105 protein-coding genes (1 of these 105 only partly in view) are annotated in these 114435 nt (G+C 64.2%); 61 read left to right on the forward strand and 44 right to left on the reverse strand.

Annotation, left to right across the window (positions count from 1 at the left end):
* Window positions 1–278: 278 nt before the first annotated feature.
* Together ppk2 and EHH60_RS16970 are read right to left on the reverse strand one after the other, a co-directional pair.
* On the reverse strand, window positions 279–1199 hold the full coding sequence (gene ppk2 / locus EHH60_RS16965; RefSeq protein ID WP_124160602.1) for a polyphosphate kinase 2: 921 nt from the start codon (window positions 1197–1199) through the stop codon (window positions 279–281).
* A gap of 82 nt (window positions 1200–1281) precedes the next feature.
* Window positions 1282–1743 carry an Lrp/AsnC family transcriptional regulator gene (locus tag EHH60_RS16970; protein WP_028177825.1) on the reverse strand — a complete coding sequence of 154 codons (462 nt, stop codon included), beginning with the start codon at window positions 1741–1743 and terminating at the stop codon, window positions 1282–1284.
* A 132-nt stretch (window positions 1744–1875) separates the two neighbouring features.
* Between EHH60_RS16970 and EHH60_RS16975 the strand changes: the two genes are divergently transcribed.
* Both EHH60_RS16975 and EHH60_RS16980 read left to right on the forward strand, forming a co-directional pair.
* The gene (locus EHH60_RS16975; protein WP_124160603.1) at window positions 1876–4239 is read left to right on the forward strand and encodes a thiamine pyrophosphate-binding protein; all 2364 of its coding nucleotides are present in this window, start codon (window positions 1876–1878) and stop codon (window positions 4237–4239) included.
* 336 nt (window positions 4240–4575) lie between these two features.
* Window positions 4576–6006 (forward strand): aldehyde dehydrogenase family protein, encoded by a 1431-nt coding sequence (locus EHH60_RS16980; RefSeq protein ID WP_124160604.1) that lies wholly within the window; start codon window positions 4576–4578, stop codon window positions 6004–6006.
* A gap of 187 nt (window positions 6007–6193) precedes the next feature.
* On the opposite strand, the gene EHH60_RS16985 is transcribed toward EHH60_RS16980, so the two are convergent.
* Window positions 6194–7162, reverse strand: coding sequence for an SMP-30/gluconolactonase/LRE family protein (locus EHH60_RS16985; RefSeq protein WP_124160605.1), 969 nt, complete (start codon window positions 7160–7162; stop codon window positions 6194–6196).
* Between the two features lie 92 nt (window positions 7163–7254).
* On the opposite strand from EHH60_RS16985, the gene EHH60_RS16990 reads away from it, so the two are divergent.
* The gene (locus tag EHH60_RS16990) at window positions 7255–8079 is read left to right on the forward strand and encodes an NAD-dependent epimerase/dehydratase family protein (protein ID WP_124160606.1); all 825 of its coding nucleotides are present in this window, start codon (window positions 7255–7257) and stop codon (window positions 8077–8079) included.
* Between the two features lie 7 nt (window positions 8080–8086).
* On the opposite strand, the gene EHH60_RS16995 is transcribed toward EHH60_RS16990, so the two are convergent.
* The 4 genes from EHH60_RS16995 to EHH60_RS17010 all read right to left on the reverse strand — a co-directional run bounded on the left by EHH60_RS16995 (window position 8087) and on the right by EHH60_RS17010 (window position 10537).
* The gene (locus EHH60_RS16995) at window positions 8087–8497 is read right to left on the reverse strand and encodes a cupin domain-containing protein (protein WP_124160607.1); all 411 of its coding nucleotides are present in this window, start codon (window positions 8495–8497) and stop codon (window positions 8087–8089) included.
* Between the two features lie 43 nt (window positions 8498–8540).
* Window positions 8541–8996, reverse strand: coding sequence for a carboxymuconolactone decarboxylase family protein (locus EHH60_RS17000; protein WP_124160817.1), 456 nt, complete (start codon window positions 8994–8996; stop codon window positions 8541–8543).
* A 162-nt stretch (window positions 8997–9158) separates the two neighbouring features.
* Window positions 9159–9692 carry a YkgB family protein gene (locus tag EHH60_RS17005; RefSeq protein ID WP_124160608.1) on the reverse strand — a complete coding sequence of 178 codons (534 nt, stop codon included), beginning with the start codon at window positions 9690–9692 and terminating at the stop codon, window positions 9159–9161.
* A 32-nt stretch (window positions 9693–9724) separates the two neighbouring features.
* A complete protein-coding gene (locus EHH60_RS17010; protein ID WP_124160609.1) occupies window positions 9725–10537 on the reverse strand; it encodes an SDR family NAD(P)-dependent oxidoreductase in 813 nt (270 codons plus the stop codon).
* 122 nt (window positions 10538–10659) lie between these two features.
* Here EHH60_RS17010 and EHH60_RS17015 point away from each other — a divergent pair, with 122 nt between their 5' ends.
* Window positions 10660–11574, forward strand: coding sequence for a LysR family transcriptional regulator (locus EHH60_RS17015; RefSeq protein ID WP_349629071.1), 915 nt, complete (start codon window positions 10660–10662; stop codon window positions 11572–11574).
* 18 nt (window positions 11575–11592) lie between these two features.
* Here EHH60_RS17015 and EHH60_RS17020 read toward each other — a convergent pair whose 3' ends face one another.
* Window positions 11593–12570 (reverse strand): DUF6662 family protein, encoded by a 978-nt coding sequence (locus EHH60_RS17020; protein ID WP_245454511.1) that lies wholly within the window; start codon window positions 12568–12570, stop codon window positions 11593–11595.
* Between the two features lie 496 nt (window positions 12571–13066).
* Between EHH60_RS17020 and EHH60_RS17025 the strand changes: the two genes are divergently transcribed.
* Entirely contained in the window at window positions 13067–14785 is a 1719-nt protein-coding gene (locus EHH60_RS17025; RefSeq protein WP_199751525.1) for an IlvD/Edd family dehydratase, read from the forward strand.
* 67 nt (window positions 14786–14852) lie between these two features.
* On the opposite strand, the gene EHH60_RS17030 is transcribed toward EHH60_RS17025, so the two are convergent.
* Entirely contained in the window at window positions 14853–15428 is a 576-nt protein-coding gene (locus EHH60_RS17030) for a histidine phosphatase family protein (RefSeq protein ID WP_124160613.1), read from the reverse strand.
* Window positions 15425–16219, reverse strand: coding sequence for an enoyl-CoA hydratase/isomerase family protein (locus tag EHH60_RS17035; RefSeq protein WP_124160614.1), 795 nt, complete (start codon window positions 16217–16219; stop codon window positions 15425–15427). The genes EHH60_RS17030 and EHH60_RS17035 overlap by 4 nt, the downstream gene beginning before the upstream one ends.
* Window positions 16220–16446: 227 nt before the next feature.
* On the opposite strand from EHH60_RS17035, the gene EHH60_RS17040 reads away from it, so the two are divergent.
* On the forward strand, window positions 16447–17667 hold the full coding sequence (locus EHH60_RS17040; protein WP_124160615.1) for an NAD(P)/FAD-dependent oxidoreductase: 1221 nt from the start codon (window positions 16447–16449) through the stop codon (window positions 17665–17667).
* A 4-nt stretch (window positions 17668–17671) separates the two neighbouring features.
* Here EHH60_RS17040 and EHH60_RS17045 read toward each other — a convergent pair whose 3' ends face one another.
* Entirely contained in the window at window positions 17672–18586 is a 915-nt protein-coding gene (locus tag EHH60_RS17045) for a ribokinase (RefSeq protein ID WP_124160616.1), read from the reverse strand.
* Window positions 18587–18604: 18 nt separating this feature from the next.
* Window positions 18605–19498: a sugar kinase gene (locus EHH60_RS17050; RefSeq protein ID WP_061878211.1), complete on the reverse strand. Its 894-nt coding sequence runs from the start codon at window positions 19496–19498 to the stop codon at window positions 18605–18607.
* Window positions 19499–19710: 212 nt separating this feature from the next.
* On the opposite strand from EHH60_RS17050, the gene EHH60_RS17055 reads away from it, so the two are divergent.
* The 9 genes from EHH60_RS17055 to EHH60_RS17100 all read left to right on the forward strand — a co-directional run bounded on the left by EHH60_RS17055 (window position 19711) and on the right by EHH60_RS17100 (window position 29400).
* Window positions 19711–20556: a VOC family protein gene (locus tag EHH60_RS17055; protein ID WP_124160617.1), complete on the forward strand. Its 846-nt coding sequence runs from the start codon at window positions 19711–19713 to the stop codon at window positions 20554–20556.
* Between the two features lie 204 nt (window positions 20557–20760).
* A complete protein-coding gene (locus EHH60_RS17060) occupies window positions 20761–21420 on the forward strand; it encodes a TetR/AcrR family transcriptional regulator (protein ID WP_124160618.1) in 660 nt (219 codons plus the stop codon).
* 306 nt (window positions 21421–21726) lie between these two features.
* Window positions 21727–22536 (forward strand): ABC transporter permease, encoded by an 810-nt coding sequence (locus EHH60_RS17065; protein WP_124160619.1) that lies wholly within the window; start codon window positions 21727–21729, stop codon window positions 22534–22536.
* Between the two features lie 54 nt (window positions 22537–22590).
* Window positions 22591–23583 (forward strand): ABC transporter substrate-binding protein, encoded by a 993-nt coding sequence (locus EHH60_RS17070; protein ID WP_199751527.1) that lies wholly within the window; start codon window positions 22591–22593, stop codon window positions 23581–23583.
* A gap of 148 nt (window positions 23584–23731) precedes the next feature.
* Window positions 23732–24580 carry an ABC transporter ATP-binding protein gene (locus EHH60_RS17075; protein WP_124160621.1) on the forward strand — a complete coding sequence of 283 codons (849 nt, stop codon included), beginning with the start codon at window positions 23732–23734 and terminating at the stop codon, window positions 24578–24580.
* Window positions 24581–24781: 201 nt separating this feature from the next.
* Complete coding sequence (locus tag EHH60_RS17085; protein WP_124160622.1) at window positions 24782–26188, forward strand: beta/alpha barrel domain-containing protein; 1407 nt, start codon at window positions 24782–24784, stop codon at window positions 26186–26188.
* Window positions 26185–27336 (forward strand): Gfo/Idh/MocA family protein, encoded by a 1152-nt coding sequence (locus EHH60_RS17090; RefSeq protein WP_124160623.1) that lies wholly within the window; start codon window positions 26185–26187, stop codon window positions 27334–27336. Before EHH60_RS17085 ends, EHH60_RS17090 begins: the two co-directional genes overlap by 4 nt.
* Window positions 27337–27346: 10 nt before the next feature.
* The gene (locus tag EHH60_RS17095) at window positions 27347–28537 is read left to right on the forward strand and encodes a dihydrodipicolinate synthase family protein (RefSeq protein ID WP_124160624.1); all 1191 of its coding nucleotides are present in this window, start codon (window positions 27347–27349) and stop codon (window positions 28535–28537) included.
* Entirely contained in the window at window positions 28537–29400 is an 864-nt protein-coding gene (locus EHH60_RS17100) for a sugar phosphate isomerase/epimerase family protein (RefSeq protein WP_124160625.1), read from the forward strand. Before EHH60_RS17095 ends, EHH60_RS17100 begins: the two co-directional genes overlap by 1 nt.
* Before the next feature lie 333 nt (window positions 29401–29733).
* On the opposite strand, the gene EHH60_RS17105 is transcribed toward EHH60_RS17100, so the two are convergent.
* Window positions 29734–30690 carry an MBL fold metallo-hydrolase gene (locus EHH60_RS17105; RefSeq protein ID WP_124160626.1) on the reverse strand — a complete coding sequence of 319 codons (957 nt, stop codon included), beginning with the start codon at window positions 30688–30690 and terminating at the stop codon, window positions 29734–29736.
* A gap of 303 nt (window positions 30691–30993) precedes the next feature.
* Between EHH60_RS17105 and EHH60_RS17110 the strand changes: the two genes are divergently transcribed.
* Both EHH60_RS17110 and EHH60_RS17115 read left to right on the forward strand, forming a co-directional pair.
* Window positions 30994–32502 carry a tetratricopeptide repeat protein gene (locus EHH60_RS17110; protein ID WP_124160627.1) on the forward strand — a complete coding sequence of 503 codons (1509 nt, stop codon included), beginning with the start codon at window positions 30994–30996 and terminating at the stop codon, window positions 32500–32502.
* 401 nt (window positions 32503–32903) lie between these two features.
* Complete coding sequence (locus tag EHH60_RS17115) at window positions 32904–34613, forward strand: adenylate/guanylate cyclase domain-containing protein (protein ID WP_199751529.1); 1710 nt, start codon at window positions 32904–32906, stop codon at window positions 34611–34613.
* Between the two features lie 226 nt (window positions 34614–34839).
* On the opposite strand, the gene EHH60_RS38070 is transcribed toward EHH60_RS17115, so the two are convergent.
* A complete protein-coding gene (locus EHH60_RS38070) occupies window positions 34840–35760 on the reverse strand; it encodes a Spy/CpxP family protein refolding chaperone (protein ID WP_245454512.1) in 921 nt (306 codons plus the stop codon).
* Window positions 35761–35811: 51 nt separating this feature from the next.
* On the opposite strand from EHH60_RS38070, the gene EHH60_RS38075 reads away from it, so the two are divergent.
* Window positions 35812–36198, forward strand: a complete 387-nt coding sequence (locus EHH60_RS38075; protein WP_245454513.1) for a hypothetical protein — start codon at window positions 35812–35814, stop codon at window positions 36196–36198.
* Window positions 36199–36916: 718 nt separating this feature from the next.
* Here the strand turns inward: EHH60_RS38075 and rocD are convergent.
* Both rocD and EHH60_RS17130 read right to left on the reverse strand, forming a co-directional pair.
* Complete coding sequence (rocD, locus tag EHH60_RS17125; RefSeq protein ID WP_124160630.1) at window positions 36917–38131, reverse strand: ornithine--oxo-acid transaminase; 1215 nt, start codon at window positions 38129–38131, stop codon at window positions 36917–36919.
* A 227-nt stretch (window positions 38132–38358) separates the two neighbouring features.
* Window positions 38359–39591: a cytochrome P450 gene (locus tag EHH60_RS17130; RefSeq protein WP_124160631.1), complete on the reverse strand. Its 1233-nt coding sequence runs from the start codon at window positions 39589–39591 to the stop codon at window positions 38359–38361.
* A 105-nt stretch (window positions 39592–39696) separates the two neighbouring features.
* On the opposite strand from EHH60_RS17130, the gene EHH60_RS17135 reads away from it, so the two are divergent.
* The 9 genes from EHH60_RS17135 (at window position 39697) to cnbZ (ending at window position 50604) form a co-directional block, all read left to right on the forward strand.
* On the forward strand, window positions 39697–40239 hold the full coding sequence (locus tag EHH60_RS17135) for a phosphonopyruvate decarboxylase (RefSeq protein ID WP_199751530.1): 543 nt from the start codon (window positions 39697–39699) through the stop codon (window positions 40237–40239).
* Window positions 40236–40826 (forward strand): thiamine pyrophosphate-dependent enzyme, encoded by a 591-nt coding sequence (locus EHH60_RS17140; protein ID WP_124160633.1) that lies wholly within the window; start codon window positions 40236–40238, stop codon window positions 40824–40826. Before EHH60_RS17135 ends, EHH60_RS17140 begins: the two co-directional genes overlap by 4 nt.
* A gap of 137 nt (window positions 40827–40963) precedes the next feature.
* Window positions 40964–41665, forward strand: coding sequence for a TetR/AcrR family transcriptional regulator (locus EHH60_RS17145; RefSeq protein WP_124160634.1), 702 nt, complete (start codon window positions 40964–40966; stop codon window positions 41663–41665).
* Window position 41666: 1 nt separating this feature from the next.
* The gene (locus EHH60_RS17150; RefSeq protein ID WP_199751531.1) at window positions 41667–42860 is read left to right on the forward strand and encodes an efflux RND transporter periplasmic adaptor subunit; all 1194 of its coding nucleotides are present in this window, start codon (window positions 41667–41669) and stop codon (window positions 42858–42860) included.
* A gap of 68 nt (window positions 42861–42928) precedes the next feature.
* A complete protein-coding gene (locus EHH60_RS17155; protein ID WP_124160635.1) occupies window positions 42929–46024 on the forward strand; it encodes a MexW/MexI family multidrug efflux RND transporter permease subunit in 3096 nt (1031 codons plus the stop codon).
* Between the two features lie 129 nt (window positions 46025–46153).
* The gene (locus tag EHH60_RS17160) at window positions 46154–48214 is read left to right on the forward strand and encodes a sensor histidine kinase (protein ID WP_124160636.1); all 2061 of its coding nucleotides are present in this window, start codon (window positions 46154–46156) and stop codon (window positions 48212–48214) included.
* Window positions 48211–48600 (forward strand): response regulator, encoded by a 390-nt coding sequence (locus tag EHH60_RS17165; RefSeq protein WP_124160637.1) that lies wholly within the window; start codon window positions 48211–48213, stop codon window positions 48598–48600. The genes EHH60_RS17160 and EHH60_RS17165 overlap by 4 nt, the downstream gene beginning before the upstream one ends.
* Window positions 48597–49847 carry an adenylate/guanylate cyclase domain-containing protein gene (locus EHH60_RS17170; protein WP_124160638.1) on the forward strand — a complete coding sequence of 417 codons (1251 nt, stop codon included), beginning with the start codon at window positions 48597–48599 and terminating at the stop codon, window positions 49845–49847. The genes EHH60_RS17165 and EHH60_RS17170 overlap by 4 nt, the downstream gene beginning before the upstream one ends.
* Before the next feature lie 10 nt (window positions 49848–49857).
* Window positions 49858–50604 (forward strand): 2-amino-5-chloromuconate deaminase CnbZ, encoded by a 747-nt coding sequence (cnbZ, locus tag EHH60_RS17175; protein ID WP_124160639.1) that lies wholly within the window; start codon window positions 49858–49860, stop codon window positions 50602–50604.
* Between the two features lie 114 nt (window positions 50605–50718).
* Here cnbZ and EHH60_RS17180 read toward each other — a convergent pair whose 3' ends face one another.
* From EHH60_RS17180 to EHH60_RS17235, 12 genes are all read right to left on the reverse strand, one after another.
* Window positions 50719–51603 carry an ABC transporter permease gene (locus EHH60_RS17180; RefSeq protein WP_124160640.1) on the reverse strand — a complete coding sequence of 295 codons (885 nt, stop codon included), beginning with the start codon at window positions 51601–51603 and terminating at the stop codon, window positions 50719–50721.
* 3 nt (window positions 51604–51606) lie between these two features.
* Window positions 51607–52548, reverse strand: a complete 942-nt coding sequence (locus EHH60_RS17185) for an ABC transporter permease (protein ID WP_124160641.1) — start codon at window positions 52546–52548, stop codon at window positions 51607–51609.
* Window positions 52549–52708: 160 nt separating this feature from the next.
* Entirely contained in the window at window positions 52709–54220 is a 1512-nt protein-coding gene (locus tag EHH60_RS17190) for an ABC transporter substrate-binding protein (protein ID WP_199751532.1), read from the reverse strand.
* 17 nt (window positions 54221–54237) lie between these two features.
* Window positions 54238–55344 carry an ABC transporter ATP-binding protein gene (locus EHH60_RS17195; protein WP_199751533.1) on the reverse strand — a complete coding sequence of 369 codons (1107 nt, stop codon included), beginning with the start codon at window positions 55342–55344 and terminating at the stop codon, window positions 54238–54240.
* A complete protein-coding gene (locus EHH60_RS17200) occupies window positions 55344–56333 on the reverse strand; it encodes an ABC transporter ATP-binding protein (RefSeq protein WP_124160644.1) in 990 nt (329 codons plus the stop codon). The genes EHH60_RS17195 and EHH60_RS17200 overlap by 1 nt, the downstream gene beginning before the upstream one ends.
* Window positions 56330–57040 carry a DUF1028 domain-containing protein gene (locus EHH60_RS17205; RefSeq protein ID WP_124160645.1) on the reverse strand — a complete coding sequence of 237 codons (711 nt, stop codon included), beginning with the start codon at window positions 57038–57040 and terminating at the stop codon, window positions 56330–56332. The genes EHH60_RS17200 and EHH60_RS17205 overlap by 4 nt, the downstream gene beginning before the upstream one ends.
* Window positions 57041–57049: 9 nt before the next feature.
* Window positions 57050–58855 carry a gamma-glutamyltransferase family protein gene (locus EHH60_RS17210; protein ID WP_124160646.1) on the reverse strand — a complete coding sequence of 602 codons (1806 nt, stop codon included), beginning with the start codon at window positions 58853–58855 and terminating at the stop codon, window positions 57050–57052.
* A gap of 86 nt (window positions 58856–58941) precedes the next feature.
* Window positions 58942–59931 carry an ABC transporter ATP-binding protein gene (locus EHH60_RS17215; protein WP_124160647.1) on the reverse strand — a complete coding sequence of 330 codons (990 nt, stop codon included), beginning with the start codon at window positions 59929–59931 and terminating at the stop codon, window positions 58942–58944.
* The gene (locus tag EHH60_RS17220; RefSeq protein ID WP_124160648.1) at window positions 59928–60914 is read right to left on the reverse strand and encodes an ABC transporter ATP-binding protein; all 987 of its coding nucleotides are present in this window, start codon (window positions 60912–60914) and stop codon (window positions 59928–59930) included. Before EHH60_RS17220 ends, EHH60_RS17215 begins: the two co-directional genes overlap by 4 nt.
* A gap of 13 nt (window positions 60915–60927) precedes the next feature.
* The gene (locus EHH60_RS17225) at window positions 60928–61899 is read right to left on the reverse strand and encodes an ABC transporter permease (protein ID WP_124160649.1); all 972 of its coding nucleotides are present in this window, start codon (window positions 61897–61899) and stop codon (window positions 60928–60930) included.
* A 10-nt stretch (window positions 61900–61909) separates the two neighbouring features.
* Entirely contained in the window at window positions 61910–62890 is a 981-nt protein-coding gene (locus EHH60_RS17230) for an ABC transporter permease (protein WP_124160650.1), read from the reverse strand.
* A gap of 104 nt (window positions 62891–62994) precedes the next feature.
* Window positions 62995–64590: an ABC transporter substrate-binding protein gene (locus EHH60_RS17235; RefSeq protein WP_124160651.1), complete on the reverse strand. Its 1596-nt coding sequence runs from the start codon at window positions 64588–64590 to the stop codon at window positions 62995–62997.
* A 304-nt stretch (window positions 64591–64894) separates the two neighbouring features.
* Between EHH60_RS17235 and EHH60_RS17240 the strand changes: the two genes are divergently transcribed.
* The 6 genes from EHH60_RS17240 to EHH60_RS17265 all read left to right on the forward strand — a co-directional run bounded on the left by EHH60_RS17240 (window position 64895) and on the right by EHH60_RS17265 (window position 72630).
* Window positions 64895–65152, forward strand: a complete 258-nt coding sequence (locus tag EHH60_RS17240; RefSeq protein WP_124160652.1) for a DUF6489 family protein — start codon at window positions 64895–64897, stop codon at window positions 65150–65152.
* Window positions 65152–65952, forward strand: coding sequence for an esterase/lipase family protein (locus EHH60_RS17245; protein WP_124160653.1), 801 nt, complete (start codon window positions 65152–65154; stop codon window positions 65950–65952). Before EHH60_RS17240 ends, EHH60_RS17245 begins: the two co-directional genes overlap by 1 nt.
* A gap of 47 nt (window positions 65953–65999) precedes the next feature.
* Window positions 66000–67550: a WS/DGAT/MGAT family O-acyltransferase gene (locus tag EHH60_RS17250; protein ID WP_124160654.1), complete on the forward strand. Its 1551-nt coding sequence runs from the start codon at window positions 66000–66002 to the stop codon at window positions 67548–67550.
* A 9-nt stretch (window positions 67551–67559) separates the two neighbouring features.
* The gene (locus EHH60_RS17255) at window positions 67560–68555 is read left to right on the forward strand and encodes an alpha/beta fold hydrolase (protein ID WP_124160655.1); all 996 of its coding nucleotides are present in this window, start codon (window positions 67560–67562) and stop codon (window positions 68553–68555) included.
* Between the two features lie 133 nt (window positions 68556–68688).
* Window positions 68689–71925 carry a bifunctional cytochrome P450/NADPH--P450 reductase gene (locus tag EHH60_RS17260; protein ID WP_124160656.1) on the forward strand — a complete coding sequence of 1079 codons (3237 nt, stop codon included), beginning with the start codon at window positions 68689–68691 and terminating at the stop codon, window positions 71923–71925.
* 30 nt (window positions 71926–71955) lie between these two features.
* Window positions 71956–72630: a spermidine synthase gene (locus EHH60_RS17265; RefSeq protein WP_124160657.1), complete on the forward strand. Its 675-nt coding sequence runs from the start codon at window positions 71956–71958 to the stop codon at window positions 72628–72630.
* Here EHH60_RS17265 and EHH60_RS17270 read toward each other — a convergent pair.
* Window positions 72627–73541: an alpha/beta fold hydrolase gene (locus tag EHH60_RS17270; protein WP_124160658.1), complete on the reverse strand. Its 915-nt coding sequence runs from the start codon at window positions 73539–73541 to the stop codon at window positions 72627–72629. The two genes, EHH60_RS17265 and EHH60_RS17270, sit on opposite strands and share 4 nt — an antisense overlap.
* Before the next feature lie 166 nt (window positions 73542–73707).
* Between EHH60_RS17270 and EHH60_RS17275 the strand changes: the two genes are divergently transcribed.
* The 6 genes from EHH60_RS17275 (at window position 73708) to EHH60_RS17300 (ending at window position 78884) form a co-directional block, all read left to right on the forward strand.
* Window positions 73708–74088, forward strand: coding sequence for a hypothetical protein (locus EHH60_RS17275; RefSeq protein WP_124160659.1), 381 nt, complete (start codon window positions 73708–73710; stop codon window positions 74086–74088).
* On the forward strand, window positions 74085–75167 hold the full coding sequence (locus tag EHH60_RS17280) for a PHA/PHB synthase family protein (RefSeq protein WP_124160660.1): 1083 nt from the start codon (window positions 74085–74087) through the stop codon (window positions 75165–75167). Before EHH60_RS17275 ends, EHH60_RS17280 begins: the two co-directional genes overlap by 4 nt.
* Complete coding sequence (locus tag EHH60_RS17285) at window positions 75164–75757, forward strand: GNAT family N-acetyltransferase (protein ID WP_199751534.1); 594 nt, start codon at window positions 75164–75166, stop codon at window positions 75755–75757. The genes EHH60_RS17280 and EHH60_RS17285 overlap by 4 nt, the downstream gene beginning before the upstream one ends.
* Before the next feature lie 217 nt (window positions 75758–75974).
* The gene (locus EHH60_RS17290; protein WP_124160662.1) at window positions 75975–76430 is read left to right on the forward strand and encodes a phasin; all 456 of its coding nucleotides are present in this window, start codon (window positions 75975–75977) and stop codon (window positions 76428–76430) included.
* Window positions 76431–76624: 194 nt separating this feature from the next.
* The gene (locus EHH60_RS17295) at window positions 76625–77911 is read left to right on the forward strand and encodes a DUF445 domain-containing protein (RefSeq protein WP_124160663.1); all 1287 of its coding nucleotides are present in this window, start codon (window positions 76625–76627) and stop codon (window positions 77909–77911) included.
* A 202-nt stretch (window positions 77912–78113) separates the two neighbouring features.
* Window positions 78114–78884 (forward strand): esterase/lipase family protein, encoded by a 771-nt coding sequence (locus EHH60_RS17300; RefSeq protein ID WP_124160664.1) that lies wholly within the window; start codon window positions 78114–78116, stop codon window positions 78882–78884.
* 8 nt (window positions 78885–78892) lie between these two features.
* Here EHH60_RS17300 and EHH60_RS37120 read toward each other — a convergent pair whose 3' ends face one another.
* Window positions 78893–79048 (reverse strand): hypothetical protein, encoded by a 156-nt coding sequence (locus EHH60_RS37120; protein WP_158626739.1) that lies wholly within the window; start codon window positions 79046–79048, stop codon window positions 78893–78895.
* A 35-nt stretch (window positions 79049–79083) separates the two neighbouring features.
* Between EHH60_RS37120 and paaX the strand changes: the two genes are divergently transcribed.
* The 10 genes from paaX to EHH60_RS17350 all read left to right on the forward strand — a co-directional run bounded on the left by paaX (window position 79084) and on the right by EHH60_RS17350 (window position 88099).
* Window positions 79084–79950 (forward strand): phenylacetic acid degradation operon negative regulatory protein PaaX, encoded by an 867-nt coding sequence (paaX, locus tag EHH60_RS17305; RefSeq protein WP_124160665.1) that lies wholly within the window; start codon window positions 79084–79086, stop codon window positions 79948–79950.
* A gap of 76 nt (window positions 79951–80026) precedes the next feature.
* Complete coding sequence (paaA, locus tag EHH60_RS17310; RefSeq protein WP_199751535.1) at window positions 80027–81019, forward strand: 1,2-phenylacetyl-CoA epoxidase subunit PaaA; 993 nt, start codon at window positions 80027–80029, stop codon at window positions 81017–81019.
* 10 nt (window positions 81020–81029) lie between these two features.
* Window positions 81030–81317, forward strand: coding sequence for a 1,2-phenylacetyl-CoA epoxidase subunit PaaB (paaB, locus tag EHH60_RS17315; protein WP_124160667.1), 288 nt, complete (start codon window positions 81030–81032; stop codon window positions 81315–81317).
* A 13-nt stretch (window positions 81318–81330) separates the two neighbouring features.
* Window positions 81331–82107 (forward strand): 1,2-phenylacetyl-CoA epoxidase subunit PaaC, encoded by a 777-nt coding sequence (gene paaC / locus EHH60_RS17320; protein WP_199751536.1) that lies wholly within the window; start codon window positions 81331–81333, stop codon window positions 82105–82107.
* The gene (gene paaD, locus EHH60_RS17325) at window positions 82101–82604 is read left to right on the forward strand and encodes a 1,2-phenylacetyl-CoA epoxidase subunit PaaD (protein WP_124160669.1); all 504 of its coding nucleotides are present in this window, start codon (window positions 82101–82103) and stop codon (window positions 82602–82604) included. Before paaC ends, paaD begins: the two co-directional genes overlap by 7 nt.
* Before the next feature lie 137 nt (window positions 82605–82741).
* On the forward strand, window positions 82742–83824 hold the full coding sequence (gene paaE, locus EHH60_RS17330; protein ID WP_124160670.1) for a 1,2-phenylacetyl-CoA epoxidase subunit PaaE: 1083 nt from the start codon (window positions 82742–82744) through the stop codon (window positions 83822–83824).
* 101 nt (window positions 83825–83925) lie between these two features.
* The gene (gene paaI / locus EHH60_RS17335; protein ID WP_124160671.1) at window positions 83926–84375 is read left to right on the forward strand and encodes a hydroxyphenylacetyl-CoA thioesterase PaaI; all 450 of its coding nucleotides are present in this window, start codon (window positions 83926–83928) and stop codon (window positions 84373–84375) included.
* A gap of 40 nt (window positions 84376–84415) precedes the next feature.
* Window positions 84416–85747, forward strand: a complete 1332-nt coding sequence (gene paaK / locus EHH60_RS17340; RefSeq protein ID WP_124160672.1) for a phenylacetate--CoA ligase PaaK — start codon at window positions 84416–84418, stop codon at window positions 85745–85747.
* A gap of 179 nt (window positions 85748–85926) precedes the next feature.
* A complete protein-coding gene (locus EHH60_RS17345; RefSeq protein ID WP_124160673.1) occupies window positions 85927–86931 on the forward strand; it encodes a quinone oxidoreductase family protein in 1005 nt (334 codons plus the stop codon).
* A gap of 112 nt (window positions 86932–87043) precedes the next feature.
* Window positions 87044–88099, forward strand: coding sequence for a YeeE/YedE family protein (locus EHH60_RS17350; RefSeq protein WP_124160674.1), 1056 nt, complete (start codon window positions 87044–87046; stop codon window positions 88097–88099).
* Here the strand turns inward: EHH60_RS17350 and EHH60_RS17355 are convergent.
* The gene (locus EHH60_RS17355) at window positions 88078–88992 is read right to left on the reverse strand and encodes a DMT family transporter (protein WP_124160675.1); all 915 of its coding nucleotides are present in this window, start codon (window positions 88990–88992) and stop codon (window positions 88078–88080) included. The genes EHH60_RS17350 and EHH60_RS17355 overlap by 22 nt on opposite strands.
* 81 nt (window positions 88993–89073) lie before the next feature.
* Here EHH60_RS17355 and pdxR point away from each other — a divergent pair, with 81 nt between their 5' ends.
* Window positions 89074–90522 (forward strand): MocR-like pyridoxine biosynthesis transcription factor PdxR, encoded by a 1449-nt coding sequence (gene pdxR, locus EHH60_RS17360; protein WP_124160676.1) that lies wholly within the window; start codon window positions 89074–89076, stop codon window positions 90520–90522.
* A gap of 110 nt (window positions 90523–90632) precedes the next feature.
* Here the strand turns inward: pdxR and EHH60_RS17365 are convergent, their stop codons facing one another.
* The 5 genes from EHH60_RS17365 to EHH60_RS17385 are packed head-to-tail and all read right to left on the reverse strand — an operon-like array spanning window position 90633 to window position 95392.
* Window positions 90633–91856, reverse strand: a complete 1224-nt coding sequence (locus EHH60_RS17365) for a bifunctional alpha/beta hydrolase/OsmC family protein (RefSeq protein WP_124160677.1) — start codon at window positions 91854–91856, stop codon at window positions 90633–90635.
* A 25-nt stretch (window positions 91857–91881) separates the two neighbouring features.
* Window positions 91882–92541: a sulfite oxidase-like oxidoreductase gene (locus tag EHH60_RS17370; protein WP_124160678.1), complete on the reverse strand. Its 660-nt coding sequence runs from the start codon at window positions 92539–92541 to the stop codon at window positions 91882–91884.
* 3 nt (window positions 92542–92544) lie between these two features.
* The gene (locus EHH60_RS17375) at window positions 92545–93867 is read right to left on the reverse strand and encodes an MFS transporter (protein ID WP_124160679.1); all 1323 of its coding nucleotides are present in this window, start codon (window positions 93865–93867) and stop codon (window positions 92545–92547) included.
* A 34-nt stretch (window positions 93868–93901) separates the two neighbouring features.
* Window positions 93902–95125 (reverse strand): cytochrome P450, encoded by a 1224-nt coding sequence (locus EHH60_RS17380; protein ID WP_124160680.1) that lies wholly within the window; start codon window positions 95123–95125, stop codon window positions 93902–93904.
* Window positions 95126–95182: 57 nt separating this feature from the next.
* Window positions 95183–95392, reverse strand: a complete 210-nt coding sequence (locus EHH60_RS17385; RefSeq protein ID WP_124160681.1) for a ferredoxin — start codon at window positions 95390–95392, stop codon at window positions 95183–95185.
* Between the two features lie 136 nt (window positions 95393–95528).
* On the opposite strand from EHH60_RS17385, the gene EHH60_RS17390 reads away from it, so the two are divergent.
* Window positions 95529–96176, forward strand: a complete 648-nt coding sequence (locus EHH60_RS17390) for a TetR/AcrR family transcriptional regulator (RefSeq protein WP_124160682.1) — start codon at window positions 95529–95531, stop codon at window positions 96174–96176.
* Here EHH60_RS17390 and EHH60_RS17395 read toward each other — a convergent pair.
* The 3 genes from EHH60_RS17395 to EHH60_RS17405 all read right to left on the reverse strand — a co-directional run bounded on the left by EHH60_RS17395 (window position 96173) and on the right by EHH60_RS17405 (window position 99149).
* A complete protein-coding gene (locus EHH60_RS17395; RefSeq protein WP_124160683.1) occupies window positions 96173–96823 on the reverse strand; it encodes an aspartate/glutamate racemase family protein in 651 nt (216 codons plus the stop codon). The genes EHH60_RS17390 and EHH60_RS17395 overlap by 4 nt on opposite strands.
* Window positions 96824–96833: 10 nt before the next feature.
* Window positions 96834–98252 carry an amidase gene (locus EHH60_RS17400; RefSeq protein WP_124160684.1) on the reverse strand — a complete coding sequence of 473 codons (1419 nt, stop codon included), beginning with the start codon at window positions 98250–98252 and terminating at the stop codon, window positions 96834–96836.
* Window positions 98253–98372: 120 nt separating this feature from the next.
* On the reverse strand, window positions 98373–99149 hold the full coding sequence (locus tag EHH60_RS17405; RefSeq protein ID WP_124160685.1) for an SDR family oxidoreductase: 777 nt from the start codon (window positions 99147–99149) through the stop codon (window positions 98373–98375).
* Window positions 99150–99303: 154 nt separating this feature from the next.
* Here EHH60_RS17405 and EHH60_RS17410 point away from each other — a divergent pair, with 154 nt between their 5' ends.
* On the forward strand, window positions 99304–100377 hold the full coding sequence (locus EHH60_RS17410; RefSeq protein WP_124160686.1) for a tartrate dehydrogenase: 1074 nt from the start codon (window positions 99304–99306) through the stop codon (window positions 100375–100377).
* A gap of 240 nt (window positions 100378–100617) precedes the next feature.
* On the opposite strand, the gene EHH60_RS17415 is transcribed toward EHH60_RS17410, so the two are convergent.
* The 4 genes from EHH60_RS17415 to EHH60_RS17430 form a co-directional block, all read right to left on the reverse strand.
* On the reverse strand, window positions 100618–101691 hold the full coding sequence (locus EHH60_RS17415; RefSeq protein ID WP_124160687.1) for a malate/lactate/ureidoglycolate dehydrogenase: 1074 nt from the start codon (window positions 101689–101691) through the stop codon (window positions 100618–100620).
* A 13-nt stretch (window positions 101692–101704) separates the two neighbouring features.
* Window positions 101705–102616 (reverse strand): NAD(P)-dependent oxidoreductase, encoded by a 912-nt coding sequence (locus EHH60_RS17420; protein WP_124160688.1) that lies wholly within the window; start codon window positions 102614–102616, stop codon window positions 101705–101707.
* 16 nt (window positions 102617–102632) lie between these two features.
* On the reverse strand, window positions 102633–103883 hold the full coding sequence (locus EHH60_RS17425) for a Zn-dependent hydrolase (RefSeq protein WP_124160689.1): 1251 nt from the start codon (window positions 103881–103883) through the stop codon (window positions 102633–102635).
* Between the two features lie 82 nt (window positions 103884–103965).
* Window positions 103966–104883 (reverse strand): LysR family transcriptional regulator, encoded by a 918-nt coding sequence (locus EHH60_RS17430; RefSeq protein WP_124160690.1) that lies wholly within the window; start codon window positions 104881–104883, stop codon window positions 103966–103968.
* Window positions 104884–105003: 120 nt separating this feature from the next.
* Between EHH60_RS17430 and EHH60_RS17435 the strand changes: the two genes are divergently transcribed.
* From EHH60_RS17435 to EHH60_RS17460, 6 genes are all read left to right on the forward strand, one after another.
* The gene (locus EHH60_RS17435) at window positions 105004–105819 is read left to right on the forward strand and encodes a putative hydro-lyase (RefSeq protein WP_124160691.1); all 816 of its coding nucleotides are present in this window, start codon (window positions 105004–105006) and stop codon (window positions 105817–105819) included.
* 88 nt (window positions 105820–105907) lie between these two features.
* The gene (locus EHH60_RS17440; RefSeq protein ID WP_124160692.1) at window positions 105908–107152 is read left to right on the forward strand and encodes an ABC transporter substrate-binding protein; all 1245 of its coding nucleotides are present in this window, start codon (window positions 105908–105910) and stop codon (window positions 107150–107152) included.
* A 196-nt stretch (window positions 107153–107348) separates the two neighbouring features.
* On the forward strand, window positions 107349–108182 hold the full coding sequence (locus EHH60_RS17445; protein ID WP_245454515.1) for a branched-chain amino acid ABC transporter permease: 834 nt from the start codon (window positions 107349–107351) through the stop codon (window positions 108180–108182).
* A complete protein-coding gene (locus EHH60_RS17450; protein WP_124160694.1) occupies window positions 108182–109165 on the forward strand; it encodes a branched-chain amino acid ABC transporter permease in 984 nt (327 codons plus the stop codon). Before EHH60_RS17445 ends, EHH60_RS17450 begins: the two co-directional genes overlap by 1 nt.
* Window positions 109162–109893 carry an ABC transporter ATP-binding protein gene (locus EHH60_RS17455; RefSeq protein ID WP_124160695.1) on the forward strand — a complete coding sequence of 244 codons (732 nt, stop codon included), beginning with the start codon at window positions 109162–109164 and terminating at the stop codon, window positions 109891–109893. The genes EHH60_RS17450 and EHH60_RS17455 overlap by 4 nt, the downstream gene beginning before the upstream one ends.
* On the forward strand, window positions 109877–110581 hold the full coding sequence (locus EHH60_RS17460) for an ABC transporter ATP-binding protein (protein WP_124160696.1): 705 nt from the start codon (window positions 109877–109879) through the stop codon (window positions 110579–110581). Before EHH60_RS17455 ends, EHH60_RS17460 begins: the two co-directional genes overlap by 17 nt.
* Before the next feature lie 165 nt (window positions 110582–110746).
* Here the strand turns inward: EHH60_RS17460 and otnC are convergent, their stop codons facing one another.
* Complete coding sequence (gene otnC, locus EHH60_RS17465) at window positions 110747–111424, reverse strand: 3-oxo-tetronate 4-phosphate decarboxylase (protein ID WP_502697410.1); 678 nt, start codon at window positions 111422–111424, stop codon at window positions 110747–110749.
* 113 nt (window positions 111425–111537) lie between these two features.
* On the opposite strand from otnC, the gene ltnD reads away from it, so the two are divergent.
* The 3 genes in view from ltnD to otnK are tightly spaced (at most 15 nt apart) and all read left to right on the forward strand, a layout consistent with a single transcriptional unit that may run on beyond the window.
* Window positions 111538–112455 (forward strand): L-threonate dehydrogenase, encoded by a 918-nt coding sequence (ltnD, locus tag EHH60_RS17470; protein ID WP_124160698.1) that lies wholly within the window; start codon window positions 111538–111540, stop codon window positions 112453–112455.
* 15 nt (window positions 112456–112470) lie between these two features.
* Entirely contained in the window at window positions 112471–113253 is a 783-nt protein-coding gene (otnI, locus tag EHH60_RS17475) for a 2-oxo-tetronate isomerase (RefSeq protein WP_124160699.1), read from the forward strand.
* Window positions 113250–114435, forward strand: partial view of a 3-oxo-tetronate kinase gene (gene otnK / locus EHH60_RS17480; protein ID WP_124160700.1) — the 5' portion only. Its footprint extends 89 nt past the window's final position; the window shows 1186 of its 1275 coding nt (coding positions 1–1186); the start codon lies at window positions 113250–113252; the stop codon falls past the right edge of the window. The genes otnI and otnK overlap by 4 nt, the downstream gene beginning before the upstream one ends.

A 114435-nucleotide genomic window follows, 5' to 3' on the forward strand; every position in this document is an offset into this window, starting at 1 on the left:
CGCCAATCCGCCTCAGCACAGCGCTACCTTTGCCTCGCCGCGACACCAGCGCATCTGCGAAGCTCGGTTGTCCCACCTGTCGATATGCCATCCCAATCCGCCTCCAACGACAGATCCTAGAGAATCGCAAAATTCCCCTTTGTGCAAAGCCCTCGCTTGCGGGAGAGGGGTGAGGAGAGGGTGTCTCCGCATTGGGATTCCCTTCGAGGAGAAAGCCCTCACCCGCGCCTGCGGCGCGACCTCTCCCGCAGGCGGGAGAGGTAACGGCGAGACCACCGTCAATATTTCGCCGGCACGTACATCTCCGGCGGAACCGGGCCTCGCTGATAGTCGGGGTTGCGGACGCGCGGCGGCAGCGTCACGGGAGCCCGCAGCACCTCCTGGTACGGGATCTGAGTCAACAGATGCGCGATGCAATTGAGTCGGGCGCGCTTCTTGTCCACGGCATCGACGATCCACCATGGGCTATCCGGCAGATGCGTGTACTCCAGCATCGTCTCCTTGGCCTTGGTGTACGCCTCCCAGCGACTGCGGGACTCGACGTCCATTGGGCTCAGCTTCCACTGCTTCAAGGGATCCTTGATCCGCATGGTGAAGCGGAACTGCTGCTCGTCGTCGGTGATCGAGAACCAGTACTTGACCAGGATGATGCCGGAGCGGATCAGCATGCGCTCGAACTCCGGTACCGTCTTGAAGAACTCCTGATATTCGTCCTCCGAGCAGAAGCCCATCACGCGCTCGACCCCGGCGCGGTTGTACCAGCTACGGTCGAACAGCACGATCTCGCCGCCGGCCGGCAAATGCGCGACGTAGCGCTGGAAATACCATTGCGTGCGCTCGCGCTCGTTCGGCGCCGGAAGCGCCGCGACGCGGCAGATGCGGGGATTGAGGCGCTGGGTGATGCGCTTGATCACGCCGCCCTTGCCGGCGGCGTCGCGGCCCTCGAACAGCACCACGACCTTCTTCCTCTCGCTCTGCACCCAGTCCTGGAGCTTGATCAACTCGCCCTGGAGGCGAAGCAGCTCCCGGAAATAGAGCCTGCGATCGACCGTCGGTCTCAGCGTTCCGGTCTCGTCGAGGAGCTCGTCGAGCCGGGCATCATCCAGCTCCATCTCCAGTTCCTCGTCGAGATCGTCGGCCATTTCCTGGATGATGCGCGCGCGCTTGGAGATCTCGGATTTGCGATCGGCTGCGGTCATGGGTGCTTCTCTCGGCTCGAATACCAGTCACAACGACCATCGGCGGGGTTTGTTGCGACCATGTGACAACGTGGGACGCAGGTCACACCGGCAGCGCGATCGAATATTTCACCTGGCTGAGCGCAAAGCTGGACTCGATCGAGGCGATGCCGTCGAGCCGGGTCAGCTTGGTCTTGAGGAATGTCTCGTAGGAGGCGAGGTCGGCGGCGACGACGCGGAGCAGATAGTCGCGATTGCCGGTCATCAGATAGCATTCGAGCACCTCGTCCCATTTCGAGATCGCGCGGGCGAAGCGATTGAGGTCCTCTTCCTTCTGCCGCGCCAGCTTGATCGAGATGAAGACGCTGACATGCAGGCCGAGCGCCTTCTGGTCGACGGTCGCGATGTAGCGGCTGATGACGCCGCGTTCCTCCAGCAACTTGACCCGGCGATGGCAGGGCGAGACCGAGAGCCCGACCTTGTCGGCGAGTTCCTGCATGGTCATCCGGCTGTCGTTCTGGAGATGGCTGAGAATCTTCCGGTCGATGGCGTCGAGCTCTGGCATTGCGATGGAACCTGGGTCAGGAGGCGTCTGATTGGTAAAATATCCCAATAACGGCCGGTATGGCGCGAAATTTTGAGAAGTTTGGCGCCGCCCGCGGGCGTATGATCGGTGCTTATTTCCCGGAGCATCGCCATGCCCGCTGACCCCGTTCGCCTCGACACCCTGACCGCGCTGGCCCGCAAGGCGCTGTGGCTGTCGTCCTGGACCATCCACCACGCCAACCACATCCGTTCCAATGCGGATGGCCTCAAGGTCGGCGGCCACCAGGCCTCCTCCGCCTCGCTCGCGACCATCATGTCCGCGCTGTACTTCCACGTGCTGCGCCCCGAGGACCGCGTCGCGGTGAAGCCGCATGCGAGCCCGGTGTTCCACGCCATCCAGTATTTGTTCGGCCGCCAGAGCCGCGAGAAGCTGGAGAACTTTCGCGGCTTCAAGGGTGCGCAGTCCTATCCGTCGCGCACCAAGGACGTCGACGACGTCGATTTCTCCACCGGCTCGGTCGGCCTCGGCGTCGCGCAGACGCTGTTCTCTTCGCTGGTGCAGGACTACGTCAAGGCGCATGGCTGGATGAAGGACCGCCGCGAGGGGCGGATGATCGCGCTCGTCGGCGACGCCGAGATGGACGAGGGCAACATCTTCGAGGCTCTGGCAGAGGGCTGGAAGCACGGCCTGCGCAACACCTGGTGGGTGGTCGACTACAACCGCCAGTCGCTCGATGCCGTCGTGCGCGAAGGTCTCTGGGAAAAGTTCGAGACCATGTTCCGCAATTTCGGCTGGGACGTGGTGATCGTGAAATATGGCCGCCTGATGCGCGAGGCGTTCGCGGAAGCTGGCGGCGAAGCCTTGAAGCGCTGGATCGACAACTGCCCGAACGCGCTCTATGCGGCGCTGTGCTTCCAGGGCGGCGCGGCCTTCCGCAAGCATCTGCACGACGAGATCGGCGACCAGGGCCCGATCACGAAGCTGATCGACAAGCGCAGCGACGAGGAACTGCTCGCGCTGATGTCGAACCTCGGCGGCCACGACATGGCGAGCATGCTCGAGGCGTTCGACTCCATCGATCACGATCGCCCGGTCTGCTTCATCGCCTACACCATCAAGGGCGTCGGCCTGCCGTTCCAGGGCCACAAGGACAACCACGCCGGCCTGATGACGGTCGCGCAGATGGAGAAGTACCGCGACAGCCAGAATATCCGGCCCGGGCATGAATGGGACAAGTTCGAAGGGCTGACGCAGGATACGGCGGAACTCGAAGCGTTCCTCGCGCGCGTGCCCTTCAACCGGGACGGCCGCCGGCTGACGGCTCCCGTCGTCGAGGTGCCCCAGCAGCTCGCCTTCAAGCCGTCGCCGCAGATGTCGACCCAGCAGGGCTTCGGCCTCGTCCTCAACGAGATCGCGCGCAGCGACAGCGAGCTGGCGAGGCGCATCGTCACGACCTCGCCCGACGTCACCGTCTCGACAAATCTCGGTCCCTGGGTCAACCGCCGCGGGCTGTTCGCGCGCGCCGAGAAGGCGGACTTGTTCCGCAGCGAGAAAATTCCCTCGACCTACAATTGGGACGCCTCGCCCAAGGGCCAGCATCTCGAGCTCGGCATTGCCGAGATGAACCTGTTCATCATGCTGTCCGCGCTCGGCCTGTCGCACCAGATCAACGGCGAGCGGCTGCTGCCGGTCGGCACACTCTACGATCCCTTCATCGAGCGCGGGCTCGATGCCCTGAACTATGCCTGCTACCAGGACGCCCGCTTCATGGTGGCGGCGACGCCGTCCGGCATCACGCTCGCGCCCGAAGGCGGAGCGCATCAATCGATCGCGACGCCCTTGATCGGCATGGCACAGGACGGGCTCGCTTCGTTCGAACCGGCCTTCGTCGACGAGCTCGCTGTCATCATGGCTTTCGGCTTTGAGCACATGCAGCGCGAGGCGGGCGAGGGCGGCTCGGTATATTTGCGGCTCTCCACGCGCAGCATCGAGCAGGCGCAGCGGATCATGACGCCGGAGCTGAGGCAGGGCATCACCGACGGCGCGTATTGGCTGCGCAAGCCGGGTCCGAATGCCGAAGTCGTGATTGCCTATACCGGCGCAGTCGCGCCGGAGGCGATCGAGGCCACCGGCTTCATCGGCGAGAGCCGCCGCGACATCGGCCTGCTCGCGATCACCTCGGCGGACCGCCTGCATGCCGGTTGGACCGCCGCGCGGAAATTGCGGCGCGACCGCCGCGGCGTGCAGCATCTCAGCCATGTCGAGAAGCTGCTGGCGCCGCTGCCGCGCGACTGCGGCATCGTGACCGTGATCGACGGCCACCCTGCCGCGCTCGGCTGGCTCGGCAGCGTCCGCGGCCATCGCGTCGAGGCGCTCGGCGTCGAGCAGTTCGGCCAGACCGGCGCCATCGCCGATCTGTATCGACACTACGGCATCGACGCCAACGCCATTATCGATGCGGCCGAAAGCCTCACCACCGGTGCGCCGGTGCTGCACCGGAAGATGGCGGTGTAGCGGCGGTAACCCGTCGCATGGGCCCCGGCTCTGCAGCGCATCACTGAACTGGACGATGCTTCGCATCGCCAGGGAAGTGCTGCGCTGCGTCCGGAGCACGAGACTGTTTGCGCTCGTTCCAATCTCGCGTCCCGGACAAGGCGCGACATGAAATGTCGCGACGCAGAGCCGGGAGCCAGGTTCTTGCGATTGATGGCCGCTTGCCTCGCTTCAAATCGCGTCACATATTCCGTCCGCCGCAACGCTGGCCCCGCATATGGCGGGTTCAATTACTGGCGCTTTCGTGCAAGGATGCCTGCCGAAACGCCCCCTCCAAGCCCCAAGAAGAGGTTAACGATGGTCAATCGCATGCAATTCTACATCGACGGCGCCTGGGTCGATCCCGCCGTCAAGAAGTCCACCGCCGTGGTCAATCCGGCGACGGAAGAGGCGATGTACGAGGTTGCGCTGGGCTCCAAGGCTGACGTCGACAAGGCTGTCGCCGCCGCCAAGCGCGCCTTTGCCACTTTCTCCCAGACCAGCCGCGAGGAGCGCGTCGCGCTGCTCAGCAAGATCATCGAGGTCTACAAGGGCCGTCTCAAGGAGATCGGCGCTGCCGTCTCCGACGAAATGGGCGCACCGCTGCCGATGGCGGAGAAGCTCCAGGCCGGCGCCGGCCTCGGCCATCTCATGACCACGCTCGACGTGCTCAAGAACTATCATTTCGAGGAGCCGGTCGGCACCGCCATGGTACTGCGCGAGCCGATCGGCGTGGTTGGCATGATCACGCCCTGGAACTGGCCGCTGAACCAGATCGCCTGCAAGGTCGCGCCCGCGCTCGCCGCCGGCTGCACGATGATCCTCAAGCCCAGCGAGTTCACCCCGACCTCGGCGCTGATCTTTGCCGAGATCCTGCATGAAGCCGGCGTGCCAAAGGGCGTGTTCAACCTCGTCAACGGTCTCGGTCCCGAGGTCGGCGCTGCCATGAGCGAGCACCCTGACATCGACATGATCTCGTTCACCGGCTCGACCCGCGCCGGCATCGATGTTGCCAAGCGCGCGGCACCCACCGTGAAGCGCGTCAGCCAGGAGCTCGGCGGCAAGTCGCCGAACGTCATCCTCGAAGGCGCCGATCTTCAGAAGGCGGTGACCGGCGGCGTGATGCACATGTTCAACAACTCGGGCCAGTCCTGCAACGCGCCCTCGCGCATGATCGTGCCGCTGTCGAAGATGAAGGAAGTCGCCGCGATCGCGAAGGCCGTCGCCGACAAGACCAAGGCGGGCGATCCGCGCGCCGAAGGCACCACGATCGGCCCCGTCGTCAACCGCGGCCAGTGGGACAAGATCCAGGGTCTGATCAAGAAGGGCATCGACGAGGGCGCGACCCTCGTCGCCGGCGGCCCGGGCCTGCCCGAAGGCGTGAACAAGGGCTTCTACGTCCGCCCGACCATCTTCGCCGACGTCACGCCCGACATGACGATCGCCCGCGAGGAGATCTTCGGACCGGTGCTGACCATCATCGGCGCCAAGGACGAGGCCGACGCGGTGCAGATCGCGAACGACACGCCCTACGGCCTCGCCGGCTACGTCACGGGCGCGACGGTCGAGGACGCCAAGCGCGTCGGCCGTCAGATCCGCGCCGGCAATGTCAACCTGCAGGGCGTGCCCAACGACCGCACTGCGCCGTTCGGCGGCTACAAGCAGTCCGGCAACGGCCGCGAGTGGGGCAAGTTCGGCCTCGAGGACTTCCTCGAAGTGAAGGCCGTCGCCGGCTTCAACGCGGCGTAAGCCGGACCGCCTGATCAAACATGACGCCGGAGCGGGCAACCGCTCCGGCGTTTCGTCATTGCGCGCCAACGGGTCCGGGCGAAGCCCGGCCCGATGACAGGCTCCGCGAAGCAATCCAGAATCTCTCAGCGCAGGCAGTCTGGATTGCTTCGTCGCAGGTGCTCCTCGCAATGCCGGAAGAGAGCGCCTATCCGCCCGCCGCGCCCTGCGTGTTTACATACAGCGCGTAGATCGACTGGCTCGCGGCCATGAACAGGCGGTTGCGCTTGACGCCGCCGAAGCAGAGATTGGCGCAGCGCTCGGGCAGGGCGATGCGGCCGATCATGACGCCGTCCGGTGCGAACACCACGACGCCGTCGAGCTCGGGATCGCCCATGCCCCAGCCGCACCAGAGATTGCCATCGATGTCGCAGCGCATGCCGTCGGGCGTGCCCGGACCTGCATCGATGTGAACGCGCTTGTTGGAAGTCGTGGTGCCGTCGGCCGAGACGTCATAGGCGAGGATCTTGCGGTTCGGCACGCCGCGGGATTCCACGACGTAGAGGATCTTCTCGTCCGGCGAGAAGCACAGCCCGTTCGGACCGAGCACGCCTTCGGCGACGATCGTTGCCTTGCCGGTCGCGGGATCGAGCCGGTAGACGTTCGGCTCGATCTCGGGTTCTGCCTTGTAGCCTTCGTAGTTGCCGAGCAGGCCAAAGGTGGGATCGGTGAACCAGATCGAGCCGTCGGACTTCACCACGACGTCGTTCGGCGAGTTCAGCCGCTTGCCGTCGAACGAGTCCATCAGCACGGTGATGCTGCCGTCGTATTCAGTGCGGGTCACGCGGCGGCCGCCGTGCTCGCAGGTGATCAGCCGCCCCTGGCGATCGCGCGTGTTGCCATTGGCGAAGTTGGAGGGCTTGCGGAACACGCTGACCGCGCCGGTCTCCTCCTCCCATTTGAGGATGCGCTGGTTCGGAATGTCGCTGCAGAGCAGATAACGCCCGTCGCCGAACCACACCGGCCCCTCGGCCCAGCGCAGGCCGGTCGTCAGCCGCTCCACGGCCGAAAGTTTCAGCCAGTATTTTTCGAAGCGGGGATCGAGCGCTTTTATCGCTGGATCAGGGTAATAGGTCGCCGGCCGCCAGCCTTGGTTATGGGACGAGGCATCGTTCATGTGCGGTTCTCGTTGTTGCGTTCCCTCTGTCCAAGTCTGCTAGCATCAGATATCCATGGCCGCAAATCGGCCGCTAGAGGTGAGGGAGAGATATGCCGCGCATCTTGATGACGGGAGCTTCGGGCGGAATCGGAACGCGCCTGCGCAAGCTGCTGCCGCCGCTCTATCCGGACCTGCTGCTGTCCGACCTCAAGCCGCCCGCCGATCTCGGCGCCAACGAAACGTTCAAGGCCGCCGACCTCGCCGATCTCGCTCAAGTTGAAGCGATCTGCGAGGGAGTCGACGGCATCCTGCATTTCGGCGGCTATTCGGTCGAAGGTCCTTGGAACGACATCCTCCAGTCCAATATCATCGGTGGCTACAATTTGTTCGAGGCCGCACGCAAGAAGGGCGTCAAGCGCGTGGTGTTCGCCTCGTCGAACCACGCCGTCGGCTTCTATCCGCGCCACCACAGGATCGGCACTGACGTCACCGCGAGGCCCGACAGCCGCTATGGCGTCAGCAAGGTGTTCGGCGAGGCCGTCGGCGCGCTCTACGCCGACAAGCACGGCCTGAAGGTGACTTGCCTGCGCATCGGCAATTTCGGCGACATGCCGCTCGACCAGCGCCGGCTCGCGATCTGGCTCAAGCCCGATGATCTCGTGCAGCTCTGCCGCATCGGGCTCGAACATCCCGACATCCATTTCGAGGTCTTCTACGGCGCCTCTTTCAACGAGCGCGCCTGGTGGGACAATCACCGCGCCTACGAGCTCGGCTATCGCCCGACCGGTCGCGCCGAGGATTTCCGTGAGCACGCGATGGCGGAGCAGGCCAAGCTGAAGTCGGACCCGGTCGGCGATTATTTCCAGGGCGGCACGTTCTGCAGCATGGAGTTCGATGCCGACCCAGGCCGCGTGATCGACTGGACCAAGCGTTAGAAGCGGCTCACCTGCCGAGCGTCAACAGCGGCTTGCCTGTCTCGACAATATAGGTCGCGAGCTCCGCCGCGTTTCCGCTGCCGAGGTTCGTCACCGCATGATGTACGCCGTGAGGAATAAGCAGCACCTCGCCGGCCTTCAGGATCACCGGCGGCCTGCCGTCGAGCCGATATTCCAGCTCGCCTTCGATCATATAGACGAGCTCTTCGCCCGGGTGACTGTGCCTGACGGCGACAACGCCCGGAGGAAAATCGACGCGGACCTGGACGACCTCGCGTCCGGGGACGCTCAGAGCTTCCTTCATGAGATGTGTGCGCTTGATGTCTCCCAGCCGAGGCTCTTCGGACCGGGCGGGGAGCGAAGCCAGGCTGGTTGCGGCGATCAGCGCCGCCGCAACGATGATTCCATATCTCTTCATGTGAATGGGCTTTCGGTTGTGCGCGACGTTGCGCTTGTGTCGATCAGGCGGCGGCCGCTGCCGCGGGTGTTGCGCGAAAGCTGATGGCCATGCGGTTGTAGGCATTCATCAGGCTGATCGCGATCGTGAGGTCCACGAGCTCACGCTCCTCGAATACGGCGCGTGCGGCCTGGTATGCCTCGTCATGAACGCCGGTCTCGGCAACCCGTGTCACCGTTTCCGCCCATGCCAGCGCGGCGCGCTCGCGCTCGTCGAAGAGGTTGCCGGCCTCGCGCCAGGCCTGCAGCAGCGCGATCTTCTCGATCTTCTCTCCCTTCTTGAGCAGCTCGCGCGTGTGCATGTCGAGGCAGTAGGCGCAATTGTTGATCTGGGAGACCCGCAGATAGACCAGCTCGATCAGCGTGGGGGAAAGGCGGCTCTGCAGGATGTAGCCGTAGACGCTACCTAGCGCCTTGATGCCTGCCGGCGCGATCTGGTTGTAGTCGAGACGCTTACTCATGTTCTTCTCCTTGAGGATGTTCCGCTGGACGGCAGTGGTCGGATCCTTCTCGCCGCTGTCGACGACGACACTGCGAGCAGCGCGAGCCCCGCCGAGGATGAATCGTATTCTCATGGCGGGGCTCCTGTTTCGAGTTCGGTTGTTGCGCTGTGACGCGAGTTCTCACCTGCGGATGGCGGCCTTCAGCGAGTCCGTGAACACCCAGAAGGAAGCAGCCAACAGGCCGACGTCCTTCAGCAGGAACTGTCCCGGTGCGACCGTGATCGCGGGCACCCCGAGCTCAGGCACGACGACGCCAGGCGTCGAGATCATGAAGCTCAGCGTCGTGACGAACAGTCCGGCCGAGAGAAGGCCGCCGGCTGCGGAATAGATCGGGCTCACCGACCGGAGCGCGATCAGAAGCCCGATGCTCAGTTCGACGAAACCGAGAAACGTGGAGAAGCCGCGGATCGAAAACAGCGCGTAGAACCAGCGCAACAGCGGGCTGTTTTCCACCAGGGGCACCAGCCCCTGCGCTTCGTAGTCGGTGAACTTCATCCCGCCGAACCAGGCGTAGATGATTGCAAGTGACGCATAGAGACCGATCCGGCTGACCGGTTCGGCGTAGGCGAGCAGGCGTTCAGACTGATCGCGCCAGCTGATGGTGCGGCTCAGCGCGATGGCTGAGGTGGACGGGTGGCTGATGATGCGTGACATGGTGATCTCCGTTTTGATGATGGGTTATCCGCTCACGCATTCAGGTGCGTGTGCAGGTTGTAGCGAGGGGCGGGAATGGCGCTCGAGAGCTTGTTCGTCATGGCGAGCCGCGCGCTCTCGTGGCGATCCCATGCGGACTTGTCGGCGAGCGCCGGGATCGTCACGACCTCGCCGAGATCGAGACCGGCGAGCGCCGCGTCCACCATGTCGTCGGCCGACATGACGATCCCGGCAGGCAGTTGGTGAACCGGTGTACCGGCGGTATCCCAAAACTCGGTCGCAGTGGCGCCCGGCAGCACGGCTTGTACGCGGATGCCCTTGCCGGCGAGCTCGTGAACGAGCGACTGGGTGAATGCGAGCACGAACGCTTTCGAGCCGCCGTAGACGCCGTTCAGCAGCTCCGGCGCGATCGCGACGATGGAGGCGATGTTGATGATGGTGCCATGGCCGCGTTCGATGAATCCGGGGACCGCCGCGTAGGTCAGGCGCGCCAGCGCGCTGACGTTGAGGCGGATCATGTCTTCCATTTTGTCGATGTCGGAGGCGATCAGCGGGGCTGAGGCGCCGACGCCTGCGTTGTTGACCAGCACCGAGACGGCGGGCTCGGTTCTGAGGAGTTGCTCGACACGGCGCAGGTCGGCCAGCGATGTGAGATCGGCTTCCACCGTCTCTACCTTGCGGCTGCTTTCGCTGGTGAGCCTGCGCGCCAGCGACGCGAGCCGCTGCCTGTTGCGCGCAACGAGGATGAGGTCGTGGCCGCGCTTCGCCAGGCGATCGGCGTAGATCGCGCCGATTCCGGTCGAAGCACCGGTGATGAGCGCAGTGCCTTTTCTGGTCTGGGTCATTTTCGTCTCCTTTCCGTTTCGGTGCGGAGAGGAATAGGCACTTCCGGAAATGAGGGATATCTGGCAAAATCGGGATCTATCCTTCCAGAATATGGAAGCGTCCCATGGATCGTTTTGAAAGCATGTCGGTGGTCTTGGCGGTGGCGGAGGCGGGCAGCCTGTCCGCCGCCGCGCGCCGTCAGAAAATGCCGTTGGCAACGGTGAGCCGGAAGGTGTCGGAGCTCGAGGAGCACCTGCGCACCAAGCTGTTTCACCGATCGAGCCGCGTCCTCGTTCCCACCGATGCCGGACGCTCCTACATCGCCGCGGCCAAGCGAATTCTTGCCGATCTCGCCGAGGCCGAGCGCGTTGCCTCCGGCGAATACACCACGCCGCGCGGAGATTTGAGTGTCACGACGCTCGTCGCACTCGGTCGCTTGTGCCTGCAGCCGATTCTAGCCGAGTTTCTTGCGGCATTCCCGCAAGTGGACGTTCAGCTCAACTTGCAGGACCGGACGCTCAATCTCCTGGACGAGCATATTGACGTCGCGCTTCGCGTCGGGGATCTCGCCGACAGCGGCCTGATCGCCTTGCGAGCGGGAGAAATTCGCCGCGTGGCCTGCGCCAGTCCGACCTATTTGGAATTGCGCGGGATACCGAAGTCTCCCGACGATCTCTCTGCGCATGACTGCATCAGCTATCCTCCGCTTCAGTCGCCGAACATCTGGAGGTTCAAACGTGGGCAGACCGAGTATGCGGTGCCCGTGCGGTCACGCTTCATTGCGAGCAATCTCGAATCGGCCTTCGACGCGGCACGCGCAGGCATCGGGGTTACTGTCGCGTTCTCATACCTCATCGCGGACCCGCTGCGGTCGGGAGAGCTCGTCGCACTTCTGCAGGACTTTCAGCCCCCGCCGCAACCGGTCAACTTCGTCTATTCGCCCAACCGCTTCATGCCGGCCAAGCTGCGAGCCTTTCTCGATTTTGCAGTACCGCGCCTGAGGGCGCGCCTGGCCGACATGCCCCGGGACGTGGCGTCGCGGAAGCAACGGGCGTAGCTGGGTCGGGCGCGCGCATCAGAAGTGCAAGTTGAGACGCAGTAGCGCCTGGTGCCGCTCGAACTGATCGAGGTTGAGGCTGCGAACGTCGCCGATCTCCTTGCCGGCAACCTGCATCTGCCAGGTGCCGGAGATGCCGACCTCCTTCGAGATGTTGTAGGAGAAGGTCGGGCCGGCAAAGACTGCGTCTCCCAAAAAGCGGTCGAGGGCGCCGCCGTCATAGGCCCGCGCGTAGCGTACGCCGAGGCCGAGCACGAGGTCGGGCTGCACTACATAGGAGATCGCGGCCTGGAGCTGCATCTCGGAATCGTGTCGCCAAAGATTGGTTAGGGTCTCGCGGGTCCCGCCGGTCCCGTACCAGACGTTGAAGGCCGCAAACAGCCTGTCCTTGACCAACTCGCGATCGAACAGCGCGGCAAACTCTGCGCCATATTGCGCGATGTGCATGCCGCTGGCGTCGTCGATCCGGCTCCAACCGGGCTGGGCGTGGAGTGTCAACCCGAATGGCGCGACGGCACGATCGACCAGCTTGTAGCGAAGTTCGAGCGCCGCCCCGCCGAAAGCGACGTCGCGATGATCGGCAAGGCCCGGAACGCCATTGATGTGCTGTCCGGTCAGTGCAAATCCGGGCGCGATCCGGAAGTTGTCCGAGACCGTGTATTTGACCTGATTAAGATTGGCCCAGGCTGCGTAAGTGCCGGAGCGCTTGCCGAACGCGCCGACATTCTCGAACTCGATCTCCATTTCGCCGGGCTTGCCGATGTCGGAGCCCATGCTGAAGCCGAAAATATGCTCGGTGTCGATATCCGCATGGGTCGACGGCAACCCGCCCGCCAGCTTGTTGATGCCGAGGCCTGGTGCGGAGCCGGGCCAGGGAGCGGCATATGCGAGGCTGCGTGCGCCCTCGTCGGCGGAGGCGGAGGCGCAGCTTGCCAGGTGACCGACGACGATGATCGCCGCCGCTATTGCGCCCGCGAAGCTCGATTTTCTCACCACGACAACCACCAACCTAAGCAAACCAAGGGCACTGATCGACGCAGGGGCTTTGGGTTCGCGCGCAATCCCCCTGCGATTGCAAGTCATTCGCAATAAGATTTCACAGTTTGGCGAGGGATGCAACTACTTGCTAATCATTCTTAGTTGCGTTCGATATCTTCCGCCGCAGGCGGCTCGAAATGCGAGGGAAGTCTGATGACGCACCCGTGCTGGCGGTCCGCGAAGTTCAGCTGCTTGCGCCATGAGAATTGGAGCTGCGCCGAGTTCCACCGATCCGCGCCGGAGAAGTCGGAAAACTGGAGCACTCCGCACGCGTTCGGGAGCCGTCGAGATCGGATGCAGGATCAATTTCGGGAGTTGAACCTGCGACCAGCAGTGCTGTGAGATGCTCGCTTGAAGAGGGGCCCGGCCACCAAGCCTCAGGCCTGCAACTCGGCTTATTGACAATCAGGGGGCTGGCCTTACCACGAGCGACAAAGCTGAAGGGAGCGACCTGATGACGAGTGGCTTGCGCAAGGGTTTGACCAGCTACGGCGATGCCGGCTTCTCGCTGTTCCTGCGCAAGGCGTTCATCAAGGCGATGGGCTACTCCGACGACGCGCTGGAGCGCCCGATCGTCGGCATCACCAACACATATAGCGACTACAATCCCTGCCACGGCAACGTCCCTGACATCATCGAAGCCGCCAAGCGCGGCGTGATGCTGTCCGGCGCGATGCCGTTCGTGTTTCCGACCATCTCGATCGCCGAAAGCTTTGCGCATCCGACCTCGATGTACCTGCGCAACCTGATGGCGATGGACACCGAGGAGATGATCCGCGCCCAGCCGATGGATTCGGTGATCGTGATCGGCGGCTGCGACAAGACGCTGCCGGCGCAGGTGATGGCGGCGATCAGCGCCGATCTGCCGACGGTGGTCATCCCCGTCGGCCCCATGGTGGTCGGTCATCACAAGGGCGAGGTGCTGGGGGCCTGCACCGATTGCCGCCGGCTATGGGCGAAATATCGCGCCGGTGACATGGACGATGCCGAGATCGAGGCGGTGAACGGGCGCCTCGCGCCGTCGGTCGGCACCTGCATGGTGATGGGCACGGCCTCGACCATGGCCTGCATGATCGAAGCCATGGGCCTGTCGCTGCCGATGAGCGCGACGATTCCGGCGCCGCATGCCGAGCGTTTCCGCCTCGCCGAGGCGAGCGGCAAGGTGGCCGCCGAGATGGCGAAGACGAAGGGGCCCAAGCCCAGCGAGTTGCTGACGCCTGGGTCTTTCAGGAATGCGCAGGTCGTGCTCCAGGCGATCGGCGGATCGACCAATGGCCTGATCCATCTGACCGCGATGGCGCATCGCTCGCCGCACCGGCTCGATCTCGCAGCCTTCGACCAGATCGGCCGCGAGGTGCCGGTGCTGGTCGATCTCAAGCCGTCCGGCGAGCATTACATGGAGCATTTCCATCACGCTGGCGGCGTGCCGAAATTGCTCGCGCAGCTCGGCGATCTCATCGATCTCGATGCCAGGACGATCACCGGCCAGACGCTGCGCGATGTCGCGGCGAATGCGGAGGACGTGCCCGGCCAGGATGCAATCCGCCCGCGCGACAATCCGATCAAGAAAGAGGGCGGCCTCGCCATCCTGCACGGCAATCTCGCCCCGCGCGGCGCCGTCATCAAGCAGTCGGCCGCGAGCCCGAAACTGTTGCAGCACACCGGGCGGGCCGTCGTTTTCGAATCCGTCGAGGACATGACCTTGCGGGTCGACGATCCCGATCTCGATGTGAACTCCGACGACGTGCTGGTGTTGCGCAATGCCGGCCCGAAGGGCGCGCCCGGCATGCCCGAGGCGGGCTATCTGCCGATTCCGAAGAAGCTCGCGCGCGGCGGCACCAAGGACATGGTGCGCATCTCGGATGCGCGCATGAGCGGCACCGCGTTCGGCACCATCGTGCTGCACATCACCCCGGAATCCGCCGTCGGCGGGCCGCTGGCGCTGGTGCAGAACGGCGACATGATTCGCCTCGACGTCGGAAGGCGCAGCATCGAGCTGCTGGTCGATGCCGCGGAACTGGAGCGGCGCCGCGTCGCGCTGAAGCCGGCCGCCGTGCCCGAGGAAACGCGGCGTGGCTACGCCTGGCTGTTCAACGAGACCATCATGCAGGCCGACGAGGGCTGCGACTTCGATTTCATGCAGAGGACCGGGAAGCAGACGGAGAAGCGTTGATCGGCCGCGCAAACGAGCGCTCGGATCGGCTGCTTCAAATTGCCGGCGGAGACAGGCCGCATCTGTCCTAGGTAACGACCTGCTCGATCCGCCACTGCGGGTCTTTGTGCAGGTAGCGGAACGGCGTGCCGTGGCTGTTCTTGAAATAGCTGCCACATAGTGCGTTTGCCATGGCTTGCATCACGGCGTCGTGGCAGACGAACAGGAGATTATCGTCGGGATGGCGCGCGAGCCACTCCGAGACGCAGGTCAGCGACCGTCCGACCATGGCGTCCCAGCTTTCGCCGTCGGCCGGCAGGATCGACACGAGACCCGTCGCGGATTTGACGCCGTGCTTGATCATAAGGTCGCGGACGGGGAGGCCTTCAAAGCTGCCGAAATCGAACTCGATGATGCCGTCGTCGATCGCGAGCGGCACCGCGATCACGTCCGCGATGATCTCGGCCGTCCGCGCCGCGCGTACCAGGGGGCTTGCGACGATGCGGCTGATGCCGACGCCGCGCAGCAGGTGCGCGGCCTCGCGCGCTTGTCGCAGGCCATCGTCGTTCAGCGGATTGTCGGTGCGGCCCTGGAATCGCCCCTCGCGATTCCAGTCGGTCGCACCGTGACGGAGGCCGTAGAACGTGCGCGCGGGCCTCGTCACTTCGACTTGCTCGTGAACTTCTTCACGGCGGTGCGGAACGCCTCCGTGTTCATCGCCATGATGATCTTGTGCTCCTCGGCATCCAGCTGCTGCTTCACCGGCGTGGTCGCGGCCTGGTAGACCAGCTGCTTGGTGCCGGCGACCGCGGCCGGCGGATTCTGTGCCAGCCGTTCGGCAAGCTGCCGCGTCGCGGCCTTCAGCTCGGTTGCGGGAACGGTCTTGGCGACCAGGCCCCATTCAGAGGCCTGCTGAGCGGTAAAATTGTCCTCGGCGAGAAAAATCTGCAGCGCGCGGCGCGAGCCCACCGTGCCGACGATGCCGACCGTCGAGCCGCCGTCCGGCGACACCCCGATCTTGGCATAGGCCGGCGTGAACTTGGCGTCGTCGGCGGCGATGCAGAGATCGGTGACGAAGGCGAGGCCCATGCCGGCGCCGGCGGCCGAGCCTTGCACGCTGGACAGCGAGATCTTCGGCATGCGCCTGATGATCTCGATGAAGGCATGATAGTGCTTGAGCAGCTCGCCGACGACGGGTGTCACCGTGCCGGCTTCGGCGGCGGCCCCGATCGTCTGCAGATCGCCGCCGGCGCAGAACGCGCGTCCCTCGCCTTCGAGAACGACGACGCGGATGTCGTCCGCGCCTTCGATATAGGCTGCGAGCTGTTCGAGCTTCTGCGCAATCGCAAGGTTGATCGCGTTGAACGCGGCAGGGCGGTTCAACGTGATGGTCGCGATTGGGCCGTCGATCCGCAGCAGGGCGGGATCACCAGGCGTTGAGACGGGAGCGGTCATTTGAAAAATCTCCGGCAGGAGGTCGAGACTCGAACTAAATCGCAGAAGGGCAGGGGTGACAATCCCCGGCCGCCGCTCTTGCGCCGGACGGAACGATCGGCTCAAATGGGGCTGCCTTCGTCAAGGGACGGACACGAGCGCCGGCTCCTCCTAAGGCCAGCAACCAGAACTAGCGAGAGAGGAGACGGCATGGGTTACGCTCGTGTCTTCCGGAAATGGGCTGTCCAATGACGGGCGGTCCGGTGATCATCGTTGGCGCCGGCCATGGCGGCTATCAGGCCGCGGCATCGCTGCGCCAGGCCGGCTTTTCGGAGCGCATCTGCCTGATCAACGACGAGGCGCATCTGCCCTATCAGCGCCCGCCGCTGTCGAAAGCCTACATCAAGGGCTCCGCGGGGCCGGAGAGCCTGATGTTCCGGCCAGAGAAATTCTATCAGGACCAGAAGATCGAGCTCATCGCCGGCCGCGCCGCCTCGATCGACCGCGCGGGGCGCAAGGTGCATCTCGCATCCGGCGAGACGCTGGATTACTGGCACCTCGTGCTGGCGACCGGCGCGCGCAATCGCCTGCTCGATCTGCCCAATGCCAATCTGCCCGAAGTGAAATATCTGCGCATCCTCGACGACAGCGAGGCGCTGCGCAGGATCATGCCCACCAAGAAGCGCGCCGTGATCATCGGCGCCGGCTTCATCGGCCTCGAGTTCGCCTCCACGGCCCGGATCAAGGGGCTCGAGGTCGACGTACTCGAGCTCGCCCCGCGCGTGATGGCGCGGGCGGTGACATCAGAGGTCTCGGAGTATTTCCAGGACCGCCACCGCGAGGCCGGCATCCGCATTCACCTCGGCGTGCAGGCCACCTCGATCGAGGCGGAGGGCGGTCAGGTCACGGGCGTTTCTTTAAGCGACGGCCAGCATCTGCCGGCCGACCTCGTCGTGGTCGGCGTCGGCGTGCTGCCGAATATCGAGCTTGCGGCGGAAGCGGGGCTCCCTGTGGCGGCCGGCATCATCGTCGACGAATATCTTGCGACGGCCGATCCAGACATTTCCGCGATCGGCGATTGCGCGCTGTTCGCGAGCCCGCGCTTCGGCGGATCGCTGCGGCTGGAATCGGTGCAGAACGCCACCGATCACGCCCGCTGCCTCGCGGCGCGGCTGACCGGCGACAGGAAGCCTTACGACAGTCATCCCTGGTTCTGGAGCGACCAGGGCGACGACAAGCTCCAGATCGCAGGCCTCACCACCGGCTACGACCGCGTCGTGCTGCGCGGAGACCCCACGAAGAAGGCGTTCTCGGCGTTCTGCTACAAGGGCGACAAGCTGCTCGGCATCGAATCGATCAACCGCGCCGGCGATCACATGTTCGGCCGCCGCCTGCAGGCCATGGATCGTTCGATCACGCCGGAGCAGGCCGCGGACGAGAGCTTCGACCTGAAGAGCGCGCTGGCGTGAGCGCTTAGCGCTCCAAAACCGCCGCCACCTCCGCCGCCGTCGGCATCGACGGCCCGGCGCCCATGCGCTGCACGCTGATCGAGGCGGCGGCATTGGCGAAGGCGAGCGCGGCGCGCAAGGGCACATCGTCGGCCAGTTGCGCGGCCAGCGCGCCGACAAAGCAATCGCCGGCGCCTGTGGTGTCGAGCGCCTTCACCGGGCGGCCGGGTACGGCAATCTCCTCACGCCCCGCGAGCGCGAGCACGCCGCGCTTGCCGAGCGTGACGCAGATGGTCTGGTCCTCGCGCGCCTGAAGTTTTCGCGCGACGTCGATGAGCTTTGCGGCCTCATCGTCGTCCGACAGCTCCGCGCCTGCGAGGACGCCGAGCTCGGTCTCGTTCAGCACGAGGATGTCGACGAGCGCGAGCAACTCGCTTGGCATCTTCTGCGCCGGCGCCGGGTTGAGCAGCGTCGTCGCGCCGGCCGCACGCGCGCGCTTGAAGAACGCGGCGATGGCGGGCAGCGGAATCTCGAACTGGCTGACGGCGACGTCGCCGGCGAGCAGCGGCACGACGTCGACATCGTCAGCGCCGACCAGCCCATTCGCTCCGGGAATGACGACGATGGTGTTGTCGGCCTCCGCCACCGTGATGATCGCCGTGCCGGTGTGGGCCTCCGCCGTCTCCACGGCATAGCCGAGGTCGATGCCCTGTTCGCCGAGAAAGGTCTTCAGCTCGGCCCCGAATGAATCCTTCCCCAGCCGTCCGACCAGCGTGGTCCGCGCGCCAAGCCGCGATGCCGCGACCGCCTGGTTCGCGCCCTTGCCGCCCGGAAAATACAGCACCTGGCGGCCGGCGACGGTCTCGCCGACCCTGGGATGGCGATCGGCGGTCGCCACCACATCCATGTTGATGCTGCCGGCGACGAAGACGCGTCCCATAGCAGACCTCAGCGACCGCTAGACCCTGACCTCGAACTCGTGCCTGACCTTGGCGATGTCGACCAGCGTCGGCAAGCCGGCCTCGTTGCCGAGGCGCTGGATCTTGAAGGTGGAGGCGGCGCGCGCGAAGTCGAAATGCTCGCGCCAGCTTTTTCCGGGATGGGCGAGATAGGAATAGACATAAGCGCCGTGGAAGACGTCGCCGGCGCCGTTGGTGTCGATGACGCGCTCGCGCGGGATCGGCATCGCCGGCATCACCTGCACCGTTCCTGTTTCGTCGTACCAGAAGAGGCCTTTCTCGCCCATGGTGACGCCGCCGATCTTGCAGCCGCGGCCCTTGAGGTAGTCGAGCATCTTCTCCGGCGTCAGGTCCATCTGCTCGCACAGCCGCTCGGCGACAATGGCGACGTCGATATATTCGAGCAGCTCATGCGTGTTGGTGCGCAGGCCGCCGCCGTCGAGCGAGGTCAGGATACCCGCTTCGCGGCACACTTTGGCGTAGTGGATCGCGGCGTCCGGCTGGTGGCCGTCGACATGCAGCGCGCGGCAGCCGCCGAGATTGAGCATCGGGAACGGGTGGATGTGCTCGTCGTCGCGGCAACGGACGATGGCGCGCTTGCCGTCCTTGGGCATGATGAAGGAGAGCGAGGACTGGTTCACCTTGCGCCCGTGCAGCGAGATGCCGTACTTGGCGCACATGTCCTGGAACATGCGCCCCAGCCAGTCATTGGCCGCGGTGGCGATGAGATCGGGCACGATGCCGAGCTTGGCGCAGCAGAAGGCCGCCGTCACCGCATTGCCGCCGAAGGAGACCGCGTAGTCCGAGGCCACGTGCTTCTCGTCGCCGGTCGGCATGTGGTCGGTGATGAAGACGACGTCGATATAGGTCTGTCCGATGAAGAGAGCCTGCATTGCTTGTCCGTGATGCGCTTGTGGTCCCGGCCGGCGGGATTACTCTAGCACCGGTTCCGCTCCGGAGGGACGCTGAAATTATTCGCAAAACTGCCGCCCGAAGCGCTTGAGGTCAGCATGGTGCCGGAATACGACCATGTCGGGCCAATGCCAAGCCCGGACAAACGCCGTCTGTCGGTCCATGGGTTCCAAGTCGATCAAAAGGGTGCAGGATGATCACCGGCCTCGATCACATCGTCGCTCTGGTGAGCGATATCGGTGCGGCCAAGGCGGCCTATCAGACGCTGCTCGCCCGCGCGCCGGCCTGGCAGAACTCCGGCGAGGGCGCTGACCGGGTGCTGTTCACCCTCGACAACATGACGATCGAATTGATGGCCCCTCACGGCTTCAGCGTCACCGCCGACCGCATGCGCGCACTGCTCGAGGATCAGGAGGGCGTGCTCGCCAGCCTGTGCTTTCGGGTCGCGGACATCAGCAAGATGCACCGGCGGCTGGAGCGGGTGGCCTTGAGGCCGGACCCCGTTGCGGAGGTCGAAAGCAGCGACGCCGTCAGCAATGCCGTGCTGCACTGGAAGCGCACGCGTGCGGCCACGGAGCTCACGCGCGGCGTGCGCATGTTCTTCCTCGAACTGGCCGATGAGCGCCCCAAATCGGTCGCGACCGATATCGCGCCGATCAACGCGCTCGACCATGTCGTCGTCACCACCGAGGATTCCGAGCGCGCCGCCGCGCTCTACGGGGCGCGGCTCGGGCTTGATCTCGCGCTCGACCGCTCGCACCAGGACTGGGGCCAATTGATGTTCTTCCGCTGCGGCGACCTCATCGTCGAGGTCGTGCGCCGCCCGGTCGCCGGCGGCGATGCCGCGCATGACCGCCTCTGGGGCCTGAGCTGGCGCGTCGCCGACATCGAGGCCACCCGCGCCCGGCTGATCGCTGCCGGCCTCGACGTCAGCGAAGTCCGCAATGGCCGCAAGCCGGGCACGCGGATCATGACGGTGCGCAGCGGCACCTGCGGAATCCAGACGGTGCTGTTGGAGCGCTCGCCAAAACCGGAGTAGGGCGGTCTCTCCTCCGTCATTGCGAGCGCAGCGAAGCAATCCAGAATCCCTCCGCGGTCTCAGTCTGGATTGCTTCGTCGCAAGGGCTCCTCGCAATGACGGCTTCCTCGTGTTACACGCTGACCCGAGAACCTCCAGCGAGCATCCGGTTTGGCAAAGGCGAAGGCAAAGCGAACTCTGAAATGGCAGCGTGACCCCGAGGGGATGCGGCTGCGCATTCTCGAAGCCGCCAAGCAGGAGTTTTCCGCCCATGGGCTCGCCGGCGCGCGCGTCGATCGCATCGCGGCCAAGGCCGGCGCGAACAAGCGCATGCTCTACTACCACGTCGGCAACAAGGACGAGCTCTATCTCGCGGTGCTCGAAGGCGCCTATGACAAGATCCGCAGCGAGGAGCGCGGGCTCGATCTCGAGCATCTCGATCCCCCCGAGGCCATCCGCCGCCTGATCGAATTCACCTGGAATTACTTCCTGCGCAATCCCGAGTTCCTGTCTTTGCTCCAGACTGAGAACCTCGCGCGCGCCAAGCACCTGAAGCGCTCGACCAAGGTCAAGTCGATGCACTCGCCCTTTGTCGAGATGATCCGCACCGTGGTGCGGCGCGGCGTCGACAGCGGCGATTTCCAGGTCGCCGTCGATCCGGTGCAGCTCTACATCTCGATCGCGGGCCTCTGCTTCTTCTATCTCTCCAATTCGGCGACGCTGAGCGTGATCTTCGGCCGCGATCTCCTGGACAAAAAGGCCAAGGACGAGCGGCTCGCCCACATGGTTGGCCTCGTGCTGGCCGCGCTGACAGGGCAGTCCGCGGCGCTGTTCGATATCGCGAAGGCCCCGAAGTCGCGCGCCGTGGTGGCGCAGACGGTGTAGTCCGTAGCCATGATGGGGCGACTTGCTCCGCAATGACGACGTGGAGGCGGGCGTGCACCTCACTCCGCTCTCGTGCCCCGGACGCAGCGCACGCCCCTTTTGACGTGCGCTGCGGAGCCGGGGCGCATCTCACCGCCGAGCACATCGCCGCTGAGTCCCGGCTCAGCGCAGCAACGCTTCGCCTGCAGCGCGTCCGCGCCCACAGTTTCGGAACCCGGCGCAAAACGTCACAGGGAAAGCTCTGGACAGTATTTATCCAACGGGTTAATTTCTTGCCACAACGAAGAAGACTGCCGGGAGTGAAAATTGGCCGAGCCGAAGCCGCAAAACGCTGTTTCCAAGCTGCTGAATGCGGCCTGGGTTCGGCCGTTCTTGTTCCTCGTCTTCATCGTCGTCGCCTGGGATCTGGCGATCCGGATCTTCAAGATTCCCGCCTACCAGATCCCGTCGCCACTCGATGTCGTCGCCGTGCTCCGCACCGAATGGCCGGAGCTGTTGCGCCAGTCCTGGCCGACCACTTATGCGACCGTCTGCGGCTTCCTGCTGTCGGCGCTGTTCGGCATTCCCGTCGCGATGCTGATCGCGGGCTCGAAGACGGTGGAGAGCTACGTCTATCCGCTGCTGGTGTTCTCGCAATCCGTGCCCAAGATCGCGATCGCGCCGCTGTTCGTGGTCTGGTTCGGCTTCGGCATCATTCCGAAGGTCATTTCGGCGTTCCTGCTCGGTTTCTTCCCCGTGGTGGTCTCGGCCGTGCAGGGCTTCAAATCGGTCGACCCTGATATGGTCGATCTCGCCCGTGCCATGCAGGGCAGCCGCCTGCAGGTATTCCGCGCGGTCAACCTGCCGCATGCGTTGCCGGCGATCTTCTCCGGCCTCAAGGTCTCGGTGACGCTGGCCGTGGTCGGGGCCGTCGTCGGCGAGTTTGTCGGCTCCAATTCCGGCATCGGCTACGTCATGCAGCGCTCGATCGGCACCTTCGACCTGCCGACGATGTTCGCGGCACTCGTGATCCTGGCGCTGCTCGGCGTGATCCTGTTCTGGATCGTGGACCGGATCGAGAAGCTGGTCATTCCCTGGCATGTCAGCCAGCGCGAGGACGTGATCTTTGCGTCCTAGATAGCAACGAACGGCCACCAACGGCCGACGCAACAACGGCAAGGGAGAGTGACGATGAAACGGTGGATTGGCGCTGCATCCGTGGCACTGATGGTGTTCGCAGCGATGCCGGCGCAGGCGGCCGACAAGGTTGTGCTGATGCTGAACTGGTACGTCTATGGCGAGCACGCGCCGTTCTACTACGGCAAGGCCAAGGGCATTTATGCCGCTGAAGGTATCGACCTCGAGATTCAGGAAGGCCGCGGCTCGGCTGCGACCACGCAGGCCGTTGCCGCCAAGACCGCCGATTTCGGCTATGTCGACGTGCCCACCATGATGCGCGCCGCGATCAAGGGCGCGCCCGTGGTGGCGACCGGCGTGCTGCTGCAGACCTCACCGATGTCCGCCATGGGCTTTGCCGAGAAGAACATCAGGAAGCCCGAGGACATCAAGGGCAAGACGGTGGCGATCACGCCGGCCGACTCGATGACGCAGATCTGGCCGCTATTCCTGAAGAAGACGGGCCTGAAGGAAAGCGACTTCAAGACCGTCGCCGGCGACGGCCAGACCAAGCTCAATGCCGTGATCAACGGCCAGGCCGATCTCTTGCTCGGCTATGTCATGGATCAGTCGATGAAGATAAAGGACGCCACCGGCAAGGACGTCTTCCCGATCAAGTTCGCGGACTACGGCATCAACATGGTCTCGTCCGGCATCATCGCCAACTCCGACTATGTGAAGGCCAACGCCGATCTCGTCCGCCGCTTCATGTCGGCGACGACCAAGGCGGTCGAAGCCGCCGAGAAGGAGCCGAAGGCGGCGGCGCAGGCGATCCTCGATGCCAACCCCAAGGGCGGCAAGATCGACACGCTGACGCAGGGCTTTGAGCTGACCATTCCGCTCTACCGAACCGCGGAGACAAAGAGCAAGCGGCCGTTCCAGGTCACCGACCAGAACATGACTGATACGGTCAATCTGATGGTCGAATATGGCGGCCTCGATGCCAAGGCCAAGGAGAACCCGAAGGCCTTCTACACCAACGACTACCTGCCGAAGAGCGGCTCGTGAGCGACAAACCTCCGCTGTCGTCCCTGCGAACGCAGGGACCCATAACCACCGGCCTTGATGGTTACGGAAGGTCTCAACCCGCGTGCCCGAACGCTCCGGCACGGCGTATGGGTCCCTGCGTTCGCAGGGACGACGCGTGGAGAGGGCTGTGACGAACCCTGCGACCAAGCCAGTCGATATCAACCAGCCGGCCGCGCATCTGAGACTGGTGAGCGACCGGGCGGGCGATGCGTCGGGCATCAAGCTGTTAGGCGTGTCGAAGACATACCGGACACGCGACGGCGACGTGCCGTCGCTGCGGCCGCTCGACTTCCACATCAACGACGGCGAGTTCTTCGTCGTGGTCGGCCCTTCCGGCTGCGGCAAGTCCACGCTGCTCAAGCTGATCTCGGGCCTGCTGCCGCCGACCACGGGCGAGATCCTGGTCGAGGGCGAGAAGGTGACGACGCCGCACGGCAATGTCGGCATTGTCTTCCAGAACGCGCTGCTGCTGCCATGGCGCAACATCCTGTCCAACGTGATGCTGCCGATCGACATGAAGCGGCTGCCGCGGGACAAGTATCTTCCCCGTGCCAAGGAACTGTTGAAGCTGGTCGGCCTCGAAGGCTTCGAGAAGAAGCTGCCGTGGCAGCTCTCCGGCGGTATGCAGCAGCGCGCCTCGATCTGCCGAGCGCTGGTGCACGATCCCAGGATCATGCTGATGGATGAGCCGTTCGGCGCCCTCGATGCGTTGACGCGTGAGCGCATGAATGTCGAATTGATGCGGATCCAGCGCGAGACCAGGAAGACGGTGCTGCTGATCACGCATTCGATCCCCGAGGCCGTGTTCCTCGCCGACCGCGTGCTTGTGATGACCGAGCGCCCCGGCGCGATCGCCGCAATCTACGACGTGCCGCTGCCGCGCCCGCGCTCGCTCGACGTGATGGCCGATCCTGCTTTCACCGAGCTCGTGCAACGCATCCGCAAGCATTTCTTCTCGCAAGGTGCGTTGGATTAGGGCGATGGGAATCCCGGTGACAGCTGCACGATCGGTGCGCTCCCTCCCCCGCCTGCGGGGGAGGGTTGGGGAGAGGGGTGTCTCCGCTCGCGAGAACCCCCCAGAGGAGAAAACCCTCACCCGGCGCTGTGCGCCGACCTCTCCCGCAGGCGGGAGAGGTGCACCGCCGCCTGCGCGACATCTCGGAAGCCAGTTAACACCATGCCCCTCCGCCTGAAGCTGCGAGACATAGCCTTCTTCGAACGTCCCGTGCAGTTCGCGCGGCCGTTCCGCTTCGGCGCGATCACGATCAACGCGACGCCGCAGCTGTTCGTGCGGGCCGAGATCGAGGTCGAGGGCAGGGGAAGCGCGGTCGGCGCCAGCGCCGAGCTGTTGGTGCCAAAGTGGTTCGACAAGCGGCCGGAGCTGTCGCCGGCGCAGACGGTCGACGGTCTGCGACGCTCGCTTCAGATCGCACGCGGGCTCTATCTGGCACGGACCGGCTTCCAGACGGCGTTCGATCTGCATGCATCTTGCATTGGCGACCAAGTCGCTGCTTGTGCACAAGAGAACATTCCGGCGCTTGCCGCTGCTTTTGGTCCCGCTGAAATCGACAAAGCCATCCTCGATGCGCTGCTGCGCGGCGTGGAGATCAACTTCTTCGACGGAATGGCCGGCAACATCGCCGGCATCGATGCGCGACTGTCGCCTGACTTGAATGATGGCGATATCACGCGATTCCTCACGCTCGCCAATCAGTGTCGATCAGAACGGGTTGCGATCCGCCACACTGTCGGCCTCGACGACAGGGTCGAGGGAGATGGCGGCGTGGCTGATCCGAGGGAGAACGCCGGCGCACGCTATTTCAAACTGAAGCTTGGCGGCGATCCCGAGGCAGATGCTGCCCGGCTGATCCGTATCGGCCGCGAACTGGCGGCGCTGCCCTTCGATTATAAGGTGACGCTCGACGGCAATGAGCAGTATGCGGACCTGACGGCGCTTGCGTCGCTGGTCCATCAGCTGGAGCACGATAGCGCTCTACAGCCGATCTTTCTCAAGCTGCTCTATATCGAGCAGCCGATGCCGCGCGACGTCACGCGTCAATCGCCGCTCAGTGAAGCCTTGCGTTGGCGCGACTTCATCATCGACGAAGCGGACGACTCCTATGATGCCTGGCCGATCGCGCGCAAGCTCGGTTACAGCGGCATCTCGTCGAAATCCTGCAAAGGCATCTACAAGTCGATCGTGAACTTCACCCGCATCGCCAAGCTGGACGATGAGGGAGCGGAGTGTTTCGTCACGGGCGAAGACTTGACCTGCCAGCCTGGTCTCGCTCTGCAACAAGATCTGGCACTCGGCGCGCTCCTTTGCCTCGAACACGCCGAGCGCAACGGCCATCACTATGTCGACGGTTTTGGCGACACGCCTGCCGCGGAAGCACAGGCCTTCGCGGCCGCGCATTCCGATCTCTACGCCGATGCCGGGCGCGGCATCCGGCTTTCCATTCACGACGGCGATCTCCTGACGGGATCGCTCAACACAACGGGCTTTGCGACTTCGGTCCATCCGGACTGGTCGGCGCTGCGCCCGCTCGAACAGCCAAAATCACTCTTGGAGCAATCGGCATGACCACCCAACGCCTCGGCCTCATCATGAACGGCGTCACCGGCCGCATGGGGCTCAACCAGCATCTGATCCGCTCGATCGTCGCGATCCGCGACCAGGGCGGTGTCCGCTTGAAGAACGGCGACCGTGTCATGCCCGACCCGATCCTGGTCGGCCGCAGCGCCGAGAAGGTCGAGGCGCTCGCCAAGCGCTATAACATCACGCGCTGGACCACCGATCTCGATGCCGCGCTCGCCAACGAGAACGATACCATGTTCTTCGACGCCGCGACCACGCAGGCGCGCCCCGGCCTGCTTACCCAGGCGATCAACGCGGGCAAGCACGTCTATTGCGAGAAGCCGATCGCCACGAATCTCGAAGAGGCGCTCGAAGTGGTCAAGCTCGCCAATTCCAAGGGCGTCAAGCACGGCACGGTGCAGGACAAGCTGTTCCTGCCGGGCTTGAAGAAGATCGCCTTCCTGCGCGACTCCGGCTTCTTCGGCCGCATCCTCTCGGTGCGCGGCGAGTTCGGCTATTGGGTGTTCGAAGGCGGCTGGCAGGAGGCGCAGCGGCCGTCCTGGAATTACCGCAGCGAGGACGGGGGCGGTATCATTCTGGACATGGTCTGCCACTGGCGTTACGTGCTCGACAACCTCTTCGGTAATGTCCAGAGCGTGGTCTGCATCGGCAACACCGACATTCCGGAGCGTTTCGACGAGCAGGGCCAGAAGTACAAGGCGACCGCGGATGATTCCGCCTATGCGACCTTCCAGCTGGAGGGCGGCATCATCGCCCACATCAACATGTCCTGGGTGACGCGCGTCTATCGCGACGACCTCGTCACCTTCCAGGTCGACGGCGCGCACGGCTCGGCGGTCGCGGGGCTCACCGACTGCATGATCCAGGCCCGGCAGGCGACCCCGAGGCCGGTGTGGAATCCCGACGAGAAGCGGCTGCACGATTTCTACGGTGACTGGCAGAAGCTGCCCGACAACGTCACCTACGACAACGGCTTCAAGGAGCAGTGGGAGATGTTCATCCGCCACGTCTACGAGGATGCGCCCTACAAGTTCACCCTGCTCGAAGGCGCCAAGGGCGTGCAGCTCGCCGAATGCGCGCTGAAGAGCTGGAAGGAGCGGCGCTGGATCGACGTCGCCCCGATCAAGGTCTGAGGAGGGACGCATGAACAAGCCCGTCCAACCGATGTCATCCCTATCGTTGAAGCTGCCGAAGGCCGATCGCTCGATCGAGACCTATCGGTTAGCTGCCTCGCGCACGTTTCCCGCAAAGCTCGAGGGACCGCTGAACCGCATCGCCTTCTCGGCCGTGCACACCGTCGCCGATCCTTTTGCCGACAACGATCCCTGGCTGTCGGCCGCCGTCGACTGGGACAGGACCATCGCTTTCCGCGAGCACGTCTGGGACCTCGGCCTCGGCGTGGCCGAAGCCATGGATACCGCGCAGCGCGGCATGGGGCTGGACTGGCCGACGTCGCTGGAGCTGATAACGCGCTCGGTTGCCGCCGCCAAGCGCCGCAACGCGCTGGTGTTCTCCGGCGCCGGCACCGACCATCTCGCGGTAGAGGATGCGAAAAGCCTCGACGACGTGATCCGTGCGTACGAAGAGCAGATCTCGGCAGTCGAGAAGGTCGGCGGTCGCATCATCCTGATGGCGTCGCGCGCGCTCGCCAAGCTTGGCCGCAATGCGGACGATTACGCAAAGGTCTATGACCGCGTGCTGTCGCAGGTTCGCGAGCCCGTGATCATCCACTGGCTCGGCGACATGTTCGATCCGGCCCTGACGGGATACTGGGGCACCAGGGATCTCGATCAGGCGATGAACACGGCGGTCGCAATCATCAACGCCAACGCCGCCAAGGTGGACGGCGTCAAGGTCTCGCTGCTCGACAAGCAGCGCGAGATCGACATGCGTCGCCGGCTCGACAAGCGCATCAAGATGTATACCGGCGACGACTTCAACTATGCCGAGCTGATCGCCGGCGACAGCCAAGGCTTTTCGCATGCGCTGCTCGGTATCTTCGATGCGATCGCGCCGGCGGCGTCCTATGCGCTGTCGCGGCTGGCGGCCGACGACGAAGCCGGCTTCCACGACGTGCTCGGCCCGACGGTGCCGCTGTCGCGCCACATCTTCAAGGCGCCGACGCGCTTCTACAAGACCGGCGTGGTGTTCATGGCCTATCTCAACGGCCATCAGGATCATTTCACCATGGTCGGCGGGCAGGAGAGCACGCGCTCCACGCTGCACCTCGCCGAGCTGTTCCGTCTGGCCGACAAGGCCGGCCTGCTCGCCAACCCTGAACTCGCGACGCAGCGGATGAAAACCGTGCTCGCCACTCACGGTATCGAATGCTGATGCGCGATTTTTCGTCCGATCACCGCTGGCTGTCGCTGAACACGGCGACGGTTCGCAGGCAGGGTGACCTCGTCGCGATCATCGAGGCCTGTGCCAGCCACGGCATCCGCGCAATCGATCCCTGGCGCGACCAGGTCGCATCTGTCGGTCTCGAGCGCGCCGCGCGCGCGGTGCGCGAGGCCGGCCTCGATCTCTCAGGCTATTGCCGCGGCGGCATGTTCACCTCGGATGCCTCGCGCCGTACCGAAGTGCGCGACGACAACCGGCGCTGCGTCGACGAAGCCATGGCGCTGGGCGCGCCCTGCATCGTCCTCGTCGTCGGCGGCCTGCCGCAATATTCGCGGCCGGGCAGCGAGGCCTCGAACGATCTCGCGGCGGCGCGCGGGCAGGTCGAGGAAGCGCTTGCCGAGATGCTCGACTACGCCAGGCAGGCGAACCTGCCGCTCGCCATCGAGCCGCTGCATCCGGCCTATGCAGCCGACCGCGCCTGCGTGAACACGACCAAGCAGGCGCTCGATATCTGCGACCGGCTCGACCCCGGCCGCAGCGGCATGCTCGGCGTCGCGCTCGACGTCTATCACATCTGGTGGGACCCGGAGCTGATGGACCAGATCGCACGCGCCGGCAAGGATCGCCTGCTCGCGTTCCACGTCTGCGACTGGCTGGTACCGACCAGGGACATCCTCAACGATCGCGGCATGATGGGCGACGGCGTCATCGACATCAAATCGGTGCGCAAAGCGGTCGAAGCGCAGGGCTTTGCCGGCTATTGCGAGGTCGAGATCTTCTCCAACGACTGGTGGGGCAAGCCGATGGACGAGGTGCTTCGCACCTGCATCACGCGGCATAGGACGGTGGTGTAGTTGCCTCGAGCGTCTCGGTGAAAAAGTCAGACCATTGCGCTGTCATCGATTCACCGTCAAACACCGCCGAGAAGAAGTAGGACGTCATCATGTCGTAAGTCACCACCGCGCCCATCCTCTTTGAGGGTGGGCGTTTGATCTTGCTGCACGTCGGTCCGAAAGCGAAATACGGATGCCTAACGCAGACCGCTCGCGCGATGTCTGCAAGTGACCCCGATGGCGAAGCTCGGTTTGGCTCAGATATAGTCTGCTGATCAGGGCACACCGGAAGTGACACGGCGCCGCTCAAACTGGCGCTTTTGACTCAAAGCGGACCTTGAGCGCCACGACCACCTAGAGTTCGAGCAAATCCCGTCCAGCTATAATTTCGCCGGAGAACGCTTTGCGAGCTTCATCCACGAACACCTGATCGGGCACGGCACCATTCCCCGGTACAAAATGACTTAGCACCAGCTTTTTGACGCCAGCGGCTTGAGCGACTTCGCCCGCCTGCTCGACGGTGAGAGCGTTTCCTGAAATGCTCTTGAAAAGATCAGCTGCAGTGTCCTTATCGAACCTGCCCGCCTGCACAGCTTGGTCGAGCGCACTGCGCACTCCCGGAAGATGCTGCGCCTCGCACACGAACACATCGGCACCCTTGGCAAGCTCTATCAGAGCGCCGGTCTTTCGAGTATCTCCTGAAAAAACGACCGAACGATCATCCGTGTCAAAACGATAAGACAACGCCACCGGAAGCGGAGGATGGTCGGCCAATACGCATGTGACCTTTACATGGTCATCCTGCATCACAACTCCCGCGGACGTCATCTCATGCGGAACAAGCAGCTTCCTGGGATCGGGCTTCTTTTCATCGCGCATCCGGATATCGATATCGAAGGCATTCAGTTCGAAATATTTACTCGTCATCTCTGCTAGTGGGGGTGGTCCGTAGGAATTCACTTGATCTCGGAGGCTCGAGTACCACGCAAAATAGAACAAGTTCCCATAGTCCAGATTGTGATCCGAGTGGTGATGGGTAATGAAGATGCTCTTCAATGCATTAAGCCTCAAGCCGGCTTGCACTATTTGTCGGGCGACGCCATTACCACAGTCGACAACGTAAAGAGCTCCCCCCACTACGATGGCGTTTGACGGTGCAGCGCGCGCAACTTGCAGGGGGGGGCCTCCCGTTGTGCCCAACAACACGATTTTAGTATGTGACGATTGTGCTGCTACAGGGCTCCGCGCAAGTGCTGACGCTAAGATTACTCCTGCCGGAATCTTCAGTGTCTCTCGTCTGGATAAAGACATGGACGATCCCTCTCGCTATAAGGAGGTCTCGAGTGGCTCTCAACCTGGAGGCGATGGCATACAAGATATGTTTGGCCAGGTTCTGTGAGGTTCAACGTCCAGCAATTCGATATGACGAATAATTCCAATGCCTCGGACAGAACGCTTGTCCTAATTTCGTTCATAGCCTCGTAAAGCCTCGACGGAAGATGAGCTAAGGATTGTTGCGCGTACTGCGAATGAGTCAGAAGGCTTGACCAACCTAGGTCGTGCAGTTCTGCTAGAATAAGAAGCGTGGGCGTGTGACCCGTATAGGGAGCTACGGTGAAAAACTCGGAAGTCTCCAACGATCCACCTGGCAAACCGCCATCCGATATTGAGCAGCCGGACAAAGCCGCATCCGATGAGGAACGACCGGGGCAGCCGCCATCCGCTCGCAATTTGAAGAGTCGCTTGCGGGCACGATTGCAGTTGATCGGGGGCGCGCTCGCCTCGATCGCCGCCGTGGGTGCGATCGCGGGCGGACTCGTCGGGTATTGGACTGTTTGGAAGACGCTCCGCACAGACGTGTTTCCGGAAAGCCAAAAGACACAGAAGCAGGCTACGGCCCGGCCCGACATTGCTCCCCGTTTGTCCCTCGTTGTCCTGCCATTCGCAAACCTCAACAACGATGTTGAGCAGGACTATTTCGCCGACGGCATTACGACCGATCTGACGACAGACCTCGCGCAAATGCCCGACACATTCGTGATCGGGCGCGGGACGGCTTTCGCCTATAAGAATAAGCAAGTCGATCTCAAGACGCTCGGCAAGGACCTTGGTATCCGATGGGCGGTACAGGGCGCGGTGCAGCGGGCCGGAGATCGGGTCCGTATGAACGTATCACTTTCCGACCTGTCGACTGGTCGCGATGTCTGGTCGGACCGCTTTGACGGCGATCGGACTAATCTTGCGGCCTTGCAGGAACAGGTCACGGCTCGGCTCGCCCGCTCACTCAACGTCGAACTCATCCAGGCCGAAAGCCGACGCAGCCAAATGGACAGGCCAACCAATCCAGACGCTGTGGATTTCAGCATGCGCGGCTGGGCGAAGCGTTACGGTCCTCGGACCAAAGTAATGAATGCGGAGGCAAACGACTTGTTCGACAGCGCACTGCGCCTCGATCCGGACAACATAGATGCAATGATTGGTAAGACGTTGTGCATAGCGGATGGCGTGATCTACGGCTGGTCGAAATCCGTGGTCGAAGACAAAAAAATGGCGATCAAGCTGATCGATCAAGTTCTTGCTAAACGCCCGGCGACCGCAAATGCGCACGTAGCCAAGGGAAACATTCTGAACTACGGAAATCCTGAGGAAGCCTTGCCTGAATACGACGCGGCTTTGGAAATCGATCCTAATTCGCCTGTCGCGTATGCATCCAAGGGGATCGTACTCATTACGGCGGGACGCGCGCGCGAAGCATTTACTCCGATTCAAATCGCTTTGCGCCTAAGCCCCAAAGATCCGGGCGCTGGCACTTGGCGTTTTTTCCTCTGTCATGCTCATGTCCATCTGCGCCAGTACAAGGAAGGTATTGAGGAATGTAGGCGCTCCATCAATTTGAATAAATGGGACTGGTTTCCGTATGTAGATCTGATTTCAGCTTACGGAGCCACTGACCAATTGGAAATGGCCCAGCAAGTACTGGTCGAACTGAATGCAATCAGACAGGACTTCACGATCCAGTGGTTCCGGCAAATCGGCTACGCACGTTCGAGCAATCCGCAGTTTCGTCGTGAGTACGACGACATCATCGAAGGACTCAGAAAAGCTGGCGTTCGCGAGCAATGAGGCAGGAACCTTCGTGGTTTGGTTACGGCAGACAAGAGCAGTAATTGAGGTCTCCTTTTGGCCATCGCTGCCATTCCAATGCCCGGCTGGGATGTCCGTTATCGGTCGTAGACCGGACGTAGCTGGCTGACGGCCGAATCGTCGCGAATGACCCTGAGCGGTCATTATCGCCGCTTGACCCCTGGTCAGCGTCCCAGCCTGATCCACGATGTTATTCGCGGCCGCCGAACGCAGCCCCTGCATGGGCCAGGTAAACGCTGCTTAGAGCAAGTGAAGCTCTCGCGATTACCGCCCACAAGTCCGTAACAAAGTGCTAGGCTCATCCTTGCAGCGGCGTGGCTAGTCTGTCGTTCGGAGGAGCTGTGACCGAGCAGCGGGTTCAGAGGCGACTAGCGGCAATCTTGGCCGCCGACGTGGTCGGTTACTCCGCGTTGATGCAACGCGCTGAGGAAGCCACATACGCCGAGTTCGAGCGGCTCAAGCAAGAATTGATTGAACCCAGCCTTTACCGCAACGAAGGGCGACTTATCAAAACAACGGGTGATGGCGCGCTCGTCGAGTTCGCCAGTCCCTTGGCCGCCGTGAGATGCGCGGTTGAGATACAGGATTATCTCGCCTCGGGCACCAGTCCCTTCAGGCTACGCATCGGGCTCAACCTTGGTGACGTTATCGTAGGGCAGGACGGTGAACTCTACGGCGACGGGATCAACATTGCTGTGCGGCTGGAGGGGATTGCCGATCCGGGTGGCATACTGATTTCCGAGAAGGTGTACAGCGAAGTCGAAGGCAAGCTGGCGGTTAGCTTCGAGGATCGCGGCGAGCAGCAGCTCAAGAACATCTCCAGGCCAGTTCGCGCTTACGATGTCCGCGCTGGAGCGTCTAGCGCGCTGACCGAGAGACTAAATGCGGTCCCGCCGCTTCCAGACAAGCCGTCGATCGCCGTGCTTCCGTTCGAGAACATGAGCGGTGACCCCGAACAGGAATACTTCGCGGACGGGATGGTTGAGGAGATCACAACCGCGCTTTCGCGGTTCAAATCGTTGTTCGTGATCGCTCGCAATTCGAGCTTCACCTTCAAGGGCAAAGCCGTCGACATCAAGGAAGTCGGGCGCAGGCTTGGCGTGCGCTATGTCCTTCAGGGAGCGGTGCGCAAGGCGCCCGGGAAAGTTCGCGTCACGGCCCAGTTGATTGAAGTGGCTACGGGCGCACACATTTGGGCGGAAAAGTTCGAGCGTGACATGACGGACATTTTCGCGTTGCAGGACGACGTCGCGCTCGCCGTTGTCTCCGCTATTCAGCCCAGGTTGTTTCAAGCAGAAATTGCAATGGCGAAGCGGCGGCGACCGGAAGATCTCACCGCGTATGATCTTTATCTCCGGGCTATACAGCGGGCCTTCCGAACGACCCGCGAAGGGTTGGCCGAGGCGCTCCGACTGGTCCAGCGCGCCTTGGAGCTTGATCCTGAATTTGCTGCTGCCGCTGCTCTGGCAGGTGCTTGTCACGCGGAAAATGTGGTCAGGAGCTATGCCGTCGATGCCCAATTCGAAAGCCGGGAAGCCGTTCGGCTTGTACGCATGGCATTGAAACTCGACCATGACGATCCAGATACGTTAGCAAATGCTGCATTGATCTCGGCACTTTTGGTCGGTGATTGGGAGACAGAGATCGAGATGTCCGACCGGGCGGTTACGCTCAACCCAAATTCATATCGTGCATGGAATTGCAGAGGTTGGGTCTACAAGGTTGCGGGTCAGCCGGAAGAAGCGATCCGGAGCTTTGAACGTGCCGTGCGAATGAGCCCCTTAGACCCGCAACAATACATAGTCCTAACCGGGATGGGATTTGCCCTTATTGAGCTTCGTCGCTTTGACGAGGCCATCAGTGCAGGGAAGAAAGCCCAGCGTCACAACCCCTCCTATCCAGGACCATACCGCTGCCTCGCATCCGCTCTCGCCCATCTTGGGCGCGACGCTGATGCCCGTGAGGCGGCGGCTCGTATGCTTGAGATCGACCCCGCTTTCACGATATCGGCCTGGATCGGTCGGAGCCGACTATCAATAAATGCGAAGCTGATGATCGAGGGTTTTCGGAAGGCGGGATTGCCCGAATGAGCCCGTGCGCGTCCTCGTCGACAGGCTGATCAAAATAGGATGAAATTTACCGCGGCGCATGAGTCCGTTGTTGGCCCACCTGCGACCTCGGAGAATGTCCGCGCTTCGTCCGCTGTTGGGGGTTAACCCGACACCAGTCGGCCAGCCGATCAATGAGTACATGCCCCAGTCACCCGGCGTCGTTCGACCGCTGCGCAAATTGCAGCGCGAGAACGCGATGCCATCCTCACGGGCTTGCGACCTGTTGCAGCGTGTTGAAGCGCGCCTTCTGCTCGCTGCTCAGTGTGGCATAGAACTCGTCCAGCGCAGGCTCGACCAGCTTGGCGGCGGTCAACATGGCCTCGAGCCGGTGCTGCATCGTCTCCAGCCGTCCGACCGGTGTCAGCGGCGCATCGTTCGGACAGGCCGCCTGCAGGCCCTCAACCCCCTTCGCCGTCGCTTCGCTCAGGCGATCGAGCGCCTCTTTCTGCTTACCTGCAGGGTGGAGCACAGCCTCGATCCTCTGGATCGGCAACTGCGTGAGCCCGGACTTCGGATCGGCGCAGCCTTCGCTACTCGCCTCCTGCTGCTGCGGCGATCGTTCGCCGACATTGGGGCCAAGCGCGTTGAAGCTGGCCTGCTGTTCGTCATTGAGCGAGTTGTAGAAATTCTCCAGTGCCGGACGAACGATCTTGACGGCTTCCAGCGTCGCGCCGATGCGGTTCATCATCGCCCGCAAGCGGCCAGGAGGGGTCAGCGCATAAGTCTCCGTGCAGGAGTCCTTGAACACACCGGCAGCGTTGGCCGCCGCCGTCTTCAACTCGTCCAACAATGCGCGTTGCTCCGGCGTCGGCCGCACCGCCCGTGCGATATCGGCAAGCGGCCAGGCGGTCACGCCCTTGTCCGGCGTGGCACACAACTGCTGAAGCGTCTGCGGGCTCACGCTGGCACGCTGGCGCGCGCGGTAGCCGCCGCCGGCTTGCGGATAGTCATACGGGTTGATGCTGGCGTAGGCGGAATAGGTGCCGTCACCACCCCAGAACACGGTGTCGACGAAGTCGTCATAGGCGTACGCCCAATATCCGGGCTCGTAGCCATAGGACCAGAACGTGTAGTTGAAGATGTCGGAATAGGCGTAAGGCCAGAAGACGGGCCCAAGCCACGCCACGAACACCGCGGGATGACGGTGACGCCAGGCCTGTCGGGGAGCCCAGCCGCTTTGGCGCGTGACGAGAGCCGCTTGGGTCTGCGAAGTGGACTGCTCGCGGAAGCGCGCCGCAAACCGTCCGCGCTCGGCGGCCTGCGCGGCGGCCGCAAGTGCCGGAGCGCGCTCCGCCGGAGCCTGCAATCCAAGCCGCTGCTGGCGCGCCAGATCAATTTGCTGCGCGCGCTGCTCACGGCCAAGCAAGCGGTTCTGCGCCTGGAGCAGTCGCTGCTGTGCGCGTTGCGCTTGCGCGCCTTCCGGCCTTTGCGACTGCAATTGCTGCACACGCTGCTGCAGGCGTTCGATGCGAGCCTGGCGCTCCGTCGTCTGGCGCGACAGCATCTCGCGCTGCCGTTGCTCGACCTGCTGCGAGCGCTGTTGGACACGCTGCTCACGCTCTAGAAGACGGCTCTGCGACTGCAGCAACCGCTGCTGCTGTTGCTGGGCCCTTGCGCCTTTCGGCTTCTGCGATTGCAGTTGCTGCACGCGCTGCTGCAAGCGGTCGATGCGGTCCTGGCGTTCGGCGGATTGGCGCGAAAGCATCTCACGCGGCGGTCCCGAACGCTCGCTCAGGGCCGGGGGTGTACTTGGGCGCGAAGGGGCGGCGATATGCGGCGTCGGCCGCGGCGCCATGGCCGGACGTTGCGGCGCTGCCGGCGGGCGATGGAATTCGCGCCGGGGCGCTGCCACCTGCGGGGCGGCTCGGGGGGCACTGATATGTGGGGTCGGACGCGGTGGCGGTGAGGCGATGTGCGGCGCCGGACGTGGCGCCATCGCCGGTCGCTGCGGCATGGCTGGCGGCGCGGCGGGACGCGCCATGGCTGGCGGTGCTGCTGGACGAGCCATAGCCGGTGGTGCTGCCGGGCGGGCCATGGCCGGTGGTGCTGATGGCGGCGCTGCGGCTGGCCCTGGTGGTCCACCCCGTCCGTGTCCTGGTCCCTGGGCCGACACGCTCGTCGTCAGCATCGAGACGCCAACCAAAACAGCCGTCAGGCAAACGCCATGCGGAAGCATGATCTTCGCTCCCAACTCGTAATTGCCCACGACTTTCAACGCACAGACCGTGGAATGGTTCGTCCCTGGCAGCGGCCGGCATTGCGATCTTCCGACGCAGGCAATCTCAAGAGAGATCCCGCGTCAGGGTGGTGGCGAACTGCTCCAGCGCCCAGTCGACCTGGTCGCTTGTGATCACCAGCGGCGGGGCGATGCGGATCGTTTGCTCATGGGTATCCTTGGCGAGGATGCCCTTGCCCTGAAGCGCCTCGCAGTAGCGGCGGGCGCGGCCGGCCTCGGGATGCAGCTCGACGGCCAGCATCAAGCCGCGCCCGCGAACCTCGCGGATCGTATTGGCACGAATGTCCTGCAAGCCTTTCAGAAAGCGCGCGCCTTGCCTTGCCGCGTTCTCGATCATCTCTTCCTCGACCAGCACGCGCATGGCCGCGCGCGCCACAGCGCAGGCAAGCGGGTTGCCGCCGAAGGTCGAACCATGCTGCCCGGGTCGCAAAGTCCCGAGCACGTCGTTGTTCGAGAGCACGGCCGACACGGGATAAAAGCCGCCGGACAAGGCCTTGCCGAGCAGCGTCACGTCCGCCTCTATACCCTCGTGCTGTTCGGCGAGCAGCTTGCCGGTGCGGCCGAGCCCGGTCTGTATCTCGTCGAGCACCAGCATCACGTTGTTGGCGGTGCAAAGCTCGCGGACCTCAGTGAAATAGCCGGCTGGAGGAATGACGACGCCGGCCTCGCCCTGGATCGGCTCGACCAGAAAGGCGACCGTGTTTGGGGTGATTGCCTTCTCCAGCGCCGCGGCGTCGCCGAACGGAATGATCTTGAAGCCAGGCGCGAACGGCCCGAAATGTGTGCGTGTCTCGGGGTCGGTTGAAAAGCCGACGATGCCGAGCGTGCGTCCGTGGAAATTGTTGGCGCAGACGATGATCTCGGCCTGGCCGTCCGGCACACCCTTCACCTCATAGCCCCATTTGCGGACCGACTTGATCGCGCTTTCGACCGCCTCCGCGCCGCTGTTCATCGGCAGCACCTTGTGGGAACCGGTGAGCGCTGCGATCTCCTCGTAGAACAAGGCGAGCTGGTCGTTGTGGAAGGCCCGCGAGGTGAGCGTCAGCCTGTGCGCCTGTTCGACCATCGCCGCCAGGATCTTGGGGTGGCAGTGGCCCTGGCTGACCGCCGAATAGGCCGAGAGGCAATCGAGATACCGGTTGCCTTCGGTATCCCAGACCCAGACACCTTCGCCGCGCGACAGGACGACCCCGATCGGCTCGTAATTATGGGCTCCGAACCGTGCTTCCGTGGTGATGAAATCAATGACCGACGAGCTCATCTGTCGTCACTCCATTGCTGCGCACGGGGTCCTCAACTGACTGCACCGGCGGTCTTCAGCTTGATTTGGGTATCCGCCGGCCTCCTTGGAAGCCTTCATGCGCCGATGGCGTGGCGCAGCCCGATTTGCCTGAAACGTCCGATAGTTCTGCGGATCCGCAGGGTATCGTTCATCGACCCCGCCCCTACTGTGCATGGGGTTGTTTTCGTCTTTTTGTTTTGGAGGCCTCAGCGGATCGTGCAGGGCACGCTCAAAAACCCGCGGAACCGGACCCGTCCACCCCGCACCGGCTGCCCGCTCACGGCATAGTTCGGGAAGCGCGCCAGGAAGCGCGAGATCGCGATGGCGCCTTCCAGCCGAGCCAGCGCCATGCCGGCGCATTGATGCGCGCCGGTGGCGAAGGCGAGGTGCCGGTTTGGCGTGCGTGCGATATCAAAACGCTCAGGGTCGGGAAACTGCGCGGGATCGCGGTTGGCAGCCCCGATGCACAGCGTCACCGACGTGCCGGCATCGAGCATGACGCCGCCGAGCTCGACCTTCTCGGTGGTCATGCGGTTGCCGAGCTGGTTCGAGCTCTCGTAGCGCAGCATCTCTTCGACAGCGGTCTTGATCATGTCGGGGTTGCCGATCAGGCGTTGCTTCTGATCCGGATTGCGGTCGAGCGCGACGAGGCCGTTGCCGATCAGGTTGGTGGTGGTCTCGTGCCCGGCGTTGAGCAGGAAGATGCAATTATGCAGCAGCTCCTTCTCGGACAGCCGCTCGCCGTTCTCCTCGCTGTTACCTTCTCCCTGGATCAGCCGCGTCAGCACGTCGCGCTCGGGATTGCCTGGCTTGGCGCGCCGCCGTGCCACCAGAGTTTCGAGATAGGCGAGGAAGTCCGTCACCGCCTTGTTGCCGCGCGCTGCGCCTTCGGGTGACACCACGGGTTCGAGGGCGCCCAGGATCGCCAGCGACCAGTCACGCAGCGGTGTGCGCTCGTCATGAGGCACGTCGAGCAGATTGCCGATCACCTCGATGGGAATTGAAGCAGCGAAATCCTCGATCAGCTCGCAAACGCCCTTGGCTTCGATAGCGTCGAGCAGGCCGTCCACCAGCTTGATGAGATCGCCCTCCATGCTTGCGATCGCGCGCGGCGACAGCGCGCCCATGATCAGGCGGCGCACGCGAGTGTGTGAGGGAGGGTCGTTGAAGACGAGACTGGTGGTGTGGTGCTCGTAGAGCGGGGTGTCGCCGTATTTCGGCGCGAACTCGCGTTTCTTGTCCGAGCTGAACGATTTGGTGTTCTTGTAGGTGGTGACGAGATCGTCGTAGCGGGTCAGGAACACGGTGCCGTTCGGCAGGCGCTTGACCGGCTCGTTTTCCCGCAGTGCACGATAGGTGGGGTAGGGGTTTTCGTAGAACTCCGGCGTCAGCTTCTCGAGGTCGAAGCTGGCGGCCAGCGCCTTCGCATCTGCGTTCATCCCGTTATACTCGCCGGTTAAAGCCGATATGCCGTTTTTGTTGTTCTGGTTGGCGCGTGCATGCGTCTACAGTCTTTGCACCTTGCTAGCCGACCGGACAGGAAAATGCACGCACGCCCTGACGCTGCCGACATGACGCCGAGTTGGCCTGACGACATTTTCGCGACATTGCAACGCTTCGACGTCCGGCAGGTGCCGTACGTGCCCGACGCCGGTCATTCCAAGCTGATCCAGCGCGTCCTGGACTCCTCCACGATGCGCGGCATTCCCTTGACGACGGAAGAGGAGGGCGTGGCGCTGCTCGCCGGCGCCTGGGCCGGCGGACAGCGCGGCGTGCTGCTGATGCAGTCGAGCGGCGTCGGCAATTGCATCAACATGCTGTCGCTGATCCCGATCCTGCGCTTTCCCTTCCTCACGCTCGTGACCATGCGCGGCGAGTGGGGCGAGTTCAATCCGTGGCAGGTGCCGATGGGATCGACCACGCAGGGCGTGTTCGAGCTCTCCGGCGTGAAGGTGCTGCGCGCCTCGAACGCGGCCGAGGTGCCCGCCGTGCTCGAAGCCGCCGCGGCGCAGGCCTACAACGCGCTCACCCCGACCGCCGTCCTTCTGTCGCAGCGCCTGATCGGCGCCAAGGTTTTCACCAAATGAGCAAGGCCAATCTCCTCGACCGCCGCCAGGTGGTGTCCACCCTGCTCGCGGACCGCAAGGGCGTCGTCGCGATCGGCGGCCTCGGTGCCTCCACCAACGACATCTGCGCGGCCGGCGACCACGCCCGTAATTTCTACCTGTGGGGTGGCATGGGTGGCGCCGCGATGATCGGGCTCGGCCTCGCGCTGGCGCAGCCGAAGCTGCCGGTGCTGGTCATCACCGGCGACGGCGAGATGCTGATGGGCATGGGCAGCCTCGCCACCATCGGCCTGCAGAAGCCGCCCAACTTGTCGGTCGTAGTGCTCGACAACGAGGCCTATGGCGAGACCGGTGGGCAGACCAGCCACACCTCGGCCGCCGCCGATCTTGTCGGCGTCGCCAAGGCATGCGGCATTGCGGACAGCCGTGCCGTCACGACCATGGCCGAGGTCGAGGCCTTCGCCAAAGCCGTTCACGACGTCTCGGCCGGGCCGCGCTTTGCCAATGTGAAGATCGACAGCGCCAGCCTGGAGCGGATCCTGCCAAGCCGGGACGGGACCTACATCGTTAACCGGATCCGCGGCGACCTCGGCTTCCAGCCGATCTAGCCCGGCGCTGCTCCTCAACAGGGTGCCTTGCACGGAGGCCGTGTGGCGGGCGAATTTCCCCTGAATTCGCAGCGCATTCAGGTTGCGATGCAACATAGTGCTTGACTTCTGCGTGGGTGAGTGCTTACTCACCCGGCATGAGCTCATTGCGTATGACAAGCGACCTGAGGCGTCAATTGATCCTCGGTGCCGCAAAGCGCTGCTTTGCCCGACATGGCTATACCGGCACCACGACGAAGAGCGTGGCGGCCGCTGCGGCCATTTCCGAGGCGCTGCTGTTCAAGCATTTCCCGTCCAAGGCGGCGCTGTATGCCGAGATCCTCAGCGACGAATGCGAGGCGGACCCGGCCCTGATGGAGCTGCTCGAACGGGAGCCGTCGACCGCCACGCTGGTCGAAGTGATCCGCGGCATGGTTCAGCATTTCCTCGCGATCGCGGACGGGCCCGACCAGGAAGAGGCGCAGCGCCTGCGGCTGATGGCCACGAGCCATCTGGATGATGGCGAATTCGCGCGCTTGCTGTATGCCAAGATCGAGACGCTGATCGGGGCTGTCTTCGTCACCTCGCTCGAGCGCGCGATTGCGAGCGGTGACGCGCGGCCGTGCGTTGGCGAACCGCTCAATCTGTTCTGGTTCGCGCATCATTCGGTGATGACCGCGGCGCTGACCAGGCTGCCGGCCACGCCTTGTCTCGCTTACGGCAAGGCGAACGACCTGCAGCGGCAGCTCTGTGAGTTTCTCCTGAGGGGTATCGGACTTAACGACGCCGCAATTGCTTCGCATCTGGGCCGCGATCAGGCCGCAGATGCCGGCAAGGCGGCGATTGCAGAAAGTGCATGACATGAACATCGTAGCCGAACACAAGATTTCGGGGCAACCGATCGACAACAAGGCTCCCAAGCGTCCGGTCCGGCCAGTGCTCTGGTTCATCATCGTCGGCGCGCTTCTGGCTGCGCTCGTCGGTGGCCTCGTCTGGTTCAATTATTTCCGCGGCCAGATGATCCAGCAGTTCTTCGCCAACAACAAGCCGCCGCCGACGGCCGTCAGCGCGGCCGAGGCGAAGTCCGAGGTGGTGCCGAACCTGCTCACCGCGGTCGGCAGCCTTGTCGCCGTGCATCAGGTCGACGTCAGCGCCGACGTCAACGGCCGCGTCACCGAGATCAAGTTCGAGCCGGGTACGCGTGTCGAGGCCGGCACGCCGCTGGTGCAGCTGTTCGACGCGCCGGAGCAGGGCGACCTCGCCAACTACAAGGCGCAGGCGACCGTCGCGCAGCTGTCGCTCGATCGCGCCAAGCAGCTGGCCTCGCGCCAGTTCGGACCGCAGGCGACCGTCGATACCGCGCAGGCCGCCTACGACCAGGCGCAGGCCGGCATCGCCAAGACCGAAGCGTTGATCTCGCAGAAGCTGGTGCGTGCGCCGTTCTCCGGCGATCTCGGCATGCGCAAGGTCGAGGTCGGCCAATATCTGACGGCGGGTACGGCGATCGTGTCGTTGACCGATCTGTCGGAGTTGTGGGCCAACTTCACGGTGACGGAAAAGGACTCCGGCCACCTCAAGGTCGGCCAGGCCGTTCGGCTCAAGGTCGACGCCTATCCGGGCCGCACCTTCGAGGGCAAGATCACCACGATCGAGCCGCAAATCGCGGCCGACACCCGCAACATTCGCGTGCAGGCGACGATCGCCAATCCGGAGAAGATCCTCAAGCCCGGCATGTTCGTGACCACCACGGTGGTGCTGCCGGACAAGCCGGCCGTGATCACCGTGCCCGAGACGGCGGTCGACTACACCCTGTACGGCGACTCGGTCTTCGTGATCGCCGAGAAAAAGGAAGCGGACGGCAAGTCCAGCCTCTCGGCGGTGCGCACCTTCGTGCAGACCGGCAACCGGGTCGACGGTCGCGTCGAAATCGTCAAGGGCCTGAAGGCGGGCGACAAGGTCGTTGCCGTCGGCCAACTCAAGCTGCAATCGGGCGCGCCGGTATCGATCTCGACCGACCCGGCTCCGCCGATCCCGGCGCAGCCGCCGCGCTACTGACAACATCCTCGCGTGATCCGGCTCGGCCGGATCACGTCTCTTGAGATAAAGAAATCGAGATCGCCGCGATGGCCCTTACCGATATTTTCATCAAGCGCCCGGTTCTGTCGGTCGTCGTCAGCCTGTTGATCCTGCTGATCGGCCTGCGCGCGGCGATGGTGCTGCCGATTCGGCAATATCCGAAACTGTCGAACACGGTCATCAACATCACGACCGTCTATCCCGGCGCGTCCGCGGACCTGATCCAGGGCTTCATCACCACGCCGATCGAGCAGGCAGTCGCCTCCGCCGAGGGCGTCGACTACATTACCTCGTCCTCCGTGCTCGGCACCTCGACGATCCAGGTCTACATCAAGCTGAACTTCGATCCGAACCAGGCGCTCACCGAGGTGCTGGCGAAGACGAACTCGGTGAAGTACCTGATCCCGAAGGAATCCAACGATCCCATCGTCACCAAGACAACCGGCCAGACCACGGCTGTGATGTATCTCGGTTTCTCGTCCGAGGAACTGTCCGGTTCGGCGATCTCCGATTATCTGACGCGTGTGGTGCAGCCGGTGCTGTCGACGGTCGACGGCGTCGCCTCGGCCGACATTCTCGGCGGCCAGACCTTCGCGATGCGTCTTTGGCTCGATCCCGTGAAGATGGCCGGCCGCAATGTGTCGCCGGCCGACGTCGCCGCGGCAATCACCGCCAACAACTTCCAGTCCGCGGCGGGGCAGACCAAGGGCTATCTCATCGTCTCGAACGTCTCCACGAACACGGGCCTGACCAATGTCGATCAGTTCAAGAAGATGATCGTCAAGGCCAAGGACGGCGGCTTCGTGCGGATGGAGGATATCGCCACCGTCGAGCTTGCCGCCCAGAGCACGGACGCCAGCGTTGCCTTCAACGGCGAGCACGCGATCTTCATCGGCGTGCAGGCAACCCCGCAGGGCAATCCGCTGACGCTGGTGAAGGGTGTGCGTGCGCTGTTCCCGGAGCTCGAGCGCAATCTGCCGCCATCGATGAAGATGAAGGTCGCCTACGACTCGACCAAGTTCATCCAGTCCTCGATCGACGAGGTGGAGAAGACGCTCGGCGAGGCCGTGATCATCGTGATCGTGGTCATCTTCCTGTTCCTGGCCTCGCTGCGCTCGGTCATCATCCCCGTCGTCACTATTCCTCTGTCGATGATCGGCGTCTGCACCCTGATGCTGGCGTTGGGCTTCAGCTTCAATCTCCTGACCCTGCTCGCGATGGTGCTGGCGATCGGCCTCGTGGTCGACGACGCCATCGTCGTGGTGGAGAACATCCATCGCCACCTTGAGGAGGGCAAGACACCGGTTCAGGCCTCGCTGCAAGGTGCGCGCGAGATCGTGGGCCCCGTCATCTCCATGACGATCACGCTCGCGGCGGTGTACGCGCCGATCGGCTTCCTCGGCGGCCTCACCGGCTCGTTGTTCCGCGAATTCGCCTTCACCCTCGCGGGCTCGGTGATCGTGTCGGGCGTGATCGCGCTGACGCTGTCGCCGATGATGTGCTCGATGCTGCTGAAGAACACCGAGGAGGGCCGCTTCGCAAAGCTCGTGAACCGGGTGTTCGGCGCGATGACGCGCTGGTACGGCCGCAAGCTCGATCGCTCGCTCGACTACAAGGCCATCACCGGCCTGTTTGCGATCACGATCCTCGGCCTCGTCGGTTTCCTCTATATGCACACCTCCAAGGAGCTGGCGCCCGAGGAAGACCAGGGTATCGTGTTCGCAGTGACCAAGGCCCCGAAATACGCCAACATCGATTATCTCGATTTCTACGGCGAAAAGCTCGACAAGGAATTCGCGAAATTCCCCGAGACCGACCTGCGCTTCGTGCTGAACGGCATCAACGGCCCGCAGGGAGGTATCGCCGGCATGCTGCTCAAGCCGTGGGACGAGCGCAAGCGCTCGTCGATCCAGCTGAAGCCGCTGGTGCAAGCCGAGCTTTCCAAGATCGAGGGCGTGCAGGCCTTCGCCTTCAACCTTCCGCCGCTGCCGGGTGGCCCGGGCGGCCTGCCGATCCAGATGGTGATCAACTCCACCGCCGGGTTCCAGACGGTCTATGAGCAGATGGAGAAGCTGAAGGAAGCTGCGCGCAAGAGCGGCATGTTCATCGTTTCCGACAGCGACCTCGCCTATAACCAGCCGAACGTGAAGGTGACGATCGACCGCACCAAGGCACAGGATCTCGGCGTCAACATGCAGAACCTCGGCTCCACGCTCGCGGTGCTGCTCGGCGGCAACTACATCAACCGCTTCAATCTCGAGGGCCGCTCGTACCAGGTGATCCCGCAGGTGCCGCGCGCCAAGCGGCTGTCGCCGGAATCGCTTGGCGGCTACTACGTGACGACCAATACCGGCCAGCAGCTGCCGTTGTCGACGGTGGTGTCCATTGAAACCAAGACCGACCCGAATTCGCTAACTCACTTCAACCAGCTCAATTCGGCGACGTTCTCGGCCGTGCCGATGCCGGGTGTGACTGTCGGCGCGGCGGTCGACTTCCTCGAGGGCGAGGCCAAGAAGCTGCCGCAGGGCTTCAGCCACGACTATCTGGCCGACTCCCGGCAATATGTGCAGGAAGGCAATCAACTCGCGATCACCTTCGGCTTCGCGCTGATCATCATCTTCCTGGTGCTGGCCGCACAGTTCGAGAGCCTCCGCGATCCGCTGGTGATCATGATCTCGGTGCCGATGGCGATCGTCGGCGCGCTGATCCCGCTGTTCTTCGGCGCGGCGACCATGAACATCTACACCCAGGTCGGTCTGCTCACCCTGGTCGGCCTGATCACCAAGCACGGCATCCTGATGGTGGAGTTCGCCAACGAGCTCCAGATCAAAGAGCGGCTCGACCGCCGCTCCGCCATCGAAATGTCGGCCCGCATCCGCTTGCGGCCGATCCTGATGACGACGGCCGCGATGGTCACCGGCCTGATCCCGCTCCTGACCGCGACCGGCGCAGGCGCCGCCAGCCGCTTCTCGATCGGCCTCGTGGTCGTGGCGGGCATGTCGATCGGCACGCTGTTCACGCTATTCGTGCTGCCGGCGGTCTATGTGGTGCTGGCGACCGACCATCGCGCGGCGGCCGATTCGGAGCGGAACAAGCAGGTCAACGAGCTCGACCTCGGTTCCAAGGCGCTGCGGCCGACCTGAGGCCGCAAGGCAAGCCAGATCAGGGGCGGCAGCGGTTATCCGCTGCCGCCCCTTTCGTTTGTCTCTCGCAAAAACGGTTTGCCGCTCTTGCGAGAGACAAGGTCCGGTCTTCTTGCTAGGTTCCGCGGGATGAGCCTGTCCGTTCACCCCGACACCCCCCGAGCCGGGACACTGCCGAGCGCGGCCCGAAGCGAGGCCGCCTCCGGGGAGACGGCGGGCCGTGGAATCCGGACCCGGCTCTTCACCAAATACGTCGCGCTGTTCGTGGCCGTCGTCGCAATCGCTCTGCTCGCCAATGGCTTGTTCGAGGTCTTCTTCTATTATCGCGAGCACAAGGCTTCCCTGATCCGGGTCCAGCATGAGCAGGCCGAGGCGGCTGCGGCCAAGATCGGCCAGTTCGTCAAGGAGATCGAGAGCCAGCTCGGCTGGACCACGCAACTGCCCTGGTCGGGCGGTTCGATCGAGCAGCGCCGGTTCGACGCGCTGCGCCTCCTGCGCCAGGTGCCTGCGATTACCGAGCTTGCCCAGGTGGACTCGACCGGCAAGGAGAGGCTGCGGGTCTCGCGGCTGGCGATGGACGCGCTTGACAGCGGGATCGACCTGTCGAGCGATCCGAAGTTCACCGAGGCCGTCGCGCATAAGGTCTACTACGGCCCGGTCTATTTCCGCCGGGAATCCGAGCCCTACATGACGTTGGCGCTGGCGGGGGTGCGCAGGGATGCCGGCGTCAGCATCGCGGAGGTCAATCTCAAGCTGATCTGGGACGTTGTGTCCCAGATCAAGGTTGGCGAGCACGGACACGCCTACGTGGTCGGTGCGGAGGGACGACTGATCGCGCATCCCGACATCAGCCTCGTCCTGCGCAATACCGACATGTCCGGGCTCCCGCAGGTGCGGGCCGCGCTGGCCGGGAGCGGTACCGTCAACGAGGCGCTTTCCGAAGCGCACAACATCCAGGGCCAGAAGGTGCTGACCGCGTCGGCCCCGATCGAGCCGCTGCACTGGACCATGTTCGTCGAGTTGCCGGTCGAGGAGGCCTATGCCGCGCTCTATGCATCGTTGCAGCGGCTTGCGGTCGTCCTGCTCGCGGCGTCGATCTTTGCCGTGCTTGCGGGGGTATTTCTCGCGCGCCGCATGGTGGGGCCGATCCAGGCACTGCGCAGCGGCGCCGAACGGATCGGGGGCGGTGACTTCTCGCAGCGCATCTCGATCAAAACCGGCGACGAGCTTGAAGAGCTCGCCGACCAGTTCAACGACATGGGTGCGCGCTTGCAGGAATCCTATGCCGGTCTGGAGAACAAGGTCGAGCAGCGGACGGCGGAACTCCGCCAATCCCTCGACGATCTGCGCACCGCGCAGAACCGCCTGATCCAGACCGAGAAGCTCGCGTCTCTCGGCCAACTTACCGCCGGCATCGCTCACGAGATCAAGAACCCGCTCAACTTCGTCAACAATTTCTCCGCAGTGTCGACGGAGCTGATCGACGAGCTCAACGAAACACTGCGATCCGCCGCTCTCGACGGCAAGACCAAGGAGGAGGTTGACGAGCTGACCGGGATGCTCAGGGGCAACCTCGAGAAGGTCGTGCAGCACGGCAAGCGCGCCGATTCCATCGTCAGGAATATGCTGTTGCATTCGCGCGAGGGCTCCGGCGAGCATCGCGACGTCGACATCAATGCCGTCGTGGAGGAGAGCCTCAATCTGGCCTATCACGGCGCGCGCGCCGAGAGACCGGCCTTCCAAGTCACGCTCCAGCGCGCGTTCGATCCCGCTGCCGGCGTGGTCGACATCTATCCGCAGGAGATCACGCGCGTCTTCCTCAACCTGATCTCGAATGGCTTCTACGCGGCGGCCAAGCGCAAGGAGAGCGAGGGCGACGCCTTCGCGCCTGCCTTGAGCGCGACAACGAAGAATCTCGGCGGCAGCGTCGAGATCCGGATCCGCGACAACGGCACGGGAATTCCGGCCGAGGTGAAGGAGAGAATGTTCAACCCCTTCTTCACCACCAAGCCGGCCGGCGAGGGGACGGGGCTCGGTCTGTCCATGAGCCATGATATCATCGTGAAACAGCACGGCGGCACGATCGACGTGAACACGGAGCCCGGTGTATTCACCGAATTCATCATCACCCTGCCGCGGGCGATGGCAAAAGGCAGCGCGACTGGCAGTACACCCGGAGGCAAGTCTTGAACGTTTACATCCTGGTCGTCGATGACGAGCCCGATGTCGAGGCGCTCTTTCGGCAACAGTTCCGGCGCGATCTGCGCGCCGGCCGCTTCCAGATGGAGTTCGCGCTCTCGGCCTCCGAGGCGCTGAAGCGCGCCGCCGAAGTTCGGGATCCCTCGCTGATCCTGATCCTGTCGGATATCAACATGCCCGGCATGAGCGGGCTCGACATGCTGCCGAAGGTGCGTGCCGCGCATCCGGACGTTCCCGTCATCATGATCACGGCCTATGGCGACGCCGAGACGCGCCGAAAGGCGATCGAGCGCGGTGCCGTCGGGCTTCTCACCAAACCGATCGACTTCGCGCTGCTGCGGCAGGAGATCGACACGAGGCTCGAGCAAGCCGCATGACTGCGACCATCCTCTTCGTCGACGACGAGCCTGACCTCGAGGCGCTGATCCTGCAGAAATTCCGCAGGCAGATTCGCGATGGGAAGCTCGCTCTCATCTTCGCGCGCGACGGCCTGGAGGCGCTGGAGTCGCTCGAGCTGAATCCGCATGTCGACCTGGTGGTTTCCGACATCAACATGCCGCGGATGGATGGGTTGTCGCTGCTGGCGAAGCTCCAGGAATCCGAGGACAAGAAGTCGACCATCATCGTCTCCGCTTATGGCGACATGAGCAACATCCGCATCGCCATGAACCGCGGCGCGTTCGACTTCCTGACCAAGCCGATCGACTTCGCCGATCTGGAGACCACGATCGAGAAGACCATTCGTCACGTGGAGATGCTGCGCGAAGTGCGACGACGCCAGATGGAAGCCGAGCGCGCCCATGCCTCGCTGTCGCGTTTCTTCTCGCCGGAGATCGCAAGGCGTTTGGCGGCGGATGTCGACGGCGACGGCATGGAGGTGCAGTGGCGCGATGTGGCCATCCTCTTCACCGACATCACCGGATTCACCTCGCTGGTCGAGACCGCGGTCCCGCAGACGCTGGGCGAACTGCTCAACGAATATGTCGGCGGCATGACCGAGATTGTCTTCGCTCATGAGGGGACGGTCGCCAAGATCATCGGCGATGCGATCCAGGTGCTGTTCAACGCACCCGGCGACCAGCCGGACTATGCGACGCGTGCAGTCGCCTGCGCCCATGACCTCGACGCCTGGGCGGAGGACTTTTCGGCGCGCTGGAACGCGAGAGGCGTGAATTTCGGGACCACCCGCATCGGTGCCCATGCTGGCCCCGCGCTGGTCGGCAATTTCGGCGGCAACCGCTTCTTCGACTACACGGCCTATGGCGACACCATCAATACGGCGTCGCGGCTGGAGGCTGCCAACAAGCATCTGGGAACGCGCATCTGCGTCAGTGCCAGCGTTGCCAAGGGGGCTGTGAACTTCCATGGACGTCCCGTGGGCGACCTGATGTTGCGCGGACGCAGCGAGCCGCTGCGCGCGTTCGAACCGCTGCCCCAGGCGAAATTCGAAGCCCCGGCGACGGCGCAATATTCCGAAGCGTTTGCCAAGATGGAGGCCGGCGATGCCGCCGCCATGCCGGCCTTTGCCGCGCTGGTCGGGATGCATGCCGACGATCCGCTGGCCGGTTTTCACCTGAAGCGCCTGCTCAACGGCGCCAAGGGCATTCGCATGCAATTGGAATAGGAGTCCTGTCATGATGCGCGAATTCTCCGCCGGAAACTATCGTTTCATTCCATCCGTATTCCAGTATTCCGCCGGCGCCGCTGCGGATGAGGGCTACGAGATCGAGCGCGTCCGGTTCGACCGCCTTGTGCCGCTCGCGGAAGGCTTTGCGCTGGCCGCAAGGTTCATTCAGGAGGCGGGGCGTCCGTTGACGGCATTCTGTGCCTGCGAGCTGCGTTCACCAGCGGCCTTCAGCGAGGAAGGCTTTCGTACGTTCAACTTGCACTATGTGAAGACGCTCTCCGAGTGGGGTATCTTCGACGGCACCACCAATCCGGTGGCGCGCAGCAATGTCTGTCCGGAGATCGATCCGCCGTCCGAGCCGTCCTTCTACGCGTTCTCCTTCACGCGCCCGACGCAGTCAAACGCGCCCAGCTTCGTCATCGCCGGCGGCGCCGAGGCCCGTGAGGGTAGCGGCACTTATGTCGAGCGCACCGTGCGCTACCGTGATCTCAGTCCGGAAGGCCTGCGGGAGAAGGTTCGCTTCACCACGACCTCGCAAATGGAGAGTCGGATGGCGGCCTTCGGCTTCGGCTGGAAGGACACGACCGGCGTGCAAGCCTATTCCGTGCACGATTTTCACCACGCGCTGGTCGACGAACTGGTCCGCCGCGGCGCATTGCGCTCCGGCCTGACCTGGCATTTTGCCCGGCCGCCGGTGATCGATCTCGAATACGAGATGGATTGCCGGCGGGTGATGCGGGAAGTAGTGATTTGAGGTCCTCATCCCGAGGAGCGGCCGTGAGGCCGCGTCTCGAAGGATGGCCGCGGGTTGCAACTGGGCTTTCATGGTCGAGACGCGCAAGAACGCGCCCCTCACCATGAGGAATGACTAGCGCTGCCGCGGATCGAGCGCGTCGCGCAGGCCGTCGCCGAGCAGGTTCAGCGACAGCACCACGAGAAAGATCGCAAGCCCGGGCCAGATCGCCATCCAGGGCGCCTGGGTCAGGAAGCGTTGCGCGGCGTTGAGCATGCTGCCCCAGGACGGCGCGGGCGGCTGCTGGCCGAGGCCGAGGAAGGACAGAGCAGCTTCCGCGATGATGGCGGCGGCGATCGACAGCGTCGCCTGCACCAGCAGCGCGGGCAGGATGTTCGGCAGGATATGGGAGAACGCGATCCGCCACGGCGGATTGCCGAGCGCCCGCGCAGCTTCGACATAGTCCTCGGCCTTGACGACGAGCACCTGGCCGCGGGTCAGGCGGATGAAGATCGGGGTCGCCGAGATGCCGATCGCAATCATGGCATTGCCGAGGCTCGGCCCGAGGAATGCCGCGAGCGCGATCGCCAGAATCAGGAACGGGCAGGCCAGCATCGCATCGGTGATCCGGCTGATCAGCGCGTCAGTGAAGCCGCCGCGATAGCCTGCGAGAAGGCCGAGCGGCACGCCGATGCCGAGCGCGATCGCGACCGAGATGAGGCCCGCGAGCAGGGAGGCACGCGCGCCGTAGACGACGCGGCTGAGGATGTCGCGGCCGAGCTCGTCGGTGCCGAACCAGTGCGCCGCGGTCGGCGGCTTGCGCACCAAGCCCCAGCTCGTCGCGATGGGGTCGTAGGGCACGACGATTGGCGCGAGGAGTGCGAGAAGAATGAATGTTGTAATCACGACAAGCCCGAACACCGCTGCCTTGCGCTTGAACAGCCGCCGACGTGCGCGGCGGGCCGGGCTATCCAGCTCGTAGGCTTGCGTGACGGAACTGGGCAGCGCGGCGTCGGTCATGGGTCAGCCTCGCAGCCGCGGATTGACGAGGATATAGGCAACGTCAGCGACAAGGTTCAGCGTGATGTAGACAGTGGCGGTCACCAGCACCACACCCTGCACCACCGCATAGTCGCGGTTGAAGACGGCATCGACGATCAGCTTGCCGAAGCCGGGAATGGAGAAGATCTGCTCGGTCAGCACCGCGCCCGACAGCAGCGTGCCGAGCTCGAGCGCGCCGAGCGTGATGATCGGCGTCAGCGCATTGCGCATGGCGTGCTTGAGGATGACCGAGCGCTCGGAAAGGCCCTTTGCCCGCGCGGTGCGGACATAGTCGCTTTCCAGCACCTGGAGCATGGCGCTGCGGGTATGCCGCATCAGGATCGCGGAAATCGCGTTGCCGAGCACGAAGGCCGGCATGATAGTGGCGGCCAGGCTCGCGCGCCAGTCCTCGGTCAGCGGCACGTAGCCGGAGGCGGGCAGCCAGCCAAGCTTGATCGAGAACAGGAAGATCAGGAGGATTCCGAGCCAGAAATTCGGCGTCGAGATGCCCCACAGCGCGAACAGATTGGCGCCATAGTCCCAGGCCGTGCCTTTCTTCACCGCGGAGATGATGCCTGCGGGAATGCCGATGCAGAACGCGATCAGGATCGCCATCGAGCCGAGCTGCAGCGTCACCGGCAGCTTCTGCGCGATCAGCTCGCGCACCGGCATCTTGTTGCGCAGCGACTCGCCGAAATTACCCGTCAGCACGCCCCTGAGCCAGTAGACGTACTGCACCGGGACCGGCTGGTCGAGCTTGTATTGCTGGCGGATCTGCTCGATCACGGCGGGATCGCGCTCCTCGCCGGCCATCACCAGCGCGGGATCGCCCGGCAGCAATTGCTGCAACGAGAAGATCAGCACCGACACGAAGAACAGTGTCGGCACGATCTGCGCGATCCGGCGGGCGAGGAAGTTCAGCATGGTGCGGCTTGTGTCCCGGGCGCTGCGCAACATGCAATGTTGCGCCGCTGAACCGGGACCCAACGGCCGCGGTTCGCTGCTGCTGTGGGTCCAGGCTCTGCGGAGCAGCGCTTATGCGCTGCGCCGCGTCCGGGACACGCCACCGTCGTCATCAGATCTATCACTTGAACTTCAGCCCGACCACGCGCACGAGGCCATCGGGCATCTGCCGGTAACCCTCGAGCTTCTTGGTGTGCGCGATCAGGAGCGTGCGGTGATAGATGTAGATGATCGGCAGGTCGTCGAGCAGGACCTTGGTCAGCTTCGCGTAGATCGCCTTGCGTTCGTCGACGTTCGCTGTCGCTCGCCCCTCTTCCAAGAGCTTGTCGGCCTCAGGGTTGGAATAACCTCCGTCATTCTGAGGCGCCTTGCTGCGCATGAAGATGTAGGAATTGCCGTCGGGATCGATCCGGCCGCTCCAGTTGATCTGGAAGACCTGGAACTCGCCGGCCTGGGCCTGCTTGAAGGTGGTCGCAAATTCGACCGCGCGGATCTTGATGTCGAAGCCAGCTTCCGCCGCCATCGACTGGACAACCTGGGCGACCGCCTCGTTTTCCGCGCCCTTCGGAATCATGTAATCCACCGTCACCGGCAAAGTGACGCCCGCTTCCTTCAGGAGCGCCTTGGCCTTGGCAACGTCGCGGCCGCGAACCGGGAATGCCTTCTGGTAATAGGGATGCGTCGGGCTGACCCATTGGTTACCCGGAGTGAACTCGCCGTTGAACACGACCTGGTTGAGAGCCTCGCGATCGATGGACAGATCCAGCGCTTGCCGGACTTTTGCCGACTGGCTCAGCGGGCCCTTGTTCTTGTCGTTGCCGATGTTGATGGTCAGCCCGAGATAGCCAAGCTCCGGCGCGGTCGACAATACGAGGCGGGAATCGGCGCGGACGTCCTTGATGTCGGTGGCGAGCACGCGTTCGATCAGGTCGAGCGCGCCGGACTTCAGATTGGCGAGGCGCACGGTGGCGTCGACGATCGGCTGGAACACGACGCGGTCGATGTGGATGTTGTTCTTGTTCCAGTAATCGGCGAATTTCTCGAACACCATGCGGTCCTGCTGGACGCGCTCGACGAATTTGTAGGGACCGGCGCAGACCGGATGCAGGCCGAACTTGTCACCGGCCTCCTTCGCAGCCTTGGGCGAGACCATCATGCCGGAGCGGTCGGTGAGCTGGGCGATCAGCGGCGAGTAGGGCGTCTTCAGCACCAGCTTGATGGTGAGAGGATCGACCACCTCGACGTGGTCGACGCTGGCGAGCTCCGACTTGCGGAACGAGGTCGGCAGCGTCATGTGACGCTCGATCGAGAATTTTGCGGCTTCCGCATCCAGCGGTTCGCCGTCGTGGAATTTGACGCCAGGCCGAAGCTTGATCGTCATGGCCTTGCCGTCGGCCGATGTCTCGTAGGACAACGCCAGCTGCGGCACGATGTTGAGCTTCTCGTCGATGTCGAACAGCTTGTCACAGAACGCGGAGAAGACGATGCGGCCGACATAAGTGCGGCCGATGCTAGGATCGAGGATGTCGGGGTCTTCGGCGATGCCGATGCGAAGCGTGGTCTGCGCCTGGGCGGTGCCCGCGAGCGACGTCAGCAAAGCCGACGCCAGGATTGTCAAACGCATAAAGCTCATCGTTCTCAACCTCTGTTTCACGGCGTTGTGGGGGCCGCCCCCAATGAACGAACCCCGCCGCCGCGTGCTGCTTCCGGCCCGCCGCTGAAGGCTGCGACCAGTTTTTCCAGGACCGGCGAGAAGCCGCCGTCCATGGGGACGATCGCCTCCGAGGAGGGCAGTTCCGGTGTTCGGTGGCAGGCCGTTGCATGTCCGATGCCATCCGCGACGAGCCAAGGCATTTCGCTGCGGCAGCGATCGACGACATAAGGGCAGCGGGTGTGGAAGCGGCATCCCGGCGGCGGATTGATCGCGCTGGGGATCTCTCCCTGCAGCACAATCCGGCTGCTCTTTGCCCGCGGTTTAGGCACAGGGATCGCGGACAGCAGCGCCCGGCTGTAGGGATGGCGCGGCGCGGCGAACAGCGTGTCCGCCTCCGCGGTCTCGACGATCTGGCCGAGATTCATCACCGCCACGTAGTCGGCGATGTGCTTGACCACGGCGAGGTCATGCGAAACGAAAATGTAGGCGAGGCCGAGCCGGTCCTGCAGCTCGCTCAGCAAATTCAGGATCTGCGAGCGGATCGAGACGTCGAGCGCCGAGACCGGCTCGTCGCAGATGATCAGCTTCGGCTCGACCGCGAGTGCGCGCGCGATGGCGATGCGCTGGCGCTGACCGCCGGAGAATTCATGCGGATAGCGCCGCGCCAGCCGCGGCTCGAGCCCGACCAGCCGCAGCAGCTCGGAAACGCGCTCAGATCGGCGCGGCGCCGGAACGAGATCGTGCAGCGCCAGCGGCTCGGTCAGGATCTGCCCGACCGTCATGCGCGGATTGAGCGAGGCGTAGGGATCCTGGAAGATGATCTGGGCTTCACGCCGGAAGGAGCGCAAGCCGTTGGCGTCGAGCGAGAGCAGGTCCCGGCCGTCGAAGCGGACCGCGCCCGCATCCGGCTCGATCAGCCGCAGCACCAGACGGCTGACGGTGGACTTGCCGCATCCGGATTCGCCGACGAGGGCCAGCGTCTTGCCGGTGTCGAGCGAGAACGAAACGCCATCGACGGCCTTGACGTGCGCCAATGCGCGGCCGAACAGCGAGCGCTCGGCGACGAAATGCTTGACCAGCCCTTCGACCTCGAGCAGGGCCATCACGACACCAGGAGTTCGAGCGGCGCGCGGATGCAGCGCGAGAGGTGACCGGGGCCGACTTCCAGCAGCGGCGGCGACGTCTTCGTGCAGGCGTCCAGCACGAAGGGACAGCGCGCGGCGAACCGGCAACCGGCGGGTGGCTGCGCCATGTTCGGGACCATGCCTTCGATCGTCGCAAGCTGTTCGGCCCGATGGTCGAGCCGGGGGATCGAGCCGAGCAGACCGACGGTGTAGGGATGCTGGGGCGCCGAGAACAGCTCGTCCACCGGCGCGCGCTCGACGATCTCGCCGGCATACATCACCGCGACCTCGTCGCAGACCTCGGCGACGACCCCGAGATCGTGGGTGATCAGGATGATCGCGGCGCCGCTCGCGGCTTTCAGCTCGCGCATCAGCTCCAGGATCTGGGCCTGCAGGGTGACGTCGAGCGCGGTCGTCGGCTCGTCGGCGATGAGCAGGCGCGGATCGCAGGCCAGCGCCATCGCGATCATCACGCGTTGGCGCATGCCGCCGGAGAGCTTGTGCGGATACTCGTCGATGCGCCGCTCGGGCGACGGGATGTGGACGCGGCGCAGCAGCTCGATCGCGCGCTCGCGCGCGCTTCTTTGCGAGCCGCCACGATGGCGCAGGATCGCCTCGATGATCTGGTCGCCAATGGTGAAGCTCGGGTTGAGCGAGGTCATCGGCTCCTGGAAGATCATCGCCAGCCGAATGCCGCGCAGATCGCGCAGCGTCTGGTCCGGGGTCTTCAGCAGGTCGAAACCGTCGAAGCGGATCGCGCCCGATATTTCCGCGCTCTGCTTCGGCAAGAGGCCCATGATGGCCAGCGACGTCACGCTCTTGCCGCAACCGGATTCGCCGACGAGGCCGAGCGTGGCGCCATTGGCGACGCTGAGATCGACGCCGTCGACGGCGTGGGTGATACGGCCGTCGTCGCCGTGAAAACGGATGCGCAGATCCCGGATCTCGATGAGCGGGCTCGTGCTCATGACTGCCTTGCCCGGGCGGCGGCGATGCTGGCCTCGATGACGCTGCGATCGGTGCTGCCGGCCGGGTTCTGCCGAGTCGGCATGGAGGCGCGGAAGTGCACCCAGAGCTCGTGGCTGACACGCTCGAGCCGCTCGAGCTCGCCCAGCGGGTCGGGATGATCGTCGGCGCGAATGTCGAGCGCCGGCCATTCCTCTTCGCCGTGGATCAGCAGCGCGGCGGACTGCTTGCCGCGCTTGTCCCCGCCCGCGGCTTCACCTGCGCGCATCGCCGCGAGCAGGCGGCGCGGGAAGGGCAGGCTGTCATTGGCGATGTAGGTCTTTGCCGTCTCGTCGAGCACGTCGGCGCAGGCGAGCATGTTGCCGGCGATCGAGAAGCCGCTGCCCGCGATGTGGCCGCACCAGTCGATGCAATCACGCCCGGTATGCGCGGCGATCTCGCCGCTGGCATCCATGATGTGGATCTGGCGGCTTTCGCGGCCCTCGTCGCTCGCGAGCAGAGTGGCGAGCACGTCATGCGCGTTCAAACCTTCGCGCAGCAGCTTGACGCCGTCGATGCCGTAATAGGGGTTGACGAAGGCCTGCGTTGCGATGGCGCCGAGCCCTGCGGGAATGTACGGAACCCGCGCGCCGACGGCGAAGAAGCGGGTCGCGACCGCAATGCCAAACTGGCCGGTGGCAGGGTCTCGCGCGATGATCGACCAGGTCATGGGCTGCCTTCAACGTCCTGCGGCGTAGCCTTGCATGCCGCGCGGATTGGCGGCGGCACGGCGACGCACGCCGACGCGCGAGGCCGCGGTGAGGCGGCCTTCCGACCAGTCGGGACCGACCTCGACGATATGACCGCGCTCGCGCAAATTCTCGATCGTCGCCTTCGGCACGCGGTTCTCGACCACGAGCACGCCGGGGCGCGCGGTGCGCGGCCAGAACGAGATCGGGAAGTGCTCGGAGTGCCAGGCCGGCGCGTCGATTGCCTCCTGGAGGTTCAGATTGCAATGAACGTGGCGCAGGAAGAATTGCGTGATCCACTGATCCTGCTGGTCGCCGCCGGGCGAGCCCCAGGCGAGATACGGCTCGCCGTCGCGCAATGCCATGGTCGGCGACAGCGTGGTGCGCGGCCGCTTGCCCGGAGCGAGCGCGGCGGGATGACCTTCCTCCAGCCAGAACATCTGGGCGCGGCTGCCGAGGCAAAAGCCGAGCTCGGGAATGATCGGCGAGGATTGCAGCCATCCGCCCGACGGCGTCGAGGACACCATGTTGCCGGCCTTGTCGATGATGTCGAAATGCACGGTGTCGCCGCGCACCTCGCCGAAGCGGCCCACCGTCGGTTCGCCGGCACCGAGCGCGCCGACGGCCTCGCGCTGGCCCTCGGCGCGACGCAGCTTCACCTCGCCGCCAAAGCCTTCGACCGAGCCGGGGAGAAGATCGAGCGAAGCCTTGTCGGTGATGAGCTTGCGCCGCTCGTCATTGTAGGCATCCGACAACAGCGTTTCGATCGGAATCTCGTTGAACTTGGGATCGCCGTAGAATTTTTCGCGGTCAGCGAAGGCGAGCTTGGCGCATTCGATCTGGAGATGGATGAACTCCGGTCCGGTCGGATCGAGCCCGTCGAGCGCAAAGCCCTTGAGTAGCGCAAGTTGCTGGAGCGTGACGGGGCCCTGGCTCCAGACGCCGGCCTTGCAGACGGTGTACCGGCCATAGTCGTAGGTGAGCGGTGCCTCGACCGTCGGCTGCCAGCGCGCCATGTCGTCGGCGGAAAGGACGCCGCGGTGCGGGGAGCCGCTGACGTCCATCACCTCCTGCGTCCGGCAGAACTTGTCGATGGCCTCAGCGACGAAGCCTTGCGACCAGGCTTTGCGCGCGCGCTCGATTTCGGCGTCGCGGCCACCCCCGCCGCTCTCGGCTTCGCTGAGGATGCGGGCGTAGGTTGCGGCCAGCGTCTTGTTGGTGAAGAGCGTGCCGGGCTTCGGCACTTCGCCCTTTGGAAGATACACCGCAGCCGAGGTCGGCCAATGCTTGCGGAACAGCTGCTCGACGGTCTGGATCGTGGCGCAGGCGCGTTCGACCAGCGGATAGCCGTCGCGGGCGTAGGAGATCGCGGGCTCCAGCACGTCGCGCACGCGCATCGTGCCGTAGTCGCGCAGCAGCATCATCCAGGATTCGAAAGTGCCGGGAACGCAGGCCGCCAGCAGGCCGGTGCCGGGCACCATGTCGAGACCTTCGCTTCTATAGTGCGCGATGGTCGCGTGTGCGGGTGCCGGGCCCTGACCGCAGATCACCTCGGTGCGGCCGCGCTTCACGTCATGCACGATGATGGGGACATCGCCGCCGGGACCGTTCAGATGCGGCTCGACCACCTGGAGCGTGAAAGCGGTGGCGACGCCGGCATCGAAGGCATTGCCGCCCTTCTCCAGAATGGCCATGCCCACGGCGGTCGCGATCCAGTGCGTGGTGGCAACGACCCCGAACGTGCCTTCGATTTCGGGCCTCGTCGTGAATGGATCGGGATTGATATTGCTGCCCATGGACTTCACCACCTTATTTCCGGCGCGCGCAATTGATCACAGGGCCACGCCGCCGCCAAATGCGCAGGCTGCATGGCACGCGCGCGTCACGCCGGGACCGGCGCGGTGTTGACGGCGTGGCAGGCGACCCCGTCGATCAGTTCCGGAGTCTCCTTGCGGCAGAGATCGAACGCGAGCGGACAGCGTGGATTGAAGGCGCAGCCGGAGGGCGGATTGATCGGGTTCGGGATCTCGCCTTTGACCGGAATGCGCTGGCGGCCGCTCATGGCAAGATCAGGCACCGCGCCCAGCAGCATTTTGGTGTAGGGCATGCGCGGGCGGGTGAACAACTCGCGTCCTTCCGCGATCTCGACGATGCGGCCGAGGTACATCACGCCGACCCGGCTCGCCATGTGGCGGACCACGGCGAGGTTGTGGCTGATGAACATGTAGGTCAAGCCGAACTTGTCTTGGAGGTCGCGCATCAGGTTCAGGATCTGCGCCTGCACCGAGACGTCGAGCGCGGAGGTCGGCTCGTCGCACACGATGAACTCGGCATCGGAGGCGAGCGCGCGCGCGATCGCGATACGCTGGCGCTGGCCGCCGGAAAACTCATGCGGAAACTTCAGGCGGTCGTCGGGATGCAGGCCGACAAGGCTGAGCAACTCGCCGACGCGGGCCTGGATGTCACGCTCGCCCTGGATCAAGTCGAAGGCACGGATCGGCTCGGAGATGATGGCATCCACGCGGAAGCGCGGGTTCAGGCTTGCATAGGGATCTTGGAAGATCATCTGAATGCGGCGACGCAGCTTGCGCCGCGCCGGCGCCTGCCGCGGATCGGTCATCGAGACGCCGTCGATCAGGACATCGCCGGAACTCGGCGGCAGGAGGCCGACGACCATCCGAGCCACCGTGGTCTTGCCGGAGCCGGACTCGCCGACCAGAGCAAACGTCTCGCCCTTTTTGATGTCGAAGGTGACCCCATCCACCGCCTTGAGGTATTCGAGGTGGCCGCCTTCGAGCAAGCGGTTGAGCCAGGGCTTTGAGACGTCGAAAACGCGGCGCAGATTTGTGGCCTGGACGAAGGGAACGCTCATGCCGCGCTCTCCGCCGGCACATTGTCGTAGAGATGGCAGGCGACCGATTGCGCGCCGCGTGGCAGCGGCTCCGGCCGATCGACCCGGCACCGATCGAAGGCGAAGGCGCAACGCGGGTTGAACGAACAGCCTGGCGGGATCGCCGACAGGCGCGGCATCGAGCCCGGGATCTGCACCAGGCGCTTGTCCTCGCCGGCCAGCGTTGGGATCGCCCCCATCAGGCCCTTGGCGTAGGGATGCAGCGGGTTTCTCACGACGTCCTGCACCGGGCCGATCTCGGCGATGCGGCCTGCATACATCACCGCGACGCGGTCGGAGGTTTCCGCGATCACGCCCATGTCGTGGGTCACCAGCATCACTGCGGTGCCGTGGTCGCGTCCGAGCCGCTTGATCAGCGCGATGATCTGCGCCTGCACGGAAACGTCGAGCGCGGTGGTCGGCTCGTCCGCGATGATCAGCTCGGGCTCGGCGCAGATTGCCAGCGCAATCACCACACGCTGGCGCATGCCGCCGGAGAATTCGTGGGGATAGCCGTCGATCCGCTTTTCGGGTGCGGGAATGCCGACCTCGGCGAGCAGGTCGATAGCGCGGCGTCGCGCCGCCCGCTCCGACAGATTGAGGTGGGTCCGGATCGTCTCCACGATCTGGTCGCCGACCTTGTACAGCGGATTGAGCGAGGTGAGCGGGTCTTGGAAGATCATGCCGATCCGCTTGCCCCTGATGCGGCGCATCTCCTCCGCTGGCAGATTGTCAATGCGCAGGCCGGCGAGACGGATCTCGCCGCCGGCAATGCGGCCGGGCGGATCGATCAGGCCGATCACGGAGAGGCCGGTGACGGACTTGCCGGCGCCGGACTCGCCGACGACGCCGAGCACCTCGCCCTTGGCGATGTCGAAGGAGACATCGTCGATGGCGCGCAGCGTGCCGCGGCGGGAGGCGAACTCCACCTGGAGGTTGCGCACGGAGAGAACGGGTTCGATCATGGGCGAGGCGTACTCATCGAAGCTTCGGGTTGAGCGCGTCGCGCAGCCAGTCGCCGAGCAGGTTGATCGAGAGGATCAATGCGGCGAGCGCAAGGCCGGGGAAGGCGACGATCCACCATTCGCCGGCGAACAGATAATTGTTGCCGATGCGGATCAGTGTGCCGAGAGATGGCATTGTGTCAGGCAGGCCGACGCCGAGGAAGGAGAGCGTCGCCTCGGTGATGATGGCGAGCGCGAGGTTGATCGTGGCGATGACCAGGATCGGACCCATCGTGTTCGGCAGCACATGCCGCAGCATGATCTTCGGCGCAGGCAGGCCGATCAGCTGCGCGGCAGCCACATAGTCCTTGTTCTTCTCGACCATCACGGAGCCGCGCACGGTCCGCGCGTACCCCACCCAGAAGCTCAGGCCGATCGAGATCACCAGCACGACAAGCATGCTGGTGGCATCGAGCCGGTTGCCGAGGATCGACTTCGCGATGCCGTTGACCAGCAGCGCAATCAGGATGGCGGGGAAGGTGAGTTGCACGTCGGCGATCCGCATGATCACGCCGTCGATCGCGCCGCCGAAATAGCCGGCGATCAGGCCGAGCCCGATGCCGAGCGCGCCGGCGAAGATCACGCCGGCGACGCCGACGGCGAGCGAGATGCGCATGCCATAGAGAATGGCAGAGAACACATCGCGACCCTGCTCGTCGGTGCCGAGCAGGAACGGGCTCTGACCGTCGGCGGTCCACAGCGGCGAGATCCGCGAATTCATCAATTGCAGCTGCGCCGGATCGAACGGGTTCTGCACCGCAAGCGCGGATGCAAAGATCGCCAGCAGAAAGAACACGACCGTGATGGCCGCCGCCACCATGGTGAGCTTGGAGCGCCGGAACGAATAGAAGAGATCGCTGCCGAGCGCGCGGCTGAACCAGCTCTGGGCGGCATGCGTCGGCTGCGCGCCCTGCTTGTCGGAATTGGAGACGGCTGCGTCGGACATGCAGGCTGCCTTATGCGGCGCGACCGACGGTCGAGCGCAGGCGCGGATCGACCACGGTATAGAGAATGTCGACCACCAGATTGATGGTGACGAAGATCAGCGAGACCATCAGCAGGTAGGCGGCCATGATCGGGATATCGACATTTTGCACGGCCTGGACGAACAGAAGTCCCATGCCCGGCCACTGGAACACGGTTTCGGTGATGATGGAAAATGCAATAACCGAGCCAAACTGAAGTCCGGCCACCGTGATCACCGGAATCAGCGTGTTCTTGAGCGCGTGGCCGAAATGGATGGCACGGGTGGTCAGTCCCCGGGCACGTGCGAAGCGAATATAGTCGGTCCGCAGCACTTCCAGCATCTCCGCGCGCACCAGCCGCATGATCAGGGTCATCTGGAACAGGCCGAGCGTGATCGAGGGCATGATCAGTGCCTTCAGTCCGGAGAGTGTGAGCAGGCCCGTCGTCCACCAGCCGAGCTTGACCACCTCGCCGCGGCCGAACGAGGGCAACCAGCCCAACGTCACCGCGAACAGGTAGATCAGGAGAATGCCGATCAGGAAGGTTGGCAGCGAGATGCCGATCAGTGAGACCGCCTGGAATAATTTGGCCAGCACGGTGTCGCGTTTGAGCGCCGAATAGACGCCCATCAGGATGCCGAACACCATCGCGAAGACGGTTGCGCAGATCGCAAGCTCCAGTGTCGCGGGCATACGCTCCATTAACAGCGCCGAGACCGGCTGGCGAAACTGGTAGGAAACGCCGAACTTGAATTGCGCGGCATCGGCGAAATAGCGCGCGAACTGCACCGGCACGGGATCGTCGAGGCCGAGCGATTTGCGCACGATCGCGCGCTCGGCCGCCGAGGTATCGATCGAGACGATCTGGTTGACGGGGTCGCCGGCGAAGCGGAACATCGAGAACGCGATGATGCCGACGGCGAACATGACGCCGATGGCCTGAACGGCGCGGCGAAGAGTGAAAGCGAGCATGCCTTCCACCGTCCTTGGGTGTGCGTGCGGCCGACATCTCTGTCAGCCGGAAAAGGAATGGTCCCGGGCGCCTCACGCGGCCGGGACCTTGTGTTCGACGGACGCTATTCCTTCTTGGTTGCCCAGTGGAACATGACGAGATTGTCGGCGCGCTGCGGCAGGTTGACCTTCTTCGATACGCCCCAGGCCAGCGCCTGTTGGTGCAGCGGGATGTAGGACCAGTCCTTGTTGCCGATCTCATAGGCCTGCTTGATCAGCTGGTTGCGCTTGGCGGTGTCGGTTTCGACCAGCACCTTGTCGGTGATGGCGTCGAACTCCTTGTTGCAGTAGCCGCCGAGATTGGCCTCGCCGCGCGAGGATTTCGCATCGTCGCGGCAGCCCATGATGTCGTAGAGCACGTTGTGGGAATCCATGGTGCTCGGCGTCCAACCCAGCAGGTAAAACGAGGTCTGGTAGCCGCCCTGCTTGAGCACCTTGGCGAAGTACTGCGCCTTCGGCTGCGCCAGCAGATTGATCTTGACGCCGATGCGGGCGAGCATGCCGACGACGGCCTGGCAGATCGCGGCGTCGTTGACGTAACGATCGTTCGGGCAGTCCATGGTGACCTCGAAACCGTCGGGGTAACCGGCCTCGGTCAGGAGCTTCTTGGCGCCGTCAGGATCGAATTTCGGCCGCGTGAAATCCTTGGAGAGTGCGAACAATTCAGGCGCGATCATCAGAGCCGACGGCGTCGACAGGCCTCGCATCACGCGCGTCTTGATCAGCTCGATGTCGATGGCCTTGTAGAACGCTTCGCGCACGCGGGCATCCTTGAAGGGGTTCTTGCCCTTGATGTTGGAGTAGAGCAGCTCGTCCCGAGTCTGGTCGAAGCCGATGAAGATCGTGCGCAGCTCCGGCCCCTTCAGCACCTGGGCATTCGGGCTGGAATCGACGCGGGAGATGTCCTGGATCGGTACCGGCTCGATGACGTCGACTTCGCCCGAGAGCAGCGCGGCGACGCGGGTGGCGTCGGAAGCAATCGGGGTGAAGATGATCTCCTTCAAGTTGCCTTCGACCTTGCCCCAGTAGTTGGGGTTGGCCTTGAAAACCGTCTTCACGCCGGGCTGATGACTTTCGATGATGAAGGGGCCGGTGCCATTCTCGTGCAGCGAGGCGTAGCTCGGCGTGGTCGCCGCCACCGGCGTCGGATCGACGACGTTGTTCTGCTCGGCCCATTTCTTGTCCATGATGTACCAGACATCCCACGAGTTATGCAGGATGGGATTGGGCGAGGGCAGGATGAAATCGACGGTGTAATCGTCGACCTTGACCACCTTGACGTCGGGCGCAAGGCGGGTCTGCATGTTGGACCCCTTCTTGCGGACGCGGTCGGCCGAGAACAGCACGTCGTCGGCGGTGAATGGATCGCCGTTGTGGAATTTCACGCCCTTGCGCAAATGGAAGCGCCAGCGGGTCGGCTCCGGCGTTTCCCAGCTTTCCGCCAGTGCCGGAATGATCTTGAGATCCTTGTCGCGCGCGGTGAGGCCCTGATAGACGTGGCCCAGATGGGCGTGGGTGGTGCTCTCGTTCAGGGTGTAGGGATCGAGCGACTTCAGGTCGCCCTGGTTGGCATAACGTAGCGTCTGGCTTGACGCCGGCGCGATTGCCAACGCAAGCGTACCGGCGAGCGTCGCCGCAAACAGACTTTGACCGATTGACATTCTTGACCCTCTCCGCACTGCCACGCCGGTGATTTTTGATTGTTCGGCGGGGTTGACTGATCCATGTTGCCCAGAGTTCTCGACCCGTGCAAGCGCCATTCCAGCAAGGAACGCGCCAAGTTGCACCGCTGTGCAGCAATGCTGACCGTGTTGCCAGGCATGGAGGACCGTGCCTTCCGACTTTGGTTGACCATGCCGACTGATTGTAGGACGGGGCATGTCCGGCCGGCATCAGGTCGCTTGCGTTGCACCACAACTCGCGGCGATACTCCGACAGGCCGCTCGAATCTCATCTGGAGGGGACATGAAGGTTAACATCGAAATTGACTGCACCCCCCTCGAGGCCCGCCAGTTCTTCGGTCTGCCGGACGTGGCGCCGATGCAGACGGCGGTGATGGACAAGTTGCAGCAGCAGGTCCTCAGCAACATCGACAAGGTCTCGCCGGAATCCCTGATCCAGAGCTGGTTCACTTTCGATCCCAAGATCGCCGAGCGGTTTCAGGACATGTTCGTCGCGATGGCCGGCCTCGGCGGCAGCCGCGGCGGCGACAAGAAAAAATAGTGTCGACCGGACCGGACGGGGCGCTGGAATCGGGCCGGCTTCGTCCGCCAGGTCTCGGCCTGCTGCTGGCCGAAGCCCGTGGACTGTTCGAATTGAATGCAAGCCTGCTGCTGTCGCCGCTCCTGATGCGCGCGCCGAGGGGCGACGGCCATCCGGTGCTGGCGCTGCCGGGGTTTCTCGCCAGCGACCTCTCGATGGCGCCGATGCGGCACTACCTCAGCGAGCTCGGTTATGAGGCACATGCCTGGCGGATGGGCCGCAATCTCGGCGGGCTCGGGCGGATGCGGGATTCGCTGCGCACTCGCTTGTCCGAAATCCATGGCGCGAGCGGACGCAAGGTCAGCCTGGTCGGATGGAGCCTCGGCGGCGTCTATGCCCGCGATCTCGCGCTTTGGGCACCCGACAAGATCCGTTACGTCATCACGCTCGGCAGCCCCTTTGCGAACGACGTGCGGGCGACCAACGCGACGCGGCTTTACGAATCGCTGTCCGGCGAGCGGGTGGAGGATTTTGTCAAAGCGCGCGAGGCGATTGCCGGCGATCTGCCGGTGCCGACGACCTCGATCTATTCGCGCGCCGACGGTATGGTGAACTGGCGGACCTGTCTGCTTCGTCCCTCCGCGCGTGCCGAGAACATCGAGGTGCACCTGGCGAGCCATATCGGGCTCGGGGTCAACCCCGCGGCGCTGTGGGCCGTGGCGGATCGCCTGGCGCAACCGGAGGGGGAATTCCGGCCATTTGACCGGGCAGGGCCGTTTGCCATTGCATATGCCCCGCCGGAACAGGCAGTATCCGCCTGACGAGAAGCGCCGCCTAAGGCGCCCGTCAAATCTTGCGGGAGGGAGCCATGGCAGACGGGAAGAAGCTGTCGTCGCTGGACGCGTCGTTTCTTTATCTGGAAACGCCCGAAATGCCGATGCATGTCGGCAGCATGGCGATCTTTCGCCTGCCCGACGATTACAGGGGCGACTTCTTCGAAGACTTCAAGGCGATGATCGTCTCGCGCCTGCACATCGCGCCGATCCTTAAGGCACGGCTGGAGAAGGCGCCGCTCGACATCGATCACCCCTCCTGGGTCGAGGATGATCAGTTCGACATCGACCGTCACATTTTTCGCGCCAGCCTGCCGCAACCGCGCGACCGCGCCACGCTGGAGCGCATCGTCGGCTGGATGCATGCCAAGCTCCTGAACCGCGCCCGCCCGCTCTGGGAGTTCTACGTCTTCGAGGGCATGAAGGACAACGAGGTCGGGCTCTATTCGAAGATGCACCACGCAGCGATCGACGGCGGCGCCGGGGCTGCGCTGACCAACATGATCTACGACATCTCGCCGATCCCGCGGAAGGTCGATCCGCCCACGGCTGGAAGCAAGCCCGGACAGGAGCCGCGCGACATCGCCGCGAACCTGCTCGATTCCTATCAGCAGCTGTTCAGCCAGCCGCTCGATGCCTCGGCGGCGGCGAAGAACCTGCAATTGCCGCGCACCGGCAAGAGCGACATCGGCTCGATCCTGTTCGACAATGCGATGTACCAGATCGAGAGCGCGGTGCGCTTCGCCGGCAACATCCCGGCCGTGCTCAAGAGCGTGTCCGATGTGCTCGGCAAGATCGCCGATCCGAAGTCGCGCGAGAGTCTCGCCAGCATGGTCTCGCCGGCGACCATGCTCAACAAGACCATCTCCTCGGAGCGGAGCTTCGCCGGCGTGTCGATCCCGCTGTCCCGGGCGAAGGCTCTGGCCAAGCAGGCCGGCGGCAAGCTCAACGACGTCGTGCTGGCGCTGGCGTCCGGCGTGGTCCGGCGCTATCTCCTGCGATATGGCACGCTGCCGGCGAAATCCCTGACTGCCGCCGTGCCGATCTCGCTGCGCGAGGAAGGCAACACCGAGGCCAACAACCAGGTGTTCGGCATGATCTGCGCGATCGCGACCAACATCGAGGATCCCAAGGCACGGCTGGAGGCCATCATCGCGCAATCGACCAGGTCCAAGGAGATGTCGCATCCCTTGCGCGCCCTGATGCCACAGGTCTCCAACATCTCGATGCTAGGCGCGCCGATCATGGTGCAGATCCTGGCGCTGCTCTACAGCCGCTCGAATCTCTCCGACGTGCTGCCGCCGGCTGCCAACATCACGGTGTCCAACGTGCCCGGGCCGCGGCAGACGCTCTATGCCGCCGGCGCTGAGCTGTTGCACATCTTCCCGGTGTCGATCTCGACGCATGGGCAGGCGCTGAACATCACCGTGCAGAGCTACCGCGACCAGCTCGATTTCGGCTTCATCGTCGGGGCCAACATCATTCCGCATGTGCAGGTGATGTGCGATATGCTGCCGGAGGAGTTTGCCGCGCTGGAGGCGGCGTATGCGCCGCCGGCCGCCGACATCAAGGGCGCGGCGGAATAGGAAGCCACGATGATTGAAATGCCGCCGCTCAAGTTCGCGCAGACGAACGGAATCCGCATGGGCTATTACGAGGCAGGCCCGGCCAATGACAAGCCGCCGGTCGTGCTGTGTCACGGCTGGCCCGAGCTTGCCTTCTCCTGGCGTCACCAGATCAAGGCGCTGAGCGAGGCCGGCATCCGGGTGATTGCCCCGGACCAGCGCGGCTATGGCGCGACCGATCGGCCCGAGCCGGTCGAAGCCTATGACATGGAGCATTTGACCGGCGATCTCGTCGGTCTGCTCGATCACCTGAACATCGACAAGGCGATCTTCGTCGGCCATGACTGGGGTGGCTTCGTGGTCTGGCAGATGCCGCTGCGGCATCCCACGCGCGTCGCAGGCGTCGTCGGCGTCAACACGCCGCATTGGGATCGTATGCCGATCGACCCGATCGCGCTGTTCCGCCAGCGTTACGGCGACCAGATGTACATCGTCCAATTCCAGGATCCCGCGCGGGAGCCGGACAGGATCTTCGGCAGCCGCGTCGAGCAGACCTTCGACGCTTTCATGCGCAAGCCGCTGGCAAAGCCAGCGGCGAAACCGGACGAGCCGCCGATCGCGGGTGTCGGCGCTTCGTCGAAGACCAATCTGGCCTTCCCGCAGATGATCGCGGCGTACGACGCCAACGTCGATCCGCGCACGCCGATCCTGTCGGCGGAGGAGAAGAAAGTGTTCGTCGACACGTTCACGAAAACCGGCTTCACCGGCGGCATCAACTGGTATCGCAATTTTACGCGCAATTGGGAGCGCGCGAAGGGATTGGATCATCACATCCACGGCCCGTCGTTGATGATCATGGCCGAGAACGATGCCGTGCTGCCGCCCTCGGCGGCCGACGGCATGGAGAAGCTGATCGATGACCTCGAGAAGTATCTCGTGAGGGACAGCGGCCATTGGACGCAGCAGGAGAAGCCGGAAGAGGTCAGCGCCAAGCTGATCGAATGGCGTAGAAGGCGGTTTGGCTAGCGCGCGTCATTGCGAACGCGTCATTGCGAGGAGCGAAGCGACGAAGCAATCCAGACTGCCTCCGCGGATATATTTCTGGATTGCTTCGCTTCGCTCGCAATGACGACATTGAGGCAGGGGGGACTACATTTCGATGTTATCCAAGAACCGTCTGGACCCGATCCCGCACCCGCCGACCAAGCCGGTGGTCGGCAACATGCTGTCGCTGGATTCGTCTGCGCCCGTGCAGCACCTGACGCGGCTCGCGAAGGAGCTGGGGCCGATCTTCTGGCTGGACATGATGGGCTCGCCGATTGTCGTCGTCTCCGGCCACGACCTCGTCGACGAGCTCTCCGACGAAAAACGCTTCGACAAGACCGTGCGCGGTGCGCTGCGGCGTGTGCGTGCGGTCGGTGGCGACGGCCTTTTCACGGCTGATACCAACGAGCCGAACTGGAGCAAGGCGCACAACATCCTGCTCCAGCCGTTCGGCAACCGCGCCATGCAGTCCTACCACGCGAGCATGGTCGACATCGCCGAGCAGCTCGTCAACAAATGGGAGCGGCTCAACGCCGATGACGAGATCGACGTCGTCCACGACATGACTGCGCTGACGCTGGATACGATCGGCCTGTGCGGCTTCGACTACCGCTTCAATTCCTTCTATCGGCGCGACTACCATCCGTTCGTCGAGTCGCTCGTGCGCTCGCTCGAAACCATCATGATGACGCGCGGCCTGCCGTTCGAGCAGCTCTGGATGCAGAAGCGCCGCAAGACGCTCGCCGAAGATGTCGCCTTCATGAACAGGATGGTCGACGAGATCATCGCCGAGCGTCGCAAAACTGCGGAGGGCATCGACGACAAGAAGGACATGCTCGCCGCGATGATGACCGGCGTCGACCGCGCGACCGGCGAGCAGCTCGACGACGTCAATATCCGCTACCAGATCAACACGTTCCTGATCGCGGGCCACGAGACCACCAGCGGCCTGTTGTCCTACACGCTCTATGCACTGCTCAAGCATCCGGACATTCTCAAGAAGGCCTATGACGAGGTCGACCGCGTCTTCGGCCCGGATGTTAATGCGAAGCCGTCCTACCAGCAGGTGACGCAGCTCACCTACATCACGCAGATCCTGAAGGAGGCGCTGCGGCTGTGGCCCCCGGCGCCGGCCTACGGCATCTCGCCGCTCCAGGACGAGTCCATCGGCGGCGGCAAGTACAAGCTCAGGAAAGGCACATTCACCACCATCCTGGTGACCGCGCTACATCGCGATCCCTCTGTCTGGGGGCCGAACCCGGACGTCTTCGATCCCGAGAACTTCAGCCGCGAGGCGGAGGCCAAGCGGCCGATCAATGCCTGGAAGCCGTTCGGCAACGGCCAGCGCGCCTGCATCGGCCGCGGCTTTGCGATGCACGAGGCCGCGCTCGCGCTTGGCATGATCCTGCAACGTTTCAAGCTGATCGATCATCAGCGCTACCAGATGCACTTGAAAGAGACGCTGACGATCAAGCCGGAAGGCTTCAAGATCAAGGTGCGTCCGCGCGCCGATCGCGAGCGCGGCGCCTATGGCGGCCCTGTCGCCGCCACGGTTTCGATTCCGAAGGCGCCGCGTCAGCCGACCGCGCGCCCGGGCCACAACACGCCGATGCTGGTGCTCTACGGCTCCAATCTCGGCACGGCCGAAGAGCTGGCGACGCGCATGGCGGACCTCGCCGAGATCAACGGCTTTGCCGTGCATCTCGGGCCGCTCGACGGCTATGTCGGCAAGCTGCCGCAGGAGGGCGGTGTGCTGATCATCTGCGCTTCCTATAACGGGGCGCCGCCCGACAACGCCACGCAGTTCGTCAAATGGCTTGGTGAGGATCTGCCGAAGGACGTCTTTGCCGGTGTACGCTATGCGGTGTTCGGCTGCGGCAACAGCGACTGGGCGGCGACCTATCAATCGGTGCCGCGCTTCATCGACGAGCAATTGTCGAAGCACGGTGCGCGCGCGGTCTATCCGCGCGGCGAGGGCGATGCACGTAGCGATCTCGACGGCCAGTTCCAGAAATGGTTCCCTGCGGCCGCGCAAGTCGCGACCAAGGAGTTTGGCATCGACTGGAATTTCACCCGCACGGCGGAGGACGATCCGCTCTACGCGATCGAGCCGGTGGCGGTGACCGCCGTCAACACCATCGTCGCCCAGGGCGGCGCGGTGGCGATGAAGGTGCTGGTCAATGACGAGCTGCAGAACAAGAGTGGCCCCAATCCGTCGGAGCGCTCGACACGCCACATCGAAGTGAAGTTGCCGTCCAACGTCACCTACCGTGTCGGGGATCATTTGAGCGTGGTTCCGCGCAACGATCCGACGCTGGTGGATTCTGTGGCCCGCCGCTTCGGTTTCCTGCCGGCCGACCAGATCAGGCTGCAAGTGGCCGAGGGACGCCGTGCGCAACTACCCGTGGGCGAGGCGGTGTCGGTCGGCCGCCTGCTCAGCGAGTTTGTCGAGCTGCAGCAGGTCGCGACGCGCAGGCAGATCCAGATCATGGCCGAGCACACCCGCTGCCCTGTCACCAAGCCGAAGCTATTGGCCTTCATCGGCGAGGAGGCCGAGCCGCTCGAACGCCACCGCAGTGAGATATTGGCCAAACGCAAATCGGTGTTCGACCTGCTGCTGGACTATCCAGCCTGCGAACTGCCGTTCCACGTCTATCTCGAAATGCTTTCGCTGCTGGCGCCGCGTTATTACTCGATCTCCTCCTCGCCGTCGGTCGATCCGGCGCGTTGCAGCATCACCGTCGGCGTGGTCGAGGGGCCGGCCGCCTCTGGCCGTGGCGTCTACAAAGGCATTTGCTCGAACTACCTCGCCAATCGACGTGCGGGCGATGTGATCTATGCGACGGTGCGCGAGACCAAGGCGGGCTTCCGGCTGCCCGATGATTCATCCGTGCCGATCATCATGATCGGCCCGGGTACGGGGCTTGCGCCGTTCCGCGGCTTCCTTCAGGAGCGCGCCGCGCGCAAGGCGAAGGGTGCCGTCCTCGGGCCCGCCATGCTGTTCTTCGGCTGTCGCCATCCCGACCAGGATTTTCTTTATGCCGACGAGCTGAAGGCACTGGCGGCAGGCGGCATCGCCGAGCTCTTCACGGCATTCTCGCGTGCGGATGGACCGAAGACCTATGTGCAGCATGTGCTCGCCGCGCAGAAGGACAAGGTCTGGCCGCTGATCGAGCAGGGCGCCATCATCTATGTCTGCGGTGACGGCGGCAGGATGGAGCCCGACGTGAAGGCGGCGCTGGTCGCGATCCAGCGCGAGAAGACCGGCAGCGACACCACCACGGCTGCGCGCTGGATCGAGGAGATGGGCGCGGCCAACCGGTATGTGCTGGATGTCTGGGCAGGTGGGTGACGGCCCGCCCGATCGTGCTAAACGTCTCTCATGATTCCCTGGGAAAAGATCGACACCGCAGAAATCCCCGGCTCTGACGAAAAGCTCCGCCTGATGAGGCGGGGCAAGGAGTTTTCAATCAAGCTCGGCACCAACGAGCTGATGAACAATCGCATGTCGGGCTCCGAAGCCGCGCTGGCGACGCTCGCGGCGAAGCAGATCGAGAAAGTTGCAAGGCCCGTCGTCCTCATCGGCGGCCTCGGCATGGGTTTTACGCTGCGGGCGGCGCTGGCCGTGCTTGGACCTAAGGCGAAGGTCGTGGTCGCCGAGCTCGTGCCCGCGGTCGTCGCCTGGGCGCGGGGCCCGATGGCGGAGGTCTTCGGCGACAGTCTCGATGATGCCAGGCTTAGCATCCTGGAGACCGACGTCGGCGAGATTATCCGGGCAAGGCGGTCCGCCTTCGATGCGGTCCTCCTCGACGTCGACAACGGGCCGGAAGGGCTGACGCGGAAAGGCAACGATGCCCTCTATGATGCGAGCGGATTGAAGGCGGCGAAGAGCGCGCTGCGGCCGGGCGGCGTGCTCGCCGTCTGGTCGTCGGGCCCGAACCCCGCTTTCACCAAGCGGCTCCGTACCGCCGGCTTCGACGTCAACGAGGTCAACGTCCGCGCCACCGGCAGAGGCGGCGGCGCGCGCCACGTGATCTGGATCGCGCGGAAGAACTAAGCCGCTTGCGCCGCCGCGCCGTGCGCATGCTTGTCGATGGCGTCGATGATCTCGGGCCAGAAGCGCATCGCCAGGGCGTGGCCCATGCCTTCGATCATCAACAGCTTGGCATTCGGGATTGACGCCGCCGTGTCCTTGCCGCCCTCGGGATGGACCAGCGGATCGACTGTGCCGTGGATCACCAGCGTCGGCGCCTTCACGCTATGCAGCCGTTCCTTGCGGCTGCCGGACGCCAGCACGGCGCGGAGCTGGCGGCCGACGCCGGCCGGGTTGAGCCCGCGCGCGAACACGCGCTCGGCGCGGCCGGGGTCGAGCGCTTCCTCCTCCGGAAAATGTCCGGCGCGCAGCACTTTCCAGGTCTGGCCGTAGCGGACGATGAACTCCTCCTTGCTGCGCGGTGGCGGGGCCATCAGCATCGCCGCGGCCTCGCGGGTCGGCGGCGGCACGCGCGGATTGCCCGTCGTCGACATGATCGAGGTCAGCGAGCGCACGCGATGCGGAAACGACAGCGCCACCTCCTGCGCGATCATGCCGCCCATGGATGCCCCGACCAGATGCGCCGACTTGATGCCGAGTGCATCCATCAAGCCGACCGTGTCCTTGGCCATATCGATCAGCTTGTAGGTTGCGGCAACGGGAATCCTGAGGAAACGCAGCTTCAGCAGCTCGAGCGGGGTCAGGCGCTTGCCGCCCGTGAGATGGCTCGACTTGCCGATGTCTCTGTTGTCGAAGCGGATCACGCGGAAGCCGCGCGCGGCGAGCTGCTCGCAGAACGCATCGTCCCAATGGATCATCTGCGCCCCGAGCCCCATGATCAGCAGCAGCGGCTCCGCATTGTCGCTGCCGAAGATCTCGTAGCAGATGTCGATGCCATTGGCGCGGACGGTCTGGGGCGACTGATGGGCGATCACGGGCGTGGTCCCTCCTGCTGGTCGATGCTGTATCGCACGGTTTCGTTCCGCAAAGAAGCCGCGTGCGCGACACCGCGCCCGCTGCTTGCCGGTTGACCGGCATCTCGCAACGGTGTGGTATGGCAAGAAAAGAAGGGTGCAAAGCCCTCCACATGGGAGGACGCTGATGACCGACAAGATCACCGATCCGGTCGCCTTGTGGCAGAAGATGGTCGGCGAGATGGAGAAGGGTTTCAACTCTTTCGCGAACAAGGCGATGGAGACGCCCGAGTTCTCGCAAGCCGTGAACCGCGCCGGCGGCGTTGCTGCAGGTGCTCAGAAGCAGTTCGGCGATCTCATGGAGAAATACCTGCTCTCCATGAACCTGCCGAGCCGCGAGCAGATGACCGGCATCGCGGAGCGGCTTCAGTCGATTGAAGGCCAACTCGGCGAGATCAAGTCGATGTTGAGCCAGATGTCGACCAGTTCGGGTGCGCAGCAGGTCGGCGCCGCTCCGCGGCCGCCGCGCACCAAACGTCCGCCGTCCGAAGGCGGAGAGCAAAAATGAACGCGCCGGCGGGACTTGATTTCGCGTCCATCCCGGAGCGGATCCAGTCCGAAGTGCAGCGCGCGATCCAGCGCAGCATCAAAGGCGTCGAGTATTTCTCGACCTCGGGGCCCTCGCTCGGCTCGACACCGAAAGATGTGCTGCATTCGCGCGGAACCATGAGCCTCTACCACTATCGCCCGATGTCGGACGAGATCTACCGCGTGCCGGTGCTGATCGTGATGGCGACCACCAACCGCGGCTACATCCTCGACCTCGTGCCCGGCCAGAGCTTCATCGAATTCCTGCTGAGGCGCGGCTACGACGTCTACATGCTGGACTGGAGCGCCCCGCGACCGGAGGAGAAGAGCCTGCGTATGGAGGACTACGTCCTCGACTTCATCCCGGACTGCGTCCGCCGCGTGCAAACCGATTCCGGCGAGCAGGACGTCTCCGTCATCGGCTATTGCTTCGGCGGCGTGCTCTCGCTGCTCTACGGCTCGATCCACAAGGACGGGCCGATGAAGAATCTGATCTGCTTCACCACGCCGATCGACTTCCGCGAGATGAAGCTGTTCTCGAACTTCTCCGACCGGCGCTATTTCGACGTCGACCATCTCGTCGACAGCGTCGGCAACGTGCCGCCGGAAATGATCCTGTCCTCGTTCGAGATGCTGCGCCCGGCCTCGCGCACGGTGAGTCAGATCCAGCTCTGGGAGAACATCTGGAACGACGAGTTCGTGAAGTCCTATCGCATGTTCGACCGCTGGGCGACCGACACCCTGCCGCTTGCGGGCGAGTATTTCCGCGCCATCACCAAGGACCTGATGTGGGACAACAAGCTGTTCAACGACACCATGTCGGTTGGCGGCCGCGCGGCGAAGCTGGAAGACATCAAGGTGCCGATCCTGCATGCGGTCGCGGAGCACGATCACATCGTGCCGTATGAAGCCGCAAAGCACCTGATCGCCAAGATCGGGTCGACCGACAAGGAAGAGGTGATCCTGAAGGGCGGTCACGTCTCTCTCGTGGCGGGCGCCAATGCCGTGAAGCGGCTGTGGCCGAAACTGGACTCCTGGCTAGGAAAGAGATCGACATGAATGAGCAGCGTTCCTATCCGCGTCAGGTCAAGACCGACGCGGGCGATGTCGAGATCCGCTTGATGTCGCGTGCGGACGAGGCCGCGGTGCTGGCTTTCGGCAAGGGCCTGCCGACCCACGATCTGCTGTTCCTCCCCCGCAATATCAGCCAGCCGAAAGTGCTGTCGGCCTGGGTCAAGGAGATCGAGGGCGGCGCGATTCAGAGCCTGCTCGCGGTGAAAGAGGGCAGGGTCGTCGGCTGCGGCACGCTGGTGCGCGATCCGCATTCCTGGTCGCCGCACGTCGGCGAGATACGGATGGTGGTCTTGCCCAATGTCCGCGGCAAGGGAGTGGGCAAGGCGCTCTCGCAGGAGACCTTTGCGCTCGCGCTCGGCGCCGGCCTGGAGAAGCTCTCGGTCCAGATGACGGTCGATCAGCAGGCGGCGATCGCCCTGTTCGAAAGCCTCGGCTTCAAGGCCGAGGCGCTGCTGCGCGACCATGTCCGGGATGTCGACGGCAAGACCCACGACATCGTCGTGCTCGGTCACAACATCGCGCAGGTCCAGGCTCAGATGGAGGCGTATGGGGTGCCGGGCGCCGTCCAGCACTGAGAGCGCCGCGACAATGGATCCAAATCGGGCGATCGTCGGACCATTTGAACAAAGAACTATCATGATACCGTTCTGCAACGAATGTCACAGTTTTGTGATGCCGCACTGCAATATGTTGTTGCATCGCACAATAGACCGCGCCATATAAACCATACCCCGGGCCAATGAGGACGGGGTGAGCCCATAGCTCAGATCAATGAGGATGGAGAGAACCCCCATGACCACTGAAACCACCACCGCTTTCGAGGGCTTCAAGGACGCTTTCAAGAACATCCAGAATCTGGAAGTTCCCGAAGCCGCCCGCGAATTCGTCAAGAAGACTGCCAACACTGCCAAGGACCGTGCCGCCGAGGCTTTCGCCGGCTCCGAGCGGGTGACCGCCGCTGTCGAGAACGCAGTGGCCGAATCCGTCGCCGAGGCCGGCAAGATCAGTCGGAACATCCAGCAGGCGATCTACGAGGACGCCGAGGCGTTCTTCTCGGGCATCGACAAGCTGGCGTCGGCAAAATCGATCAGCGAAGCCATCGAGATCCAGTCGAGCCTGCTCCGCTCCCGCGGCGAAGTGTTCGTCTCGCGTGCGAAGGCGACCGCCGACTATCTCGGCAACCTCGCCGCCAACGGTGCGAAGTCCGCTCAGGACAATTTCGCCAAGGTCTACAACAAGACCGCCTGACCTGGCGCCTGAGTCAAAACTGAATTTGAGGCCCGCTTCGGCGGGCCTTTTGTTTGAGCTGCCGTAAGCACATCCACCGTCATCCCGGGGCGCCCCAAGGGCGAAGCCGAAATCTCGAGATTCTCAGGTGCGCAATTGCGCACCATAGTTCGATACTTCGCATCGCCCCGGAATGACGTAGTCTTCAATTCACAATGACTCCACCCGCCACCTTCTCCTTCGACACCCCCGGCGATGCCGAACGCGCGGCCGAACTGCGCCGCGTGAAGGCGCTGGCGACGCTGGTGCTGGCCTCGACGCTTCTGCTTTTTGTCGTCGCGAAATGGCTTGTCCCAGTGCATCCCGTGTTCGGCTTCGTCGCAGCCTTCGCGGAAGCCGCGACCATCGGTGGCCTCGCCGATTGGTATGCGGTGGTGGCGCTGTTCAAGCGGCCGCTCGGCCTGCCGATCCCGCACACTGCGATCATCCAGAGCAATCAGGCTCGCATCGCCGACAAGCTCGGCGAGTTCATCCAGATGCATTTCCTCGACGCCGGTCCCGTCGAGGCCAAGCTGAAGGAAATCGATTTCGGCTCCTTCGTTGCGGACTGGCTGCGTGACCGCAACCGTAGCGATGATCTGGCGCGTTTCGCGCTGCGCCTGCTGCCGGAGGCCGTTTCCGCCACCGAAAGCTCCGGCCTGATGACCTTCATCATCCGCCGGATGTCATCGCAGCTCCAGGCGATCGATCTTGCGCCGCTCGCCGCTGGCACGCTACGCGGTTTCGTGGCGGAGGGGCGGCACCAGATCCTGTTCGACGATCTCCTGCGCGTGATGCATGAGACGCTGAACCAGAAGGAAACGATGGCGATGATCCGCGGGAAAGTGCGCGCGGAGTTGCCGACCCTGCTGAAGCTCTATCGCGCCGACAAGTTTCTGGTGAACAAGATCGTGGCCTCGGCCACCGCCTTCTTCAATGAGGTACGCAGCGATCCCGAGCATCCGTTCCGCGGCGAGTTCGATCGCATGGTGCTGAGCTTCGTCGATCGGCTCGGCACCGATCAAGCCTATATCGACCGCATCGACGGCTTGAAGCGCGATCTCCTCGCGCGTCCCGAGCTTGCCGAACTCGCCCGCACCGTCTGGGCCAACACGCGCGCCCTCATCGAGCGCAGCGCGAGCGGCGAGACGCAAGTGCTGCAGCATCATCTCGCCGGCATGTTCGTCGCGGCTGGCGAGGCGCTCGCTGGCGATGCCGAACTGCGCGGCGAGATCAACAAAGGCCTGGTGGCGGTGCTGCGCAGCTTCGTGGCCGACCAGAAGAGCGGCGTCTCCACCTTCATCTCTGATCAGGTCAAGGCGTGGAATATGACGCAGCTGATTGCGCTGATCGAAATCAACATCGGGCGCGACCTGCAATACATCCGCTTCAATGGCTCGCTGATCGGCGGTCTCGCCGGTCTTGCGCTCTATTCCGTGGAATTCCTGCTTCGATTGTTGTGACTTTTGCGTCACGGCCGTCAGCATTACCTTCCGGGCCTATTGTCGCTCCACATCTCTCCCGCTTGAATGTCGGGAACCGGCCGCCTAGCTGATTCATGTTGCGCTGCGGAACGTTCGAGAAGCCGGTGCATTGGAATTCATGGCTATTTGCCGGCATCGCAGTCGGCGTCCTTTCCAGAAGTCTTCCCAGGGGGAAACATCGATGACCGCAACTGCCCAGACGCTGCGTCCGCCCTCCCGTACCCTGATGTTTCTGGAAGGGCGCGCGATCCACGAGTTCGGCGCATTCCTGGGCGCGCTGCCGCTCTTGAGCCTTGCGCCACACGGCGATGGACATCCGGTACTGGTGCTGCCGGGCCTCGTGGCTTCCGATGCGTCGACGCGCGCGCTACGCGCGTTTTTGACGAACAAGGGCTATGCGGTGAGCGGCTGGCGTCAGGGTCGCAACTACGGCCTGCGCGAGGGCGTGCAGGACGCCATGCTCGATCTGGTCCGGGAGCTCAGCGACAAGCACGGACGCAAGATCAGCCTTGTCGGCTGGAGCCTCGGCGGCCTCTATGCCCGCCAGCTCGCCAAGATGATGCCGGAGCGCGTGCGCCAGGTGATCACGCTCGGCAGCCCCTTTGCCGGCGATCCGCGCTCGACCAACGCCTGGCGCGTCTACGAATGGGCGAGCGGACGGAAGTCTGACGAGGTCGATCCGCAGTTCGGTGGCGAGCTCGCCGCTCCACCGCCGGTGCCGACCACCGCCATCTTCAGCCGCACCGACGGCATTTGCGCCTGGCAGGGCTGCATGGAGAAGACGGGCGCGCAGACCGAGAGCATCGAGGTCGAGAGCAGCCATTGCGGCATGGGCCATCATCCCGCAGCGGTTTACGCCGTTGCCGATCGGCTCGCGCAGAAGGAAGGCCAGTGGCGTCCGTTCGACCGCAGCGGCTGGCGCAGCCTGGCCTATCCCGATCCGCATCGGTAGTCGGGCCTTCATGGTTCGAGACGCGCGGCTTTGCCGCGCTCCTCACCATGAGGGTCGAAATAAGTGATGCCGCGCAAAGACAGGCAGACCTCATCCTGAGGTGGCGCGAAGCGCCGTCTCGAAGGATCGAGCCCGGCTCCTGCTTCGATGGTCGCCTCGTCCATTGTCGGGCCCGCATCAAACGCGCTATGGCTCGTGCATGGCGCATCCGCTCTCCCGCATCATCGACCAGCTCAAGCGCGAGCCGTCGCGCACCGGCTCGATCGTCATCACCGTGTTCGGCGACGCCATCGTGCCGCGCGGCGGCTCCGTGTGGCTGGGGACGCTGCTGGAATTCTTCGAAAGCCTGGATATCGACAGCGGCGTCGTCCGCACCGCGATGTCCCGGCTTGCCGCCGACGGGTGGCTGACGCGCGAAAAGGTCGGGCGGAACAGCTTTTATCGCCTGGCCGACAAGGGTCGGCAGACGTTTGAAGCTGCCACGCGCCACATCTACGATCCGCCGCCGTCGGACTGGACCGGCCGTTTCGAACTGCTGCTGATCGGCAATGGCGAGGACCGCGACGCCTCGCGGGAGGCGCTGCGCAATGTCGGCTTCGGCAGCCCGCTGCCGGGCGTCTGGGTCGCGCCGTCGGGCGTGCCGGTGCCGGACGAGGCTGCGGGCGCCATCCGTCTCGAAGTCTCGGCGGGGGACGACAGCGGGCGTCGTCTGCTCAGCGCGAGCTGGCCGCTCGATCGCACCGCGGATGCCTATCTGAAGTTCATGAAGACGTTTGAGCCGCTCCGTGCCGCGATCGCGCGCGGTACGGAGCTGTCCGAGGCCGATGCCTTCACCGCACGTATCCTGCTGATCCACTATTATCGCCGTGTCGTGCTACGCGACCCGCTGCTGCCCGAAGGCCTGTTGCCGGCGGATTGGCCGGGAAGGGCGGCCCGCGCGCTCTGCGGCGAGATCTATCGCGCGCTTCTCGCTCCCTCGGAACAATGGCTCGACGGCCATGGAATCAACGAAAAGGGGGCGTTGCCGGCGGCCCGGAAGCTCCTGGAACGGAGGTTCGGCGCCTGACTTATATGTTACAGAAATATCTTGCATGATATAATTTATGTTATATATTCTCTCCCAATAAATCGGGAGGATGCGCATGTACACCCAGGCGCTGAACACGGCCGAGACCGACGATCGCGGTCTCGAAGACGCGGCCAGGGCTGCGCAGTTCCAGGCCCGCATCGATGCAGAGGAACGCATCGAGCCGAACGACTGGATGCCGGCGGCCTACCGCAAGACGCTCACCCGCCAGATCTCCCAGCATGCCCATTCCGAAATCGTCGGCATGCTGCCCGAAGGCAACTGGATCACTCGCGCTCCGACGCTGCGCCGCAAAGCCGCGCTGCTCGCCAAGGTGCAGGACGAGTGCGGCCACGGCCTCTATCTCTACGCCGCCGCCGAGACGCTCGGCTCGTCTCGCGAGGAGTTGGTCGATGCCATGCTCGCGGGCAAGGCCAAATATTCCTCGATCTTCAACTATCCGACGCTGACCTGGGCCGACATCGGCACGATCGGCTGGCTGGTCGACGGCGCCGCGATCATGAACCAGATTCCGCTGTGCCGCTGCTCCTATGGCCCGTATGCGCGGGCGATGATCCGTGTTTGCAAGGAGGAATCCTTCCATCAGCGCCAGGGCTACGAAATCATGGTGATGCTGTGCCGCGGCTCGGAGGAGCAGAAGGCGATGGCGCAGGACGCGCTGAACCGCTGGTGGTGGCCGGTGCTGATGATGTTCGGCCCGCCGGATGCCACGAGCCAGCACAGCGACACCTCGACGAGGTGGAAGATCAAGCGCTTCTCCAATGACGAGCTGCGCCAGAAATTCGTCGATGCCACCGTGCCGCAGGCGCAATATCTCGGCCTCACCATTCCCGATCCTGGCATGACGCAGGATGCGGACGGACACTGGCGCTACAGCGAGATCGACTGGACCGAATTCAAGCAGGTGCTCGCCGGCAATGGCCCCTGCAACCGCGACCGCATGGCCGCGCGCCGCAAGGCACACGAGGAGGGCGCATGGGTGCGCGAGGCGGCAGCCGCCTATGCCGCCAAGCGCGCGCGGCGTCGGACCGCGCAAGCTGCCGAATAGGGAGATCACGATGGCCACGCCGAACACCCCGCTGTGGGAGGTCTTCATTCGCAGCCGTAACGGGCTCGCGCACAAGCACGTGGGATCGCTGCATGCCAACGACGCGACCATGGCCCTGCAAGCCGCCCGCGACATCTACACCCGTCGCGGCGAGGGCCTGTCGATCTGGGTCGTGCCGTCGAGCGCGATCACCGCGAGCGATCCGGCCGAGAAGGGCATGATGTTCGAGCCGGCCGAATCCAAGATCTACCGGCATCCGACGTTCTACGAAGTGCCGGAAGAAGTGGGGCACATGTGATGGGGATGATCTGATGTCTTGCGCCAACATCCAGGTCTCCGAAACGCCGCTGGTGCTCTATACGCTGCGCCGCGCCGACGATGCGCTGATCCTCGGCCACAGGCTGTCGGAATGGTGCGGGCACGCGCCGATGCTGGAAGAGGACATGGCGCTCTCCAACATCGCGCTCGACCTCATTGGTCAGGCACGCGAGCTCTACAGCTACGCCGCCAAGGTCGAAGGCAAGGACAACGACGAGGACAAGTTCGCTTACTTGCGCGACGTTCGGCAGTACCGCAATCTGCTGCTGGTTGAGCAGCCGAATGGCGACTTTGCCCAGACGCTGGTGAGGCAATTCTTCTATTCCGCCTTCGCCGACCTTTACTGGCGTGCCATGATGAGCTCGCGCGATACGACGCTTGCCGCCATTGCCGCGAAGTCGGAGAAGGAGAGCGCCTATCACCTGCGCCACGCCTCGGAATGGATCATCAGGCTCGGCGACGGCACGGACGAAAGCCATCGACGGGCGCAAGGCGCGATCGATCATCTCTGGGCTTTCACCGGCGAGATGTTCTCGGTCGACGACGGCGAGCGCGCCCTGATCCAGGCCGGCATCGCCATTGATCCGGCCAGCTTGCGCGCTCGTTGGTTGACGACGTTGTCCGACGTTGCCGGCGAAGCGACACTTGAGCTGCCCCGGAACGAATGGATGCAGCAGGGCGGCCGCTTCGGGCGTCACAGCGAGCATCTCGGTCACCTCCTGTCCGAGCTGCAGTCGATGCAGCGCACGTTCCCGGGGCTGACATGGTGAGCGTGCTGGAGCGTGACAGCGAGCTGCGCCAACGCGCCTGGAACGCCGCGGCAAGCGTAGTCGATCCCGAGATCCCGGTGCTGACCATCGCTGATCTTGGCGTGCTCCGCGAAGTTGCGCTCGACGGCGATGATGTCGAGGTCGCGATCACGCCGACCTATTCGGGCTGTCCGGCCATGAACATGATTGCGCTCGAAATCGAGCTCGCGCTGGAGCGCGCGGGCTTCCGTCGTCCGAAGGTGCGCACGGTGCTGTCGCCGGCCTGGACCACGGACTGGATAAGCGAGGAGGGGCGCTGCAAGCTGCGCGCCTGCGGCATCGCGCCGCCGCAGCCCTCGAACTCGCGCCGCGCGGTGTTCGGCGAGCAGGCCGTCGCGTGCCCGCAATGCGGCTCCGACAAGACGGAGCTGTTGTCCGAGTTCGGCTCCACACCCTGCAAGGCGCTGTGGCGCTGCAAGGCCTGCCGCGAACCCTTCGATTATTTCAAGTGTCATTGAGGCACACAAATGCCAACCCAATCGTCATTGCGGGAAGCTCTTGCGACGAAGCAATCCAGACTGCTTCCGCGGAAAGATTCTGGATTGCTTCGCTTCGCTCGCAATGACGACGGGGAGACCGAACGAGGGTGCCCGTGATGTCCGCAGCCGCACCGCGCTTCCATCGCCTGGCCGTCAATGACCTCCGCCGCGAGGCGTCCGACGCCGTCTCGATGACCTTCGCCATTCCCGGCGAACTCGCCGGCGACTACGCCTTCACGCCCGGCCAGTACCTGACGCTGCGCACCATGCTCGACGGCGAGGAGGTGCGCCGCTCCTATTCGATCTGTTCCGGCCCTGACGACGGCGAGATCCGTATCGCCGTCAAGAAGGTCGACGGCGGCGCGTTTTCGAGCTGGGCCGCCGAAGATCTCAAATGCGGCGACGAGCTCGACGTGATGACGCCGACCGGCCGCTTCGGCGTGGTCCCGCCGGCAGATCGTGCGCGCGTTCATGTCGGCTTCGCCGCCGGCTCCGGCATCACGCCGATCCTGTCGATCGTGAAGGGTGTGCTTGCCCGCGAGCCGGACAGCCGCTTTTTTCTGTTCTACGGCAACCGCACCACCGACAGCATCATGTTCCTCGAAGCGCTCGAGGAGCTGAAGGACCGCTTCATCGATCGTCTCTCGGTCTTTTACGTGCTCTCCGGCGAGGAGCAGGACATTCCGATCCTGCATGGCCGGCTCGACGGCGACAAGGTGAGGGTGCTGCTGCGCTCGCTGGTGCCGGCGGGGAGCGTCGATCACGTCTTCATCTGCGGTCCTCTCGGCATGAGCGAGGAGATCGAGGTGGCCTGCCGCGATCTCGGCATCGCGGACGAACGCATTCATGTCGAGCGCTTCGTCTCCGAGTTCGGCGGCAAGCCGCGGCCGAAAAAGGCGGTTGCGCCCGACGCGCCGCCGAAGGCGATCGCATCGCTGATCATCGACGGCAAGCGCCGCGACGTGCCCGTCGCCGAGGACGAGGCGATCCTCGATGCCGCCCTGCGCGCCGGCGTCGATCTGCCCTTCGCCTGCAAGGGCGGCATGTGCTCGACCTGCCGCGCAAAACTGGTCGAGGGCGAGGCGCCGATGGACATCAACTATTCGCTGGAACCGTGGGAGCTCGAGGCCCGTTTTGTTCTCACCTGCCAGGCCAAGCCGTCCACCGAGCGGGTCGTAGTCGATTATGATCATGTCTGATCAGGCGTTCTGCGGCTCCGCAATGCAAATGCGTCGCATTATTTGACAGTGCGAGCCAACCAGAACAACATCATGAGCAAACGTCTGGCCGGGAGAAGCGCGTGAACGTCAAAGCCGCCCTGTCGCCTGAGGATATCGCCCGCGCCTGCGCCGATGCGATGTGGGCCGAGGATGATGCCTCCAAAGGTCTCGGAATGGAGGTCGTCGAGATCGGCCCGGGCTTCGCAACGCTCGCCATGACGGTGCGGCCGGACATGGTCAACGGCCAGCGCATCGCCCATGGCGGATTCATCTTCACCCTTGCCGATTCCGCCTTCGCGTTCGCCTGCAACTCGCACAATGAGCGCGCCGTGGCGGCGCAGGGCCAGATCACCTTCATCAAGCCCGGCAAGCTTGGAGATCGTCTCATCGCCAAGGCGCGGGAAATCACCCGCGGCGGCCGCTCCGGCATCTACGACGTGCGTGTCATGGCGGGCGAGGTCGTCATCGCGGAATTCCGCGGACATTCGCGCGTCATTCCCGGCAAATGGCTGCCGGCGCAAGATCAATAAGACCAAAGAAGAAAAGAACATACAATGTGGGGAAACGAGGATGGCTCTGACGAAGCTCAAGGAAGGTGGCAACACCTATAGCGCCGAGATGGACGCGCATGAGCGCGCCTCGCGCGACGAGATCATGGCGCTGCAGAAGCAGCGGCTGGCCTGGTCGCTGAAGCACGCCTACGACAATGTCGCGCATTACCGCAAGGCCTTCGACAAGGCGGGCGTGCATCCGTCCGACTTCCGCGAGCTGTCGGATCTCGCCAAGTTTCCGTTCACGGTGAAGACGGACCTGCGCGACAACTATCCCTTCAACATGTTCGCTGTGCCGCGCGAGAAGCTCGTGCGGGTGCATGCCTCCTCCGGCACGACCGGCAAGCCGATCGTCGTCGGCTATACCCAGCGCGACATCGACACCTGGTCGGAGGTGATGGCGCGCTCGATCCGTGCCGCCGGCGGGCGCACCGGGATGATCATCCACAACGCCTACGGCTACGGGCTCTTCACCGGCGGTCTCGGCGTGCACTACGGCGCCGAGAAGTTCGGCTGCACGGTGGTGCCGATCTCCGGCGGCATGACCGAGCGGCAGGTGCAGCTCATCAACGATTTCCGGCCCGACATCATCACGGTGACGCCGAGCTACATGCTCGCGATCCTCGACGAGTTCAAGCGCCAGAAGCTGGATCCGCGCCAGTGCTCGCTCAAGATCGGCATCTTCGGCGCCGAGCCCTGGACCAACGCGATGCGCGCCGAGATCGAGGACGCCTTCGATATGGACGCAACCGACATCTACGGTCTCTCCGAGGTGATCGGCCCCGGCGTCGCGCAGGAATGCATCGAGACCAAGGACGGCCTGCACGTCTGGGAGGACCATTTCTACCCCGAGGTGATCGACCCCGAGACCGGCGCGGTGCTGCCGGATGGTGAGAAGGGCGAACTGGTGTTTACCTCGCTAACCAAGGAAGCCTTTCCGGTGATCCGCTATCGCACCCGCGATTTGACGCGGCTGCTGCCGGGCACGGCGCGGCCCGGCATGAGGCGGATGGAGAAGGTGACGGGCCGCTCGGACGACATGATCATTTTGCGCGGCGTCAACCTGTTCCCGACCCAGATCGAGGAGGTGCTGCTCGCGACCGACTGGTGCGGCGGGCACTTCATCCTGGAACTCACCCGGGAAGGCCGCATGGACGAACTGACCATCATCGCGGAGGCGCGGCCCGAAAGCTGGGACGGCAGAGGGCTCCTCGACCACGCCGACCGGATCTCGACGCATATCAAGAACACGATCGGGATCAGCTCCAGGGTGCAGGTGGTTGCGCCCGCCACGCTCGAACGATCGCTCGGCAAGGCCAAGCGGCTCTACGACAAGCGCCCCAAGGATTAGCTCTCACCCTTCATGGTGAGGAGCGCCGAAGGCGCGTCTCGAGCCATAGTGGCCGGGATGCTGCAGCGGGGCCTTCATCCTCCGAGACGCCGCTTCCGCGGCTCCTCAGGATGAGGGGAGGCGGTTGACTTGACCCGGCCCAAAGGCGACAAGGCCCGCGAGAAATCGCGGGTCTTTCGATGTCACCAGCCGGTACCAAAACCGTCGAAGCGCGCTGTGTGCGCCTTGACGCCAAAGCTGAAAACGCCCCGGCGCTTGCGCCCGTCGTCGAGCGCCGGACGCTCACGCGCGGTCTGAACGATGTTCTGATCGAGGTGAAAGCCGCCGCCGTCAATCCATCCGACGTCAAGGCTGCGACCGGGCTGATGCCCTATGCCGTGTTTCCCCGGACCCCCGGCCGCGACTACGCCGGCGTGGCGATCGACGGGCCGTCTGGAACAGTCGGCCGCGAGGTGTTCGGCTCGTCCGGCGATCTCGGAATCCGCCGCGACGGCACGCATGCGAGCCATCTCGTCGTCGAAGCTGATGCTGTCGTGGAGAAGCCCAAGACGGTGTCCTGGGAGGAGGCCGCGGGCATCGGCGTGCCGTTCGTCACCGCGATGGAAGGCTTTCGCCGCGCCGGCGTGCCGAAGAGCGGCGAGATCGTTCTGGTGTTCGGCGTCAACGGCAAGGTCGGCCAGGCCGCGGTGCAGATCGCAACCTGGCGGGGCGCGCGCGTGATCGGCGTCGTGCGCAAGGCGGAAGCCTATGAAGGCCACGCCAACGCGCCCATCGAGGTGATCGACTCCTCCGCCACCGACGTTGCCGCGCGCGTGCGCGAATTATCCGGCGGCGAGGGCGCCGACATCGTCTTCAACACGGTCGGCGATCCCTATTTCCAGGCCGCACACAAATCGCTTGCGCTTCGCGGCCGCCAGATCCTGATCGCCGCGATCGACCGCATCGTACAGTTCAACATCCTCGAATTCTACCGCGGCCAGCACACCTATGTCGGCATCGACACGCTGGGCCTGTCGTCGGCCGCCACAGGCGCGGTGCTGCGCGACCTCGGCCCGGGCTTTGCAAGCGGACATCTGAAGCCGTTTCCGATCAGGGCGAATGCGATCTATCCGCTCGAGCGCGCCAAGGAAGCCTATGTTGCCGTCGCCGGCTCCTCGCGCGACCGGGTCATCCTGAAGCCGTAGCAAATCGTCCTTGCGAGCGCAGCGAAGCAATCCAGCCTGTCTCCGCGGATGCATTTCTGGATTGTTTCGCTGCGCTCGCAATGACGGACCTCGAGAGATCTGAGAACAGTCGATGGAATCCGCCCAACTCGTCATCTTTGCCGGCCTCGTCATCGGGCTCGTCTACGGCGTTGTCGGTTTGCTCAGCGGTTTCTGCCTGATGAGCAGCATGCGAGGCTTTCTGGCGGAGGGAGACGGGCGGCTGGTGCGGAGCTATGCGCTGGCGATCGCCGTTGCGATCGCTGCGAGCCAGTTCCTTGCCGGTAACGGCATGGTCGATCTCGGCAAGTCGATCTACCTGCAGCAGTCATTCTCAGTGCCTGTGCTTTTCCTCGGCGGCCTGCTGTTCGGCTACGGCATGGTGCTGTCGAACGGCTGCGGCTCGCGGGCGCTGGTCCTGCTCGGGCGCGGCAATCTCCGTTCCTTCGTCGTCGTGATCGTGCTCGCCATAGCCGCGCAGATGACGCTGAAGGGCCTGATCGCGCCGGCTCGTATCGCGCTGGTCCAGGCCTCGCAAACGACCGTCAGCGCAAATTCGCTGCCGTCCGTGCTGATGAAGCTCGGTCTCACGGAATCGCTTTCGCGCGCGCTTGCCGCCGTCGCGACGGTCGTCGCGCTGATCCTGTTTGCTTTCGCGCACTCGGCGTTTCGTCGTTCGCCGGGGCAGATCGCGGCAGGTGTCATTGTGGGCCTGCTCGTCGCCGGCGGCTGGTACGTCACCGGCGATCTCGGCGCTGACGACTTCAACCCCGTCCCGGTGACCTCGCTCACCTTCATCGCGCCGATTGCGGATGCGCTGCAATACGCCATGCTCTCCACCGGGCTGACGCTCAATTTTGGCATCGCGACGGTGGCCGGCATCTTCGCCGGTAGCTTGGCGACGGCGCTCGCTACGGGCCGCTTCAAGCTTGAGGGCTATTCCTCACCGCGCCACATGCTGCGCTCGGGCGGCGGCGCGGCGCTGATGGGCATCGGCGGCGTGATGGCGTTCGGCTGCTCGATCGGGCAGGGGCTCACCGGCGTCTCGACGCTCGCGCTAGGGTCGTTCGTGGCGCTCGCCGGCATCCTGCTCGGTACGACGGCGGGCCTTCGCGGAAGCTTGCGGGTTCAACCCCTCGCAGTGGCCTGACCACGCAGCAGTCGATCGCCTAGCGTCGCAAGGCCGATGCCGGTAACGATCAGTCCGGCCGCGATGGCAAGGCTCGTGTCGATCGGCTCACTCAGCAGGATCGCGGCACTGGCGATGCCGACAAGCGGCGTCGCAGTGGTCCCGAGCGACGTCGTCAGCGCCGAGATGCTCTTGTTGACCATTGACATCGCCCAATAGGCCAGCGCCGTCCCAATCAGGCCCGAATACAGGAAGAGCGACACAAGCCTCCATGACCACTCGACGTGCGGCAGCCCGTCGACGATCAACGCCAGGGTCGATAGCACGGCCGTGGCCACGAGCACCTGCCAGAGCAGGAGCTGGAGCGGAGATGCGATCCAGCGATGTGCGCGGATATAGATGATGTTCGCTGCCCAGGAGATCGCGGCGAGGATGACCATCCCGGCGCCGAGCAGGACTCCTGCATTGGTCCAGTCAATCGAGGACGGATTCAGGATGACGGCAAGCCCGATCAGCCCGAGCAGAGCGCCGGCGAGCCTGGGCGCGGTCAGCGCCTCTTTTCCGAGCATGGGCGCGGCGAGTGCAACCCAGAGCGGCGTGGTGTAGCCGAGCACGACGCCCTTGCTCGCAGGCAGAAAGCGCAGGCCCGCGGCGACGAGGGTTGAGAACAGCGTCATGTGCAGCAGCGCGACGCTGAGGATCACGGGAATATCGCGTCGTTCCGGGATCACCAGATTCTTGCTCAATCCGAGGATCGTGATGAGGCCGACCAGCGCGATCCAGCTTCGGATCGCGGCGGTCCATAGCGGTGAGACGAACTGCACGAGTTGCTTCGTCACCGACCAGTTCACGCCCCAGGCCAGCACGACGATGAGGAAGAGGCCGACGGCCGCGCGGGACGAGAGTGAGTTCATCTCGGAGTCCTTGAAGCAGTTCACGTCGCCCGATAGCATTGCGCTGGTACCTGAAAAAGTACCAGAGCGGAGAATAGCACGATGCCAGTTCTGGAAGGCGTGATCTCCGCTCTGGTCGACTTGAAACGGACGGACGACGCGGGGCTGGTGACGCAGTTGACGAGCCAGCTCAGAGACCTGATCGCGAGCGGCCGTCTCGGCAAGGGGCGGGCGCTGCCGTCGAGCCGTCGGCTCGCGAGCGATCTCGGCGTCTCCCGCAACACCGTCACTTATGCGTACGAGCAGCTTGCCGCCGAGGGATATATTGAGGCGTCCCACGGCCGCCGTCCGGTGGTCACGGTCGATGGAGGCGGACGTAGGATAGGAGTGGGTGCTGCCGTGGTGCGCGAACGCTCCCGTAAGCCGCGACTGTCGCCCTGGGCCTTGAATCTCAAGCAGACCGACTGGCCGATGTCCTATCAGGCATCACTAAGGCCGTTGCGCCCGGGGCACGGCGATTTCAGAGAGTTTCCGGACGAGGTCTGGGCGCGTTGCTTGCGCCGCAATGCCGTGCGTGCAGCCAGGCGCGAGCTCGGCCCGGTTAACCGGACGCGCCTGCGCGAGGTGCTCGCGGATTATCTGGCGACCAGCCGGGGTGTCCGGGCCACCGCAGACCAGATCATGATCCTGCCGAGCGCGCAGGCTGCGTTGACCTTGATTGCCGCGACCGTCGTCACGCCCGGCGATGACGTCTGGGTCGAGGATCCCGGTTATCCCGGTGCTGCGGCTGCCTTCCGGGCGTCCGGTGCACGCGTGACCGGCATCAGACTGGACCAGCAGGGTATGCAACGGATGCCGGGGCTTGCGGCACCAAAGCTGATCTTCATGACGCCCTCGCATCAGCATCCGACCGGGCGGTTGATGTCGCTGGCCCGTCGCGCCGAGTTTCTCGGTCTGAGCAGGCCCGGCAAGACCTGGATCGTGGAGGACGATTACGACGGCGAATTCCACTACGACAGCAGGCCGGTGCCGGCCTTGCAGGGACTCGATGCCCATGGCCGCGTGTTCTATGTCGGCACCTTCTCGAAGGCGATGACGTCGGATATCCGGCTTGGCTATCTTGTGGCGCCGCCGGCACTGGCCAGCACCCTGGAGATCGCGCAGCGGCATATCGGGCTGATCGCTTCAAGTCACATCCAGGAGGCGCTCGCCGAGTTCATTGCTGACGGCCATTTTCTCGCGCATCTGCGCCGGGTGCGCCGGCTCTATCACGCCCGCCGCGATCACCTCGTCGAGGAACTGGAGCGACAGCTGGGCGGGATGCTCTCGATCGAGGTGCCCCCTGGAGGCATCCAGCTTGTCGCCCGCCTCAAGCGCGGTCGCACTGATCAGGCGGCGGTGAAGCGGCTGGTTGCGGCGGGGGTCGAGACTCGCGCCCTGTCGAGCCTGGCGCTTGGCCGGCCCCGCGATCACGGCCTGCTGCTCGGCTTTGCGGCCTGGCACGAGAGCGAGATCAGCGCAGCCGTGCGGACGATGGCATCGTGCTTCTAAAGCATGATCCGGAAAAGTGCGCAGCGGTTTTCCGAAAAGACCATGCTTAAACAACGACCTAAAGCGCGATGACGATTCATCCTCATCGCATCGCGCTTTGTACGACCGCGTCAATCAATCGCCTTCGTCACGATGCGGATCTCCGACGTCAGCGTCCGGTGCACCGGGCACTTGTCGGCGATCTCCATCAGCTTCTTGCGTTGGTCGGCATCGAGGGCGCCGTCCATCGTAATGTCACGCTCGATCTGGTCGAGCATACCCTCGCGGGTTTCACACTCCGCGCAATCTTTGGCGTAGATCTTGGAGTGCTTCAGCGTGACTGTGACGCGGTCGAGCGGCATTGACTTGCGGTCGGCATAGAGGCGCATGGTCATGGAGGTGCAGGCGCCGAGGCCGGCGAGCAGGAAATCATAGGGACCGGGACCCGTATCCTCGCCGCCGGCCGCCACCGGCTCATCAGCTACGAGACGATGCGGCCCGACTGTGATCATCTGGTTGAATTTGCTCTTGCGGGTCTCCTGCACCACGACCTGGCGCGGCGCCTCAGGGAGATCTACCACCTTGGCGGGCTTTGCCGTGTCGATGTAACGGCTCGCCCAGGCCGCGATCACGTCTGCCGCGTAAAGCGCGTCAGTGGGCTTCGTCAGCAGATGATCGGCATGATCGAGCGAGACGAAGCTCTTGGGATGTCTCGCGGCAACGAAGATCTTTGTCGCGTTGTCGATGCCGACGGTGTCATCGACAGGCGAATGCATCACCAGCAGCGCCTTGTGCAGGCCGGTGACGTCCTTCATCAGTTCGTGCTCGGCGATGTCATCGAGGAATTCACGCCTGATCCGGAACGGACGTCCCGCGAGCGAGACTTCGACCTCGCCCTGAATGCGGATCTTGTCGATATGCTCCTTGAACAGGCCGGTGACGTGGGCAGGATCGGACGGTGCCGCGATGGCCACGACCGCCCTGGCTTCGGGGATCTGTCCTGCTGCCGCGAGGATCGCGGCACCGCCGAGGCTGTGGCCGATCAGGACTGACGGCGCCTTCCGGACGCTGCGCAGATGATCGGCCGCGCGCACGAGATCGGCGACGTTGGAGGAGAACGTCGTATTGGCGAAATCACCCTCGCTGGAGCCGAGTCCGGTGAAGTCGAATCGCAGCACCGCAAGGCCTTTGGCGGCGAGCGCGACCGCGATGCGCTTGGCCGCCAGCGCGTCCTTGCCGCAGGTGAAGCAATGCGCGAACAGCGCGAACGCCGCGGGCTCGCCGTCAGGCAGGTTCAGCGCGGCCGAGAGCTGATGGCCGCCTTCTCCAGTGAATTGAAAGCGTTCCGTCGGCATGGGCTTCCCCCGTCCTTGCTTGAACCTAATCGCCCGAATAGCGCTGTTCGGCCCAGGGATCACCGCGGTTATGATAACCGCGGACTTCCCAGAAGCCCGGCGCGTCCTCGGTCAGGAATTCGATGGCCTGGAGCCATTTGGCGCTCTTCCAGAAATAGAGGTGCGGCACGACCAGCCGCACCGGGCCGCCATGCTCCTCGCTCAGGGGCTTGCCCGACCAGCTATGGGCGAGCAGCGCGTCCTCGGCGGCAAAGTCTTCCAGCGCGAGATTGGTGGTGTAGCCGTCAGAGGAATGCAGCACGACAAAGCGCGCGTCCTCGCGCGGCTGGCAGGCTGCGAGCAGCTCACGCGTCGCAAGCCCTTCCCACTCGTTGTCATAGCGCGACCAGGTCGTCACGCAGTGGATGTCGGAGGTGAACCGCGCCTGCTTCTGTGCGATGAACTCGTCGAAAGTCCAGAACACGGGAGTTTCGATCGCGCCGTAGACGTCGAGCCGCCAGCGCTCGCGCGAGACTGGCGGCACGACGCCGAGATCGAGCACCGGCCAGTCCTTGGTGAGGTGCTGGCCGGGTGGCAGTCTTTGATCCTCCGGCCGCGTGATCTTCCCTGTGAGAAAGCGGCCCTCGCGCGCCCACTTCTCCTTGGTGCGCGTCAGCTTGTTGTCGGACGGCGTCTCGTTGGTCATGGCCTACTCGTGGCGATGCATTGCGGAGGCGTGCTTGGTGTCTCGCATGGTAGCATAGATGATCAGCGACAGGCAGATGATGGCACTGAGATAGAAATAGAACCATTCCTCGTGCCCGATGCTCTTGAAGTAGAGCGCGATCGCCGGCGCCGTTCCGCCGAAAATCGAGACCGTGATGGCATAGGGCAGACCGACGCCGAGCGCGCGGACATTGGTCGGGAACAATTCCGCCTTCACCACGGCGTTGATCGAGGTGTAGCCGGCCACGAATAGCCAGGCGGCGCAGATCAGGATGAACGCGATGAAGGGCGATTTCGTCTCCTTCAGCGCCATCAGCAGCGGAACGGTCGCGAGGGTGCCGGCAACACCGAAGAAGATCAGCAGCGGCTTGCGGCCGATCTTGTCGGAGATCGCGCCGTAGATCGGCTGGAGGATGGTCGCGAAGATCAGCGTGCCGAAGATCACGAAAGTGGTCTGGTCCTCGGTCAGCCCGACCGAAAGCTTGACGAAGGTCTGCATGTAGGTGGTGAAGGTGTAGAACGCCGCAGTGCCGCCGGCGGTGAGGCCGACGACAAGCAAGAGCTCGCGTGGATATCGCAACAGGTTGGCGAGCGAGCCGGTCGGCTTCACCACCTTCCTGGCCTCCTCGAACGCCTCGGTCTCGTGCAGGCCGCGCCGCATGACCGCGGCAAAGATCGCCAGCAGCGCGCCAATCGCGAAGGGGATACGCCAACCCCAGTCCTTCAACTGCTCCGGGGTGAGGAAGACCTTTTGCAGGAGAAGCAGCACGATGATCGCAGTAAGCTGGCCACCGATCAGCGTCACGTACTGAAAGCTGGAATAGAAACCGCGGTGCTTGGGGTCGGCGACTTCGCTGAGGTAGGTGGCGCTGGCGCCATATTCGCCGCCGAGGCTGAGGCCTTCGATGACGCGAGCGAGCGCCAGGATCACCGGTGCGGCGAAGCCGATCGTGGCATAGGTCGGCGTAAGCGCGATGATCAGCGAGCCGAAGCACATGAAGACGACGGACAGGGTCAGCGAAATGCGTCGGCCGAAATGGTCGGCGAGATAGCCGAAGAACCACCCGCCGAGGGGGCGCATCAGGAAGGTCGCCGCGAATACGACGGCGACGTTCAATTGCTGGACGACGGGATCGTTACCAGGGAAGAAGGCTGGGGCGAAGTAGAGCGCGAATGCCGTATAGGCGTAGAAATCGTACCACTCGACGAGATTGCCGATGGAGCCGATGAAGATTGCCTTGATCCGCCGCTCGGCGTCGGCGACGTCAAAAGTCTTGGAGGCCGGTTGGATTGCTTGCTCTGTCACGTCCGGCCTTCCGCTTCCTTCGTCTGAGGAAGGCCTACATCGCCTTTCCCAGCAAAAATGGCAACTGCCGGGGGCCTCTCACCGTGCCCTGCGACCAGGTCACGGTGCCTGTCGGATCGAGGCGGAAATCCGGAATCCGCTTCAGCCATTCCTCCAGCGCAACCTGCATCTCCATTCGCGCAAGGTTGGAACCGACGCAGCGATGAATGCCGAGGCCGAAGGCAGCGTGGCGGTTCTCGCGGCGGTCGATCACGACTTTGTCAGCGTCCGGAAACATCTTGGGATCGCGGTTGGCGGCTGGGAAGGACAGCAGCACCATATTGCCCGCCTCGACCGGACAGCCTGAAACCGTCGTCTCCTTGACCACCTCGCGCGCCATCGTCACCGGCGAATAGGCGCGCAGCAGTTCCTCCACCGCCGTTGGGATCAGCCCGGGCTCGGCGATCAGCCGCGCGCGGTCGGCCGGCGTCTTCGCAAGATGCCAGAGCGAGGAGCCGATCGCGCTCCAGGTGGTGTCGATGCCGGCGATCAGCAGCAGGCGCAACGAGCCCAGTACATGGGAGTCCTCGAGCGGATTGCCGTCCTTGTCCCGGGCGTTCATCAGGTAGGAGATCAGGTCCTCGGTGGGCTTGTTCTTGCGCGCTTCGATGTGGCTGCTGAAATAGGCCGTCATCTCCTGCACGGCCTGGAGCAGCTTGTTCTCGTCCTTGATGCCGAGCTCGAGGATCATGTGGATCCAGTTGATGAAGAGGTCGCTGTCGCTCTCGGGGATGCCGAGCATGTGCGCGATCGCCCGAACCGGGATGTATTTGCTGTAGCGCGTGGCAGCGTCGACCTTCCCATCGGCGATGAAGTCGTCGATCAGCTCGTTGCAGATGGCGCGGACCCTCGGCTCGAGCTTCTTCATCGCGTCCGGCGTGAAGGGTGGCAGCAGCAATTGCTTGGCCGGCTTGTGCTCGGGCGGATCGGAGGTGATCGGCGGGGCCGCGTTCCTGCTGGTGATTTCCGGCCGCACGTCACGGACGATGATGCGGCGTGAGGAGAAGTGCTCGGTATCGTTGGCGATCTCGCGCACAGCTTCATAGGTCGTCGGCAGGTAGCAGCAGAGGAAGCGTTTCGTGTGCACCACGGGACTTACGGCCCGCAGCTCGTCCCAGATCGGGAAGGGATCCTCCGTCCATTGCGGATCGGTGTGGTCGAAATCATGGACCCAGTCGGTCACGGGCGGATGGGCGGCGGGCTGGTTGACGTCGGACATGGCAGGGAATCCCTTGGCTCGTGTTCGCTGAAAGCACGCGGGGCGGCCGCGGCCGCGCTACTCCTCGATCACATCGATTGCGATTTCCGGGCAGTTGGCTTTTGCAAGCCAGGCCTTGTCCTCGAGCCCCGGCGGGACAGTGCCGTCGCCGGCTTCGTGCGCGTTGCCATATTCGTCGAGCTCGAAAAGTTCCGGCGCGAGCGCCTTGCAGCGGGCATGGCCCTGGCATTTGTCGGGATCGACGTGAACCCTTAGTCGCTCTGACATTGCGGCTTCCTCGGTCGTTTGCGCGCGGGGCCCGAAGGGCGGCGCGTTCCTCATCTGGGATTGTTCTAAGTTATATCCTATTACATTCGCGGCGGGCTTCCCCTGTCAAGCGCAAACTCATAGGCTTCGACTCAACATGCGTTCACAACTCGCTCGCAAATCCGAGAAGACCTATCACCATGGCGATCTCCGCGACGCCTTGATCAAGGCCGCATTGCGCGAAGCGGAGCAGGGCGGCGCCGAGGCGATCAGCATCAAGGCGCTTGCCAGGCAGCTCGGTGTCTCGCAGCCGGCGCCATACCGGCATTTCGCGGACCGTGAGGCGTTGCTCGCGGCAGTCACGGCGGAGGCATTCAGGCAATTCTCGACGCTTCTGCGCGAGGCGATGGCAAAGCCGTCGAAGCAGTCGAAACTCTCGCGCCTCGCGCTGGCGACGCTCGATTTCGGTCTGCGCCGTAATGGGATCTACCGCTTGATGTTCGCCTCGCGAACGGTGTCCTGCGCGGCCAAGGGCAGCGAGCTGCACGAGGCGACACGCGCAACCTTTGCGCTCGTGATCGAGGCACTGGAGGCCCCGGCGGTCGGCTACTTGCGCGAGCGGCAGGCGCTCAAGATCTGGGCGGCGCTGCACGGCGTCGTGATGCTGGCCGAGCAGGGCCTGTTCACCGGCGAGGCGGCGCATGCCACGCGCGAGGAACTGGTCGAGGATTTCGTCAACGAGACGAAGGCTGCGCTCGCGGTGGCGATCAAGGATGCGCGGCGCCGGACAAAGGCCGGCGCCTAAGCCTTCACCTTCAGCAGCCCCATCAGCTTGTCGACGGCACTGTCCGGCGTCGTCACGACCGGGCGGCCGGTGGCCTCTGCAACCAGCGGCGCAGACGCGGCGATGCTGAATTGCGCGAGCGCGATGACGTCGCAGTCGCGTAGATCGCGAGATGCTTCCGCGATCAGCCGGTCGTGCGTGGCGCGGTCGCCGCGATCGAGCGCGGCCAGCGCGCCCTCGGCCAGTTTCGGCGTGATTTGGACGGAGGCAGGGAACTCGGACGGCATCGACGCCAGCGTCGGCGGAAAGGTCGAGAGCAGGCCGATGCGCCGACCCATGGTCACGGCGCGTTCGATCATGGCTTCGTTCGGCTTCAGCACCGGCATCGGCGCATGTGCGCGCGCGACCGCCTCGATACAGGGGCCGAACGCGGAACAAGTGAACAAGATGCCATCCGCTCCCGTCGCCGCTGCGTAATCGGCCAGCGCGAGGAAGCGCTCGGTCATGGCATCGTTGAGCGTGCCGTCGCGCGCCAAATCCGCAGACAGGCTGTCGTCGAGCAGGTTCATCAGCCGTGCCTCGGGCCACGCCTTCGCGAATGCGGCTTCGATCGGCGCGATGGAGTGCTTGAGCGCGTGGATGAGGGCGACGCGAGGCGGATTCGTCATCAGGTATATGTCAGCTCTTCACCTTCGGATCGATCGGCGTCGTGCCGCGCAGGCCCAGAATATCCTCCAGCACCTTCGCGCCGGCGATCACCTGTGCGTCGGCCCGCGGTGCGCCGACGACTTGCACGCCGACCGGCAGGCCCGACGCCGTGAAGCCGCACGGCAGCGAGAGCGCGGGACAGCAGGCGAGCGTGATGGCGTAGACGATGCCGAGCCACTCGACGTAGTTGTCGAACCTCTTGCCGGCGCATTCGGCGACATAGCGGTGTTCGATCGGGAAGGGCGGCACGATCGTCGTCGGCACCAGCAGGAGATCGTAGCTCTTGAAGAACTCGACCGCCCGCGCAGTCATGCCGACGCGCTGCGCCTCGGCGCGCGCGAGCTGATCGACCGTGAGCTTGAGGCCTTCCTCGATATTCCAGATCACCTCGGGCTTGAGCATGTCGCGTTTGGTGCGCAGCAGGTTGGCCTTGGTGATCGCGAAGTCGAACGCGCGCAGCACATGGAAGCACTCATGCGCCTCGCGCCAGTCCGGATGCGCCTCCTCCACGATGGCTCCGGCTTCCGCAAAGCGCTCCGCGGCCTTGCGCGTGATCGCCTTCACTTCTGGATCGACCGGCGTGATGCCGAGGTCGGGTGAATAGGCGATGCGCTTTGGCTTCTTGCCCGCCTGTGCCGCCGACAGGAACGAGGTTGCGGGGGTCGGCAGCGACAACGGATCGTCCGCATAGTCGCCGCTCATGGCATCCAGCAGCAGCGCGAGATCCTCGACATTGCGTGCCATCGGGCCGACCACGCCGAGATTGCGATCGATACCTGATTTTGGGGTGTGCGCGACACGGCCGATGCTCGGCCGCATGCCGACGACCCCGCAGAAAGCCGCCGGGTTGCGCAAGGACCCGCCCATGTCGGAGCCCTGCGCGAGCCAGGCCATGCCGGTTGCGAGCGCCACGGCCGCGCCGCCGGAGGAGCCCGCTGCCGATTTCGTCGTATCCCACGGATTGAGCGTCGCGCCGAACACCTCGTTGAAGGTGTTGGCGCCGGCGCCGAATTCCGGCGTGTTGGACTTGGCGTAGACCACCGCGCCGTTGGCCTCGAGGTTCTCGACCATGAGGTCGGACTTCGCGGGGATGTTGTCCTTGAAGATCGGCGAGCCCTGCGTGTTCAACACGCCCGCGACGTCGGTGAGATCCTTGATCGGGACCGGCAGGCCGGCGAGCAGGCCGCGCGCGCCGGCCGGCTTCTGCATCAAGGCCTTGGCGCTATCGCGTGCGCGATCCAGGCACAGGATCGGCAGCGCATTGACCTTGCCGTCGACCTCCTTGATGCGCTTCTCCAGCACATCCAGAAGCTCGAGCGGCGAGACGTCGCCGGACCGCAGCTTGTCGACGACCGCGCATGCGGTTTTGCGGATCAGGTCTTGAGACAATTATCTTACTCCTATGCCCGTTCTTGGTTTCGTCATTGCGAGCGCAGCGAAGCAATCCAGATTCCCACCGCGGATCCATTCCTGGATTGCTTCGCTGCGCTCGCAATGACGAGGATCGAGTTAACCCCACCCCGCGCTGATGCCGCCGTCCACCGTATATATCACGCCCGACGTATAGCCGGCGCGGTCCGACGCCAGAAATGCCATGAGGTCGCCGATCTCGCGCGCGTGCGCAGGACGGCCGAGCGGCAAGCCCTTCTGGAATTCCTTGTAGCGGCTCTCGTCGCCAAACTGTTGCTTGGCCCGCGTCTTGAGCAAGGTGACGTGCCGGTCGGTGCCGACGGGCCCGGGATTGATGCCGACGACGCGGATGTTGTCGGCGAGGCTCTTGCCGCCGAGCGCGCGCGTGAACGCCATCAGCGCGGCGTTGCCGGCGCTACCGCAGATGTAGTTGGCGTCGAACTTTTCGCCGGCCGCGCCGATGTCATTGACGATGACGCCGCCGCCCTTCGCCTTCATCTGCGCATAGATGTGCCGCGTCAGGTTGATGTAGCCGAACACTTTCAATTCCCAGGCGTGCCGCCAGGTCGCCTCGTCGATCTTGTCGATCGAGCCGCCGGGGATGTCGCCGGCATTGTTGACGAGCACGTCGATGTCCGCGGCTTCTTTCGCTAGCCGCGCCACGTCCTCCTCCTTGCGCAGATCGACGATGCTCGTTGCGGCGTCGATCTGGTGTGCGGAGCGCAGCCGGTCGGCCAGCGCCTTCAGCGCCTCGCCGCTGCGGGCGGCGAGCAGGAGATGCGCGCCTTCCTCGGCAAACGCCTCGGCGGCGGCTGCGCCAATGCCCTTGGACGCGCCGGTGATCAGGACGCGCTTGCCACGCAGATGCAGATCCATGGGAGTACTCGCAGAATGGGAACAGGATCAAATCAGTAGGCGCTCGGCCGCGCCATGGTCAACATTGCAGTGCAGCGTTGCACCGCCCGCGACTTTGGTCCATTGCAGTGCGATCAAAACGCGGCGGCTGCCGGACCAACCAAGGACGTTCTCAATGAGCAAGAAACAATACCGGATCGCGGTCATTCCCGGCGACGGCATCGGCAAGGAAGTCATGCCCGAGGGCCTGCGCGTTCTGGAGGCGGCGGCGAAGAAGCACGACGTCTCCGTGCATTTCGACCATTTCGACTTCTCGTCTTACGACTATTACGAGAAGCACGGCCAGATGATGCCTGATGACTGGAAGGAGAAGATCGGCAAGCACGATGCGATCTATTTCGGCGCGGTCGGCTGGCCGGCCAAGATTCCGGATCACGTCTCGCTGTGGGGCTCGCTCATCAAGTTTCGCCGCGAGTTCGACCAGTATGTGAACCTGCGCCCGGTGCGGCTGATGCCCGGCGTGCCGTCGCCGCTGGCGGGCCGCAAGCCCGGCGACATCGATTTCTGGGTGGTGCGTGAGAACACGGAAGGCGAATATTCTTCCGTCGGCGGACGCATGTTCCCCGACACCGACCGCGAGTTCGTGACTCAGCAGACGGTGATGACCCGCACTGGCGTCGATCGCATCCTGAAATTCGCCTTCGAGCTCGCGCAGTCACGGCCGAAGAAGCACCTGACCTCGGCGACCAAGTCCAACGGCATCTCGATCACCATGCCCTATTGGGATGAGCGCGTGGAGGCGATGGCCAAGAAGTTTCCGGGCGTGAAGTGGGACAAGTACCACATCGACATTCTCACCGCGAACTTCGTGCTGCATCCGGACTGGTTCGACGTCGTTGTCGGCTCCAATCTGTTCGGCGACATCCTCTCCGATCTCGGCCCGGCCTGCACCGGCACCATTGGCATCGCTCCGTCCGGCAACATCAATCCCGAGGGCGATTTCCCCTCGGTATTCGAGCCGGTGCACGGCTCGGCGCCAGATATCGCCGGCCAGGGCATCGCCAACCCGATCGGCATGATCTGGTCGGGTGCCATGATGTTCGAGCATCTCGGAGAGAAGGAAGCCGGCAGGTCGATCGTCGACGCAATCGAGCGCACGCTGGCTGAACGCACGCTCCGCACCAAGGATCTCGGCGGCAACGCCGACACCACCGCCTGCGGCAAGGCGGTCGCGGACATGGTGGATTGAAGCGGGGGACGTTAGCGAAAGCTAATTCCGCCGTCGCAACAAACTCTCCCGTCGTCCCTGCGAAAGCAGGGACTCATAACCCCAGGGAGAGGCTGTTGTCTGAACTGGTAACCGCGAGTCTTCGCCAAACCACGTCCTGTGGTTATGGTCCCGGATCGGCGCAAAGCTCTCGGCAACGCTGCGCGTTGTCGAGAGCTGTGCTTGTCCGGGACGACAGCGGTTGTGATTGCTTCGTTGCAATCAGCCCACGATCTTCTCGATCGCCGCCTGATCCAACCCGAACTTCTTCCCGGCGTCCAGAATCTCCTGCCAGGTGGTCGGGTCGACCGGAATGCCTTCGGCGAGGCGCTTCTTCTTGGTCTCGCGTTCGGGCTCGCCGGCGATCTTCACCTTGTCGACACCAGCAGCGGGCGGTGAGCCGGTGTGCCAGGCAACGAAACTCTCGACTTCGCGCGCGAGGTTCTCGCCAGTGCCGAGCTTGCCCGGGTCGATGACGATCGAGAGCATGCCGTTGAGGACGTTGTACTTGCCGTCGGACGGGCCCTTGACCACCTGGCCGCCGGAGAGCGCGCCGCCGAGAATTTCGCACACCAGCGCGAGCCCCGACCCCTTGTGCTCGCCGAACGGCAGGATCGCGCCGTACGGCGGGATCACGGTGTAGCGCGGATTGACGGTGGGTTTGCCTTCATTGTCGATGATGGTGCCGGGCTCCAGCTCGACGCCCTTGTTGTGGGCCACGCGGGTCTTGCCTTGCGCGATCCTGCTGGTGGCGAAGTCGAGCACGATCGGCTCCTTGCCCCTGCGCGGGATGCCGACGCAGAACGGGTTGGTGCCGTGACGGGCATCGCTGCCGCCCCAGGGCGCCACGATCGGCCGCGAGATCACGTTGACGAAATGGATCGAGACCAGCCCATGGTCGATGCACTGCTCGGCCCAGTGACCGATGCGGCCGATATGGTGCGCGTTGGAAAGGCCGACGAGACACACGCCATTGCGCTTGGCGCGCTCGGCGGCCAGCTCCATCGCTTCATGGCCGATCACCTGGCCATAGCCGGTGAGGCCGTCGAGGGTGAGAAGCGGACCGGTGTCGAGCACGATCTTGACGTGCTGGTTCACGGCGAGGCCCCCGTTGGTGACGCTCTGGACATAGCGCGGAATCATGCCGACGCCGTGCGAGTCGTGTCCCTTGAGATTGGCCTCGACAAGATTGGTCGAGACGAGCTCGGCCTCGCGGTCCGAGGAGCCGCCGGCCTTGACGATGGCCTTGATGGCGTTGGTGAGAGGCTCTGCCTTGATGGTGCGATAGTCAGCCATTTGTTGTTGCTCTTTATCCCTTCACGATCCGGCGGCAGTGCTCCCACGCCGCATGAATGAGGTTCTCGCTCGCCTCGGGCGTGCGGAAGGCCGAATGCGCCGACAGCGTCACGTTCGGCAGTTTCGTCAGCGGATGGTCGCCGGGCAGCGGCTCCGTATTGAAGACGTCGAGTCCGGCATGGCGGATGTGCCCGGACTTCAGCGCGTCAATCATGGCGGCTTCGTCGACGATCGCAGCGCGGGCGGTGTTGACGAGGATGACACCACGTTTCATCGCGAAGATCTTGTCGCGCGTAATCATGCTGCGGGTTTCGTCGTTGAGCAGCAGATGCAGCGACACGACGTCGCTCTTCGCCAGCACCGTATCGAGATCGGTGAATTCGACACCGGGATAGCTCTTCGGCGAGCGATTCCAGGCGATCACCTTCATGCCGCTTCCCGTGGCAATGCGCGCAACTTCCGCGGCGATGCCGCCGAACCCGATTAGGCCGAGCGTCTTGCCGGTGAGCTGCATGCCGTCCTCGCGCAGCCAGTTGCCGGCCCGCATCTCGCGGTCCATCATCGCGATGACGCGGGCGGAGGCCCACATCAGTGCAATCGCGCATTCGGCCACTGCCGTGTCGCCATAGCCCTTGATCAGATGCACGGAGATGCCGAGCTCGGCGAGCTCCTCCGGGTTCATGTAGCTGCGCGCGCCGGTGCCGAGGAACACGACGTGCTTCAGCCCCGTGCATTTCCTCGCCACTTCGGTGGGAAGCGCGGTGTGGTCGACGATCGCGATCTCGGCGCCGTCGAGGATCTCAGGATATTGTTCTGGCCTGATATCGGGATCCCTGTGGATCCGCACCTTTGGATCGCCGGGCTTCTCCAGCCGCTCCATGATCACGGCGAGGGCTTCATTGGCGTCGACGAAAACTCCGCGCATGGGGGTTCTTCTCCAGTCAGGATGCGACGCCGGCGATCGTCAGCACGGTGTGCATGAGCACGTTGGTGCCCGCGGCGCAGTCGGCCTGCGTGGCATCCTCCAGTTCGTTGTGGCTGATGCCGTCCTTGCAGGGGACGAACACCATCGCCGCCGGCATGACGGTGTTGAGATTGCAGGCGTCATGGCCGGCGCCGGAGGTGATGCGGCGGGAGGAGTAGCCCAGCGTCTTCGCGGCGTTTTCGACTGCTGCAATCAGCTTGGGATCGAAATGGGTCGGCGGCTTGCGCCAGACCAGGTCGAGCTTGACCTCGACCTTGCGGCGTGCCGCGATCTCGGCGATCGCCGCACGAAGATCGCGATCGAGTGCATCCATGATGGCGCCGTCGGCACTGCGGCAGTCCATGGTGAAGGCGATCTCGCCGGGAATGACGTTGCGCGAGGGATTTGCGATCACCGCCTCGCCGATGGTGCCGACCGCGTTCGGCCCGTGCTTCTTCGCAATCGCCTCCATCGCCAGCACGATCTCCGACAGCGTCGCCAGCGCGTCGCGCCGCAGCGGCATCGGGGTCGAACCCGCATGGCTCTCGAAGCCGGAAATCTTGCCGTCGTACCAGAGCACGCCCTGACCGGAATCGACCACGCCGATGGTCTTGCCTTCCGCTTCCAGAATTGGCCCTTGCTCGATGTGCAGCTCGACGAAGCATCCGAGCTTCTGGAAGCCGACCGGCTTGTCGCCGCGATAACCGATACTGTCGAGCGCCTGGCCAACGGTCATGCCTTCGGCATCCTTGCGCGACAAAATGTCGTCGGTGGTGAAGTCGCCGACATAGGCGGCGGAGGCCATCATCGCAGGTGCGAAGCGCGAGCCTTCCTCGTTGGTCCAGTTGACGACGCAGATCGGCGCCTCGGTCTCGATGCCGGCATCGTTCAGCGTGCGGATCACTTCCAGCGCGCCGAGCGTCCCCAGGATGCCGTCATATTTGCCGCCGGTCGGCTGGGTGTCGAGGTGCGAGCCGATGCCGACGGGCGGCTTCGACATGTCGCGGCCCCTGCGCAGGCCGAACTGTGATCCGAGCGCGTCGACGTGGACTTCCAGTCCGGCATCCTCGCAGGCCTTGCGGAACCAGTCGCGCACCTGCTTGTCCTCGGTGCTGAGCGTCAGCCGCCGCACGCCGCCCTTGGCGGTCGCGCCGAATTGCGCGGTCTCGTGGATGGAGCCCCAGAGGCGGGCGGAATCGATTTGCAGGTTGCTGGCGGCTCGGCTCATGCGGTCAGTCTCTCAGTTGTCATTCCGGGTCTGGTGCTGCGCACCATCCCGGAACGACGTTGCAGGTTGTCCGGCGCCTTTTTCAATGACGCGCCAGCGCGGGCGCGTCAACCGCGAGGCTGCTCTGCGCAATCTGCCTTGCGAGCTCGGCGACGCGCTCCACGGCGACGACGTCGGGCGAGGCGAGCCAGCTTGCGGTGAAGGTCAGCGGCGCGATCGCGAGATCGGTGTCGAGCAGTTGCAGCCGTCCGTCGGCGAGCTCGTTCTCGACGATGGCGTCGGGGATCACGGCGATGCCGAGCCCCTCGACCGCCATGTGGATGACCGTCGCGAGCGAGGCGGAGGCGTGAAGGCGGATCGGCGGCAGCTCCGGCCGGTCGAACACCTCGCGCACGACCTCGTAAGGCTTGGTCTTGCGCGGGAAGGTGATGATCGGAAACCGCGCGAGGTCGGCCGACGTCACCGGGCCCTTTCCGAGGCCGAGCGAGGGACTTGCGAGAAACCCGATCGGATAATCGGCAAGCACGCGATTGTGCACGCCGGAGGCGGACAGCGGTCCGACGACAAACGCAAGCTCGATCTCCTGGGCGAGCAGGCGCGCGGTGAGGTTCGGCGTGATGTCGACCTCGATCTCCAGCGACAGGTTCGGATAAACCTGGTTCACGCTCTTCACGAGACGCGGCAGCCAGGTGTGCACGATGGTCTCGGCGACGCCGAGCCGCATCACGCCACGCATCGCCGAGGCGTCGCTGATCTCCGCCATCATCTGGGCCCGCATGCCGATCAGCTTCTCCGCATAGACCATCATCTGCCGGCCGCTCGGGGTCGGCGAGGCCACGCGATGATCGCGGTTGAGCAGCTTCACGCCCATCTCGCGCTCGAGCTGGGCGATGCGCTGGGAGATCGCGGGCTGGGTCGTGTTGAGCCGTTGCGCGGCGCCGCGAAAGCTGCCGAGCTTCACAACCCAGAGGAACGTCTCGATCGACCTGAAGTCCAGCATTGGAAGGAGTATCCCAGTCGATAAATCGGATTTATCGATATTGATTAGAAACGACGATTAGACTTTATAGCACGCTTGGTGTTGGCTTGTCCCTGTCGAGTTTATAGGCAGGTCGATCACATGACTGTTTTGGTGGCAGCGCAGCAAACTGAAACGCCCGACGCCCTTCCGAGCCGCAAGGCCCGGCTTGCCTACCGCGAGGGGCTGGTCGCCTCCAGCGCCGGCGTCGCTCCGGGTTTTGTCCAAGGCAATCTTGCGATCCTGCCTGCCGAATATGCCGGCGCCTTTCACCGTTTCTGCCAGCTCAATCCGAAGCCGTGCCCGATCATCGGCATGTCGGACGTCGGCAGTCCGCATATCCGATCGCTCGGCGCCGATCTCGACGTCCGCACCGACGTGCCGCGCTACCGCGTCTGGCGCGATGGCGAAGTGGTGGACGAGCCGACCGATGTGAAGAAGCATTGGCGCGACGATCTCGTCACCTTCGTGCTCGGTTGCTCCTTCTCGTTTGAGGAAGCTCTGCTCGAGGAGGGCATGCCGATCCGGCACATCGAGCACAATGTGCGCGTGCCGATGTATCGCACCAACATTCCTTGCGGCGAGGCCGGTCCGTTCGCCGGTCCGATGGTGGTGTCGATGCGCCCGTTCAAGCCGGCCGATGCCATCCGCGCGGTGCAGATCACCTCACGCTATCCCGCCGTGCACGGTGCGCCCGTGCATCTCGGCCATCCGCATCTGATCGGCATCAAGGACATTGCGAAGCCCGATTACGGCGATCCGGTGCCGGTCGCCGATGACGAGATTCCGGTGTTCTGGGCCTGCGGGGTGACACCGCAATCGGTGATCAACGCCGCGAAGCTCCCGTTCGCGATCACGCATTCGCCCGGCCTGATGCTGGTGACGGATCTGAAGAACAGAAACCTGGCCGTGATTTAGTAGGCAGCGTTTGCTGCTTCTTCAGGCTTTACCGCATCCATCAATCGCTTCATTCGATCAGCCGAATTCGATAACAAGGAACTTTGCCATGACTATCACTCGCCGCGACGTGCTGTTGGGAGCCACCGCCACTGCCGCTCTCGTGCCGCTGGCAGCGCGCGCACAGACGTCGGAGGTCGTGATCGGCGTGATCTATCCGTTCTCCGGCGGCAGCGCGCAGCAGGGCGTCGACGCGCAGAAGGCCTATGAGACTGCGCTCGAAGTCATCAACAAGGACACCGCTTTCGACCTGCCGCTGGCGAAAGGCGAAGGCCTGCCGGGCCTCGGCGGCGCGAAGATCCGTCTCGTGTTCGCCGACCACCAGGCCGATCCGCAGAAGGGCCGCGCCGAGGCCGAGCGCCTGATCACGCAGGAGAGGGTCTGCGCCATCATCGGCACCTACCAGAGCGCCGTCGCCGTCACCGTCAGCCAGATCTGCGAACGCTATCAGGTCCCGTTCGTGTCGGCCGATAATTCCTCGCCCAGCCTGCATCGCCGCGGCCTGAAATATTACTTCCGCGCCGCGCCGCATGACGAGATGTACTCGGCTGCGATGTTCGACTTCTTCGATGCGATGAAGAAGAAGGGCACCAAGATCGAGACGCTGTCGCTGTTCCACGAGGACACCATCTTCGGCACCGACTCCGGCAATGCCCAGACCAAGATCGCCGGCGAGCGCGGCTACAAGATCGTCACCGACATCAAGTACCGCGCCAACTCGCCCTCGCTCTCGGCCGAGGTGCAGCAGCTCAAGACCGCCAATGCCGACGTGCTGATGCCCTCGAGCTACACCACCGACGGCATCCTCCTGGTCAAGACCATGGCCGAGCTCGGCTACAAGCCGAATGCGATCGTGGCGCAGGACGCCGGCTTCTCCGAGAAGGCGCTCTATGATGCCGTCGGCGACAAGCTCGAAGGCGTGATCTCGCGCGGCACGTTCTCGCTCGACCTCGCGCAGAAGCGCCCGATGGTCGGCAAGATCAACGAGATGTTCAAGGCGAAGTCGGGCAAGGATTTCAACGACCTCACCTCGCGCCAGTTCATGGGCCTGATCATCCTCGCCGATGCCATCAACCGCGCCAAGTCGACCGACGGCGAGAAGATCCGCGACGCGCTGGCCGCGACCGACATTCCGGGCGAGCAGACCATCATGCCCTGGAAGCGCGTCAAGTTCGACGAGATGGGTCAGAACAACGACGCCGACCCGGTGCTGCTGCAATATGTCGGCGGCAAGTTCGTCACCATCTTCCCGCCGCAGGCCGCGATCGCCGAGGCGATCTGGCCGATGAAGTAAGCGTGGGAAGCGGGAGCTCAGATGTAGCTCCCGCCCTCATCCTGAGGAGCGGGCGTTGCCCGCGCCTCGAAGGACGAGGGCTGGGCCATCCTTCGAGACGCGCGCTGATGCGCGCCCCTCGGGATGAGGATCTATTTCGGGGGACAGACTTTTGACAGCCCAAGCCATTATCCAGAGTCTCGCGAGCGGCCTCCTCATGGGCCTGCTCTACGGACTGATCGCGGTCGGCCTCGCGCTGATCTTCGGCCTGATGGACGTCACGAACTTCGCCCATGGCGAGTTCCTGATGCTCGCGATGTACCTGTCCTTCTTCCTGTTCGCGTTCTTCGCCATCGACCCCCTGCTGTCGGCGCCCTTGGTCGCCGCGGCGCTCTTCGTTTTCGGAGCGGTGATCTACCTGCTCATTGTCCGCTTCGCCATGCGGGCCAAGGCCAATGCCGGCATGGTGCAGATCTTCACCACGTTCGGTCTCGCCATAGTCATGCGCGGCCTCGCGCAGTTCTTCTTCACCCCGGACTATCGCAGCATTCCGCAGTCCTGGCTCGGCGGTAAAACCATCTCGGTCGCCGGCATCTTCCTGCCGGAGCCTCAGCTGGTCGGCGCGCTGGTCTCGATTCTCGCCTTTGTCGGTCTCTACTTCTTCATCCATCGCACCGATTTCGGCCGTGCGATCGAAGCCACCCGCGAAGATCCCGGTGCGGTCGCTCTCGTCGGCATCGACAAGAACCGCGTGTTCGCGTTCGGCTGGGGCCTCGGCGCCGCGCTGGTCGGTCTCGCCGGCGCGATCATGGCGGTGTTCTTCTACATCTACCCCGACGTCGGCGCGTCCTTTGCGCTGATCGCCTACGTCACGGTGGCGCTCGGCGGCTTCGGCAGCGTGTTCGGCGCCTTCGCCGGCGGCATCATCGTCGGTCTCGTCGAGGCGGTCACCGCCTTGGTGCTGCCGCCGTCGCTGAAGTCGGTCGGCATCTACGCCGTCTATCTCCTCGTCGTCTTCATCCGGCCGCGCGGCCTGTTCGGGTCGATGTGATGGACAAGAATTTTGCCGCGCGGCGCCGCCGCGACCTCATCATCGCCGCAGGACTGGCCGGGCTCGCCGCACTGGCGCCGCTGTTCGTCAAGGACGTCTACGTCCAGAACATCCTGATCCTGACGCTGATGTACGCAGCGCTGTCGCAGAGCTGGAACATCCTGTCCGGCTATTGCGGACAGATCTCGCTTGGGCACGCGCTCTATTTCGGCATCGGCGCCTACACCACCGAGCTGCTGTTCACCAAGTTCGGCGTGCTGCCCTGGTTCGGCATGCTCGGCGGCGGCGTGATCGCGGCACTCATCGCAATGGGGCTCGGCTATCCCTTCTTCCGCCTGCGCGGCCATTACTTCGTGATCGCGACCATCGTCATCGCCGAGATCGGGCTGCTGCTTTTCCAGAACTGGGAGTGGGCGGGGGCCGCGATGGGAATCACCATCCCGATCCGCGGCGACAGCTGGCTGAAGTTCCAGTTCCTGCGCACCAAGCTGCCGTACTTCTATTTTGCGCTGGCGCTGTGCTGCCTCGCCTGGTTCGTCACCTGGTGGCTGGAAGATTCCAAATGGGGCTTTTGGTGGCGCGCGGTGAAGGACAATCCGGAAGCGGCCGAGAGCCTCGGCGTCGTCGTGTTCAATTCCAAGATGGGGGCGGCTGCCGTCTCCGCCTTCCTGGTCGCCATCGGCGGCGCCTTCTATGCGCAGTTTCTCGCCTATATCGATCCTGAGAGCGTGATGGGCTTCCAGTTCTCGCTGCTGATGGCGCTGCCGGCCGTGCTCGGCGGTATCGGTACGCTCTGGGGCCCCGTGCTTGGCGCCGCCATCCTGATCCCGATGACGGAGCTGACGCGCTCCTACATCGGCGGCTCCGGGCGCGGCGTCGATCTCATCGTCTACGGCACGCTGATCGTGCTGATCTCGCTGGCGCTGCCGCAGGGACTGGTGAGCCTGTTCTCCCGCGCCAAGACGAAAGGAGCCACGCGATGAGTGCGCTGCTCGAAACCCGCGGCGTCTGGCAGCGCTTTGGCGGGCTCATCGCCAACAGCGACGTCTCGATCTCGGTCGGCCGCGGCGAGATCGTCGGTCTGATCGGCCCGAACGGTGCCGGCAAGTCGACCCTGTTCAATCTCATCGCGGGCGTCCTGCCGCCGACGCAAGGCTCGATCCGGTTCGACGGCGAGGACGTCACCCACATGCCGGCGGCCGAGCGCTGCCAGCGCGGGATCGGCCGGACCTTCCAGGTGGTCAAGAGCTTCGAGACCATGACGGTGATCGACAACGTCATCGTCGGTGCGCTCGTGCGCAACACCGTGATGCGGGAAGCGCGCCGCAAGGCGCATGAGGTGCTGGAGTTCACCGGCCTTGCCGCGCGCGCCGACGTGCTCGCGAGCGACCTCGTGCCGGCCGAGAAGCGCCGCCTCGAAGTCGCGCGGGCGCTTGCGACCGAGCCGAAGCTGCTGCTGCTCGACGAAGTCCTCACCGGCCTCACGCCCACGGAGGCGCAGACCGGTGTCGCGCTCGTGCGCAAGGTGCGCGATGCCGGCATCACCGTGCTGATGGTCGAGCATGTCATGGAGATCGTGATGCCATTGGTGGACCGCGCCATCGTGCTCGATCTCGGCAAGGTCCTGGTCGAGGGCAAGCCCGCAGACGTCGTCCGCGATCCCAAGGTGATCAAGGCATATCTGGGAGATCGTCATGCTGTCGGTGCGTGAAGTCACCACCGCCTATCAGGGCCTGGTCGCGATCTCCGCGGTCTCGATCGAGGTCGAGAAGGGCGAGATCGTCTGCGTCGCCGGCGCCAACGGCGCGGGCAAGTCGACGCTGCTGAAATCCATCGCCGGCGCCGAGCGCCCGCGTTCCGGCACGGTGACATTCGACGGCAAGCGCCTCGACGGCATGGCGCAGCACCACATCACCGCCACCGGCATCGCCTATGTGCCGGAGAACCGCCGCCTGTTCCCGCGCCTGTCGGTGCGCGACAATCTTCGCCTCGGCAGCTATCTCTACCGGGGCGAAGCCAACCGTGAGCAGCCGCTCGATCTCGTCTTCACGCTGTTCCCGCGTCTACAGGAACGTTTGGAGCAGCGCGCCGAGACGCTCTCCGGCGGCGAGCAGCAAATGCTCGCCATCGGCCGCGCGCTGATGACACGTCCGCGCCTCTTGATGCTCGACGAGCCCTCGCAGGGCATCATGCCGAAGCTGGTCGATGAGATCTTCCAGGCCGTGAAGCGCATCCGCGATGCCGGCATGACCGTGCTGATCGTCGAGCAGCGCATGGCCGAATGCCTCGAGATCGCCGATCGCGCCTACATCCTGCAAACCGGACGCGTGCTGATGCAGGGCGCAGCAAGCGAGATCAAGGGCAATCCCGATGTGCGCAAGGCGTATCTGGGGCTGTAGCTAGACTGCCGCCGCAATCGCAGCCGTCATCCTGAGGTGCGCACTCTTCGCGCGCCTCGAAGGATGGGCTGCGGGCGTCTGTAGCCTATCGTTCGAGGCTTCACCTTGCGATGCTGATGCATCGCAAGGTTCGCACGTCAGGATGGACGGAGGTGAGAGCCGAGCCTAATGTCCGTGCCCGTGCTCCGGCAGCGCCACCCCGAACACCTTCACCAGATCCGTCACCTGCTCCGGCGACAAGTACCGCGGGTTCATCCCGCGCAGCAGCAGGTACAGCTTCGCCGTTTCCTCCAGCTCCTCGGTCGCGAACACCGCGGCTTCCAGCGTATCGCCGGCGACGACCGGGCCGTGATTGGCGAGCAGCACGGATGAATACTTGCCCGCCAGCCCCTTGATGGCGTCCGCCACCGCGGGATCGCCGGGGCGGTAATAGGGCACGAGCGCGGTGGCGCCGCATTTCATCAGATAATAGGCCGTCATCGGCGGCAGCGCGGCGCGCGGATCGATCTCGGGCAGCATTGAGAGCGCGACCGAATGGGTGGAGTGCAGGTGCACGATCGCGCGCGCGCTCCCGCGCGTGTCGTAGAGCGCGGTGTGCAGCGGAACTTCCTTGGTGGGCGCATCGCCCGAGACCAGCTGTCCCGTTCTATCCAGCCGCGACAGCCGCGCCGGGTCGAGGAAGCCGAGCGAGGCATTGGTGGGCGTCACCAGCCAGCCGCCGCTGTCCAGCCGCACGCTGATATTACCGGAGGAGCCCGGCGTCAGCCCGCGCTCGAACAGGGACCGTCCGAAGCGGCAGATATCCTCGCGCAGCCTTGTTTCGTCGCTCGTTTCAGTTTTCATGGCCGTCATGCCCGCTTGTCTCACGCTTTGGCAGCGCGGCCAAGCCGTGATATCGGTTCGATGAGCCGCCGCAAAGGGCGGCCGTCCGGGAAACGTTCGCAAGGATCAGTTGCATGTCGGCCTCCACGTCACAAAATCAGCGTATCGCCGTCATCGGGCTCGGCTCGATGGGATACGGCATGGCGACCTCGCTGAAGCGAGCCGGCCACGCCGTGACCGGCTGCGACGTTTCGACCGATGCCGTCGCGCGCTTTGTGAAGGATGGCGGCGCGGGGGTCACCACGCCGGCCGAAGCGGCCAAGGAGGCCGATATCGTCGTCAGCGTCGTCGTCAATGCCGCGCAGACCGAGGCGATCCTGTTCGGCAAGGATGGTGCCGCCGAGTCCATGCCGAAGGACAGCGTCTTCGTATCCTCGGCCACCATGGATCCCGACGTGGCGCGGCGCCTGGCCAAGCAACTCGAGGCGACCGGTCGGCACTATCTCGATGCGCCGATCTCAGGCGGAGCGCAGCGCGCCGCGCAAGGCGAACTGACGATCCTCGCCTCCGGCAGTCCCGCGGCTTTTGCGAAAGCGCGGCCCGCGCTCGATGCCATGGCGGCAAAGCTCTACGAGCTCGGCGATGCCGCCGGGCAGGGCGCTGCGTTCAAGATGATCAATCAATTGCTCGCCGGCGTGCACATCGCCGCCGCCAGCGAAGCCATGGCGTTCGCGGCAAAGCAGGGCCTCGACATCCGCAAGGTCTATGAGGTGATCACGGCATCGGCCGGTAATTCCTGGATGTTCGAGAACCGCATGCCGCACGTGCTCGACGGCGATTACACGCCGCGCAGCGCGGTGGAGATCTTCGTCAAGGACCTCGGCATCATTCAAGACATGGCGCGCAGCGCCCGATTCCCTGTGCCGGTCTCCGCCGCCGCGCTCCAGATGTTTCTGATGACATCAGCCGCCGGTATGGGCCGCGACGACGACGCGTCGGTCGCGCGCATGTACGCGCAGGTCACCGGCGTGAAGCTGCCCGGCGACAAATAAGCAAGAGGAACTCCGATGCCCCGTTTTGCCGCCAATCTCTCGATGATGTTCACCGAGGTGCCGTTCCTCGACCGCTTCGATGCCGCGGCGCAAGCCGGCTTCACCGCGGTCGAGTTCCTGTTTCCCTATGATCATCCGGCCGAGGTGGTGGGCGAGCGGCTCAAGCGCAACGGCCTGACCCAGGCGCTGTTCAACCTGCCGCCGGGTGACTGGAATGCCGGCGAGAAGGGGTTTGCGGCACTCCCGTCACGGTTCAACGATCTTAAGGCGAGCCTGGAGACGGCGCTGCCTTATGCCAAGGCGACCGGCGTCAAGCGCCTGCATCTGATGGCCGGCATCGCCAACCGCGGCGAGCGCGTCGCGATCGAGGCCTTCTACAAGTCGGTGGCCTGGGCCGCGGAATTCTTCGCGCCGCACGGCATCGACATCGTGATCGAGCCGATCAACGCACGCAACGTGCCCGGCTACTTCCTCAACGATTTCGGCTTCGCCCGCGATCTGATCCAGGAGTTGCGGCTTTCGAACCTCAAGCTCCAGTTCGACATCTATCACTGCCAGATCATCCATGGCGACGTCACCATGCGGCTGCGCGAGATGATGCCGATCATCGGCCACGTCCAGATCGCCAGCATCCCTTCGCGCAACGAGCCAGACGGCGAGGAACTGAACTATCCGTTCCTGTTCGACGAGCTCGACCGGCTCGGCTATGCGGGCTTCGTCGGCTGCGAATACAATCCCCGCGGCAAGACCACCGATGGGCTTGCCTGGTTCAAGCCTTATGCCGGAGTGAAGCCGTGACCCTTGCGTTGGGCTGCATCGCCGACGACTACACCGGCGCCTCCGATCTCGCCAACACGCTGACGCGCGCGGGCCTGCGCACCGTGCAGACCATCGGTGTGCCCGCCGACGATCTCGCGCTGCCCGAGGTCGATGCCGTCGTGGTGTCGCTGAAGAGCCGCTCGATCGAAGCCGGCCTCGCGGTGTCGCGCTCGCGCGCCGCTGAAACATGGCTGCGCGGCCGCGGCGCGGGCCACGTGTTGTTCAAGATCTGCTCGACCTTCGATTCCACCGATGCCGGCAATATCGGCCCGGTGATGGACGCGTTGCGCGCCGATTGCGGCCAAGCTGTCGTGCTGGTGACGCCGGCGTTCCCGGAGACAGGCCGTACCGTCTACCAGGGCAACCTCTTCGTCGGTGCCGCGCCGCTCAACGAGAGCCCGCTGAAGGACCATCCGCTCAACCCGATGCACGATTCGAACCTGGTGCGAGTGCTGGCGCGCCAGAGCAGGACACAGATCGGCCTCGTCGATCTCGCCACCGTGACGCGCGGCGCGGGCGCCGTGCGGGCGCGATTGGCCGAGTTCGCGGGCAAGGGCGTCGGCGCCGCGATCATTGACGCCGTCTTCGACCGCGACCTCGAGACCATCGGTCTCGTCGCTGGCGAACATCGGTTGTCGGTAGGCGCCTCCGGCATCGGGCTGGGACTGGCGCGTGCGTTGGTGTCGACGGGCAAGGTCAGGTCGGCGTCACGGAGCGCCGAAACCGGCGCGCCGGTCGGCGGACCGGCGGCATGCCTTGCCGGAAGCTGCTCGCAGGCGACGCTTCAGCAGATCGCCAACGCCGAACGCATCATGCCGGTGCTTCATCTCGATCCGGACCGTATCATTACGGGGGCGGGCGAAGCACAGCGCGCGCTGGACTGGGCAAGGCCACGACTGGCCGAGGGGCCGGTGCTGATCGCATCGAGCTCGACACCCGATCAGGTCGCCGCGCTGCAGGCGCGCCACGGTCGCGACGCCGCCGGCCATGCGATCGAGCAGGCCATGGCTGATATTGCAGAAAGCCTCGTCAAATCAGGCGTGCGGCGTTTGGTCGTTGCCGGTGGCGAGACATCCGGCGCCGTAGTAGATCGGTTGAGGATTCCCGGGTTTCTCGTAGGAGTGGAAATCGCCGCGGGCGTTCCAGTGTTGCGCGCGGTCG

It is taken from the genome of Bradyrhizobium sp. RP6 (genome assembly GCF_003837805.1).
In the GTDB taxonomy this organism is placed as follows: Bacteria; Pseudomonadota; Alphaproteobacteria; order Rhizobiales; family Xanthobacteraceae; genus Bradyrhizobium.

Coding starts and splice junctions, on each gene's coding strand:
- rocD (WP_124160630.1), bottom strand. CDS start 38,131: ATGAGCTCGTCGGTCATTGATTTCATCACCACGGAAGCACGGTTCGGA.
- cnbZ (WP_124160639.1), top strand. CDS start 49,858: ATGATGCGCGAATTCTCCGCCGGAAACTATCGTTTCATTCCATCCGTA.
- EHH60_RS17435 (WP_124160691.1), top strand. CDS start 105,004: ATGACTGTTTTGGTGGCAGCGCAGCAAACTGAAACGCCCGACGCCCTT.
- EHH60_RS17090 (WP_124160623.1), top strand. CDS start 26,185: ATGACCACCCAACGCCTCGGCCTCATCATGAACGGCGTCACCGGCCGC.
- EHH60_RS17395 (WP_124160683.1), bottom strand. CDS start 96,823: ATGACGAATCCGCCTCGCGTCGCCCTCATCCACGCGCTCAAGCACTCC.
- paaK (WP_124160672.1), top strand. CDS start 84,416: ATGGCTCTGACGAAGCTCAAGGAAGGTGGCAACACCTATAGCGCCGAG.
- EHH60_RS17380 (WP_124160680.1), bottom strand. CDS start 95,125: ATGTCCGACGTCAACCAGCCCGCCGCCCATCCGCCCGTGACCGACTGG.
- paaX (WP_124160665.1), top strand. CDS start 79,084: ATGGCGCATCCGCTCTCCCGCATCATCGACCAGCTCAAGCGCGAGCCG.
- pdxR (WP_124160676.1), top strand. CDS start 89,074: ATGCCAGTTCTGGAAGGCGTGATCTCCGCTCTGGTCGACTTGAAACGG.
- EHH60_RS17350 (WP_124160674.1), top strand. CDS start 87,044: ATGGAATCCGCCCAACTCGTCATCTTTGCCGGCCTCGTCATCGGGCTC.
- EHH60_RS17300 (WP_124160664.1), top strand. CDS start 78,114: ATGACCGCAACTGCCCAGACGCTGCGTCCGCCCTCCCGTACCCTGATG.
- EHH60_RS17040 (WP_124160615.1), top strand. CDS start 16,447: ATGACGGGCGGTCCGGTGATCATCGTTGGCGCCGGCCATGGCGGCTAT.
- EHH60_RS17050 (WP_061878211.1), bottom strand. CDS start 19,498: ATGCAGGCTCTCTTCATCGGACAGACCTATATCGACGTCGTCTTCATC.
- otnC (WP_502697410.1), bottom strand. CDS start 111,424: ATGAAAACTGAAACGAGCGACGAAACAAGGCTGCGCGAGGATATCTGC.
- EHH60_RS17155 (WP_124160635.1), top strand. CDS start 42,929: ATGGCCCTTACCGATATTTTCATCAAGCGCCCGGTTCTGTCGGTCGTC.
- EHH60_RS17265 (WP_124160657.1), top strand. CDS start 71,956: ATGATTCCCTGGGAAAAGATCGACACCGCAGAAATCCCCGGCTCTGAC.
- EHH60_RS17000 (WP_124160817.1), bottom strand. CDS start 8,996: ATGAGTAAGCGTCTCGACTACAACCAGATCGCGCCGGCAGGCATCAAG.
- EHH60_RS17415 (WP_124160687.1), bottom strand. CDS start 101,691: ATGGCTGACTATCGCACCATCAAGGCAGAGCCTCTCACCAACGCCATC.
- EHH60_RS17240 (WP_124160652.1), top strand. CDS start 64,895: ATGAAGGTTAACATCGAAATTGACTGCACCCCCCTCGAGGCCCGCCAG.
- EHH60_RS17275 (WP_124160659.1), top strand. CDS start 73,708: ATGACCGACAAGATCACCGATCCGGTCGCCTTGTGGCAGAAGATGGTC.
- EHH60_RS17170 (WP_124160638.1), top strand. CDS start 48,597: ATGACTGCGACCATCCTCTTCGTCGACGACGAGCCTGACCTCGAGGCG.
- EHH60_RS17145 (WP_124160634.1), top strand. CDS start 40,964: ATGAGCTCATTGCGTATGACAAGCGACCTGAGGCGTCAATTGATCCTC.
- EHH60_RS17180 (WP_124160640.1), bottom strand. CDS start 51,603: ATGACCGACGCCGCGCTGCCCAGTTCCGTCACGCAAGCCTACGAGCTG.
- otnI (WP_124160699.1), top strand. CDS start 112,471: ATGCCCCGTTTTGCCGCCAATCTCTCGATGATGTTCACCGAGGTGCCG.
- ltnD (WP_124160698.1), top strand. CDS start 111,538: ATGTCGGCCTCCACGTCACAAAATCAGCGTATCGCCGTCATCGGGCTC.
- EHH60_RS17215 (WP_124160647.1), bottom strand. CDS start 59,931: ATGAGCGTTCCCTTCGTCCAGGCCACAAATCTGCGCCGCGTTTTCGAC.
- EHH60_RS17220 (WP_124160648.1), bottom strand. CDS start 60,914: ATGATCGAACCCGTTCTCTCCGTGCGCAACCTCCAGGTGGAGTTCGCC.
- EHH60_RS17370 (WP_124160678.1), bottom strand. CDS start 92,541: ATGACCAACGAGACGCCGTCCGACAACAAGCTGACGCGCACCAAGGAG.
- EHH60_RS16985 (WP_124160605.1), bottom strand. CDS start 7,162: ATGAACGATGCCTCGTCCCATAACCAAGGCTGGCGGCCGGCGACCTAT.
- EHH60_RS17190 (WP_199751532.1), bottom strand. CDS start 54,220: ATGAGCTTTATGCGTTTGACAATCCTGGCGTCGGCTTTGCTGACGTCG.
- paaC (WP_199751536.1), top strand. CDS start 81,331: ATGTCTTGCGCCAACATCCAGGTCTCCGAAACGCCGCTGGTGCTCTAT.
- paaE (WP_124160670.1), top strand. CDS start 82,742: ATGTCCGCAGCCGCACCGCGCTTCCATCGCCTGGCCGTCAATGACCTC.
- EHH60_RS17225 (WP_124160649.1), bottom strand. CDS start 61,899: ATGTCCGACGCAGCCGTCTCCAATTCCGACAAGCAGGGCGCGCAGCCG.
- EHH60_RS17290 (WP_124160662.1), top strand. CDS start 75,975: ATGACCACTGAAACCACCACCGCTTTCGAGGGCTTCAAGGACGCTTTC.
- EHH60_RS17130 (WP_124160631.1), bottom strand. CDS start 39,591: ATGAACGCAGATGCGAAGGCGCTGGCCGCCAGCTTCGACCTCGAGAAG.
- paaB (WP_124160667.1), top strand. CDS start 81,030: ATGGCCACGCCGAACACCCCGCTGTGGGAGGTCTTCATTCGCAGCCGT.
- EHH60_RS17295 (WP_124160663.1), top strand. CDS start 76,625: ATGACTCCACCCGCCACCTTCTCCTTCGACACCCCCGGCGATGCCGAA.
- EHH60_RS17445 (WP_245454515.1), top strand. CDS start 107,349: ATGGGCCTGCTCTACGGACTGATCGCGGTCGGCCTCGCGCTGATCTTC.
- EHH60_RS17135 (WP_199751530.1), top strand. CDS start 39,697: ATGCACGCACGCCCTGACGCTGCCGACATGACGCCGAGTTGGCCTGAC.
- EHH60_RS17230 (WP_124160650.1), bottom strand. CDS start 62,890: ATGCTCGCTTTCACTCTTCGCCGCGCCGTTCAGGCCATCGGCGTCATG.
- EHH60_RS16980 (WP_124160604.1), top strand. CDS start 4,576: ATGGTCAATCGCATGCAATTCTACATCGACGGCGCCTGGGTCGATCCC.
- EHH60_RS17070 (WP_199751527.1), top strand. CDS start 22,591: ATGAAACGGTGGATTGGCGCTGCATCCGTGGCACTGATGGTGTTCGCA.
- EHH60_RS17440 (WP_124160692.1), top strand. CDS start 105,908: ATGACTATCACTCGCCGCGACGTGCTGTTGGGAGCCACCGCCACTGCC.
- EHH60_RS17235 (WP_124160651.1), bottom strand. CDS start 64,590: ATGTCAATCGGTCAAAGTCTGTTTGCGGCGACGCTCGCCGGTACGCTT.
- EHH60_RS16970 (WP_028177825.1), bottom strand. CDS start 1,743: ATGCCAGAGCTCGACGCCATCGACCGGAAGATTCTCAGCCATCTCCAG.
- EHH60_RS17410 (WP_124160686.1), top strand. CDS start 99,304: ATGAGCAAGAAACAATACCGGATCGCGGTCATTCCCGGCGACGGCATC.
- EHH60_RS17450 (WP_124160694.1), top strand. CDS start 108,182: ATGGACAAGAATTTTGCCGCGCGGCGCCGCCGCGACCTCATCATCGCC.
- EHH60_RS17100 (WP_124160625.1), top strand. CDS start 28,537: ATGCGCGATTTTTCGTCCGATCACCGCTGGCTGTCGCTGAACACGGCG.
- EHH60_RS17385 (WP_124160681.1), bottom strand. CDS start 95,392: ATGTCAGAGCGACTAAGGGTTCACGTCGATCCCGACAAATGCCAGGGC.
- EHH60_RS17060 (WP_124160618.1), top strand. CDS start 20,761: ATGCGGCTGCGCATTCTCGAAGCCGCCAAGCAGGAGTTTTCCGCCCAT.
- EHH60_RS17260 (WP_124160656.1), top strand. CDS start 68,689: ATGTTATCCAAGAACCGTCTGGACCCGATCCCGCACCCGCCGACCAAG.
- EHH60_RS17390 (WP_124160682.1), top strand. CDS start 95,529: ATGCGTTCACAACTCGCTCGCAAATCCGAGAAGACCTATCACCATGGC.
- EHH60_RS17205 (WP_124160645.1), bottom strand. CDS start 57,040: ATGACCTGGTCGATCATCGCGCGAGACCCTGCCACCGGCCAGTTTGGC.
- EHH60_RS16990 (WP_124160606.1), top strand. CDS start 7,255: ATGCCGCGCATCTTGATGACGGGAGCTTCGGGCGGAATCGGAACGCGC.
- EHH60_RS16995 (WP_124160607.1), bottom strand. CDS start 8,497: ATGAAGAGATATGGAATCATCGTTGCGGCGGCGCTGATCGCCGCAACC.
- EHH60_RS17365 (WP_124160677.1), bottom strand. CDS start 91,856: ATGCCGACGGAACGCTTTCAATTCACTGGAGAAGGCGGCCATCAGCTC.
- EHH60_RS17160 (WP_124160636.1), top strand. CDS start 46,154: ATGAGCCTGTCCGTTCACCCCGACACCCCCCGAGCCGGGACACTGCCG.
- EHH60_RS17150 (WP_199751531.1), top strand. CDS start 41,667: ATGAACATCGTAGCCGAACACAAGATTTCGGGGCAACCGATCGACAAC.
- EHH60_RS17355 (WP_124160675.1), bottom strand. CDS start 88,992: ATGAACTCACTCTCGTCCCGCGCGGCCGTCGGCCTCTTCCTCATCGTC.
- EHH60_RS17250 (WP_124160654.1), top strand. CDS start 66,000: ATGGCAGACGGGAAGAAGCTGTCGTCGCTGGACGCGTCGTTTCTTTAT.
- EHH60_RS17010 (WP_124160609.1), bottom strand. CDS start 10,537: ATGACCCAGACCAGAAAAGGCACTGCGCTCATCACCGGTGCTTCGACC.
- EHH60_RS16975 (WP_124160603.1), top strand. CDS start 1,876: ATGCCCGCTGACCCCGTTCGCCTCGACACCCTGACCGCGCTGGCCCGC.
- EHH60_RS17015 (WP_349629071.1), top strand. CDS start 10,660: ATGTCGGTGGTCTTGGCGGTGGCGGAGGCGGGCAGCCTGTCCGCCGCC.
- EHH60_RS17055 (WP_124160617.1), top strand. CDS start 19,711: ATGATCACCGGCCTCGATCACATCGTCGCTCTGGTGAGCGATATCGGT.
- EHH60_RS17210 (WP_124160646.1), bottom strand. CDS start 58,855: ATGGGCAGCAATATCAATCCCGATCCATTCACGACGAGGCCCGAAATC.
- paaA (WP_199751535.1), top strand. CDS start 80,027: ATGTACACCCAGGCGCTGAACACGGCCGAGACCGACGATCGCGGTCTC.
- EHH60_RS17105 (WP_124160626.1), bottom strand. CDS start 30,690: ATGTCTTTATCCAGACGAGAGACACTGAAGATTCCGGCAGGAGTAATC.
- EHH60_RS17420 (WP_124160688.1), bottom strand. CDS start 102,616: ATGCGCGGAGTTTTCGTCGACGCCAATGAAGCCCTCGCCGTGATCATG.
- EHH60_RS17025 (WP_199751525.1), top strand. CDS start 13,067: ATGACGAGTGGCTTGCGCAAGGGTTTGACCAGCTACGGCGATGCCGGC.
- ppk2 (WP_124160602.1), bottom strand. CDS start 1,199: ATGACCGCAGCCGATCGCAAATCCGAGATCTCCAAGCGCGCGCGCATC.
- EHH60_RS17430 (WP_124160690.1), bottom strand. CDS start 104,883: ATGCTGGACTTCAGGTCGATCGAGACGTTCCTCTGGGTTGTGAAGCTC.
- EHH60_RS17285 (WP_199751534.1), top strand. CDS start 75,164: ATGAATGAGCAGCGTTCCTATCCGCGTCAGGTCAAGACCGACGCGGGC.
- EHH60_RS17185 (WP_124160641.1), bottom strand. CDS start 52,548: ATGCTGAACTTCCTCGCCCGCCGGATCGCGCAGATCGTGCCGACACTG.
- EHH60_RS17200 (WP_124160644.1), bottom strand. CDS start 56,333: ATGAGCACGAGCCCGCTCATCGAGATCCGGGATCTGCGCATCCGTTTT.
- EHH60_RS17345 (WP_124160673.1), top strand. CDS start 85,927: ATGTCACCAGCCGGTACCAAAACCGTCGAAGCGCGCTGTGTGCGCCTT.
- EHH60_RS17045 (WP_124160616.1), bottom strand. CDS start 18,586: ATGGGACGCGTCTTCGTCGCCGGCAGCATCAACATGGATGTGGTGGCG.
- EHH60_RS17455 (WP_124160695.1), top strand. CDS start 109,162: ATGAGTGCGCTGCTCGAAACCCGCGGCGTCTGGCAGCGCTTTGGCGGG.
- EHH60_RS17255 (WP_124160655.1), top strand. CDS start 67,560: ATGATTGAAATGCCGCCGCTCAAGTTCGCGCAGACGAACGGAATCCGC.
- EHH60_RS17035 (WP_124160614.1), bottom strand. CDS start 16,219: ATGACCGCTCCCGTCTCAACGCCTGGTGATCCCGCCCTGCTGCGGATC.
- EHH60_RS17460 (WP_124160696.1), top strand. CDS start 109,877: ATGCTGTCGGTGCGTGAAGTCACCACCGCCTATCAGGGCCTGGTCGCG.
- EHH60_RS37120 (WP_158626739.1), bottom strand. CDS start 79,048: ATGGACGAGGCGACCATCGAAGCAGGAGCCGGGCTCGATCCTTCGAGA.
- EHH60_RS17005 (WP_124160608.1), bottom strand. CDS start 9,692: ATGTCACGCATCATCAGCCACCCGTCCACCTCAGCCATCGCGCTGAGC.
- EHH60_RS17140 (WP_124160633.1), top strand. CDS start 40,236: ATGAGCAAGGCCAATCTCCTCGACCGCCGCCAGGTGGTGTCCACCCTG.
- EHH60_RS17195 (WP_199751533.1), bottom strand. CDS start 55,344: ATGGCCCTGCTCGAGGTCGAAGGGCTGGTCAAGCATTTCGTCGCCGAG.
- EHH60_RS17405 (WP_124160685.1), bottom strand. CDS start 99,149: ATGGATCTGCATCTGCGTGGCAAGCGCGTCCTGATCACCGGCGCGTCC.
- paaD (WP_124160669.1), top strand. CDS start 82,101: ATGGTGAGCGTGCTGGAGCGTGACAGCGAGCTGCGCCAACGCGCCTGG.
- EHH60_RS17095 (WP_124160624.1), top strand. CDS start 27,347: ATGAACAAGCCCGTCCAACCGATGTCATCCCTATCGTTGAAGCTGCCG.
- EHH60_RS17280 (WP_124160660.1), top strand. CDS start 74,085: ATGAACGCGCCGGCGGGACTTGATTTCGCGTCCATCCCGGAGCGGATC.
- EHH60_RS17425 (WP_124160689.1), bottom strand. CDS start 103,883: ATGAGCCGAGCCGCCAGCAACCTGCAAATCGATTCCGCCCGCCTCTGG.
- EHH60_RS17085 (WP_124160622.1), top strand. CDS start 24,782: ATGCCCCTCCGCCTGAAGCTGCGAGACATAGCCTTCTTCGAACGTCCC.